This window comes from Streptomyces sp. NPDC058469 (assembly GCF_042721125.1).
Taxonomy (GTDB): domain Bacteria; phylum Actinomycetota; class Actinomycetes; order Streptomycetales; family Streptomycetaceae; genus Streptomyces.
The window spans coordinates 1-113,323 of the sequence record NZ_JBHXME010000006.1; the positions used below are offsets into that span (position 1 = coordinate 1).

Genomic DNA, 113,323 nt, shown 5'->3' on the forward strand with positions numbered 1-113,323 from the left:
CCCCGTCGTGATGACCGTGGTGGCGAGCGCGGAGGGCGTCCCGGTGGTTTCCGCCGTGACGACAACCGTGGCGAGCGCCCCGCGTTCCGGCGTGACGACCGCAGCGACAACCGAGGTGAGCGTCGCGACGACAACCGTGGCGATCGCGGTGGTTTCCGGCGCGATGACAGCCGGGGCGAGCGTCCGCCCTTCCGCCGTGACGACAACCGCGGTGGCGGTAGCGGTGGTGGTTTCCGGCGTGACGACAATCGCGGTGAGCGTCCGCCGTTCCGTCGCGACGACCGTGACAACCGGGGTGAGCGTCCTGCCTTCCGGCGTGACGACGACCGCGGTGACCGTGGCGGCGCCCCCCGCCGTGACGATCGTCGCGATGACCGCCGTAGCGAAGACCGTGGCAGCAGCGACCGCGGTGGTTTCCGTGGGCGTGACGACCGTTCCGCCGGCCCGCGTCGCGATGACCGTCCCGCTGGTCCCCGTCGTGATGACCGGCCGGCTGGTCCCCGTCGTGATGACCGTGGTGGCGAGCGCGGAGGGCGTCCCGGTGGTTTCCGCCGTGACGACAACCGTGGCGAGCGCCCCGCGTTCCGGCGTGATGACCGCAGCGACAATCGTGGCGGCGAGCGTCCGCCCTTCCGTCGTGATGACCGTAGGGACGACCGCCGTGACGGTGACCGTCCCGCTTTCCGGCGTGACGACGACCGCGGTGACCGTGGCAGCTACCCCCGCCGCGACGACCGTCCGTCCGGTCCGCGTCGTGATGACCGTGGTGAGCGTCCGGCGTTCCGTCGTGACGACAATCGTGGTGAGCGTCCGCCGTTCCGTCGCGACGATCGTGACAACCGTGGCGAGCGTCCTGCCTTCCGGCGTGACGACGACCGTGGCAGTGGCGATCGCGGTGGTTTCCGTGGGCGTGACGACCGTTCTGCGGCTCCGCGCCGCGATGACCGTCCTGCCGGCCCGCGTCGTGACGACCGCCCGTCCGGTCCCCGTCGCGATGACCGCGGTGCCGATCGCGGAAGCCGTCCCGGAGGGTTCCGTCGGGACGACAGCCGCGGTGAGCGGCCGGCGTTCCGGCGTGACGACGACCGCGGGGGCCCCCGTCGCGACGACCGCCGCGATGACCGGCGTGACGACCGTCGGGGCGACGACCGCCGTGGTGGCGGCAGCCGGTTCCGTGACGAGCGGGAGCGTGACCGCGACCGTGAGCCGATCAAGCGGCTGCCGATCCCCGAGGACGTCACGGGCGAGGAGATCGACAAGGACGTACGGCAGGAGCTGATGAGTCTGCCGAAGGGGCTCGCGGAGGACGTCTCCAAGAACCTGGTGATGGTCGCCCGGCTCATCGACGAGGACCCCGAGGGCGCCTACGCCTACTCCAAGATCGCCCTGCGACTGGCGTCGCGCGTCGCCGCCGTACGTGAGGCGGCCGGGTTCGCCGCGTACGCGAACCAGAAGTACAGCGAGGCGCTGGCCGAGTTCCGGGCTGCCCGGCGCATGACCGGCAGCGTGGACCTGTGGCCCGTGATGGCCGACTGCGAGCGTGGTCTCGGGCGTCCCGAGAAGGCGCTGGAGATGGCCGGGGCCGCCGAGGTGCACAAGCTCGACAAGGCCGGCCAGGTGGAGATGCGGCTCGTCGCGGCCGGCGCCCGGCGTGACATGGACCAGCTCGACGCGGCCATCGTCACGTTGCAGAGTCCCGAGCTGGCCTCGAACACCGTGCAGCCGTGGACCGCGCGACTCCGGTACGCCTACGCCGACGCCCTGCTCGCCGCCGGGCGTGAGGTCGAGGCGCGGGAGTGGTTCGCCAAGGCCGTGGAGTCCGACAAGGACGGCAGCACGGACGCGTCGGACCGGCTCGCCGAGATGGACGGTGTCGCGTTCGTCGACGCGTTCGTCGACGACGATGACGAGGACGACGAGCGCGACGATGTGACCGAGCCCCAGGAGGCCCCCGCGGCCGACGAGGCGGAAGCCGACATCGTGGACGACGACGAAGACGAGGACGACGAGGTCGACGACATCGAGGACGTCGCGGCGGAAGCCGAGGCGGACGACGAGGTCGAGACCGAAGCCGTAGCCGAAGTCGAAGCCAAGGAAGACGTCGTCAAGGAAGACGTCGTCAAGGAAAGTGTCGTAAAAGAAGAAGGCGACAAGGACTGACGACTCCGCACGACGTCAGTGACAAGGGCGGGACCCCGGCAACGGGGTCCCGCCCTTTCCTGTTTCCGGGGTTGGTGGCGTCGTCTCAGACGTCCAGCGCGCGCAGCACCAGACCCGAGGCCGGCTTGGGGCCGAAGGACGTCGACTTGCGGGGCATCGTGACGCCCTGGCGGGCCAGGTCGCGTACGACCTCCTCGCGGACGGGGTGCATCAACACGGCCGTACCGCCGTCGCGTTCGGCCTTGCGGACCGTGGCGGCGGTGTCGTGGATGTAGGCGATGTGGGCCGGGGAGTCCTCGGGGATGTGCCAGACGTGGTCGAGGAGCGTGGCGTGCAGGACCGTCGCGTCCAGGGTGCGCCAGGCCGCCGGGTGGTCGGCCGGGATCGTACGGGCCAGGAGGTCCGGGTCCGGGTGGTCGACCAGGTGGAAGGCGCCGTCGCCGGCGAGGAGGAACGCGTTGCCCGCGCAGGCCGCGTCGGCGAGGACCTCCAGGGCTTCCGGGAGGGGTAGTTCCAGGTGCCGTACGCGGAACAGGCCGTCGAGGGCCGCCAGGGCGTCGGACACCGGGACGCCGTGCAGGAGGCGGTGGATCGCGCGGACGCGGAGCGGGTAGCGGGCCGTGTCGACCAGGAGGACCAGGCCGTAGTCCCAGGGGCTGGGGGAGGGGTGCTCCGCGCGTAGACGTCGGTACGTCGCCCAGCGGTGGTGGCCGTCGGCGATCAGGGCCTGGTGGTGGGCCAGGTCCGTCTGGATGCGGGCCAGGTCGGTGGGGTCGGTGACCGACCAGAGGCGGTGGCTGTAGCCGTCCTCCGTGGTTGTCGAGAGCAGTGCGGGGTCCTCCGCGATGCGTTCGACCACCGTCGTCGTGTCGGACGGGGTGCCGTTGCCTCGGTAGGTGAGGAGCAGGGGCTCCAGGTTCGCCGAGGTGGCCCGCATGAGGGCCGCTCGGTCCGCCACCACGTGCGGCATGACGTCCTCGTGCGGCAGGACCACGCCCTCCGACGGGTCCGACAGGCGCAGGGCGCCGATGATGCCGCGTTGCAGCAGGCCGTTGCCGTCGCGTTGTTCGTAGACGTACAGGCCGGGCTCGGGGTCGGTGGTGAGGACTCCCTCGGAGAGCCAGCGGTGCAGGGTGTCGGCGGCCTGTTCGTTGCGGGCGTCGGCGGTGGTGGCCTGCGGGAGGATCAGCCGGACGATGTTGTGCGGGTCGGCGTCCTGGAGGTGGTGCAGGCCGTCGGGGCGTACGACGACGTCGTACGGTGGGGACGTCACGGCGGCCAGGCTGCCGACCAGGTCGGGGTCGTAGCGAAGGCCTCGGAACGGGGTGAGTTCCAGGCCTCGGCGCTCCGTTGCTTCCGAGTGACCTGCGGTGTTCATCCCGGCATCGTACGTGTGTCAGTGGCATGCGGGATGATCGGGTGAAAGCGATCGAACGAGGAGCGATGTGGAATGAGCCAGAGCGTCAGGACGAGGCCCGAGGGCAGTGGCCGGGCCCTGAGCGAGGCGTACGACACGGCGCTGCTCGACCTCGACGGGGTGGTGTATGCGGGGGGCAACGCGATCGCCCACGCCGTCGATTCGCTCGCCACCGCCCGCGCGGGCGGCATGCGTCTCGCCTACGTCACCAACAACGCGCTGCGGACGCCCGACACGGTGGCCGACCATCTCACCGAACTGGGCATACCGACCGGGCCGGACGACGTCATCACCTCCGCGCAGGCCGTCGCCCGGCTGATCAGCGAGCAGGTGTCGGCAGGCTCCCGCGTGCTGGTGATCGGCGGAGAGGGTCTGCGGGTCGCGCTGCGCGAGCGCGGACTTGAGCCCGTCGACTCGGCGGACGACGAGCCGGTGGCGGTCGTGCAGGGCTACGGCGGGCCCGACCTGGCCTGGGGGCGGTTCGCGGAGGCCTGCTACGCCATCGCGCGCGGGGTGCCGTGGTTCGCGTCCAACACCGACCTGACGATCCCGAGCGCGCGCGGCATCGCACCGGGCAACGGCGCGGCGGTGGAGGTCGTACGGATAGCGACCGGGGCCGAGCCGCAGGTGGCGGGCAAGCCGTTGCCGCCCATGCACAAGGAGACGATCCTGCGGACGGGCGCCGAGCGGCCGTTGGTGGTGGGGGACCGGCTGGACACGGACATCGAGGGGGCGTTCAACGGGGATGTCGATTCGCTGCTCGTCCTGACGGGTGTGACGGACGGCGCGCAGTTGCTCGCCGCGCCGCCGCAGCACCGGCCGACGTACGTCGACGCCGATCTGCGGGGCATGCTCACCGGGCAGCCCGAGGTCAGCGAGGCGGGAGACAGCTTCCGGTGCGGTGGCTGGACGGCGACGGCGGGCCGTGACCGGCTGGAACTCGACGGCGAGGGTGAGCCTTTGGACGGGCTCCGGGCGCTCTGCGCGGCGGCCTGGACGGCGGCCGGGGACGGCTCCTGCACGCTCGACGGAGAGAAGGCGCTCGCCCGGCTGGGGCTGTGACGCGGGGGAGGCGGGGGCTCGGCATCCAGGGGTTCTGAACGGCGGTGAAGAGGGACTCGCCCTTCGGGTCGAATGCGAGGGTAGGCTAACCTAACCTCGTGTTGGTCGACAGTCCCCCAGAACAGCGCGCGGAGACCGCCCCCGCGCCCCCAACCCGCCGGGCGATACGTGTCCTTGGGCTCTTCGCCTCCGTGGCGCTCCTGGTCCTAGTGGCCCTGGCGAGCATCGCGATCGGCGCGAAATCGCTGCCGTTGGGGGATGTGTGGCACGGCCTGTTCCATGACTCGGGGACGTACGCGGACGTCGTGGTCGGCGACCGGATCTCCCGTACGGTCCTCGGGCTGCTCGCCGGTGCCGCGCTCGGCCTGTCCGGTGCCGTCCTCCAGGCGCTCACCCGCAACCCCCTCGCGGACCCCGGCCTGCTCGGCATCAACGCCGGCGCCTCGGCCGCGGTCGTCACCGCGATCACCTACTTCGGTGTGACGAGCCTGAGCGGCTACGTCTGGTTCGCCTTCGCGGGCGCGGCCGTGGTCGGCGCGCTGGTCTGGTTCCTGGGCGGCAGCCGGGGCGCCACACCCGTGCGCCTCGCACTCGCCGGTACCGCGATCAGTGCCGCGCTCTACGGCTATCTCCAAGCCGTCATGATCATGGACGACGCGGCGCTCTCCAAGATGCGCTTCTGGACGGTCGGTTCACTGGCCTCGGCCACCGGCTCGACGATCACGCAGGTCGCCCCGTTCTTCGCGGTCGGCACGGTCGTCGCCCTGCTGCTCGCCCGGCCGCTGAACGCGGTGGCGATGGGCGACGACACCGCCCGCGCCCTCGGCGCCAACCTCAACCGGACCCGGGCGCTCGCCATGCTCTCCGCGACCGTGCTGTGCGGGGCGGCGACCGCCGCCTGCGGCCCGATCGTGTTCGTCGGCCTGATGGTGCCGCACGTGGTGCGCTCCTTCACCGGCCCCGACCTGCGCTGGATCCTGCCGTACGCCACGATCCTGTCGCCCGTGCTGCTGCTCGGCGCGGACGTCCTGGGCCGGTTGATCGCGCGGCCCGCGGAGCTCCAGGTCGGCATCGTCACCGCGATCATCGGCGGGCCGGTCTTCATCTATCTCGTGCGGCGGCGAAGGACGACTCAGCTGTGAATCCCTCTTCAACGACGGCGCAGGACGGCCCAGTTGCGCAGGCCGCCCCGGCTCGGGCTCTCCGTACGCGGACTGTCCGGACCGGCGACCTCTCCCTCCGCCTCGACCTCCGCGCCTTCACGGTCGTCGTCCTTCTCTTGCTCTGCGCGCTCGCCGCGAGTGTCGTGCTGATCGGTACCGGCGACTTCCCGATCTCGGCCGGTGACGTCCTCAAGACGCTGTTCGGGGGCGGTGATCCGGGTCAGGAGTTCATCGTCAACGAGCTGCGGCTGCCGCGCGTCCTCGTCGGGTTGCTGGTCGGGGCCTCGCTCGGGCTCGGCGGTGCGCTGTTCCAGTCCATCTCCCGCAATCCGCTGGGCAGTCCGGACGTGCTCGGCCTCTCGCAGGGGTCGACCGCCGGGGCGCTCGTCATGATCGTGCTGTTCTCCGGCAGCGCGACAGCCGTCACCCTCGGGGCGCTGATCGGCGGTCTGGTGACCGGGCTGGCGATCTATCTGCTCGCCTGGAAGCAGGGGGTGCACGGGTACCGCCTTGTCCTGGTCGGCATCGGCGTCTCCGCCGTCGTCACCGCGGTCAACGGCTATCTGCTCACCAAGGCCGACCTCGTCGACGCGGCCCGCGCGGTCGTCTGGATGACCGGTTCCCTCAACGGCCGTGACTGGACCCAGGTCTGGCCACTCCTCGCGCTGTGCGCCGTACTGCTGCCGCTCGTCCTCGCCAACGCGCGCGGGCTGCGGATGATGGAGATGGGCGACGACGTGTCGTACGCCCTCGGGGTGCGCGTCGAGCGCGTACGGCTGCTGCTCATGGTGGCCGCCGTGCTGCTCACCTCGGCCGCGACCGCCGCCGCCGGACCCGTCGGCTTCGTGGCGCTCACGGCACCGCAGCTCGCCCGGCGCCTGACCCGCTCGCCGGGCCCGAACCTGGTGCCCTCGCTGTGCATGGGCGCCACCCTGCTGGTCACCGCCGACTGGGCCTCCCAACGGGCGTTCGGCGCCGACCAGTTGCCCGTCGGCGTGGTCACCGGAGTCCTCGGCGGGGTCTACCTGCTGTGGCTCCTGGTCACCGAGCGCAAGGCGGGCCGGATATGAACGCCGCCGCGAGCAGCACCACGAACGCCGCCACGAACGTCCCAGTGAGCGCCTCTCCGAAGTCCTCTACGAACGCCTCGGCGAACGAGAACAACCGAAGGAGCACCGTGAACCGCCTGTCCGCCGAGAACGTCACCCTCGCCTACGACCAGCGCGTCATCGCACGCGAGTTGTCGGTGGAGATACCCGACAACTCCTTCACGGTGATCGTCGGCCCCAACGCGTGCGGCAAGTCCACGCTGCTGCGCGCCCTGTCCCGGATGCTGAAGCCGACCGAGGGCCGGGTGCTGCTCGACGGGCAGGTCATCCAGTCGATGCCGGCGAAGAAGGTCGCGCGCACCCTGGGCCTGCTCCCGCAGTCGTCCATCGCGCCCGACGGGATCACCGTCGGCGACCTCGTGGGCCGCGGCCGGTACCCGCACCAGGGCATCCTGCGCCAGTGGTCGGGCGAGGACGAGCGGGTCGTACAGGAGTCGATGGCGCAGACCGGTGTCGCCGAGCTCGCCGATCGCTATGTCGACGAACTGTCCGGCGGGCAGCGGCAGCGTGTGTGGATCGCGATGGCGCTGGCCCAGCAGACGCCCCTGCTGCTGCTCGACGAGCCGACCACCTATCTGGACATCCAGCACCAGATCGACGTCCTCGACCTGTGCGCCGAGCTGCACGAGGAGCAGGGCCGCACGCTGGTCGCGGTGCTGCACGACCTCAACCACGCCGCCCGGTACGCCACCCACCTCATCGCGCTGCGGGAGGGCGCGGTCATCGCGGAGGGCGCGCCGGGCGACATCGTCACGGCCGAACTGGTCGAGGAGGTCTTCGGGCTGCGCTGCCAGGTCATCGACGACCCGGAGACGGGGACACCGTTGGTCGTGCCGGCCGCGCGCAAGGCACGCGCGCGTGCGGGAGCGACGGCGGGGGCAGGGGCCGCGGCGGTGGCTACAGAAGCTTCCTGAGGCGGAACAGGTCGAACACGTTGGCCTCCAGCTTCACCCGGCCCGAGCCCCAGGCCTTCGCGAAGTTCAGCCCGCCGTCGACCATGGCGACCAGGTCGTCGCCGGCCATGGTCAGCTTGATCTGGGCCTTCTCCGCCGGAAGGCCCTGCACGGTCTCGTCCACCACGATCCGGCCGCCGGTGAGCCGGCCGACGAAGGTGACGTCGAGGTCGGTGATCCGGCAGCTGACCGAACGGTCCATGGCCGCGGCGGCGCGGACATTCCCATCGGCCTTCTGCATGTTGTCCGAGAGCTTCTCGAGTGCGGCACGGCACTCTTCGATCGTTGCCATCGTGATCGACGTTACCCCAGGCCTTCGGGGTAGCGTCTGGGCATGAGCGACTCATTGCCCGAGGCCGGGGTCGGGGCTGTACCGGAGGGCGTTCCGGAGGCCGTTCCGGAGGCGGAGCCCACGTACGACCCCGCCGCCCCCGCGCCCCTGAACGTGGACCGCGCCCCGAGCGGTGACGCCGACGTCGACGCCCAGCTCGGGCGTCTGGCCGACACCGACCACCTCGCCACGGACGGACATGTAGAGGTGTACGAGGATGTACACCGGGGGCTGCGCGACGCGCTCACCGCGCTCGACGCCCGCCCGGGACCTCCGGCGCCCCCATCGACGTATGGCACTAGGAGCTGAACCGAACGTGGCAGGAGTGGCACGCCGACGTCTCGACGCCGAGCTGGTCCGACGGAAGCTCGCGCGGTCGCGGGAGCACGCGAGCCAGTTGATCGCCGCCGGCCGGGTCACCGTGGGCAAGACCGTCGCGACCAAGCCCGCCACCCAGGTGGAGACGGCGGCGGCCATCGTGGTCGTCCAGGACGACGGAGACCCCGACTACGTGTCGCGGGGCGGCCACAAGCTCGCGGGCGCGCTGGAGGTCTTCGTACCGCGGGGGCTCGTGGTCGAGGGACGGCGGGCGCTGGACGCCGGCGCGTCCACCGGGGGCTTCACCGATGTGCTGCTGCGCGCGGGTGCCACACAGGTCGTGGCGGTCGACGTCGGGTACGGGCAACTCGCGTGGTCTCTTCAGAGCGATGAACGCGTCACCGTCAAGGACCGTACGAACGTACGCGAGTTGACGCTTGAAGCGATCGATGGGGAGCCTGTGGATCTAGTCGTGGGGGATCTGTCCTTCATCCCGCTCGGGCTGGTGCTGCCCGCCCTGGCGCGGTGCACGAAGCCGGACGCGGACCTGGTGATGATGGTCAAGCCGCAGTTCGAGGTGGGGAAGGAACGGCTGGGGAGCGGCGGTGTCGTACGCAGCCCGGAACTCCGGGCCGAGGCCGTACGCGGTGTCGCCCGGCGGGCCGCCGAACTGGGGCTCGGGGTGGAGGGCGTCACCGCCAGTCCGCTGCCCGGGCCCTCCGGGAATGTCGAGTACTTTCTGTGGCTGCGGGCCGGCGCACCCGAACTGGACCCGGCCGATGTTGACCGTGCAGTGGCGGAGGGGCCGCGTTGACACAGAACCGAGCTCGTACTGTTTTCCTGCTCGCGCACACGGGTCGGCCTGCGGCCATCCGGAGTGCCGAACTGGTCGTCAAGGGGCTGTTGCAGTCCGGCATCGGAGTGCGCGTCCTGGAGTACGAGGCACGCGACCTGCCGTTGCCGGACGAGGTGGAGACGGTCACCGAGGCCACCCCGCAGTGCCTTGAGGGCTGCGAGCTGCTCATCGTCCTCGGCGGCGACGGCACGCTGCTGCGCGGCGCGGAGTTCGCGCGGGCGTCCGGGGTGCCGATGCTCGGCGTCAACCTCGGCAGCGTGGGGTTCCTCGCGGAGGCCGAGCGGGACGATCTCGACAAGGTCGTGGACCGGGTGGTCACGCGGGCCTACGAGGTCGAGGAGCGGATGACCGTCGATGTCGTCGTTCACAAGAACGGGAACATCGTGCATACGGACTGGGCGCTGAACGAGGCGGCGGTGCAGAAGGCCGGCGCGGAGAAGTTGCTCGAAGTCGTGCTGGAGATTGACGGGCGGCCGGTCACGGGGTTCGGGTGTGACGGGATCGTTTGTGCGACTCCTACCGGGTCTACGGCGTATGCGTTCTCCGCGGGTGGGCCTGTGGTGTGGCCCGAGGTTGAGGCGTTGTTGATGGTGCCGATCAGTGCGCATGCGCTGTTCGCCAAGCCCTTGGTTACGTCGCCGGATTCTGTGCTTGCCGTTGAGGTGTTGCCGCACATCCCCCCGGGGGTTCTGTGGTGTGACGGGCGGCGGACTGTTGAGTTGCCTGCGGGGGCGAGGGTTGAGGTCAGGCGGGGGGCTGTTCCTGTACGGCTTGCTCGGCTGCATCATGCGTCGTTCACCGATCGGCTTGTTGCGAAGTTCGCTCTGCCTGTTTCTGGGTGGCGGGGGGCTCCTCACTAAGTGACGGCCGGTGGGGGCTGAGCGCGCAGCTCCCCGCGCCCCCAAAAAGAAGGTGGGTCCACTCCCCCGGGTGACAGGGTGCCTCGCGCTTCTCCCGCCCTACCTCGTAAGGTCTTCACCGTGCTGGAAGAGATGCGGATACGGTCGCTCGGAGTCATCGACGACGCTGTCGTCGAGTTGTCGCCGGGGTTCACCGCGGTGACGGGTGAGACGGGTGCGGGCAAGACCATGGTCGTCACCAGCCTCGGGCTGTTGCTCGGAGGGCGGGCGGACCCGGCGCTGGTGCGGATCGGGGCGAAGAACGCGGTCGTGGAGGGGCGGATCTCCGTGCCTCCGGGCGCCTCTGCCATCCTGCGGGCCGAGGAGGCGGGCGCCGAGTTGGACGACGGGACGCTGCTCATCAGCCGTACCGTTTCCGCCGAGGGGCGCTCCCGGGCGCACCTGGGCGGGCGTTCCGTGCCGGTGGGGCTGCTCGCCGAGCTGGCCGACGACCTCGTGGCCGTGCACGGGCAGACCGATCAGCAGGGGCTGTTGAAACAGTCCCGGCAGCGGCAGGCGCTCGACCGGTACGCCGGAGACGCCGTCACCGGACCGTTGGCCAAGTACGGCGAGGCGTATCGGCGGCTGCGGGCCGTCGCCGTCGAGCTGGACGAGATCACCACGCGCGCGCGTGAACGGGCCCAGGAAGCCGACATGCTGCGGTACGGGCTCGACGAGATCGCGGGCGTGGAGCCGCGCCCCGGGGAGGACGTCGAACTCGCCGCCGAGGCCGAACGGCTCGGGCACGCCGAGGCGTTGGCGTCCGCCGCCACGGCCGCTCACGCCGCGCTCGCCGGCAACCCCGAGGACCCCGAGGGCATCGAGGCGGCGACCCTCGTCGCGGGCGCGCAGCGGGCCCTGGAGGCCGTACGGTCACACGACTCCGAGCTGGCCTCGCTCACCGACCGGATCGGTGAGATCGGCATCCTGTTGGGCGATGTGGCGGGGGAGTTGGCGGGCTACGCCGACGACCTGGACGCCGATCCGCTGCGGCTGGCCGCCGTCGAGGAACGCCGGGCCGCCCTCAACGCGCTCACGCGGAAGTACGGCCAGGACATCACCGCCGTGCTCGCGTACGCCGAGCAGGGTGCCTCGCGGCTGAACGAGCTCGACGGCGACGACGACCGCATCGACGAGCTGACCGCCGAGCGGGATGCCCTGCGGGGTGAACTGGGCGGCCTCGCACAGGCGTTGACCGATGCGCGGACCGAAGCCGCCGAGCGGTTCGCCGCGGCCGTCACCGCCGAGCTTGCTTCCCTCGCGATGCCGCACGCGCGTGTGTCGTTCGAGATCCGGCAGACCGAGGACCCGGAGGGCGTCGAGGTCGGGGGACGTGCGGTCTCCTACGGCCCGTCCGGCGTCGACGAGGTCGAGTTGCTCCTCGCCCCGCATCCGGGCGCTCCGCCGCGGCCCATCGCCAAGGGCGCGTCCGGCGGTGAGCTGTCGCGCGTGATGCTGGCCGTGGAGGTCGTGTTCGCGGGGACCGATCCCGTGCCGACCTACCTCTTCGACGAGGTCGACGCCGGTGTCGGCGGCAAGGCGGCGGTCGAGATCGGGCGGCGGCTCGCGAAGCTCGCGAAGACCGCGCAGGTCGTCGTCGTCACGCACCTGCCTCAGGTCGCCGCCTTCGCCGACCGGCAGTTGCTGGTCGAGAAGACCAACGACGGGTCCGTCACCCGCTCCGGCGTGAAGGTCCTCGAAGGCGAGGACCGCGTACGGGAGTTGTCCCGGATGCTGGCCGGCCAGGAGGACTCGGAGACGGCCCGCGCGCACGCGGAGGAGTTGCTGGCCACAGCACGGGCGGACGGGTAGCGCGCGCTCCGCGTACGGTGGCCGGATCACCGTACGCACGTCCCGCACCACCTCCCTCGCCCTCGCCGCGGCCGTCACCCGCACGACCCTGGTCGCCTTGCGCAGCAAGGGACTTGGCGACGGCTGGGAGCGGAAGAACCACGCCGGCCGGACCGTCGACCTGTACGCGGCCCCGGCCACCGTCGCCGGAGCCGCCCACGCCGCCCCGCCGGACCGCCCGGCGGCCGGGTTCGCGGTCCTCGCGGCGGGCGCGTGTGGTGGTTACGACGATGCCGTCGGCGCGGGCGATCCCCGGCGCGGTGTCCGGGCGCATCTCTCCGCCCTCCGGGACGGTGAAGTCACCAGTGGGGCAGTCAAGTTGTTCGGGATCTCGGCCGCCGGGCTCGTCGCCGGGGCGCTGCTCAAGGAGCGGCCGCTCGACAAGGTGCTCGCGGGTGTGGTGATCGCCGGGGCGGCCCACTTCGTCAACCTCGTGGACGTACGCCCCGGCCGGGCCGCCGGTGCCGTACTCGCCCTCGCGGCACCGGGGTTGCCGCGCCGGGGACCCGGAGCGGAACTGGCCGCCGCCACCATCGGAGCCGCCGGTGCCGTACTGCCGGACGATGATCGGCGACGCGGGGGCACACGCGCTCGGCGCGGCACCCGGCGCGGCTGTCGTCGCCGGCAACGGGCGGGCGGGGCTGGTGGCGCATGCCGCCGCCGTGGTGGCCGCGGCGGTGTACGGCGACAAGGTGAGCGAGCCGGCGCGGGTGGGTTGAGCGGGGGAGCCCGTCCCAAACGCGCCGACCCCTCACTCGTACGGGTGATACCCGTGCCCCTGTTGCCCTTCCACACGGCCCCCACACCTCCCGGCGTTGCCGGAACACCCGTACGTGCTGGCATCCTTGAGACGGAACGCGTAGGAAGCGTGCGGTACACCCCCTCCGCCCGATCCTTCTGTACTTTCTTCGTGACCGCCCGTCGCCGAACCAGGAGCCCCGGCCACGTGACCCCCGTGAGCAGCCACTCACCGCACGGCCAGTCGCCGCTGCGCACCGTGCAGGTGCTCGGCGGAGGCAATGCCGCCAGTAGCGCGCATGTGCGCTCCCTGGCCTCCGGGCTCGTCGCACGGGGCGTGCGGGTGACGGTGTGCGCCCCCGTCGAGGCCGATCACACCTACGACTTCACGGGCGCCGGTGCCGAACACGTGCACGTACCGCGCAGCAGCGACCCGGCGTCCGTGGCCGCGCTGCGGGCGGCCTGCGCGGACGCCGACCTGGTCCACGCGCACGGGCTGCACGCCTCCTTCCGTGCCGTCCTCGCCCTCAGCGGCCGCCGCACCCCGCTCGTCGTGACGTGGCACAACCGCGCCCATGCCGAAGGGGCGCGGGCGCATCTGCTGCGACTGCTGGAGCGGCGGGTCGTGAAGGCCGCAGTCGTCGTGCTGGGCACTACCTCCGATCTGGTCGACCGGGCCCGGCGGACCGGCGCCCGGGACGCCCGCCTCGCCGCCGTCGCGCTGCCCGGGCCCCGCCGAGCCGCCGTGGACCATGACGATCCCGATCGGCTGAGTCCCAAGCTCCGGGCCGAACTCGGTGTCACCGACCGCCCGTTGCTCATCGCCGTCGGCTCCCTCGACCGGCAGCGGGGCTACGACACGCTCCTGGATGCCTCGCGCGGATGGTGCCGCCTCGATCCGACGCCGTTGCTCGTGATCGCGGGGGAGGGGCCGTTGCGGGGCGAGTTGCAGCGGCGGATCGAGGACGAGGAACTGCCGGTGCGGCTCATCGGGCGGCGCGACGATGTCGGCGAACTCCTCGCCGCCGCCGATCTCGCACTCCTGCCCAGCAGTTGGGAGTCCCGCTCGGTGATCGCCCAGGAGGCCCTCCACGCACGCGTGCCGCTCGTCGCGACCGCCGTCGGCGGCATCCCCGAACTCGTCGGCGACGCCGCCGAACTCGTGCCCTACGGCGACGCGAAGGCCCTCGCCGACGCGGTCACCGGACTGCTGCGCGACCCCGAACGCCGGGAGCTGCTGCGGGAGAAGGGCGCCCGGCAGGCGGCCACCTGGCCCACGGAGGACGAGACCGTCGCCCAAGTGCTGAGCGTCTACGACGAGTTGACCCAGCCCCTGCCGCTGACCTGAGAACGGCTCCTTAGGGGACGAGCCTGCGTGCGCGCAGCGCGAGGCTCAACGCCAGTACCGTCTGCGGGTCTTCGAGGTCCGTGCCGAGCAACTCCCCGATCCGGGCGAGGCGGTTGTAGAGGGTCTGCCGGTTGAGGTGCAGCTCGCGGGCCGTCTCCGCCTTGCGGCCCGCGTGCGCCAAGTACGTTTCCAGGGTGGGCAGCAGGGGCGGCTTGGAGCGGTTGTCGTGGTCGCGGAGCGGGCCGATCGCGCGGTCCACGAAGGCCGCCAGGTCCGGGTGGTCGCGCAGTCGCCACAGCAGCAGCTCGATGTCCAGGCGCCGGGCGTCGTACCAGGGGCGGTCGGACAGGCCCTGTGCCGCCGTCGCCGTCTCGGCAGCGTGCCGTAGACCCGCCGACGCCGCCGCCCAGCCGCCGGCCACCCCGACGACCACGATCGGCGGCTGCGCGCCCGGGCGTTGCATCCCGGCGCGCTCAACTCCCGCCCGCAGCGCCGCCGCTACTCGGTCCGCGACCGCCGATCGCTCCGACTCCGTGCGCAGGCCGAGGAGGAGTGGGACGCGGCCCTCCACCGGTCGTACGCCCAGCAGGACCGGGACGCCCACCGAGGCCAGTTCCTCGGCGACCGCGCGAGCCAGGACCGCCCAGCCGCCGCCGGGCGCGGCCAGCGCGTCGCCCAGCCGCATCACCACCGGCAGCAGCGGGCTGGTGCCGGGCTTGAAGCCCAGCACGCGGGCCTGTGCCGGGGCGTCCTCGGCGGCGATGCGGCCCTCGGCGAGGTCGGTGAGGAAGTCGCCGCGTCCGCGTGCCGCCAGCTCCTCCTCCTGGCGGGCCTGCATCAGGACCACGGCGAGGATGCCCGCGGCCCGTTCGGCGGCGATGCGGTGCACGGGGGCGAGCGGTGCCCGTACTGGAAGCAGCACGATCCGCGCCCGCACCGAACCCGTACCGGGACCGCCCCCGGGCACGTCCACGACCACCGAACCGGCGGGCGGCGAGGCGTCCTTGTGCTGGCCGCGCAGCCCCTCCCACACTTGGAGCGGGTCGGCGCCCTCGGGTCCGGACCCCGCCGCGTAGAGGAGTTGTCCGTCCGGTGTCTCCAGGAAGACCGGGTTACCGCTGAAGTCGGCCAGGATGCCCAGGACTTGGGGGATTCCACCGCCGCCCAGCAGGGCCTCCGTACAGCGGCGGTGGACCTCCTCGGCCTGCTGGAGCAGCGCGTAGTGGCCGTTGACGATCTCGGTGTGGATCTCCTCGGTGACCGCGACGAACGGCACCTCGCGGTGCAGCTGGACCAGCGGGAGGCCGGTCGCCCGGGCCGTCTCGACGAGGGTGGCGGGGAGCCGGGTGAAACGCGGGCCGAGTTCGACGACCAGGGCGGCGATGCCCCGTTCGGCGAGGGTGCGGACGAACGCGCGCTGCTCCGCCGGGCGCGTACCGAGGCCGTAGCCCGTGGTGAGCAGGAGTTCGCCGCCCTTGAGGAGGGAGGCGATGTTCGGGACCTCGCCCGCGTGCACCCACCGCACGGTCCGCTGCAGCCGGTCGGCGCCCGCCAGGATCTCCGGCAGCCCGCTGCGCAGCCCGGGCAGCTCCAGCGCCCGCTGAACGGTGATGCCCGCGCCCTGGCTGTCGAATGTGCTGTCCGTACGGCTGTCCATGCAGCGGACGGTACCTGCGGAAACGCCCCGGGCACATCTCGGGCCCGGCGCGCGCTCGGCGGCGGTGTCCACTTCCTCTGCCGCGGTGCCGCCCCTGGCTGCGGTGTCGCCCGGGCTGGGCACGGGGAACGTGCTGAGCTGCTGGTGCGGCTCGGGGTGGTAGCGATGACGGGGCCGCCGAATCTGCGGCTGCTCCGGGTGGTCGGCTGAGGCGCGGGTGCCCGGCGGCGAGCTGAGCAGGACCGGCCGCGCCCGAGTACGGCAGGAGAGCCCGGATACGGCAGCAGGGCCCGGAGCCGTGCGTCGCGGTCCGGGCCCTGCCTCGTGCGGTGCCGCCCTGCGGCGGCGGTGTGTCAGCTCTGTGCGGTGTCGTCGCCCGCCTGCTCGGCGTTCTCAGCCGCGCCTGTCTTCTCGCGCATCTTGCGCACCAGCTCCGCCTTCTGGTCGGCCGCACCCTGGCGGTCGAGGTTGCGGTGCGGACCGTGGTTCTGCCGTTCGGCGCGGGACAGCTTCTTGCGCTTGCCGCCGCCCATGCCCACGGGGTTGTTGATGTTCTTGCTCACGGTCACGGGTTCTCCCGGTAGTGATGTGAAGTGATCTACGGATTCATCGGTGGGGGACGGGCGGCGACGTCGAGAGACGTCAGCGGGGGCCCATCACGCTCTCACTCGTAAATCGGCGTCTGGAAGAACATGACAAAGACGTTACCCGGTTCCGACGGCCCCGCACACCAAACCTGTTCGCCGCCCACCCGGGGCAGGTCCAGACGGGCGTTACCGGGCCGCCGCGGGCGTTGTCAGCCGTCAGCCGCCGTAGGCCCCCGAAGCCGTCAGCCTCAGGGCCGTGTCGATCAGGGGGACGTGGCTGAAGGCCTGCGGGAAGTTGCCGACCTGGCGTTGCAGGTGCGGGTCCCACTCCTCGGCGAGGAGGCCCAGGTCGTTGCGGAGCGACAGGAGCTTCTCGAAGAGCTTGCGGGCCTCGTCCACGCGGCCGATCATCGCGAGGTCGTCCGCCATCCAGAACGAGCAGGCGAGGAACGCGCCCTCGTCGCCGGGGAGGCCGTCGACGCCCTCGTCCGTGCCCGAGGTGGGGTAGCGCAGGATGAAGCCGTCCGGCGTGGACAGCTCGCGCTGGATCGCCTCGATGGTGCCGATCACGCGCTTGTCGTCCGGGGGCAGGAAGCCCATCTGCGGGATGAGGAGCAGCGAGGCGTCCAGCTCCTTCGAGCCGTACGACTGCGTGAAGGTGTTGCGCTCCTTGTCGTAGCCGCGCTCGCACACGTCCCGGTGGATGTCGTCGCGCAGCTCGCGCCACTTCTCCAGCGGGCCGTCCGCGTCGCCCGACTCGATCAGCTTGATCGTGCGGTCGACCGCGACCCAGGCCATCACCTTCGAGTGCACGAAGTGGCGGCGCGGGCCGCGCACCTCCCAGATGCCCTCGTCGGGCTCGTCCCAGTGCTTCTCCAGGTAGCGGATCAGCTTCAGCTGCAGCAGGGAGGCGTAGTCGTTGCGGGCCAGGCCCGTCATGTGGGCCAGGTGCAGGGCCTCGGTGACCTCGCCGTAGACGTCCAGCTGGAGCTGGTGCGCGGCGCCGTTGCCCACCCGGACCGGGCCGGAGTTCTCGTAGCCCGGCAGCCAGTCCAGCTCCGCCTCGCCGAGCTCGCGCTCGCCGGCGATGCCGTACATGATCTGCAGGTTCTCCGGGTCACCGGCGACCGCTCGCAGGAGCCACTCGCGCCAGGCGCGGGCCTCCTCGCGGTAGCCGGTGCGCAGGAGCGAGGAGAGGGTGATGGCCGCGTCGCGGAGCCAGGTGTAGCGGTAGTCCCAGTTGCGGACGCCGCCGATCTCCTCCGGGAGGGAGGTGGTGGGCGCGGCGACGATGCCGCCGGTCGGGGCGTAGGTGAGCGCCTTCAGCGTGATCAGGGACCGGACCACCGCCTCGCGGTACGGGCCGTGGTACGTGCACTGGTCGACCCAGTCACGCCAGAAGTCCTCCGTGGCCTCCAGCGACTGCTCCGGCTCGGGGAGCGGCGGCGGCGGCTTGTGCGAGGGCTCCCACGAGATGGTGAACGCGATGCGGTCACCCGGCGCGACCGTGAAGTCGGCGTACGTCGTGAGCTGCTTGCCGTAGGTCTCGGCGGATGTGTCGAACCACACGGAGTCGGGGCCCGCGACGGCGACCGTGCGGCCCTCGTGCTTGTGCACCCAGGGGACGACCCGGCCGTAGGAGAAACGCATCCGGAGGGCCGAGCGCATCGGGACGCGGCCGGAGATGCCCTCCACGATGCGGATCAGCTGGGGGGCGCCGTCGCGAGGGGGCATGAAATCGGTCACGCGGACCGTGCCTCGCGGGGTGTCCCACTCGGACTCCAGGATCAGCGAGTCGCCGCGGTAGCCGCGCCGGACCGCGGTGGGCGGCGGCGCGTCGGCGGCGTGGGCCGGGCCCAGCCGCCAGAAGCCGTGTTCCTCGGTGCCCAACAGACCGGCGAAGATGGCATGGGAGTCGAATCGGGGCAGGCACAGCCAGTCCACCGTGCCGTCGCGGCAGACCAGGGCAGCGGTCTGCATGTCTCCGATGAGTGCGTAATCTTCGATGCGCCCGGCCACGTGCAACTCCAGTCGAACGGCCACGTCGCCCCACGGAAAAAAAGGGGCGGTCGCTGTGTGCGGTCAAGGGATCGTTTGTAGTGCGTCGTTGAGCCATGAAGCAAATGAGGGTCGTTGCTCAACGAACTGACGAGCTCTCGTTGTTCCGGGTATTACGGGCGGGGGTGGTGCCGTGTTCCGGGCCTGCTCGGCAGCGAGTGTCCGAGCAGGATACGACGCACGTAGATGATCTGTGTGCCGCTCTCGGCAACGGACCTGGGCCGAACGGGTGAGCACCCGGTGAGAAGCAGGTAACCGGGGCGCGTCTGTGTCGACGTGGGCCGCTGTGTGTCGAAGTGAGCGCGGAGCGTGGCCGGAAGCCATCTCCTCCGGGCGCTGATACCCTGGTAGCCCGTGGACCGGTGGGCAAGAAACCCCCGAACCGCAGCGACGGCGCCTCCAGAAAAACCCGGGTTCTCCGGGCGGGCAGCCGCACCGCACCCCAGACCGCGACCACGGGAGCCCCCTCTTGGCCATGCCGCCCGCTGCTTACCGAAACAGCAGCACCACGACGACCAAGCACATCTTCGTCACCGGGGGTGTCGCCTCCTCACTCGGCAAGGGCCTCACCGCCTCCAGCCTCGGCATGCTCCTCAAGGCGCGGGGCCTGCGCGTCGTGATGCAGAAGCTCGACCCGTACCTGAACGTCGACCCCGGCACGATGAACCCCTTCCAGCACGGTGAGGTCTTCGTCACGAACGACGGAGCCGAGACCGACCTGGACATCGGCCACTACGAGCGCTTCCTGGACCGCGACCTGGACGGCAGCGCCAACGTCACCACGGGCCAGGTCTACTCGACGGTGATCGCCAAGGAGCGGCGCGGCGAGTACCTGGGCGACACCGTGCAGGTCATCCCGCACATCACCAACGAGATCAAGCACCGCATCCGGCGCATGGCGACCGACGAGGTCGACGTCGTCATCACCGAGGTCGGCGGCACGGTCGGCGACATCGAGTCGCTGCCCTTCCTGGAGACGGTCCGCCAGGTCCGCCACGAGGTGGGCCGGGACAACGTGTTCGTGGTGCACATCTCCCTCCTGCCGTACATCGGCCCCTCGGGCGAGCTCAAGACCAAGCCGACCCAGCACTCGGTCGCGGCCCTGCGCAACATCGGCATCCAGCCCGATGCCATCGTGCTGCGCTCCGACCGCGAGGTGCCGACCGCGATCAAGCGCAAGATCTCGCTGATGTGCGACGTCGACGAGGCCGCCGTGGTGGCCTGCCCCGACGCCCGCTCGATCTACGACATCCCCAAGACCGTGCACAGCGAGGGCCTGGACGCCTATGTCGTCCGCAAGCTGGACCTGCCGTTCCGCGATGTGGACTGGACGACCTGGGACGACCTGCTCGACCGCGTCCACAACCCGCTGCACGAGATCAACCTCGCGCTGGTCGGCAAGTACATCGACCTGCCCGACGCCTACCTCTCGGTCACCGAGGCGCTGCGCGCCGGCGGGTTCGCCAACAAGGCCCGCGTGAAGATCAAGTGGGTCACCTCGGACGACTGCAAGACCCCGGCCGGCGCCGCCAAGCAGCTCGGTGACGTGGACGCGATCTGCATCCCCGGCGGCTTCGGCGACCGCGGTGTCTCCGGCAAGGTCGGCGCCATCCAGTACGCCCGCGAGCACAAGATCCCGCTGCTCGGCCTCTGCCTGGGCCTGCAGTGCATCGTGATCGAGGCCGCGCGCAACCTGGCCGGCATCGCGGACGCCAACTCCACCGAGTTCGACCCGGCCACCGGCCACCCGGTCATCTCCACCATGGCCGAGCAGCTCGACATCGTCGCCGGCGAGGGCGACATGGGCGGCACCATGCGCCTGGGCATGTACCCGGCCAAGCTCGCCGAGGGCTCCATCGTGCGCGAGGTGTACGACGGCAAGGAGTACGTCGAGGAGCGCCACCGTCACCGCTACGAGGTGAACAACGCCTACCGCGCCGAACTGGAGAAGAAGACCGGTCTCCAGTTCTCCGGCACGTCCCCGGACGGCAAGCTCGTGGAGTACGTGGAGTACCCGCGCGAGGCGCATCCCTACCTCGTCGCGACCCAGGCCCACCCCGAGCTGCGCTCCCGCCCGACCCGGCCGCACCCGCTCTTCGCGGGCCTGGTCAAGGCGGCTGTGGCACGCAAGACGGGCAACTAGCACAAGGGTTGTACGGTGATCGGGGTGCGCGCCTTCAAGAGGTGTGCACCCCGGCCGTTTTCGTGTGACGTCCGTGAACGTGTGGTTCGGGTACGTGTTTCGTGTACGTGTGGAGGGACAGCGCATGACGATCAAGGACACCCCGGAGGAGTGGGAGATCCGGGCGACGGTGACCCCCTTCGTGGGCAACAAGACCTCCGTGCGCACCGACGACGTGGTCATGCCCGGCGGCGCCGTCGTGCACCGCGACTACCAGGTCCACCCCGGCTCCGTGGCCGTCCTCGCCCTCGATGAAGAGGACCGGGTGCTGGTCATCAAGCAGTACCGCCACCCCGTGCGGCAGAAGCTGTGGGAGATCCCGGCCGGACTGCTCGACATCCCCGGCGAGAACCCGCTGCACGCCGCCCAGCGCGAGCTGTACGAGGAGGCGCACGTCAAGGCCGAGGACTGGCGGGTGCTGACCGACGTCTACACCACCCCCGGCGGCTGCGACGAGGCCGTCCGCGTCTTCCTCGCCCGCGATCTGTCCGAGGCCGACGGACAGCGCTTCGAGGTCGAGGACGAGGAGGCCGACATGGAGCACGCGCGTGTGCCCCTCGACGACCTGGTCCGCGGGGTCCTCGCCGGCGAGCTGCACAACAACTGCCTCGCCGTCGGCGTCCTCTCGCTGGTCGCCGCCCGGCACGGCGACGGCCTCGACGCGCTGCGCCCCGCCGAGGCGCCGTGGCCCGCGCGTCCCTTCGAGTCCTGAACCCACGCCTCATCCTTGTCGCGTCTTTCGGCGTCTTCTGGTGTGACGATCTGCTGATCCGATCGGGGGACGCGTCCGCCGCGCTCCGCACGGTTCGTCGCAGAGCGTGAACTAGGCTCTGGAATCACCCGATCCGGAGTCCCGGCGGGCTATGCGCGTGCAGTGGGACGGGAGTGTGGCCCGTGACGGATCAGGCGGTGGACACCGGGGGCGTGAGGCTGTCCGAGGACACTTCTCCCGAGGGCCAATTCCTGGGCCGCGCAAGAGAGTTGAAGGAGCTCCGGGCCGACATCGAGCGCGCGGGCCTGGACACCATCGCCGGCCGCAAGGCCCCCCGCGCACGCGTCCTCCTGATCGCGGGCAAGCCCGGCTCGGGCCGCAGCGCCCTCGCCGAGGAACTCGTCCGACAGGTCGCTGACCGTTACGACGCCGGTGTGTTCCGCGCGCGGCTGAGCGAGCCCGACGGCACCCCCGTCCCCACCGAGCGCACCGCCCGCGAACTCCTCACCGCCCTGGAGCTGCCGACTCCGGCCGGCGCCTCCGAGGACGACCTCTCGGACATCCTGCGCGCGGCCCTCACCGACCGGCGGGCACTGCTCCTGCTCGACGACGCGGCCGACGCCGAGCAGGTCGACGCGCTGCTGCCGGACTCCCCGGACTGCCTGGTCGTCGCCGTCTCCGGCGGCCCGCTCACCGGCATCGCCGACGTCCGCCCCTGCACCCTGGGCGGCCTCGACACCAAGGCCGCGCTGGAACTGCTCACCCGCTACACCGGCGCGGTCCGCGTCACCGTCGACCCGCTCGCCGCCGAGGGCCTGGTCGAGGTGTGCCGGACCCAGCCCGCCGCGCTGACCCTGGCCGGCGGCTGGCTCGCCGCCCGGCCGCAGGCCGCCGTCGCCGACCTCGCCAAGCACCTGCACGCCGAGAGCGACGAGGGCACGCCCCTGAGCCGCGTCTTCCGGCTCGTCTACGGCTCGCTGCCCAGCCCCGCCGCCCGGATGCTGCGACTGCTCTCCCTCGCCCCGGCCGGCCTGGTCGACCCGCAGACCGCCTCCGCGCTCGCCGGCTGCTCCGTCAACGGCGCCCGCGCCGCCCTGGACGACTTCGTCACCGCCGGCCTGCTGCGGGCCCTGGACTCCCCGCTGCCGCAGTACGAGGTCCCCGGCTGCCTCCAGCCCCTCCTGCGCGCCCTCGCCGAGACCCGGGACCGCCCGGCCGAGCTCCAACTGGCCCGCGCCCGCATGCTGGAGCGCACCGTACGGCTGCTCCAGTCCTGCCGTGCCATCACCGAGACCGACAGCCCCCAGGCCCGCGAAAAACTCCTCGGCATGCCCAACGCGCTGCGCTTCCCGAACCCCCGGGCCGCCGCCGACTGGCTCCGCGTCCGCCAGCCCGCCCTGCTGGCCTCCGCCCGCCTCGCGGTCGCCGACGGCGAACTCGACACGCTCGCCCGACGGTTGATGTCCCAACTGGTGCGGGCGATGGTCGCCCACTTCGGCACCCAGGCCGCCGCCCCCGAGCTCTACGGCATCCACCGCCTCGTCCTCGACGTGGCCGAGCGGCGCGAGCTGCCCCGCGAGAAGGCCGCCGCGCTGCTGAACCTCGCCGATCTGGACGCGCAGACCGGCCGGACGACCGAGGCACTGGCCCGCTACCGGGCCGCGCTGGACGCCGGACGCGAGGCGAATGACCCGTATGCGACCGGCCGCGCGATGGAATCCGTAGGCGGCGCGCACCAGGAGCTCGGGGACCACGACCGGGCCGCCGACTGGTTCGGCCGCGCGCTGGCCCAGCGGCAGGCCCGGGACGAGCGCGTGGACGCCGCCCGGCTCTACGGCCGGATCGGCGCCGCGCACACGTATGCGGGCCGCTACGGCGAGGCGCTCAGGAACTGGCGGGCGGCCGTCGCCGGGCACCGCAAGAACGGTGATGTGCCCGCCCAGGCACGGGCGTTGAGCGAGCTGGCACGCGTCCAGGAGTACGCGGGCCGCCCCGAGGAGTCGCTGCTCACCTGCCACGAGGCCGTCGAGTGGGCGCGCCGCGCGGAGGACGTACGGCTGCAGGCGGCGTTGCAGCTGCGGCTGGCCGACACCCTCGACCGGCTCGGCGACCCGGCGTCCGCCGCGCTGCACCGCGGGACGGCCGAGCGGATGCTGGGCGAGGAGCTCCAGGAGGGCGATTCCGCCCCCGAATCCCTGGAATCCACCTCCGAACCCCTGGAACAAGACGCTAACGCCTGCGAAATCCGTAGTACATCCGCAGAAGATTGATGCATTGAAAGGCTAGACACGGAGAACACCTTCATTAGACTGGCTCTGCCGCACCTTCTCCTGCGGTCTCCCGGTGCGCTCACGCATGTCCGGGTATGAGATGTATTGCCCTACACCCTCTGAGCCAAGGACCGTGATCGACGTGAAGGTCGGCATCCCCCGCGAGGTCAAGAACAACGAGTTCCGGGTGGCCATCACCCCCGCCGGCGTGCACGAGCTGGTGCGCCACGGCCACCAGGTCTTCATCGAGCAGAACGCCGGCGCCGGCTCCTCGATCACGGACGACGAGTACGTCTCGGCCGGTGCGCGGATCCTGGCCACCGCCGACGAGGTCTGGGCCACCACCGACCTGCTGCTCAAGGTCAAGGAACCCATCGCCGAGGAGTACCACCGCCTCCGCAAGGACCAGACGCTCTTCACGTACCTGCACCTCGCCGCCTCCAAGGAGTGCACCGACGCGCTCGTCGAGTCCGGCACCACGGCGATCGCCTACGAGACAGTCGAGCTGCCCGGCCGCGCCCTGCCGCTGCTCGCCCCGATGTCCGAGGTCGCGGGCCGGCTGGCCCCGCAGGTCGGCGCCTACCACCTGATGCGCTCGGTCGGCGGCCGCGGTGTGCTCCCCGGCGGTGTCCCCGGCACCCAGCCCGCGCGGGCCGTCGTCATCGGCGGCGGTGTCTCCGGCTGGAACGCCACGCAGATCGCCGTCGGCATGGGCTTCCACGTCACGCTGCTCGACCGCGACATCAACAAGCTCCGTGAGGCCGACAAGGTCTTCGGCACCAAGGTCCGGGCGATCATGTCCAACGCCTTCGAGCTGGAGAAGGCCGTCCTGGACGCCGACCTCGTCATCGGTGCGGTGCTCATCCCGGGCGCGAAGGCGCCGAAGTTGGTCACCAACGAACTCGTGTCGCGCATGAAGCCCGGAAGTGTTCTTGTCGACATCGCGATCGACCAGGGCGGCTGCTTCGAGGACTCCCGCCCGACCACCCACGCCGAGCCGACCTTCCCGGTCCACAGCTCGGTCTTCTACTGCGTCGCCAACATGCCCGGCGCGGTGCCGAACACGTCGACCTACGCGCTCACCAACGCCACGCTTCCGTACATCGTGGAACTCGCGAACCGCGGCTGGGCCGACGCGCTGCGACGTGATCCTGCTCTCGCCAAGGGTCTCAACACCCATGACGGCAAGGTGATTTACCGCGAGGTCGCCGAGGCGCACGGACTGGAGCACGTCGAGCTGGAATCGCTGCTCGGCTGACTCTGTCGACTAAGTCACCGTTCAGTAAAAGGCGATACGTCAACACAGGTCGTCAACACCGCACACCCGGCCGGACCTTGCTCGACAGGTCCGGCCGGAAGTGTGTGTATGGTCACTTTGCGGCACTCGGTCAACTCGCGCCGAACGTAACCCTTGAACCGATTCGTGCACCGGTGAAACCTGCCGTGCGACTGCCGTACGCCCTTGACAGAGGGATGTTTCATTGCCGACACATCGGGCCGGGTCCGGCGGATTGTGTTGCTGCGAACACCCGACACGCCATAGAGTCGCCAACCGTCGGCATGGTGCCACGCTGACCTATCGAGAAGTTCCCTGGTCACCAAGGAGGTAAGACGACTTGTGAATGAGTCGACATTTTCTCCCGGGGGTGGTCAACCAGGAATGCCTGCAAGGGGCCAGGAGCCCGCGGGGTTCGAGGCTGTCGGCTCCGTTGCGGTGCGAACCTTCGCAGCCCACCAGGGTCACCACAAGCCAGGGGTGACTCAGCCAGCACACCAGAGCATGGATGGCCATCACGTGAACGCCATGGCCGGCGACGGAAGGGGCGCGCCCCGCAACCAGTTCGCCGACTACGACGAACTGCCCGACGGGCACTTCTACGACCCCGACGCCGAATACGAGCCCGATCCCGAGTACGCGGCCACACTCGCGCCCGACGCGGCCCGCCAGCGCCGTGAGCGCGTGGGCCCGACCGGACGCCCGCTGCCGTACTTCCCGATTCCGGGCCCGCTGACCAGTCACGGCCCCGCGACGATCGTCGCGATGTGCAACCAGAAGGGCGGCGTCGGCAAGACGACGTCGACCATCAACCTGGGTGCCGCGCTCGCGGAGTACGGCCGCCGTGTACTGCTCGTCGACTTCGACCCGCAGGGCGCGCTGTCGGTCGGACTGGGCGTCAATCCCATGGAGTTGGACCTCACCGTCTACAACCTGCTCATGGAGCGGGGCATGTCGGCCGACGAGGTACTCCTCAAGACAGCAGTTCCGAACATGGACTTGCTGCCCAGCAACATCGACTTGTCGGCCGCCGAAGTGCAGTTGGTGAGCGAGGTCGCGCGCGAGTCCACCCTGCAGCGGGCGTTGAAGCCGCTGATGGCCGACTACGACTACATCGTGATCGACTGTCAGCCCTCCCTCGGCCTGCTCACCGTGAACGCCCTGACGGCGGCTCACAAGGTGATCGTGCCGCTGGAGTGCGAGTTCTTCGCGCTGCGTGGAGTCGCGCTGCTGACGGAGACCATCGAGAAGGTCCAGGAGCGGCTCAACCCGGAGTTGGAACTCGACGGCATCCTCGCCACGATGTACGACTCCCGCACGGTGCACAGCCGTGAGGTGCTCGCGCGTGTGGTGGAGGCGTTCGACGAGCACGTCTACCACACGGTCATCGGGCGCACGGTGCGCTTCCCGGAGACCACGGTCGCCGGCGAGCCGATCACCACGTACGCCTCCAACTCCGTCGGTGCCGCCGCCTATCGCCAGCTCGCCAGGGAGGTGCTCGCCCGGTGTCACGCCGAGTGAGTCTGCCGGGGGCCGACGAACTGTTCCGTACGACAGGGGGGATGGCGCTCCAGTCGTCCACCCCCAGGAGCCGGGCCAACGGCGAGGCCCGGGTGCCGGCTCCGGCGGGGGAGAGCGACGGCGCCGCCGCCGGGGAGGACGCCCCGCAGTCCGTACCCGCCCAGGGCGGTGACGGAGAGGGTGCTGAGCACGTCGCGGCGGACGCGGACGGCGGCGAGTCCCGCAGCCGGTCCGCGGACGGCTCAGGACGACGTCAGGACGCGCAGGAAGGTTCTGCCCAGCCGCGAAAGCAGCGTCAGCGGGCGCAGGCCCAGCGCCGGCCCACCGGGCGGGAGCGGCACGACGAGAAGATCACCGTGTACGTCTCCGCCGAGGAACTCATCGACCTGGAGCACGCGCGTCTCATGCTCCGGGGCGAGCACGGCCTCGCGGTCGACCGCGGGCGCATCGTGCGCGAGGCGGTCGCCGTCGTCCTCGCCGATCTGGAATCACGCGGGGACGCGAGCATTCTCGTCCGCCGGCTTCGCGGGCGGTAGCGGTAGCCTGCGAGGGCCATGACCTCGAACGACGCTCCCGCTTCCGGCGCACCTGCCGGCCGTCGGCGTGCGCTCGGGAAGGGGCCGGGTACGGCTCCGGCGGCCGAGGCCGAGATCGTCGTAGCGGAGCCGGTGCCGGAGACCGCCCTGGCGGAGCCGGAGACTGAGGTCGTCGCACCCGGGCCCGACGTGACCGAGGCGGCCGCTGAACAGCCTGAAGAGGCCGATGACGGGGTTTTCAAGGTCCGGCTCGCCAACTTCGAGGGGCCCTTCGACCTTCTCCTCCAGCTGATCTCGAAGCACAAGCTCGATGTCACCGAGGTGGCGCTGTCCAAGGTCACCGACGAGTTCATGGTGTACATCAGGGCGATGGGCCCCGACTGGGACCTGGACCAGACGACCGAGTTCCTCGTCGTCGCGGCGACCCTGCTGGATCTGAAGGCGGCCCGGCTGCTGCCCGCCGCCGAGGTCGAGGACGAGGCGGATCTCGCGCTGCTGGAGGCCCGGGACCTGCTGTTCGCGCGGTTGTTGCAGTACCGGGCGTACAAGCAGATCGCCGAGATCTTCAACCGCCGCCTCGACGAGGAGGCCCGGCGCTACCCCCGGACCGTCGGGCTCGAACCGCACCACGCCGAGCTGTTGCCCGAGGTCGTCATCCGGATCGGCCCGGAGGGCTTCGCCAAGCTCGCCGTGAAGGCGATGCAGCCGAAGCCCAAGCCGCAGGTGTACATCGATCACATCCACGCGCCGCTCGTCAGCGTGCAGGAGCAGGCCGGGATCGTGGTCGCGCGGCTGCGGGAACTCGGCGAGGCCAGCTTCAGCGTGCTCGTGGAGGACACCGACGACACCCTGACCGTCGTAGCGCGGTTCCTGGCCCTTCTGGAGCTGTACCGGGAGAAGGCCGTCGCTCTGGACCAGGAGATCGCGCTCGGGGATCTGATCGTGCGCTGGACCGGTGGGGAGGGGGAGGCCGAGCCCGTGGTCACGGACGAGTTCGACCGGCCGCCCGAGCCGCCCAAGGACGAGCCCGCCAAGGAGGAGAAGGCGTGAGCGAGGAGATCACTGGGGTGGCCGCAGGAACGCCTGGCGTCGCGGATCTCGACCTCAAGCCCGCCCTGGAGGCCGTCCTCATGGTCGTGGACGAGCCCGCGACCGTGGAACACCTCGCGAAAATACTCCAGCGGCCCAAGCGGCGGATCGCGGACGCGTTGCGCGAGCTGGCCGACGAGTACACCGTCCAGGGGCGCGGTTTCGAGCTGCGGCTGATCGCGGGCGGATGGCGTTTCTACTCCCGGCCGGAGTACGCGCCGGCCGTCGAGGGCTTCGTCCTGGACGGGCAGCAGGCCCGGCTCACCCAGGCGGCGCTGGAGACCCTGGCGGTCGTCGCGTACCGCCAGCCGGTGAGCCGTAGCAGGGTCTCGATGGTGCGCGGAGTCAACTGCGACGGGGTGATGCGCACCCTGTTGCAGCGGGGTCTGGTCGAGGAGGCGGGCACGGAACCCGAAACAGGTGCGATCCTGTACACGACGACGAACTACTTTCTGGAGCGGATGGGCCTGCGCGGCCTGGACGAGCTCCCGGAGCTCGCGCCCTTCCTCCCTGAGGCTGAGGCGATCGAGGCGGAGACGCTGGAAGGGGTCCCGTCGTTCGATCCGGATGCACCGGATGCAGATGCAGACGAAACGACGACGACGGAACTTTGATGCGAAGCAGTGGCAGTGGCAGCAGTGGTGGCAGCGGTAGGAACGGCGGGCGCGGCAACCCCCGCGGTTCCGGCGGGGGCGGCGGTCCTCGCGGGGCCGGCGGAGGCGGCAACCCCCGTGGTTCCGGCGCGGGCGGCAACTCCCGGGGAACCGGTGGGGGCGGCTCCCAGCCGAAGGGCGCGGGAGGGCGCGACGACAAGCCGAAGCGTGCCGGCAAGCCCCGTCCCGAGGAGCGCCGCTACGACGTAGGCCCCACGGGATCCCACGAAGGCCCCAAGTCAGGGCGCGGTGCCGCCGCGCGCGGTGGTGCCAAGGGCGGCCCCAAGCAGGGCCAGAGCACCGGACGCGGGCGCTGGGCGCCGGCGACCTCGCGTGAGTACGACGCGCGGGCCGAGGAGCGCAACCGGGAGCGGTACGCGGGCAAGAAGGACATCAAGCCGCCCAAGACCTTCCCGGGCGCCGAGCAGGAGGGCGAGCGGCTGCAGAAGGTCCTCGCGCGCGCGGGCTACGGCTCCCGGCGTTCCTGCGAGGAGCTGATCGAGCAGTCCCGGGTCGAGGTCAACGGCGAGATCGTGGTCGAGCAGGGGCTGCGGGTCGATCCCGAGCACGACGAGATCAAGGTCGACGGGCTGACGGTCGCGACGCAGTCGTACCAGTTCTTCTCGCTGAACAAGCCCGCCGGTGTCGTCGCCACGATGGAGGACCCCGAGGGCCGCCAGTGCCTCGGCGACTACGTCACCAACCGGGAGACGCGCCTTTTCCACGTCGGGCGGCTCGACACCGAGACCGAGGGTGTGATCCTGCTCACCAATCACGGCGAGCTGGCGCACCGGCTGACCCACCCCAAGTACGGCGTGAAGAAGACCTACCTCGCGCACATCGTGGGCCCGATCCCGCGCGATCTGGGCAAGCAGCTCAAGGACGGCATCCAGCTGGAGGACGGGTACGCGCGTGCGGACCACTTCCGCGTCGTCGAGCAGACCGGCAAGAACTATCTGGTCGAGGTGACCCTCCACGAGGGCCGCAAGCACATCGTGCGGCGCATGCTCGCGGAGGCCGGGTTCCCGGTCGACAAGCTGGTGCGTGTCTCCTTCGGCCCGATCACCCTGGGCGACCAGAAGTCGGGCTGGCTGCGGCGGCTGTCCAACACCGAGGTCGGCATGCTGATGCAGGAAGTCGATCTCTAGGTCCTGCCTGCTTGTGGCGGCCGGTTCCGGATTTCTCCGGGGCCGGCCGCTTCGTTTTCGTCGGGTGCGAGGGGTTGTGCCGGACCGCGGTCACTCTTTATGGTCGAACTGACTATTAAGAGGGTGAGTACACGTGACCACATCACCGGGCTACGACAAGTACGCCTTCGAACCTTTCGCCGTCACCGCCGACCTCGCCGTCCTCACGATCCGCGCGGGCGCCCTGCACGTGCTGCTCGTCGAGCGCGGCCAGGAGCCGTACGCCGGGCACTGGGCGCTGCCCGGTGGCTTCGTGCAGCCCGACGAGTCCGCGGAGACGGCCGCCCGGCGTGAACTCGCCGAGGAGACCGGCCTGTCGGACGTCTCCGGGCTGCACCTGGAGCAACTGCGCACCTACAGCGAGCCCGACCGTGACCCCCGGATGCGGGTCGTCACCGTCGCCTTCGCCGCGCTGCTGCCCAACCCGCCCGAGCCGCGTGCGGGCAGCGACGCGGCGCAGGTCCGCTGGCTGCCGTACGACTCGCTCGGGCCGCTCGCCTTCGACCACGAGCGGATTCTGGCCGACGCGCACGAACGGGTGGGCGCCAAGCTGGAGTACAGCCGGCTCGCCACCGCCTTCTGTCCGCCCGAGTTCACGCTCGGGGAGCTGCAACAGGTCTACGAGACCGTGTGGGGCACCGCGTTGGACCGCCCCAACTTCCGCCGCAAGGTGCTCGCGACGCCGGGTTTCGTCGAACCGGTGCTGGGCGGCGCCAAGTTGACCGGCGGTCGCGGCAAACCGGCCGCGCTGTACCGCGCCGGGACCGCCACCGCCCTGTACCCGCCGCTGCTCCGGCCGACCCGGGAAGGACGCCCCGCATGACCACGACCTCGACCACTGGTCGCAAGCACGCCGCCACCGGAGCGTTGATCGGCCTCGCCCTCGGGGACGCGCTCGGCTTCCCGACCGAGTTCAACGACGTGCCCGGCATCCTTGCCAAAAGCGGTCCTTGGCGGGAGATGAAGCTGACGAAGCCCGCGATCGTCAGTGACGACACGCAGATGACGCTCGCGTTGGGGCGCGGGCTGCGAACTGCCATGGAACGGGGGCTGCTTGGTCCCAAGCGGATGGAGCGGCCGGTGCGCGAGGAGTTCGTGGACTGGTACCAGTCGCCGGACAACAACCGTGCCCCCGGCCGGACTTGCCTCGTCGCCTGCAACCTGCTGAAGGCGGAGGACCGGCTCTGGCAGGACGCCAGCCAGATCGGTTCGAAGGGCTGCGGCGCCAACATGCGCGTGGCGCCGATCGGGCTCATCCCCGGTCTGAACGACGAACAGCGGTCCGGTGCGGCTCAGTTGCAGTCCGCGCTGACCCACGGTCACCCGACCGCCCTCGCCGCGTCCGACCTCACCGCGCACGCCGTACGGCTGCTCGCGCAGGGCGCCGAACCGACCGGACTGGTCGGGCTGCTGCGGTCGTACGCCGTCGAGAACCGCACCCGCTACGACCACCGTTGGCTGGGCGATCTGTGGACGCGGAGCCAGGACCCCTCACCCGAGCACTTCATCGCGCGGGGCTGGGACGAGTGCCTGGAGGTGCTCGGGCGGCTTGAGGACGCCGTACGGACCGTCTCCCCGGAGACCGACCCGTGCCTCGCCACCGGCGCGGGCTGGATCGCCGAAGAGGCCCTGGCGACCGGGCTGTTGTGCTTCCTCCTTTTCGTGGAGGAGCCGGTGACCGCGTTGCGGCGTGCGGCCTGTACGTCCGGTGACTCGGACTCGATCGCTTGTCTCACGGGGGCGTTCGCGGGGGCGCATCTCGGGGTGGATGCGTGGCCTGAGGAGTGGGCGGGGCGGATCGAGTATCGGGGGGAGCTGTTGGGGCTGGGGGCGCTCTGGGATGCCTGACGCATCGTGGTGGTGTCTGACATCGATGGACGGTGTCAGACGGTGGGCGTATCGTGGCAGACATGGGTAAGACGAAGCGCAGGCGCGTGCCGGTCCGGGAGCTGTCCCGGCACACCGCGGCTCTGTTGGACGCCGTGGCGGCGGGTGAGTCGATCGAGGTCACTCGGGACGGTGTGCCGGTCGCCATACTGTCTCCGCTGGAGCCGGCCGAGCGGGACATCCGTGCCGCGATCGCCATCGGCCTGCTCGACGCCTCGGTCATGGACGAGGGCCACGGCGTCGAGGCCGCGGACGCGCTGGAGCGGCTGCGCGCGGTCAGACGGGACGCGGAGGGACGCGGCCCCACAGCGGAGCTGCTCGCTCAGCGCGAGGAGGAGACGCGGTGACGCTGCTCTACCTCGACGCGTCGGCGATCGCCAAGCTGCTGCGGGCCGAGGCGGAGACGGCGGCGCTGGAGCAGTGGATCGGACAGCACGGCGGAATGCGTCGTGTCGTCACCTGCGACCTGGCGCAGACCGAGGTGCGGCGGCTGCTGCACCGCCTGGGCGCGGACGAGGTCGAGCGATCGGCTGCGGACGCGCTGCTGAACGCCGTCGCGCGTGTTCGTCTCACGCCTGAACTGATGCAGGAGGCGGGGGATTTGGCGCCGAACACCTCGCTGCGCAGCCTCGACGCGATCCACACCGTGGCGGCCCTCAAGCTCGGTCGCGGGGTCAGCTGGTTCGTGACGTACGACAAGCGCCAGGGCGAGACCGCCGCCGACGCGGGGCTGCTGGTGGCGTCACCCCGCTAGGGCGTCGGTGGACGCTCGGCGGACCCGGATCAGGAAGTCCTCCACGCGGGCTCGGTCCGGTTCCGTCGGGAGGGGGGTGCGGGTGGCCGCCTCGTCCGTTTCCGTTGCCAGGCGGGTCATCCAGGACTCGACCTCGGGCCAGGGGACTTCGCCGCGTTTCACCGCGAGGAGCGGGTCGCGTTGGTCCCCGACGTCGATCGTCAGGGTGCCCGTGCGGAGCAGGTCGCGGGCGCTCGTCAGGAGGCGGAGCAGATGCATCGCGTGCTTCCAGCGGGGCGCTCCGTGGAGGCGGATGTCGGCCTCCAGCTTCTTGCGCTGGCCCAACGCGTAGCGCGTGAACGTCTCGTGGACCCGGCGGGAGAGGAACGCCCCGCGCAAGGCGAGGAGTTCGCGGCCGGTGAAGTCGATGTGCTCGACGAGAGGGGAGTGGAGGCACTCCAGGATGTTGGGGTTCGCGCGCAGGGCCAGTTCGCAGAAGCGCTCCAGCTCCCAGCTGAACTGCTCCTCCGCCGGGCCCTCGATGTGCGTCGGCGGCTTGTCGAAGCGCCAGAAGAGGGGAGTGGGGGCGAGGAACACGCCCCGGCGGTCCGTGTCGCTCGTGTCCGTCGCCAGGCCGAAGGCGCGCGAACCCATCACACAGGCGTAGATCGTGTGGTCGCGGACCAGGCTCTCGAACGGCATGCCCGGAGCGTACGCGGCACCTCACGCCAGGCGGATCGAATTTCCCTCCACCTTGATGTGCTCCGCGGGCAGCGGCTTCGGCGCCGGGCCGGCCTCCACGGAACCGTCCGCGATGCGGTACTTGCTGCCGTGGCACGGGCAGTCGATGGTGCCGTTCGCGACGGTGCCCACCGTGCAGCCCTGGTGGGTGCAGATCGCCGAGAAGGCCTTGAACTCGTCCTTCTTCGGCTGGGTCACCACGATCTTCTGGTCCTTGAAGATCTTGCCGCCGCCGACCGGGATCTCCGAGGTCTTCGCCAGTTCCTGGCCGCCGGTGGCCTTCACGGACGATGAGCCCGAGGAGTTGTTGCTGTCGCCGTACTTGCTGCATCCCGCGGCGAGCGCGGCGGCCGCCCCCGTCGCGAGGACCGTGCGGCGCGTCGAACTGTCGGTCATGTAGTCACTCCGAAGGTGGTCATCATGTGGTCACTGCGACGGTGGTCATGTCGTCACTCCGACGGTGCGGAAGAACCAGAGGGCGGATGTCAGCCAGATCAGCGTGAGGGCGGTGAAGACCAGTCCGCCGACGACCGGCAGCAGCCAGCCGGGCAGGCGCTCCGAGCGGAGCAGCAGCATCTTGGCACTGAAGGCGCCGAAGAACGCGCACCCCAGGACGGAATGCCACATCACGCGTGTCGAGTACGTCTGATAGCCGAACGCGTAGAGGCAGTGCACCCCGACCGGGACCGCCACCAGGAACGCGATCCGCCCCGACCAGCGGTGCAGCGTCGCCGACCAACTCGGGCCGGGCAGCCTGCCGTAGACCATGAAGGCCGAGACGACCTGGACGAGGGCGAAGAAGAACGCGGTCGTCGCGAGCCAGGACTTCACCGCGCCCGTGCTGCTGAAGCCGGCGAGGTTGAAGGCGGTGCCCGCCGGGTCGTGGACCTTGCCGTAGACGCCGAGTCCGACGGCCACGGCCGCGGCCACGAGGGCCGGGACCAGGTAGCGGGCGGGGCTGTCGCGGTGGCGGGCGGGCGGTCGGGGCGGGTAGGCCTGGGTGGCGGCGTTCGGGTCGGCGGTCATGATCGGCTCCCTGAGGCGGATGGTGGGTCAGGGGGTGACGGGTTGTGCGGTGAGCTGCTGTCCGTCGACCGTGACCGCGCCGGTCTCCGGGTCGATGCGGGGCGCGGAGGCGGCCTTGCCGTCGCGGGTGACGATGCCGGTCTGGCGGCCGTTCGGCAGCACGATCCAGCCGCCGTCGATCTTGGCGCCGCGCACCTTGGCGGTCGCGCGCCACAGCCCGGACGGCTTGACCGCCTTGCCGGCGGTGAACGCGTACGGCCGGCCCTCGTCCTTGACGGTGCCGCGGATCTTCTTGCCCTGCTCGATCCTGCCGTCCAGTACGGCGCCGTTCGGGGCGGTGAGTTTCATGCTGCCGTTGTTGTTGACGCGGCCTCTGAGCCAGGCCTCCTTGTAGCGGCCGTCGCAGAAGTACGCGACCGCCTTGCCGTCACGGACGGACACGGCGACCGAGGCGGCGTCGTCGTCGGTGCGGCCGGCGTAGTTGGCGTTCGCGACGGGCGGCTTCGACGGTGTCGGGCTGGGCGTGACGGACGGCGTCGGTGTCGGTGACGTCTTCGCCGGTGTCTTCGGTGACGCGGAGGGTGATTCCTCCCGGTACGACGACGACGCGGTCTTCGTCCCCGACGTCGCGTTGAGCGTCAGCATGAACAGGCCCAACACCAGGCCCGCCAGAAGAGTGAGCAGTGGTCCAGGACGCTTCAAAGTGGGCCTCCCCCGAGGCGGGCTACCCGCCTATGAGAGCGGACTCGGGGCCGTGGGTAAAGAGGCATACCGGGATGATCTCACCCCAAGTAGCGGAACGGGGCGATTCGGGTGACATTGGCAGGGTTCGAGGCCGGGCCCCGACCAGCGGCCGGCCGCTCTCGAAAGGTGCGAGCCATGGCGGGCAACGATCTCGGCAGCCTTCTCGGCGGTCTTCTGGGTGGAGCGGGCGGAGAGGGCCGGGGTGGCTCCAGCGGCAACATCCTGGGCGCGCTGCTCTCGGCCCTCGGCGGCAGTCAGGGCAGCGGCGGCAACGGCAGCAGCGGCAACGGAAGCAATCCGCTGGGCGGGCTCCTGGAGATGCTCACCAAGTCCGGGCTGGCCGAGCAGAAGGACTCCTGGGTCGGTACCGGGCAGAACCAGTCCGTCACCAGCGCCCAGATCCAGCAGGCGCTGCCCGACGAGACGTTGCGGAAGGTCGCCCAGCAGGCCGGCGTCACCCCGGAGCAGGCCGCCAGCGACCTCGCGCAGACGCTGCCCCAGGCCGTCGACAAGCTCACCCCGGAAGGCCAGGTGCCCCAGGCCGCCTCGCTGGAGGAACTGGTCCGGCAACAGTCCCTGTGACCGTCTCGATGGGCGGGCGCCGCGAACTCGTACCGGACGGGCTGACTAGGCTGGATGTACCAAGAGCCGTACATCAGCGAGGAGCAGAGCCGTGGCGGTACGAGCGGTCCGGGGCGCCGTCCAGCTGGACAGGGACGAGGCCGGCCACATGGACGAGCAGGTCGGAGCGCTGCTCACCGCCGTCCTGGAGCGGAACGGCCTCACCGCCGACGATCTGATCAGTGTCTGGTTCACGGCCACGCCCGACCTGCACAGCGACTTCCCGGCGGCCGCCGCCCGCAAGCTCGGCAGCGGCTTCGCCGACGTACCGCTGATCTGCGCGCAGGAACTCGACATCGAGGGCGCGATGCCCCGCGTGGTCCGCGTCCTGGCGCACATCGAGTCCGACCGGTCCCGCGCCGACATCGCGCACGTGTACCTCGGTGCCGCGGCGGCCCTGCGCAAGGACATCGCGCAGTGAGGACCGCGCTCGTCATCGGCACCGGGCTCATCGGTACGTCCGCCGCGCTCGCCCTCGCCTCGCGCGGTGTCGTCGTGCACCTCACCGACCACGACCCCGAGCAGGCCCGTACGGCCGCCGCGCTCGGCGCCGGTACCGACGAGGCGCCGGACGGGCCCGTCGACCTCGCGATCGTCGCCGCTCCGCCCGCGCTGGTGGCCGGGGTGCTGGCCGACGCGATGCGGCGGGGTGTGGCCCGCGGTTACCTCGACGTGGCCAGCGTCAAGGGCGGTCCGCGGCGGGAGTTGGAGGCGCTGGACCTCGACCCGTCGGTGATGTCCAGGTACATCGGCTCGCACCCCATGTCCGGGCGCGAGAAGTCGGGTCCGCTGGCCGCGACCGGTGACCTCTTCGAGGGCCGCCCCTGGGTGCTGACGCCCACGCGTGACACCGACACCGAGGTGCTGAACCTCGCCCTGGAGCTGGTCTCGCACTGCCGTGCCGTGCCGGTCGTCATGGATGCCGACGCCCATGACCGTGCGGTCGCCCTCGTGTCCCACATGCCTCATCTGGTGTCCAGCATGGTCGCCGCGCGGCTGGAGAACGCCGAGGAAGCAGCCGTACGGCTGTGCGGGCAGGGGATCCGGGATGTGACGCGGATCGCCGCGTCCGATCCCCGGATGTGGATCGACATCCTGTCCGCGAACCCGGGGCCCGTCGCCGATCTGCTCACCGATGTCGCCGGGGACCTGGAGGAGACGGTGCGTGCGTTGCGCGCGCTGCAGTCCGCCGACGACGGCAAGCGGCGCGAGGGTGCGGGCGGGATCGAGGACGTGCTGCGGCGGGGGAACGCGGGGCAGGTCCGGGTGCCCGGCAAGCACGGGTCCGCTCCGCGGGTCTACGAGGTCGTGGCTGTGCTGATCGACGACCAGCCCGGTCAGTTGGCCCGGATCTTCGCGGATGCGGGGATGGCGGGGGTCAATATCGAGGACGTGCGGATCGAGCACGCGACCGGGCAGCAGGCGGGGCTTGTGCAGTTGATGGTGGAGCCGAAGTCTGTGCCTGTGTTGAGTGCGGCGTTGCGGGAGCGAGGGTGGGCTGTCCGGCAGTAGCGAGGTTGCCCGGCGTTGGTGTGGGCGTCGGCGTTTGTGTGGGCGTTACCGGGGGCTCCGCCCCCAGACCCCCGTCGGCCCTGAAGGGGCCTCGTCCTCAAACGCCGGACGGGCTGGATTTTGCGGGCCTGTGCTGGGAAGGCCGGCGGGCTGGATATGGCCGGCCTGCATCAGCGCGTGCCGGATGGGCTGGATGTAGCCGGCCTGCGTCAGCAAGTGCCGGACGGGCTGGATTGTGTCGGCCCTCGTCAAGCAGTAACCGGACGGGCTGATCTTGCTGGACCGGTGTCGACAAGGGGCGGCCGGACGAGTGACGCGCACCCAGTAACCTTGTCCGGGGCGCACTCGCACCCCCACCCCGCTCACCACCCCGCACCAGGAAGGTGTCCTCCCGTGGAAAACGGCGCCGCCCGGACCGCCCCGGCAGTGATTGTCGCCATCGACGGCCCCTCCGGCACGGGCAAGTCGAGCACGTCGAAGGCCGTGGCCGCGCAGCTCGGGCTGAGCTATCTGGACACCGGCGCCCAGTACCGGGCGATCACCTGGTGGATGGTGAGCAACGGGATCGACGTCACCGACCCCACCGCGATCGCCGCCGTGGCCGACAAGGCGGAGATCGTCTCCGGCACGGACCCGGCGAACCCGACGATCAGCGTCGACGGTGTGGACGTGGCCGGCCCGATCCGCACCCAGGAGGTCACCTCCAAGGTCAGCGCGGTCAGCGCGGTGCCCGAGGTGCGGGCGAAGATCACCGAGCTGCAGCGGTCGCTGGCCGCCGGCGCGGAGCGGGGGATCGTGGTGGAGGGGCGGGACATCGGTACGACCGTGCTGCCCGACGCCGACCTGAAGATCTTCCTCACCGCTTCCCCGGAGGCGCGTGCCGCCCGCCGCAGCGGTGAGCTGAAGGGCGCCGACGTACGGGCCACCCGCGAGGCGCTGCTGAAGCGGGACGCGGCCGACTCCTCGCGCAAGACCTCGCCGCTCGCGAAGGCGGACGACGCGGTCGAGGTGGACACCTCCGACCTCACGCTCCAGCAGGTCATCGAGTGCGTCGTCACCCTCGTCGGGGAGAAGCGGGCCGCCAAGTGACCGCATCTTCACAGCGCGGCGCCGAGGTCGGGCGGCGCATCGGCGTCGGCCTGATGTACGGGCTGTGGAAGCCGCGCGTGCTGGGCGCCTGGAAGGTCCCCGCGACCGGCCCGGTGATCCTCGCCGTGAACCACTCGCACAACATCGACGGCCCGATGGTCATCGGTGTGGCACCCCGGGCATCGCACTTCCTGGTCAAGAAGGAAGCGTTCGTCGGCCCGCTCGGCCCCTTCATGCGCGCCGTCGGCCAGCTGGAGGTGGACCGCTCGACCGCCGACCGTACGGCCGTCACCCGGGCGCTCGGCGTCCTGAAGGACGGCGGGGTCCTCGGGATCTTCCCCGAGGGCAGCCGCGGCGAGGGCGACTTCGCCGCGCTGCGCGCCGGACTCGCCTACTTCGCGGTCCGCGGCGGTGCCCCGATCGTGCCGGTTGCCGTGCTGGGCAGCGCCGAGAAGAGCGGACGGCTGATAAAGGCGCTGCCCCCGCTGCGCTCCCGCGTCGACGTCGTCTTCGGCGACCCGTTCGACGCGGGCGACGGCTCCGGCCGCCGTACGCGCAAGGCACTGGACGAGGCGACCGAGCGCATCCAGAAGCAGCTGGCCGCCCACCTGGACAATGCCAGGCGCCTTACCGGGCGCTAAGAGACACTTGAGTAGTGGATCACCCGAAATCCGGGGGTTCCACCGATCACCACGATGAACGAGGTACCGATCTTCATGAACGACCAGATCCAGCCCGACGGCTCCGGCGAGGAGCACGAGCACGGGGCGCTCGGCGACGCCGAGTACGCGGAGTTCATGGAGCTCGCCGCCGTAGAGGGCTTCGACATCGAGGACGTCGAGGGAGCCATCGGCGAGGCGGGACACGGGCCGCTGCCCGTCCTCGCCGTCGTCGGCCGGCCGAACGTCGGCAAGTCGACTCTCGTCAACCGCATCATCGGCCGCCGCGAGGCCGTCGTGGAGGACAAGCCGGGTGTCACGCGTGACCGTGTGACGTACGAGGCCGAGTGGGCGGGCCGCCGCTTCAAGGTCGTCGACACCGGCGGCTGGGAGCAGGACGTCCTCGGCATCGACGCCTCCGTGGCCGCCCAGGCCGAGTACGCGATCGAGGCAGCCGACGCGGTCGTCTTCGTCGTCGACGCCAAGGTCGGCGCCACCGACACCGACGAAGCGGTCGTACGACTGCTGCGCAAGGCCGGCAAGCCCGTCGTGCTCGCCGCCAACAAGGTCGACGGTCTGAGCGGCGAGTCCGACGCGTCCTACCTGTGGTCCCTGGGCCTCGGCGAGCCGCACCCCGTCTCCGCGCTGCACGGCCGCGGCACCGGCGACATGCTGGACGCCGTCCTGGAGGCGCTGCCGGAGGCGCCCGAGCAGACCTTCGGCACCGCGGTCGGCGGCCCCCGCCGTATCGCGCTGATCGGCCGACCGAACGTCGGCAAGTCCTCGCTGCTGAACAAGATCGCGGGCGAGGAGCGCGTCGTCGTGAACGAGGTCGCCGGCACCACCCGCGACCCGGTCGACGAACTGATCGAACTGGGCGGTATCACCTGGAAGTTCGTCGACACGGCGGGCATCCGCAAGCGCGTCCACCTCCAGCAGGGCGCCGACTACTACGCCTCGCTGCGCACCGCCGCCGCCGTCGAGAAGGCGGAGGTCGCGGTCATCCTGATCGACGCCTCCGAGTCCATCTCGGTGCAGGACCAGCGCATCGTCACCATGGCCGTCGAGGCGGGTCGCGCGATCGTCCTCGCCTTCAACAAGTGGGACACCCTCGACGAGGAGCGCCGCTACTACCTGGAGCGCGAGATCGAGACCGAGCTCGCCCAGGTCGCGTGGGCGCCGCGGGTCAACGTCTCGGCGCGCACCGGCCGCCACATGGAGAAGCTGGTCCCGGGCATCGAGGCCGCCCTCGCCGGCTGGGAGACCCGCGTCCCGACGGGCCGACTGAACGCGTTCCTCGGTGAGTTGGTCGCCGCCCACCCGCACCCGATTCGCGGCGGCAAGCAGCCCCGCATCCTCTTCGGCACCCAGGCCGGCACCAAGCCCCCGCGCTTCGTGCTCTTCGCCTCCGGCTTCATCGAGGCGGGCTACCGCCGCTTCATCGAGCGCCGCCTGCGCGAGGAGTTCAGCTTCGAGGGCACCCCGATCCACATCTCGGTCCGGGTCCGCGAGAAGCGCGGCAAGAAGAAGTAGCCGCAGCGGCAGTCGTACTACGGCTGGTTCTACGACGAAGAGGGCGGCCCCGGTTGAGACCGGGGCCGCCCTCTTCGTGTGCGTGCCGCGTCAGATGCCCCGGCGCGGGCCGGGCGGCAGGGCCGCCGGGATGTGGTGCATCCCGGTGTGGCCGTGCTGTTGCTGCTGCCCGAGGTGACCGAGCTGCCCGACGCGCTGCCACTGGGACTGCTGCCGGGCGCTGTAGGCCCCCGCGCTGTACGCGCTGTACGAACTCCCGCCGAACGTGCCGGTGCTGTGCGGGCTGTGCCCGAAGGCGGTGAAGCCCAGCTCCTCCTCGCCGCTGCGGTCACCCGGCAGCGAGCGGAAGGTCTTGACCCACTCCGAGTAGAGCCGGTCGTAGATCGGCGTGGCCGATGGGCCGCCGGTGCTGTCCCGGTCCGATCGCGAGGACGGGATCGACTGGTAGGGCTGCCGGCTGCGGGGAACGTCGTATGCGTGCACGTATGTCCAAACGACGCGTGACCTGAAGGGATGCGGCTCAGGTGCCCGCGAGCGGGAGCGCGGAGCCGACCAGCTTGCCGTTGGCCGCGGCCTTGTCCAGCGCGCCGCGCAGCAGGTCCTCGCGGGGCTGGCGGCCGATCGAGCCGACCGGTGCCGCGAACATCAGCACCTGCTGGTGCTTGTTGGCGGCGGCCCGCCAGCTGTCGGTGACCTGGAGCGCCTGGTGCGCCTGCCACCAGGCCACCGGGGAGCCGCCGTTGCTGCTCGGCTGGAGCACCGCGTGCAGCTGGCCCGCGGCGAGCAGCACCGACCAGCCGTGCAGCACGGGCGGCACGGTGGTGATCTCGCTGAGCGGCATGAAGCCCTGCTCGATCAGCAGCGGCAGGAAGTCGTCGCCGACGTCGGTCGAGCCGGGCCGCACGATGGGCGCGGTCGGCTCGACGACCAGGGCGGGGTGCAACTCCCCTGAGATCAGCACGAGTCCGCTGGTCACCCCGAGCACGGCCTGCTCGGGTACGGCCTTCTCCGGTGCGCCGGCCGGGGCGTGCGCGTTGCCGCTGATGGAGCGGACGGCGCCCTGCAGCTGCTCCTCGGTGACCTGGACGATCTGGGAGGGCAGGCAGGTGGCGTGGGCGAAGGCGAGGACGGCGGTCTCGTCGCCGATGAACAGGACGGTGCTGGTGCGCTCCTGATCGGAGTCGCCCTGGGTGCGGCACGACGTGCAGTCGTAACTGCCCGGGGCGTTGTCTCCGGCGAGCAGCCGGTCGGCTTCTTCGTCGCCGATCTCGGCGCGTACGTCGTCGCTGACGTCGAGCATGCGCGGCACGGGTGGCTCCCTCGGAATGCGGTGCCCGGTGGGTCCCGGGCTCATGAAGAGGACAACGGGCGATCTGTGGCGGGAGTCACGCTCCAGAGCGAACCGAATCGAACCAACCGACGCGGACGGTCACGACTGGTACGGAATCGCACACTCCGTGTCAACTCTGTGAAAGGTCAAGGGAGTTGGTCGCGTGAACCGGGTCACAGCACGTGTCGGCAACTGGTCGAAAAATCGTGAAATCAGCGAATGTAGCGGGTGGCCGAAAAATGCCGATACCCGCGGTAACAGTGAACTGGCCTGCGGTGACGGGCAGTTGGTCGACATCGGCTCGCCCACCTCCGTACATTCCTCCACCGTGTGCAACGAGCACCGCTCGGGTACGTCCGCCGGCCGAACAAGCCAGCAAGCAGCACCACTTCCGGCGGACGGGGAGGAGCGCGAGGAACGCGTCGACACGCGGGAGCCGCGAACCGCCTTGGGGGACCCCGGGTTGTTGGAGAGGGTTCTACATGTCCGAATGTGCCGATACCACTCGCGAGAACGCACCCAAGACCCACAAGGGTCAAGCGCGTACGACGGCGGTCCTCGCCGGGGCGGCCCTGCTCGCCCCGCTCGGACTGCTGGCCGCAAGCGGCAACGCCGCGGCGGCCGACAGCGGAGTGTGGGACCGCATCGCCCAGTGCGAGAGCGGCGGCAACTGGCACATCAACACCGGTAACGGCTACTACGGAGGACTCCAGTTCTCCGCCGGGACCTGGCGCGCCTACGGCGGTTCGGCCTACGCGGCCACCGCGGACCAGGCCTCCAAGTCCGCGCAGATCGCCGTGGCCGGCAAGGTCCAGCGGGCCCAGGGCTGGAACGCCTGGCCGGTCTGCTCGGCACGGGCCGGAGCGAGCGGCAGCGCACCCGCGGCCTCCTCCGGCACGGTGAGCGAGAAGTCGACGAAGAAGTCGACCACCGAGTCGACATCCGAGTCGACGAAGAAGAAGTCGACCAAGAAGGCGACCCCGTCGAAGCCCGCGACAACGCCGGCCCGTGGGACGAACAACGCCTCGCGCGGCACGTCCCGCGGCGACTACACCGTCCGTGAGGGCGACACGCTGAGCGCCATCGCCGCCCAGCACGGGACCACTTGGCGGAAGGTCTACGCCGCCAACAAGGCCGTCATCGGCGGCGACCCCGACCTGATCGTGCCCGGGCAGCAGCTCGACCTCTGAGCCGAACCGCTCGCCCCGCCCCGTCCGGTCCGTCGACCGGGCGGGGCCCGCACGTCACTCCAGTTCGGCCGCCTCGCCGCTGAACACGACTGTCCCGCGCCGCAGTTCGTACACGATCGCCGCCCGGCCGCGCAGCACTGGCGGCAGCCGCTGCTCGGCCACGACCACGCACGCGTCCAACCCGCCCAGCAGTTCGTACGTGTGCGCCGCGACCGCGGGCGACATGCCCTGCGCCGGTTCGTCCACGAGCACCACGCGCGCGCGTGCCAACAGGGCACGGGAGAGCGCCAGCATCCGCTGCTCGCCACCGGAGAGAGTGCCGGCCCGGCGGGGGAGCAGGGGGCCCAGCTGGGGGTACGCGTCGAGGGCAACGGCGTAGTCCCGCGCGGCGAGTTCGAGGTTCTCATGCACGGTGAGCGACCCGAACACGGCCCGTCGCTCCGGCACCAGACACAGTCCCCGGCGCGCTCTTTCGTGGGCGGGCATACGGGTCACGTCGGCGCCGTCCCACACCACCGCGCCGCCCGACAGCGCGACCGTGCCGGCGAGGGCGCGCAACACGGTCGTACGGCCGGAGCCGTTGCGGCCCAGCAGGACGGTGAGCCCGTGGGCGGGGGCGGCGAGGGTGACGCCGTGCAGGGCTTCGAGGGGGCCGTAGCGCACGCGCGCATGGCGCAGGGCGATGGTCATGCGGGGGACTCCCAGGCGGCCTCTGGGGCGCCGAGCGCGTCGAGGACTCGATCCGGTGGGCCGGAGGCGACGATCCGGCCCGCGGTCATCACATGGACCACGTCGGCGAGGTCGGCGACCAGATCGAGGTCGTGCTCCACGACGAGCAGGGCGGTGCCCTCGGCGGCCAGCGCCCTCAACACCAGGGTCAGCGCGGCCACTTCGGCGGTGTCGAGTCCGGCGGCGGGCTCGTCGAGCAGCAGCACGCGCGGACCTCCGGCGAACGCCCGCGCCAGTTCGACCCGGCGCAGTGTCCCGGTGGGCAGGCCGGCGGCGGGCAGCGACCGTACGTCCCCGTCGAGCCCGAACAACCGCAACGCCCGCTCCACGGCGCCCGGTTCGGTGACCCGTCCTTGCTCGGCGCCGACGCGCACGTTCTCGGCGACGGTCAACGAGGGGAACACGGCGAGCTGTTGAAAGGTCCGGGCGATCCCGAGCCGGGTGCGCGCGTGCGCGGCCAGCCTCGTGATGTCCCGTCCCCCGAGCCGGACTTGCCCCCGCGTGGGCCGCACGGTCCCGGCCAGACAGTGGAACAGGGTACTTTTTCCGGCCCCGTTGGGACCGACGACAGCGGTGACCTGCCCGGCCCGCACAACGAGATCGACCCCGTCGAGCGCGGCGAAGCCGCCGTAGCGGGCGTGCAGGGTGTGGGCGGTGAGGACGGGTGGGGTGGGGGATTTTCGTCCGGGGCCGGTGGCGTGTTGCCGCCCGGCGTTGTGCTCGGCAGGGTGCGCAACGCCCGTGCGGTTGGGCGCCGTTGTACTCGCTTCGCCTCGTTGCCCGGGTTCGGTGGCGCGTCCCCGCCCGGCGTCGGGCTTCGCCGGACGCGCAACGCCCGTGTGGACAGGTCCAATCGCACCCGCTTCGCCCCGCTGCCCGGCCCCGGCGGCGCGCCCCCGCGGATTCCGCGCCCCGGACGCTCGCCCGGCATCGAGCTCCGCTCGGCGCGCAACACCCGCGAGCGCAGCCGCCGTTGAGCCCGCCTGTACCGCCGGCACCGGCACGCCCACCACCCGAAACTTCTTCCGTACCCCGACCCCCAACGGCGTCAGCCGCACCCTCCGGCGCAGACGCAGTCGCCCCGCCGCAGTCCGCAACGCCTCGTACGGCCCCCCGGGAAACCGCCCCACGCACACCGCCAGCACCCCGATCAGCGCCGCCGCCACCCCGCCGCGCGCCCCCGCGTCCAGCCCGACCAGCAGCGCCGCGGCCGCCAGGGCGCCCAGTGTGCTGTCGGCGCCCAGGACGACGACCGCGGCGAACCACAACAGCCCCCGTACGGGGTCGTAGGCCGAGGGGTCGAAGGCGCGCACGCCCATGCCGAGCATGCCGCCGCCCAGGGCGGCCAGGGCGGCGCCCGCGACGAAGGCCAGGAGTTTCAGGGACGGGACCTGGACGCCCGCCGCCGACGCGCCCTGTTCGTGGTCGCGCAGGGCGGCGAGGGCGCGGCCCGTGCGGCCCCGGCGCAGGGCGTGGGTCGCCAGCAACGCGCCCGCCAGGAGGGCGAGTTCGAGGACGTAGTAGGCGCGGTCCCCGTCGAAGCCGGACGGGCGGGCCAGCGACAGGCCCGACGTGGCGTACGGCTGGGCGAAGACGAAGCGGCTGACCCCGACGCCGACCGCGAAGGTCGCGAGGGCGAGGGCCAGGCCGTGGCGGCTGATCGCGGGCCAGCCGGTCAACAGGCCCAGGGGAGCGACCAGGAGGACCGCGAGCGCGAGCGCGGCCAGTTCCGGGAGGCGGGGTAGTCCCGGGAAGCGGCCCGCCGCCAGCAGCGCCGTGAACAGGGCGCCCAGGCCCGCGTACGCCGCCTGCCCCAGGGAGAGCTGCCCGCCGCGCCCGGTGACCACCACCAGGGACAGCAACACCACGCCCAGCGCCGGGACTTGGACCGAGGTGTGCAGGTCCGAGCCCGCGAAGCCGAGGGGGAGGAGGAACAGCACCCCGGCCACGATCCAGGCACCAGGAGGCGTCGCGACGCGGGCCGTCGCCGTACGCGGGAGGGCGTCCCGGGAACCGAGACCGGGCAGTACCAGCGCCGCGATCAACAGGGCGACCACGAACAGGTTCGCGCCCACCGCCTGGACCAACTGCCCACTCCAGCCCGGCGGATGAAGCCGCGTCAACTGGCTCTGTCCGACCCCGATCCCCAGCGCCACCACCACGGCGACCGGCAGACTCCGCATCCGCGCCGCCACCGCGACCGCCACCACCTCCATGACGAGCAGCGGCAGGCCGTACGGGTCCAGGCGCACGTACGGCGCGAGGAGTACGCCCGTCAGCCCCGCCGTGAACGACCCGAACGCCCAGCCCGCCGCAGCCACCCGGTCCGCGTCCACGCCACCCAGCACCGCGAGTTGGCGGTCGTCCACGACGGCCCGCAGCTCCCGCCCGAAACGCGTCCACCGGATGACCGCCCCAACTCCGGTGGCCAGCACGAGCACCACCGCCAACTGCCCCCAGGGGTCGGCCGACACCAGCTCCGGCGCGTCGTCCCGCGCCCCCTGCCCCCACGCCAGCGCGGTCCCGCCGACCAGCAGGACGAACACCCCGATGGACGCGACCAGCGTCTGCGCCGGATCGCCGCCCAGGACCGCCAACGGGCGGAAGACGAACCGTTCCAGGGCCACCCCGATGCCCGGCGCCAGGAACAGCAGCGTGACGACCGCGCCGAGCCACAGCGGCCAGCCCCACCCGACCACGCACTGCCGCAGCACGTACGCGCACACCATCGCGATCGCGCCGTGCGCGAAGTTGAGGACGCCGGTCGCCCGGTACGTCACGATCAGGCCGATCCCGGTGAGTGCGGCGGCGCTGCCGACCGAGAGGCCGGCGAGGGTGAGGTCGTAGGTGAAGGAGGACATCAGTCGTCGGCTTCGGCGGGTTCGCAGATCGGGCAGGGGCTCAACTCGCCGTTCGCCACGAGCTTCGAGTCGACCGGCACCGCTTCCGGCTTCCCGGCGACCAACGGGCAGTCCGCGCGGTGCCACAACGTGCCGCCCGGCACCATCAACAGGTCCGGGCTGACCGCCACGGGCGTCGCGGCGGCCCGCGCGGACTCCTCGGCGTCGGCGGGTTCGGCGGCCACGAGAAGGCCATACAGCTCCTCCACGCGCGCGGCGGCGAGGGCGCTGCGGCCGTGGGTGAGCAGGACCGCGGCGGCGACGATCAGCGCGGCGCCGGGGATCGTGCAGGAGGCCAGGTAAGGGAGTTGGCGTTCCGCGTAGCGCTCGCCGGAGATGCCGTACCAGCCGATCACGCACAGGACCGCGCCCGCGGCGAGCGCGGCCCAGCCGGCCCACAGGGCGGGGTGCACGGTCCGCAGTCGCGCTGTCCGCATTTCCGGCTCCCACATGTCATGTGTCTGTCCATGCCAGCCAATGGCTTGCACTATGCCTTCTGACACCTGACCTGAAAACACCGGGCGAGCACGGCCCGGAACGACACCCGGCGGTGAGCCAGATGGTTCTCGGGAGCGACCTCAGGCGAAGGAACACGAGGGACGCGAGGAACACGAGGAACTCAGGGCGGGGGCGGGGCACTTCGGCTGTGGCGGCCGCCCTGGTCCTCGTGTTCGGGCCGGCCCTGGCGGCCTGCAGCGACGACAGCGGCGGCGGGAGCGGCAGCGCGTCACCGCCCACCCCGTCCGTCGAGCGGACGACGAGCGCACCGGCGACCGCGCCCGCGGACCCGGCCGCCGCCACACAGATCAAGGCCAACTGGAAGAAGTTCTTCGACCCGGCCGCCTCCACCCAGGACAAACAGGCCGTCCTGGAGAACGGCGAGCAGATGGGCCCGGTCCTGAAGGCCTTCAGCGGCGACAAGCGCGGCGGGCAGGTCCAGGCGGACGTCCAGAAGGTCGAGTTCACCTCGGCGACCAAGGCGACCGTGACATACAGCCTGACCCTGAACGGCGCCACCGCCCTGCCGAACGCCTCAGGGACGAGCGTCGAACAGGACGGCACCTGGAAGGTGTCCGTCAACACCCTGTGCGCGCTGGTGGCGTTGAGCGGCGATGCCTCGCAGTCGCCCGGGGCGGGCTGCTGAGGCCGCTGTCGCGGTGCTGCTGCTCCTCGGGGGCACGGCCTGCGGCAGCCGCCTCCCGGAGAGCGACTTCGAGCACGGCAACACCCCTGCGCCCGCGGCCAGCAGCGGCACGCCGATCCGGGTCGGCATCATCACCAGCGCGACCAGCCCGGTGGGCGGCGACACCTTCACCGGCCCCCGCGACGGCGCCAAGGCGTACTTCGACCGCCTCGACGCGCGCGGGGGCATCGACGGACACCCGGTCCAGGTGCGCCTGTGCGACGACGGCGGCAGCGGTGTCGGCAACAACGAGTGCGTGCACCAGCTGGTCGACGAGGACAGGGTCGTCGCCCTGGTCGCCACCACCGCCCTCGACTACGCGGGCGCCTCCCGCGTCTCCCACGCGCGCGTGCCCGACATCGGCGGCCAGCCCATCGGGGCCGCCTACGACACCTGGCCGCACCTGTACGGCATCTACGGCAGCCTCGCGCCCCGCGCCGGCACACCGGGCTGGGGCGGGCAGCTGTACGGCGGCACGGAGGTCTACCGGTACTTCAAGCAGCGGCAGGGTGCCCGTACCGCCGCCGTCGTGTCGTACAACCAGGCCGCGTCCGCCGCCTACGCGCGGCTCGTCGAGCAGGGGCTGAAGGCCGAGGGGTACAAGGTCGTCACCGAGCAGGTCGACTTCGCGCTGCCCAACTTCCGTGCCGTGGCGGCGGACTTGAAGCAGCAGGGCGCCGACCTCGTCTTCGACGCCATCGACACGCATGGGAACGCCCAGTTGTGCGAGGCGATGGACCAGGTCGGCGCGAACGTCATCGCCAAGGTGACGAACGTACAGAACTGGACGTCCACCGTCCCCGAGGACTACAAGGACGCCCCGCGCTGCCGCAACGCCCTGTGGGCGACCGGGTCCAGCCGCGACTTCGACGACACCTCCCAGGCGGCCGTACGGGAGTTCCGGGACGCGACCAAGGGGCTGAAGACGCACTCCCAGTGGCAGTTGGAGGGGTGGGCGGCCGCGAGGTGGTTCACGGACGCGGCAACGTTGTGTGCGAAGACGAGGACGGGCGTCACGCGCGCGTGCGTCGACGGCTTCATGAACCGGAGCGAGAACTACACCGCCGACGGCCTGCTGGTTCCCGTCTCCTTCGAGCGGCTCGCCGGACCGCCGACGACACGCAGGACATGTCTGTCGGTGGCCCGTTGGCAGGACGGCAAGGGATGGGTCGCGCAAGGGGACATGAACCGCACGTGTTTCGACGTGCCGCAACTGCCATACCGCCCTTGACGCAGATCGCCGTCGGCACAGGGCCGCCGTCGGCACAGGGCCGCCGTCGGCACAGGGCCGTCCTCGACACAGGCCGTCCTTGATGGAGACTTCGACCATGTTGGAGACCTCGGCACGACTCCTGCGCCTGCTCTCGCTGCTCCAGGCCCACCGCGAGTGGTCCGGCGCCGACCTGGCCGACCGGCTCGGGGTCACCGCGCGTACGGTGCGCCGGGATGTGGACCGGCTGCGTGAGCTGGGGTACCCGGTCAACGCCAGCCCCGGCACGGGCGGCGGCTACCAGCTGGGCGCGGGCGCCGAGTTGCCGCCGCTGCTGCTGGACGACGACGAGGCGGTCGCCGTGGCCGTCGGGCTGCGCACCGCCGCAGGGCAGGGCATCGAGGGCATCGGCGAGACCTCCGTACGCGCCCTCACCAAGCTCGAACAGGTGCTGCCGAGCCGGCTGCGCCGCCGGGTGGGCGCCCTCAACGCGTTCACCGTGCCGATGCTGCACAACACGCTGCCGTCCGCCGTCGACCCCGCCGTACTGACCGAACTGGCCGCCCTGTGCCGGGACGCCGAGCGGCTGCGCTTCGACTACGAGAGCCACGACGGCACCCCGACCCGCCGCAGCGTCGAACCGCACCGCCTGGTGTGCACCGAGCGCCGCTGGTACCTGGTTGCCTGGGACCTGGACCGCGAGGACTGGCGCACCTTCCGCGTCGACCGCGTCACACCGAGGCCGCCGCACGGCCCGCGCTTCACCCCGCGCGAGCCACCGGCCGAGGACCTCGCCGCGCACGTCTCGAAAGGGGTCTCCACGCGCGCGTACGCCTCGCACGCCGTCGTCAGGCTGCTCGTGCCCCTCCAGGAGGCCGTCCAGCGGATCTCACCGTCCGCGGGGACGCTGGAGGCCGACGGACCGGACGCCTGCCTGCTGCGGACCGGGGCCCCGAACCTCGACGTGATGGTGATCCACGTGATGATGATGGGCTTCGACTTCGAGGTCCTGGAGCCCGTCGAGCTGACCGAGACGATCAGGACGGCCCGGGACCGGCTGTCCCGGGCGCTGGACCGGCACGGCCCGGGGGCCCACGGCGATTCTGTGCTGAAACGGTGAAACTCTTATGCGGCGTCAGCTCCCGCCGTACCGCACGGAATCGGAATGGAAAGGGGCGCCGGACCGGTTCTCGCGGCACTTTCCGCCGGGCTATTCGGCGAGCCGGACCGACATGCGGGAATTACGTTCGAATGCCTGCGGAAGACGTACGGAACCGCTCATACGTGTGAGGGAGGCAGAACAAAACACACGTCCTGATCCTGTGACAGAAGTGTGACCGGAGAGGGACGGAGAGAGCGCAAGAGGGGCTAGCGTGGCGGGCATGGCATCCATTCCGACTCCACCGGCAGAGCCCCAGGACAGTCCGAACAGCTATGTGGGCCTCGACGCGACAGAGGCCGAGCGGCTCGCGCGGGAGCGCGGGTGGACGACCGTGCGGTCGCTGCCGCCGGGGGCGATCATCACCATGGAGTTCCGCGTGGGACGGCTCAACTTCGAGGTCGAGGACGGCACGGTGACGCGCGCCTGGAAGGGCTGAGCGCGGACGTGACGAAGGCCCCGGTTCCGCTGGCGGAACCGGGGCCTTCTTGATGCGGGGATGGTTGTGCGTACCGGCCCCGCGGTCTGGTGCGGTCGTCAGCCGCCCGGCACCGGGCGGGCCGTGGCCGGGTTGGTGCCGCGCGCGACGCGGTCGGGGTGCGGCGGGCGGCGGCTGCCGACCGGGGTGACCGGGGTGCGCTCCGAGCGGGTCGTGTGCGGGCCCGGGGCGAGGTGGACCGGCGGCCGGGCGGAGCGGCTCGCGGTGACCGTCTCGCGGGCCGCCGGGACCTCGTCGCCCGAGGAGGAGGCGCGCGGCTTGAGCAGTACCGGCGCGGTGACCGGGGAGGCGGGCACCGGAGCGGGCGCCGTACGGCCGCGGCGGGCGCGCCAGCGGTCGCGCAGGTCGAAGATTTGGGTTTCGGCCAGGGCGATCAGCGGCTCGCACCACGGGAGGGCGAGCAGAACCAGCAGACCGGCGGCCCAGCCGAGCAGGACGTCGCTCAGCCAGTGCGTGCCGAGGTAGACCGTGGCGAGACCGACGCCGAGCGAGGTCACCGCGGACGCGGCGGACAGCCAGCGGCGGGCCGCCGGCGTGGAGGCCAGATACGCCAGGATTCCCCAGGTCACGACCGCGTTGGCGGTGTGGCCGCTGGGAAATATATCGCCGCCCAGACCCATCTCGTTCGAGCCGATGACGGTGGCGTAGTGCGGGCCGAGACGGCCCATGCCGAGCTTGGCCGCGCCGACCGTGATGTTCAGGAGCAGCAGCAAGGTGCCCAGGGTCAGCAGCGGGCGCAGCGTGTGCTGCCGCCAGGAGCGCCAGCCCAGCCAGGCCGCGACCATCACCGCGGTCGGGCCGCGCTGGCCGAGGACCACGTAGTAGTCGACGAACCAGTGGATGCCCGCCCACTGCTGGTACGGCCGGAAGAACATGACCTGCCAGTCGAACCGGACCAGCCAGGACGTGGTCACGACAAGCCACACGATCGCCAGATAGAAGGCCAGGGTCGCCGCGAACAGCACGACCCTGTGCCGGCTCATCTTCGGCACATCGATGTTGGCCGGCCGTTCCGGTTCACGGTCCAGCCTCGCGAACACCCGGTCCAGACGGGTGAGGTTTCGTTCGGTACGCACCCAATCGACGTTACAGCGAGTGAGTGTGGATCCCTGTCGAATCAGCGGCTTTGTGATGACGATGTGATGTGGGAAAGCTCTCAGGCGCAGGTTTATTTCCGATGATTCCGCAATCCTGGACGGCTCCGTCCTTCAATTCCTTTGATCATGCCGGGGTCGAGTTTTATGGCCCTTATGAATTAGTTCACCAAATGCTGGGGTGGAATTGGCCGAGCGCTCATGGAGTGTGACGGGTGGATCATGGGGGACCGGAGCCGTTCAGCCAGAACGCGCCGTACACGGCCGATGCCGCCGCGACACCGCCCACCACCCACGCTGACCTGGACGTACGCAGCCGGGCCAGGGCGAGCGCGAGGGGGAGCAACAGGGGGAAGGCGGGCATCAGCAGGCGCGGTTTCGAGCCGAAGTAGCTCGACGCGCACAGCGCGAGCGCGGTGACGACACCCGTGTACACCAGGAGAGGCAGCGGCTGGCCCTGGCGGACACCCACGACGTACAGCCAGATCACCAGCCCGACCCCGACGATCAGCCCCACCCCGGCCAGGGCCGACGGGAACGACGTGAACTTGTCGCCGACGAAACGGGCGAAGGCGGCGCCCCCGTCGAAACCGTTGCGCCAGCCCGCCTGCACGTCGAGATAGCCCAGCGGACCCTTGCCCGTGCGATGGCCGACCCACAGGACGTATCCGGCGGCGCCCAGGGGCGCGAGCACCATCCCGAGGGCGCGCTGCCAGCTTCGCGCGCCGGGGGCGGGTTCCGTGCTGCGGTCCCGCACGAAAGAGGTGATGGCCGCGACCCACACCGCCGCGACCACGGCGAGCCCCACGGGCCGTGTCAGACCGGCCAGTAGCGCGAGCGTGCCCGCCGTCAGCCAGCGGTCGGTCAGGGCGGCGTACAGGGACCAGGCGGCGAGTGCCGTGAAGAGCGACTCGCTGTACGCCATCGACTGCACGATCCCGACCGGCAGCACGGCCCACAGAAGTACGGCACACACGCCCACCCGTCTCCCGCCGCCACCCTTCCAAGGCCGCGCTTCGCGCCCTTCTTGATTCCTACGGCCGTAGACATGCTCCGCGACCGCGAAGATCCCCCAGGCCGCCGCGAGCGAGGCGAGCAGGCTCACCACGAGACCGCCGTCGGCGTACGACAGCGGGGACACCGCGTGCATGAACCTTTCCAGCCAGGGCAACAGCGGGAAGAAGGCGAGGTTCGAGTGGACGTCGCCGTTCGGGAGGCGGACCTCGTAGCCGTAACCGAGGTCGGCGACCCGCGTGTACCAGAGGGCGTCCCACCGCGCCGTCAGCAAGGTGTGGGCGCTCTTTCCGCGCGCCGCGCTCCACACCGCGAGCACCACCAGGCCCAGGGCGCGGACGGCGGCGTACCCGAGAAGAGCCGGGGCCGCCCGGCGCAGAGGTGCTGCAAGATCGGTCACGGACCCGATTATCGAGGGAGCGCGGAACCGGCAGGCCCGGCGGGGCGTGGTCCACGGAAGGGCGAGTGGTGTACGCCACACGTGTTCTCCGGAGAGTGTGAGAGGTCCGCCACGTGGCATTGGCGTGAACTCGCGTACGCTGACGGCTCACTCGCCTTCGTTGCGCGGGTCGGAGACACCGCTCCTCTCCGGCCGCAGTCACGGGGAGTCCCCACCCCGTGAGCCCCGCCGAACGCGAGGGAACATCTGGGAGGTAGTACATGTCCGGGACGACCATGGCTGCCGCAGCGCTGCGCCGTCGGGCCGCCGGGGCCGGTGCCAACCGCTGGGTCGTCCTCGTCGTCCTCTGCGTCAGCCTGCTCCTCGTCGCCCTCGACGCCACCGTGCTCCATGTCGCGGTGCCCGCCGTCACCGAGGACCTCAAGCCCGGCGCGATAGAGCTGCTCTGGATCGTCGACGTCTATCCGCTGGTCTGCGCCTCGCTCCTCATCCTCTTCGGCACGCTCGGCGACAGAGTGGGCCGCAGGCGGATTCTCCTTCTCGGCTACGGCCTCTTCGGCATCGCCTCCGGGCTGGCCGCCCTCGCCCATGACGCCCAGGTCCTGATCCTCGCGCGGGCGCTGCTCGGCGTCGGCGGCGCGATGATCATGCCGGCCACGCTGTCGATCCTCCGCCAGGTCTTCCCCGACCGGCGTGAGCGGGCGGTGGCGATCGGCGTGTGGAGCGCGGTGGCGGCGGTCGGCGCGGCGGTGGGCCCGCTGCTCGGCGGCTTCCTCCTGGAACACTTCTGGTGGGGCTCGGTCTTCCTCGTCAACATCCCCCTGATGCTGATCAGCCTGCCGATCGGCCGGCTCCTGCTCCCCGAGTCCCGCGGCGACCGCAACGGCCCGTGGGACATCGTCGGCGCGCTCATGGCCGCGGGCGGTCTCTTCGGCGTCGTCTTCGGCGTGAAGCGGCTCGGAGGCGGGGAGCCCGTGGAGAGCGGGTGGACCGTGGCTCCGCTGCTCGTGGGCGCGGTGCTGCTGGCTCTTTTCGTACGACGACAACGGCGCCGTACGCATCCGCTGGTGGACCTGAAGATGTTCCGCAGGCCGGCGTTCAGTACGTCCGTGGGCTGCATCGTGCTGGCGATGCTGGCACTGGTGGGCCTGGAGCTGATCGCGGCGCAGTACCTGCAACTGGTGCTGGGGTTGTCGCCTCTCCAGACGGGTCTACGGCTGCTGCCGCTGACGTTCGCGGCGATGGCGGCGGGGTTGTTCGGGGCGCGGATGCTCCGGCGTTTCGGGCCGCGTCGGATGGTGTGCTTCGGCTTCTGTCTTACCGCGGTCTCGGTGCTGACGCTGACCGCGATGGGTGGGCGGGACAACGCGGGGCTGCTGCTCTTCGGGTTCCTGCTGCTCGGGTTCGGTCTGGAGATGACGCTCTTCGGGGCGTACGAGTCGATGCTGAGCGAGGCGCCGCCGGCCCAGGCGGGGGGTGCGGCGGCGATCGGTGAGACCTCGTACCAACTCGGCGCGGGTATCGGCATCGCGCTTCTCGGCAGCGTGATGAACGCGGCGTACGCGCCCGGGCTGTCGTCCGTTCCCGGTGTACCGGCGTCCGCGTCGGCGTCTGCGGGGCATTCGCTGGGCGAGGCGTATGACGTTGCCGGGCGTCTTGGCGGGGTGCGTGGTGCGGCCCTGCGTCACGCGGCACGGGACGCTTTCGTCCACGGCCTGCACGTGACGTTGCTTGTCAGCGCGGGGTTGCTGTTGCTGGGGGCGGTGATGGCGTTGCGGTTGCCGCGGATCATGCAGTGCGAGGCGCCCTTGGCCACGGTCCCTGCCCCCAGGGAAGTCGCCCAGTCCCGCGTCTCAGCCTGAACAACAACCTCTCCCACCCACGCACCACCCGTTTACGGGCAATCGAGGGGTGAGCGTGTCCTGTGGGGGTGCCCCGCCGTTGGCGGCTGCGGGCTGCGGGCTGCGGGCTGCGGGCTGCGGGCTGCGGGCTGCGGGCTGCGGGCTGCGGGCTGCGGGCTGCGGGCTGCGGGCTGCGGGCTCTGGACGCGTGGCACCGGGCGTCGTAACGTCGGGCCCGTTGTCGTAACTAGCGGTGATAGTTTTAGTGCCGGAGGCTGTGTCATGGCTGCGTCCCCGTCCCCGAAGTTGCCCCCCTTCGACCCCGCCGACCCCCTCGGCATCGACGACCTGCTCGACCCCGAGGACCTCGCGATCCGGGACACCGTGCGGGCGTGGGCTGCCGACCGGGTGTTGCCGTACGTCGCGGAGTGGTACGAGAAGGGGGAGTTGCCCGGGATCCGGGAGCTTGCCCGGGAACTCGGTGGCATCGGGGCGCTCGGGATGTCGCTCAGCGGATACGGCTGTGCCGGTGCGTCCGCCGTGCAATACGGGCTCGCCTGCCTGGAGTTGGAGGCCGCCGACTCCGGGATCAGGTCGCTCGTGTCCGTGCAGGGGTCCCTCGCGATGTACGCCATCCACCGCTTCGGCAGCGAGGAGCAGAAGCAGGCGTGGCTGCCGCGCATGGCCTCCGGTGACGTCATCGGCTGCTTCGGGCTCACCGAACCCGACCACGGTTCCGACCCCGGCGCCATGCGCACCTACGCCAAGCGCGACGGCGGCGACTGGGTCCTCAACGGGCGCAAGATGTGGATCACCAACGGGTCGGTGGCCGGGGTCGCCGTCGTATGGGCACAGAGCGACGACGGCATCCGTGGGTTCGTCGTGCCTACCGACAGCGCCGGCTTCTCCGCGCCCGAGATCAAGCACAAGTGGTCACTCCGCGCATCCGTCACCAGCGAACTCGTCCTCGACGACGTGCGGTTGCCCGCCGACGCCGTGCTGCCGGAGGTCGTAGGGCTGAAGGGGCCACTCAGCTGTTTGTCGCACGCTCGTTACGGAATCGTGTGGGGTGCGATGGGCGCCGCGCGCGCTTCCTTCGAGTCCGCGGTCGCGTACGCGAAGACTCGGGAGCAGTTCGGGCGGCCCATCGGTGGCTTCCAGCTCACCCAGGCCAAGCTCGCCGACATGGCGGTCGAACTGCACAAGGGGATTCTGCTCGCCCATCACCTGGGGCGGCGCATGGACGCCGGGCGCCTGCGTCCCGAGCAGGTCAGCTTCGGCAAGCTCAACAACGTACGAGAGGCCATCGAGATCTGTCGTACGGCACGGACGATCCTCGGTGCCAACGGGATCTCACTGGAGTACCCCGTGATGCGGCACGCGACGAACCTGGAGTCGGTGCTCACGTACGAGGGCACCGTCGAGATGCACCAGCTCGTGCTGGGCAAGGCGCTCACCGGACTCGACGCCTTCCGGTAGACACCGGAGACCCCGGGCTCGGTTCAACCCTGCGGGAGGCAGGGCCGATGAGCGGCCCTGCCTCAGCTCTGGTTGAAGAAACCGTCCTCACGGCGCACGGCGGGGTCGCCGCTGACGATCTCCGTGTTGGCGGGGGTCAGCAGGAAGACCCGGTTCGCGACCCGCTCGATCGTGCCGCGCAGGCCGAAGGTGAGGCCGGCCGCGAAGTCGACCACGCGCTTGGCGTCGGTCGCCTCCATCGCCGTGAGGTTCACGATCACCGGAACCCCCTCCCGGAACAGCTCGCCGATGGCACGGGCGTCCCGGAAGCTGTCCGGGGTGACCGTGCCGATCCGCCGGCCCTTCACCTCGGCGACGTCCTCGGCCACCTTCACTCGCGGATCCGTGACCCAGGCATCCCCGGGCTGCTCGGTCCCTTCGGAGTAGTCGTCGTCGTAGTAACGCTCGTCATCGTTGTCGTCAACGAGTCCAAGCCAAGCACTCGCCTTGCGTACCGATCCCATGGACGCCTCCTCTCACAGCGGTCTTACTTGCTTTCCGCATCCCTATGGTCATCCATGATGCGGATCGCGCGCCAAGTGGATAGACGCCGCGCGGGGGGTTTGTGACGCTACTGGTGCACAGCCAATACGTCGAGGGCCCCCGTGTATCAAGGGTGTTGCTGGACAAGGCTGCTGACTGAGAGTGAAATATGATTCTTCCCGGCGTCCGGGTGACGGCTGGTGCGTACGGGTGAACGGAGTGGTCGATGCGATGCGGCTGCTCAACGCCCGGTCAGATGCCATATAGATCTCCGGATGCCCTGTCAGATGTCGTTCACGCCACGGGGGGTTGTCGTGTTCGGAATGGTCCGGCCTTGCAGTCACAGACTCGGTGAGAACCTCAAGACCCAGTGGATGGCGCATTTGTGCGGGCTGTGTCTCGCGCTGCGCGGCGATCACGGGCAGTTCGCGAGGGTTGTCACCAATTACGATGGTTTGCTCCTCTCGGTCCTGACGGAGGCCCAGGTCGAGCGCGCGGACGGCGGATGGCGTCGTACGGCCGGGCCCTGCCCGTTGCGCGGGATGCGGACGGCGTCCGTCGCGCAGGGCGAGGGGGCGCGGCTCGCGGCGGCCGTCTCGCTGGTGCTCGCCTCCGCCAAGGTGCGTGACCATGTCGCCGACGGGGACGGGCTGCTGGCCCGCAGGCCGGTGGCGCTGGCCGCGCGGCGGGTCGCCGGGAGCTGGGGGCGGGCCGGGGCGCGCACCGGTTCCGCGGTCGGGTTCGACGCCGCCGTGCTCGTCGACGCGGTGGACCGGCAGCTCGGCATCGAGGTCCTGGCCGGGATCGGAACGCCGATCCTGACCGTCACCGAACCGACCGAGACCGCCACCGCGGCCGCCTTCGCGCACACCGCGATCCTGGCCGGACGGCCCGGCAACGCCGCACCGCTCGCCGAGGCCGGGCGCCTCTTCGGTCGGCTCGCGCATCTCCTGGACGCCGTGGAGGACAAGGAGACTGACGCCGCGTCGGGCGCCTGGAACCCCCTCACCGCGACCGGCACGCCGCTCACGGAGGCCCGGCGGCTCGCCGACGACGCGCTGCACGGGATACGGCTCGCGCTGCGCGAGGCCGAGTTCGTCGACGCCAAGCTCGCGCATCTGCTGCTCGCGCACGAACTGGGGCGCTCCGTGGACCGGGCCTTCGGCACCCAGTCGTGCGGACACGGGCCGGACCCGCAGGGCGCCTTCGGGCCGCCCCGGAGCCCCTACGTGCCGGACGATCCCCGGCGCGTTGGCAATCCCGGCCATCCCTACGGCGGTGAGCCCCCGCGGCCCGACAGGCGCGGTTTCTGGGCCGGGTGCGCCGTCGCCCTCGGGCTGTGCTGCACCTGCAAGGTGTGCTGTGCCGACGAGTTCGAGGGGCCGTGGTCGGGGCGGCGGCGCGAGGGATGCTGTTCGAGCTGCGACTGCTCGTGCTGTGACGCGTGCGAGTGCTGCGAATGTTGTGAATGTCTGTCGTGCTGCGACTGCTGAACGGGACGGGCAGTCACCTGTTTGACCGTTACGGGTGCCGCCACCCGCCGACCGTGACGTGCCGTCACCGCCGTTGTATACGTGCCGCTTAGGGATCATGGCTGACCTGCGGGGTCGGGCTGATCCTGTTTCAGGTCGGTAAAACAAAAACATGATCCGGTGACCGGTGTGCCGTGAGTGTCGTTGGGCGGGCGCAGAACCATTTCTGCCCCAGGTTCGACTCCCGATCAACTCGCCACCCACTTAAGGCACTTCAGTGGACGTCACAACAAAAGCGACCACCAGCATCCGCACCAGGCTGCTGAGGATTCTGATCCTCGCCCTCGCGGTCCTGCTCGCACTGCTCGGTATCGCGGCCGCCGACCAGATCTCCGCTTATCGCAACGCCTCCGCGACCGCCGACAACGCCCGCCTGGAAATCACCCTCCAGGGACTCGTGCACGAACTGCAGAAGGAGCGCGGACTCACCACCGGATACGTCGGCGGCGTCCGGCAGTTCAGCGCCAAGCTGCCCGTGCAGCGCAAGGCGACCGACGCCGCGCGCGAGCAGTTGGACGTGGCTCTGAAGGGGCGTGAGGACTCGGCCGCCGGTTCCGTGCGCGAGTCCCTCGGCCGGCTCGACGGCCTCGCCGGCATCCGCAAGGACGCCGACGACGGCACCGGCGTGGTGAAGGACACCTTCGACTACTTCACCACCACGATCACCGTCCTCGACCGGCTCGACCTAGGCCTCGAAGACGTTCACGACGGCAACCTGCGCGACGCCTACCAGGCGCTCCAAGTCCTCGGCAACGCCAAGGAGTTCACCGGCGAGGAGCGGGCCATCGTGCTCGGCTCGGTGCGCGCCGGGAAGTTCCGCGGCGACGACTACAGCCGGTTCATGGAGATCCGCGCCGGGCGCCTCGCCGCCCTCGACGCCTTCCCGCGGTCGGCCACCGCCGTACAGGAGCGGCGTCTGAACACCGCCCTGACCACGCCCGACGCCGAGCGCACGCTGGCGTACGAGAGCAAGGCGGTGCACGGCACCGGGAAGCTGAAGTCGAGTGCCATCCCGGCCATGGCCTGGTGGGACTCGACGACCTCCACCATCAACGGGATGCGGAGCGTACAGATCACCCTCGGCACCGATGTCGAGAACCGCGCCGCCCAGTTGGAGAGTTCGGCCCAGCGCGACCTGCTGCTGTTCCTGCTGCTCGCCCTCGGCACGGTAGCCGCGCTCGCCGCGCTGGCCCTCGACTGCGTACGGTCCGTCTCCACGCCGCTCGTCGAACTCGCCCGGCAGGCACGGGAGGTGGCCGGCAGCCGACTGCCGCAGGCCGTGGCCGCCGTACAGGACGGGTCGTCCGGGGAGGCACCGAAGCCGCCCGCTCCGCTCGCCCTCGCCGACCGGGCGGGGGCCGAAGTCCGGGAGGTGGCCGAGGCGTTCGACCGGGTGCAGCGGTCCGCCTTCGATCTCGCCACCGAGCAGGCCGTGTTGCGGCGCAACGCCACCGACTCGCTGGTGAGCCTGGGGCGTCGCAACCAGAACCTGGTGCGCCGTCAGATCAGCTTCATCAACAAGCTGGAGCACGAGGACGCCGACCCCGCGACCCTCGCCAACCTCTTCGAACTCGACCACCTGGCCACGCGTATGCGCCGCAACGCCGAAAGCCTCCTCGTGCTCGCCGGAGAGTCCAGCCCCCGCCCCTGGTCCACCCCGCTGGCCATCAACGACGTACTGCGCGCCTCGCTGTCCGAGGTCGAGGAGTACCGCCGGGTCACCCTGCGCCGGATCGAGCCGGCGTTCGTCACCGGCTCCGTCGTCGTCGAAATCGCCCACCTGCTCGCCGAGTTGGTGGAGAACGCGCTGAGCTTCTCGCCGCCGGACTCCGATGTGGAGATCGAGGGACGGCGCACCAGCGCCGGCTATCTGGTCGCGATCGTCGACCACGGCTTCGGCATGGACAACCAGGCACTCGCCGAAGCCAACGTACGACTCTCCGGCACGGCCAGCTTCATGGCCGAACCCACCCGGTTCCTGGGCCACTTCGTGGTCGGCGCGCTCGCCCGCAAGTGCGGTATCGAGGTACGGCTCGGCGAGGCACCGGCGGCCGGTGTGGTCGCCCGGGTACTGATCCCCGCCGGGCTGCTGACGGAGGCTCCGCAGGGCAAGGCCGCGGACCAGTCGGTGCTGCCCGCGCCGCGCAAGGAGGAGGACGCCGTCGAGTCGATGACCGTAGCGGCCGAGTCGAAGCCCGTCGAGAACAGGGTCGAGAACAAGGGAGCCAAGGGCACCTCCGCCTCCCGCACCCGCAACGGACTCGTCAAGCGCCCCCAGCGCAGCGCGATCTCGGAGGCCGTCACCGAGACGGACCGGCCCAGCCGCCCGGCGCCCACCGGACCGACCACCGACCGCAGCCCCGAGCAGGTCTCCGGAATGCTCTCCACCCTGCGCAGCGCCCACATGCGCGGCGGCATCAGCGTGGAGAAGGAGAAGGAGAAGGAAAAGGCCAGGAAGTCCGCCGGACACAACGAGGGTGACGTCAAGTGACCACTGTCGACACCCAGCACGACTCGCAGACCTTCAACTGGCTGCTCGCCAACTTCGTCAAGAGCACCGACGGCGTACGCGACGCGGTCGCCGTCTCCTCCGACGGGCTGCTGATCGCCGTGTCGGACGGGCTCGGGCGGACCGAGGCGGACCATCTCGCCGCGATCGTCTCGGGGTTGAGCAGTCTGGCCCGCAGCGCGTCCAAGCGGTACAGCTTCGACGGGGTCAAGCTGATCATGATCGAGATGGGGCGCGGTTTCCTGCTGGTCTCGGCGATCCGGGACGGCAGCTGTCTCGGTGTCCTCGCCGACAGCAGCGGTGAACTGGGCCTGGTCGGCTACGAGATGGCGGTGCTCGCGGAGCGGGCGGGTGATCTGCTCACGCCGACGCTCATCGCCGATCTGCGGCAGGCGTTGCCACGGTGAACGGTGAACAGCCCAGGGACGTAGAACCTGACGAGGACGCGACGTTCGTCCGGCCGTTCATCATCACCGGCGGCCGGTCCGAGCCTCTCCAGGCCGATCTGCGCCTGGAGACGCTGGTCGTCGCCGTCGGCGTGCCGGATCCGTCGCTGGCCTTCGAGCGGCGCCACATCGTCGCGGTGTGCGAACAGCCGACGACCGTCGCCGAGGTGGCGCACCGGGTCGGCGTACCCCTCGGAGTGGCCAAGGTGCTGATCTCCGACCTCGTCGTCGCCGGGCAACTCGCCTGCCGGCAACCCGCGGAGCTGCCGCTCCCGATGCTCGAAAGGATCAGGGACCATGTCCGGGCGCTCTGACAAGATCGTGCCGCTGGCCGTGAAGATCGTGGTCAGCGGCGGCCTCGGGGTCGGCAAGACCACGTTCATCGGGGCCATTTCGGAGATCGAACCCCTCGACACGGAGGCGGCGATCACCCAAGTCTCGGTCGGTGTCGACTCGTTGGTGGGCGTCGAGGCGAAGACCACCACGACCGTCGCCCTCGACTTCGGGCGGATCACGCTCGACCCGACGATCGCGCTGTATCTGTTCGGGACGCCCGGGCAGGACCGGTTCTCCTTCCTCTGGGACGACTTGGTGGAGGGTGCGCTCGGCACGGTGGTCCTCGTGGACACCCGGCGGATCGAGGACTGTTTCCCAGCGGTCGACTACTTCGAGTCGCAGGGCGCGCCGTTCGTCCTCGCGGTGAACCGGTTCGACGGGGCGGAGCGGTTCGACGTGGACGAGGTGCGGGAGGCGTTGGGGCTGGGTGCGGATGTGCCTGTGCTGGAGTGCGACGCACGTGAACGGGGCTCTGTGCGGGACGTGTTGGGGGCGCTGATGGATCGGGTGATCGGCGTCCGGGCCACACCACGACGCCGTACGGCCGCCCTGTCGCGGTAGACGGGAGCAGGGGGCCGGGCCGCGAACTCGGCCCCCCACAGGTCTGCTTAGTTTTTCAGTTCTGGTGGGGACACCTGCGACTTCGCTATCGCCGAGCCCGTCGTGCCCCACTTCTTGAGGATCTTGTCGTACGTCCCGTCCGCGATCAGCTTGTTCACCGCGGCCTGGAAGGCCGGTGCCAGCTTCGTGTTCTTCTTGAAGGCGAAGCCGACGTCCAGGCGGTGGAACTCGTTGAGGAACTTGACGCCGGTCTGCTGGGCGACGGCGTAACGCAGGCCGTTGATCGTGGACATCACGACGTCGCTGCGGCCCTGTTGGAGGGACGACCAGATCGCGCCGGACTCGCTGTAGGTCTGCACGCTGTACGCCTTCTTGCCGGCGTCCGTGCAGACCTTCTTGTTCTCCTCAAGCGTGGCCTCGAAGGTGGTGCCCGCGCCGGTCGCGACGTTCAGGCCGCACAACTGCTTGAGGTCGGTGATCTTGGCGAGCTTGCTGTCCTTGCGGGTGGCGAAGCCCTGGCCGTCGTTGATGTAGGTGACGAAGTCGATCGTCTTGCGCCGTTCGTCGGTCACGCCGAAGTTGCTGGCGCCGAAGTCGTACTTGCCGCTGTCGAGGGCCGGCAGGATCGCCTCGAAGCTGGCCTGTTCCGTCTTGAGCTTGATACCGAGAACCTTGGCTACGGCGTCCGCGAAGTCGACGTCCTGGCCGGTCAGCGTCTTGCCGTCGTCCAGGTAAGTGGTGCCGGGTGGCGTGCCGCCGACGGCCACCGCCACGGTCAGGCTCGTGGTGCCGGAGGGCAGCAGCTCGGCCGCCGCCGCGTCCTTCGGGATGGCCGAGACGACATCCGTGGTGGGGATCTTGTCGGCCTTGGCCGCCGCCGCGTTCGCCGCGCTGCCGCTCGCGTCGTCCGAGCCGGAGCCGCAGGCCGTGAGGAGCAGGGCCGCCGAGGTGATCAGGGCAAAGGGTGTGAAATGCCGAAAACGGCTGCGCGTGGGCATACGCATCGTGTGCGGTCTCCTGAGAGCAAGAGTGAGCAGAACCCGAGGGGAGGGTGAGGGGTGCGCGTGTGAAGGCGACGGGGGAGGTGCGGGGGAGAACGCGAGAAACGCCCGATCAGGCGGGAGAACCGGGGATCAGGGCGTGCAGTGGGTCAGCTCAACAGGAAGAGGACCACACTCGACCGAAGTCGATGTGGGAGCGCTTGACCAGCCACTGCTGTGGATGCATGGGGTAAGTGGAACAGGCATCCGGTTGGGCGTCAACCGACTTGAGACGTACCGCTCACAGTATGGACAGCCTTGACAGCGAGGGGAAACGGCGCCGTACCCTCGGTGCACGGCCCTTGCTGAGGGGCTCGGCCGTACGGCGCCACGCGGCGTTCCGTGTGAAGGCATCACCCGTGTTCGACCGACGTCACGGAGTCTTCGCATGTCTTCCCACACCCTTGCCAAAGCTTCCGCCGCACCGGACATACCGGAGACGGCCGGCTCCCCGCGGATCGTCCCGCAGCGCCGTCTCGGCCAGTGGACGGCCGCCGTCGCCGTACTGATCCTGCTCGGGCTCGCCGTCACCTCCGTCGTGCGCAACAAGGCGTTCCAGTGGGGTGTGGTCGGCGACTACTTCACCTCGGACTCCGTGCTGCGCGGCCTGTGGCTCACCCTGTGGCTGACGGCCGTGGTGATGGTCCTCGGCTTCGTCCTGGGGGCACTGCTCGCGGCGGCCCGGCTGTCCGCCAACCCCGTGCTGCGCGGCGTCAGTTGGGGCTACGTCTGGCTGTTCCGGTCGATCCCGATCCTGGTGCAGCTGCTGCTGTGGTTCAACATCGGGGCGCTGTACCCGCAGTTGCTCGGCGTGAAGACGGTCAACCTGTTCACTCCGATCGCGGTCGCGATCATCGGACTCACCCTGCACGAGGCCGCCTACGCCGCCGAGGTCGTCCGGGGCGGCATCCTCTCCGTCGACCGGGGCCAGGTCGAGGCCGCGCAGGCGCTCGGGCTGAGCCGGTGGCGCCGCTGGTGGCGGATCGTGCTGCCGCAGGCGATGCGCTCCATCGTGCCGCCCGCCGGGAACATGCTGATCGGCACCCTCAAGGGCACCTCGATCGTCAGCGTCATCGCCGTCCAGGACCTGCTGTTCTCGGCGCAGTTGGTCTATCACCGCACCTACCAGGTGATCCCGCTGCTGATGGTCGCCACCATCTGGTACACCGTCGTCACCTCGGTGCTCAGCGTCGGCCAGTACTACGTCGAGAAGCACTACGCGCGCGGTTCGGAGCGCACCCGATGAGCGCGCCCAGGCGGACTCTCGTGATCGTCGGGGCCGGGCCGCGGGGGACCGGTCTCATCGAACGCATCGCCGCCAACGCGGCCGAACTGTACGGCGGTTCGGGCACCGAGGGCGCTGACGACGCCGTAGGTCCCGAAGGTGCCGAGGGCCTCGACATCCATCTCGTCGACCCCCATCAGCCGGGCGCCGGACGCATCTGGCGCGCCTCCCAGTCCCCGCTGCTGTGGATGAACTCGCACGCCGAGGACGTCACCATGTTCACCGACGAGACGGTGGTCATGGACGGTCCGGTACGCCCCGGCCCCACGCTGCACGAATGGGCGGCCATCGAGGGCAGCACCTTCGCCGACCGCCAGCTCCAGGGCTCCTATCTGCGCTGGGTGCACGAGCAGTCCGTGGCCGCTCTGCCGCCGGGCATCACCGTCCACCACCACCCGCAACGGGCCCTCAGGATCAGCGGCCCGCGCGACGGACGCCAGCAGGTGTGGCTGGAGGGCCGCCCGAGCCCGCTCCTCGCCGACCTCGTCGTCCTCGCCCTCGGCCACCTCGACGCCGAACTGGACGAGGACCAGCGTGAGTTGGCGGCGTACGCCCGCGCCCACGACCTGGTCCATCTGCCGCCCGACTTCACCGCCGACAGCGACCTGTCCTCCCTCGCCCCCGGCGAACCCGTCCTCGTCCGCGGCTTCGGCCTCGCCTTCGTCGACCTGATGGTGCTGCTCACGGAGGGCCGGGGCGGACGCTACGACGGCGACACCTACGTCCCCTCGGGGCAGGAGCCGGTGCTGTACGTCGGGTCGCGGCGCGGAGTGCCGTACCACTCGAAGATCGGTTACGACTGGACCGGTGAACGGCCGCCGCTGCCACGGTTCTTCGGGCCCGCCGAGGTCGACGCGGTGCTCGCGCTGCCGGGGGGCTTCGACTTCCGGCGCGACGTATGGCCGCTGATCGAGAAGGAGTTGGGGTTCGCGCACTATCACCGGCTGTTCGGTGTGCACCCCGAGCGGACGAGCATCGCGTGGACCGTCTTCGAGGAGAAGTACGCGGCCGGTGAGGCGGCGGAGCGCGAGGCCCTCGTGGCGTCCGCCGTGCCCGACCCCGCCGACCGGCTCGACCTCGCGGCGCTCGACCATCCGCTGGACGGGGTGCGGTACGCGTCCCACGAGGAGTTCCAGGAGGGGCTGAGGGCGTATGTGGAGGGGGATCTGAGCCGCCGTCACGATCCCACCAACAGCCCGGACCTGTCCGTCTTCCTCGGACTGCTCTCCGTCTACGGGCAGTTGATCCGGCTCGGTGACGTCGGGCCCTGGTGGCACGGCTTCTTCAGCTATCTCGCCTCCGGGCCGCCCGGACCCCGGCTGCGTCAACTGCTCGCGCTGTCCCGGGCCGGCATTGTGCGGTTCGTGGGCGCCGACATGGCCGTAGCCGCCGAGGACGGGGTGTTCCGCGCGTCGAGCGCGACCGTGCCGGGTGTGACGATCGAGGCGCGGGCGCTGGTCGAGGCGCGGCTGCCCGAGCCCACGGTCGGGCGGTCCGTCGATCCGCTGCTGCGTGAACTGCACGCCGACGGGGCCGTGGTGGAGAGTCCCGAAGGGCTGCTGCGGGTGGACCGCACCGACGGCCGGATCCTCGACCGGGACGGGCAGCCGCATCCCCGGCGGTTCGCGCTCGGGCCCTACACCGACGTACGGACGCCCGGCGCCTTCACCCGGCCGCGTACCGGTGGGCCCGCCTTCCGGCAGAACGACGCCACCGCGCGGGCCATGCTGGCGTTTCTGCGGGACCTCGCGTGTCGGGCCTCCGTGTAGCCCCCGACCGCCAACTCCGCTGCCAGTACAAGGGATTCACACCGTGACCGTCATGGTCGACATCAGGTCCGTCCACAAGAGTTTCGGGCCGCTCGAAGTGCTCAAGGGCATCGACCTCGCGGTGCGCGCCGGCGAAGTCACCGTGATCCTGGGCCCGTCCGGGTCCGGCAAGTCGACGCTGCTGCGCACCATCAACCACCTGGAGAAGGTCGACCAGGGCGTGATCAGCGTCGACGGCACCCTCGTCGGCTACCGCCGCTCCGGCGACAGGCTGTACGAACTGCCCGAGCGCGAGGTGCTGAAGCAGCGCACCCGGATCGGGTTCGTGTTCCAGAACTTCAACCTCTTCCCGCACCTCACCGTGCTGGACAACATCATCGAGGCACCGGTCTCCGCGCTGAAACGCCCCCGCAAGGAGGCTCTTGAGAGCGCGCGCCGGCTCCTCGACCGGGTGGGGCTCGCCGACAAGGCCGACGCCTATCCCAAGCAGTTGTCCGGCGGGCAGCAGCAGCGGGTCGCCATCGCCCGCGCGCTCGCCCTGGAGCCGAAACTGCTGCTCTTCGACGAACCGACCTCCGCGCTCGACCCCGAGCTGGTCGGTGAAGTCCTCGACGTCATCAAGGACTTGGCCCAGCAGGGCACCACGATGATCGTCGTCACCCACGAGATCGGCTTCGCCCGCGAGGTCGCCGACACCGTCGTCTTCATGGACGACGGGCGGATCGTCGAGCAGGGCGCCCCGACCGACGTACTCGACCGACCCCGGCACGAACGCACCCGGACCTTCCTTTCCAAGGTGCTGTGACGTGCGCAGAAAGGGACTCCCCACATGACCTCCTCGCACGGCCGGGGCCTGCATCTGGCCGCCGCCGTCGACCAGCGATCGGCCTACGACGCCGACTCCTACGTCGAGTTGGCGCGGCTCGCCGAGAGCGGCGGCCTCGACTTCGTGACGCTCGACGACACCTTCGCGCGCCCCGGACCCGACGCCCTCGCCGTCCTGTCGCGCGTCGCCCCGGCGACCAACCGGATCGGCCTGGTGCCCACCGTGACCACCACGCACACCGAGCCCTTCCAGGTGCAGGCCGCGGTCGCGACCCTCGACTGGGTCAGCCGGGGCCGGGCCGGCTGGCGGCTCGACGTGTCGACCACCGAGGGCGAGGCCCGCCTCTTCGGCCGCCGGCACGCCGCACCCGCCGACGCGCTGTGGGAGGAGGCCGGTGAAGTCGCCGAAGTCGCCGCCCAGTTGTGGGACAGCTGGGAGGACGACGCTGAGATACGGGACACGGCCACCGGCCGCTTCGTCGACCGCGACAAGCTGCACCACGTCGACTTCACCGGCTCCGAGTTCTCCGTCAAGGGCCCCTCGATCGTGCCCAGGCCGCCGCAGGGCCACCCGGTCCGCGTGGTCGACGCCACCGAGGGCCAGGCCCGGCGGACGGCCGCCCGGTACGCCGATGTGGCGCTCGTCCGCGCGGCGAGTTCCGCGCAGGCCGGCGCCGTACGGGCCGAACTGCGGGCGTACGCCGAGAAGTTCGGGCGCGATCCCGACACCCTGCGGGTCCTGGTGAGTCTCGTCGTCGACCTCGGCGACGGCGAGCACGCGGCCGAACCGGGCCACGGCGGGGGCGGCCCCCGGCAGACCGCGCACGGCCCGCTGTACCGGGGCGGCCCGGTCGACCTCGCCGAGTTGATCGCCACCTGGCACGGCGACCGTACCGTCGACGGCTTCCACCTCTCGCCCGTCGAACCCCGCCGCGACCTGGAACGGCTCGTCAACGGCACGGTCGCGCTGCTCCAACACCGGGGCCTGTTCCGCACGTTCTACCCGGGCAGCGCGCTCAGGGAGCACCTGGGCCTGGCCCGGCCCGCCAACCGGTACGCCGTGACCGGGGGAGCGTCATGACCGTACGGGCCCGTAAGAGGATCCATCTGGCGGCGCACTTCCCCGGCGTCAACAGCACCACCGTGTGGGCCGATCCGCGGTCGAAGTCCCAGATCGGCTTCGCCTCCTTCGAGCATCTCGCCCGCACCGCCGAACGCGGACTCCTCGACTTCTTCTTCCTCGCCGAGGGGCTGCGACTGCGCGAACACAAGGGCCGTATCCATGACTTGGACGTCGTCGGACGCCCGGAGTCCCTCACGGTCCTGAACGCGCTCGCCGCCGTCACCCGGCGCATCGGGCTGGCCGCCACGGTCAACGCCACTTTCAACGAGCCGTACGAACTCGCCCGCAGACTGGCCACGTTGGACCACTTGAGCGGAGGCCGCGCCGCCTGGAACGTGGTGACCTCCTCCGACGCCTTCACCGGCGAGAACTTCCGGCGCGGGGGCTACCTCGACCGCGCGGACCGCTACACCCGGGCGGCCGAATTCGTCGATGTGGCACGGGAGTTGTGGGACTCCTGGACCCCGGACGGAGTTTCCCGCCCCTTCGCCCACCGGGGCCGACACTTCGACATCGCGGGCGAGTTCACCGTGCCCCGCTCACCCCAGGGGCACCCGGTGGTCATCCAGGCCGGGGACTCGGGGGAGGGGCGGGAGTTCGCGGCGCGGACCGCCGACGTGATCTTCACGAGGCATGGCACCTTGGAGGACGGCCGCGCCTTCTACGCCGACGTGAAGGGACGCCTCGCGAAGTACGGCCGTGGCGCGGACGACCTCAAGATCATGCCCGGCGTCAGCGTCGTCCTCGGCGACACGGCGGCCGAGGCACAGGAGAGGGCCGCCGAGATCCGGCGGCAGCAGGTCTCCCCGCAGAACGCGATCCTCGCCCTGGAACAGATCTGGGGCGCGGACCTCTCCTCCTACGACCCCGACGGCCCCTTCCCCGACTTCGACCCGGTACCGGACCCGTCGATCACCCAGGGGCGGACCCGGCGCGGCGACACCGTCGCGATGGCCGAAAAGTGGCGGGCGCTGTCCCGCGAGAAGGGGCTGTCCATCCGGCAGACCGTGATCGAGGCGAGCGGCCGGCAGTCCTTCATCGGCACCCCGGAGGCGGTCGCCGCCGAACTGGAGACCTTCGTACGACAGGACGCCGCCGACGGCTTCATCCTCGTCCCGCATCTCACCCCGGGCGGCCTCGACGAGTTCGTGGACCGGGTGGTGCCGCTGCTCCAGGAACGCGGCGCGTTCCGCACGGAATACCGGGGCACGACCCTGCGCTCACATCTAGGGCTCCCCGACCCGGCAGGGACGGGCTGACCACACGACGACAGGGTCGAGCGCACGACGATGGAGCTGACGGCATGACTTCGGACGCGGCCGACGAGTGGAAGCAGTGGCACGAGCACCGCATGGAGACCGTGTCGGCTCCCTACGGCCCCCTCGCCCTGACCGGCACGCACTGGCTGGAGGACTACCCGGACGGGCAACTCCCTGACATCCCCGGCGTATGGGTCCTCGACGGTGACGCGGTCCTCCTCACCGCGACGGCGGCCGACGGACTGACCGTCGACGGGGAACCCTTCACCGGCGAGACCCGCCTCGGCGCGGACACCGGCCCGGTGAGCGAGGCCCGCGCCGGCCTCCGCGAGCGCCGACTGGTCGTCCTGATCCGTGAGGGCGGCTGGGGCGTGCGCGACTACGACCCCGACTCGGCGGCGCGGCGCGCGTTCCGGGGCGTCGAGGCCACGCCGTACGACCCGCGCCGTTCGGTGCCGGGGCGCTTCACGCCGTACGACGCGCTGCGCACCGTGCGCGTCGATACGGCGGACGGTGTCGAACGCGGGCTCGGGCTCGCGGGTGAACTCGCCTTCCGGATCGACGGGTTGGAGGCGACGTTGCAGGTGGCGGTGCAGAGCGACGGGAAGTTGTGGGCGGTGTTCGCCGACTCCACCAGTGGGGACGGCAGTTACCGGTTCCGGTTCCTGTACCCGGCGGCGCCCGATGAGGAGGGGCGCACGACGGTCGACTTCAACCGGGCGGTGCTCCCGCCGTGCGCGTTCGCCGACCATTTCATCTGCCCTTTCCCGCCGCCGGGGAATACGCTGGGCCTCGCGATCGAGGCGGGGGAGCGCATCCTTCGGTAGGTGGGGCGTTGACCTGCGGCGGGCTGGGTTTGGGCCTTCTGCGTTCGGGTGATCAACTCGCGTAGATCGTGGGCAAGTTGAAGGCTGCACGGCCGAAAGGCGCCCTTGCGCGCATTGGCCGCGCGGCCGAATACTCCCCCTCAGCGCTTGTCAGGGGCACGGCGTGTTCGAAAACCGGACGCCCGAACCTGACTGCGCCTCACGGGCCCCGACCCCACGCGGGCCCCTGAATTCCCCTAGGAGGGAACGAAACGTGAGGATCAAGCGCACCACCCCACGCAGCGGAATCGCGAGACGGACCAGGCTGATCGCCGTGGCCACCGGATTCGTCGCCGCTGCCGCGTTCGCCGTCCCCACCGCGAGCGCCAGCGACGCCCACACGTTCAGCGCGACCCAGCTCTCCACCGCCAACTCGTCCGTACTCAAGGCCGATGTCCCGGGCACCGCCTGGGCGGTCGACAGCAAGACGAACCGCGTGGTCGTCACCGTCGACAGCACGGTGTCCCAGGCCGAGATCGCGAAGATCAAGTCGCAGGCGGGCAGCACCGCCGGCGCGATCACCATCAAGCACACGACCGGCCAGTTCAAGAAGCTGATCACCGGCGGCGACGCCATCTACGGCGGCGCCTACCGCTGCTCGCTCGGCTTCAACGTGCACAGCGGGAGCACGTACTACTTCCTGACCGCCGGCCACTGCGGTCAGGTCGCCTCCACCTGGTACTCCAACTCGGGGCACACCACGACGCTGGGCACGAACGTCGGCTACAGCTTCCCGACCAACGACTTCGCGCTGGTCAGGTACACCAACACCTCGATCGCCCACCCGAGTGCGGTCGGTACGCAGACCATTTCCAGCGCGGCCACGCCGAGCGTGGGCACCACCGTCTACCGGCGCGGCTCCACCACCGGCACGCACAGCGGCCGGGTCACCGCCCTGAACGCCACCGTCAACTACGGCAGCGGCGACGTGGTGTACCAGATGATCCAGACCACCGTCTGCGCCGAAGGCGGCGACAGCGGCGGTCCGCTCTACGGCGGCACCGTGGCCTACGGTCTGACCTCGGGCGGCAGCGGCGACTGCACCTCCGGCGGCACGACCTTCTTCCAGCCGGTCACCGAGGCGCTGAGCTACTACGGCGTGAGCGTCGGCTGACGTCCGCCTGAACGTCCTCCGCTCCGGACTGCAGCCGGCAGCGGGTGAGTCCCCGTACGCAACTGGCGTGCGGGGGCTCGCTCTTGTGCGGCACCCGGAGTTACCGTCGTTGTATCGGAGAAGGCACCTGGGGCCTGCCCGGCGGATCAGGTCGCAGGAAAGCGGCGGCGCCTGAGCAGTACCGGTGAGCGGGCCTGGTGCGTGCAGCTGCAAGGCGGAGGAGACGTTGTCATCAGCGGCTGCCGCCGCGGGCGACGCGGAGCGTCGGCGAGTGACGACAACGCGGCAGATGTGCGTGCCAGACCCCGCGTCTGCGGCATGATCCGCCGGGCAGGCCCAAAGCGCCAACGTCGGACCCTGGGGGGCCGTGATGGTCGAGGAGCTGGTGACGGCGGGAGTGACACTCGCGTCCGTCGGAGTGGTGTACACGATGGCGGCCGCGCGGGTCGTCAAACAGTACGAGCGAGGTGTGGTGTTCCGGCTCGGCAGGCTCCGGCCCGAAGTGCGCGGGGCCGGCTTCACGATGGTCGTCCCGTTCGTGGACAAGCTCCGCAAGGTCAACATGCAGATCGTGACGATGCCCGTCCCCGCGCAGGAGGGCATCACCCGCGACAACGTGACGGTCCGGGTGGACGCGGTCGTCTACTTCAAGGTCGTCGACGCGGCGGACGCGTTGGTGCAGGTCGAGGACTACCGGTTCGCCGTCTCGCAGATGGCGCAGACCTCGCTGCGGTCGATCATCGGCAAGAGCGATCTCGACGATCTGCTCTCCAACCGCGAAAAGCTCAACCAGGGCCTGGAGTTGATGATCGACAGCCCGTCCATCGGCTGGGGCGTGCAGATCGACCGGGTCGAGATCAAGGACGTGTCGCTGCCCGAGACGATGAAGCGCTCGATGGCCCGGCAGGCCGAGGCCGACCGTGAGCGGCGGGCCCGGATCATCAACGCGGACGCCGAGTTGCAGGCCTCGAAGAAACTCGCCGAGGCCGCCGAGCAGATGTCCGAGCAGCCCGCGGCGCTCCAACTGCGGCTGCTGCAAACGGTGGTGGCGGTCGCGGCCGAGAAGAACTCGACGCTGGTGCTGCCCTTCCCGGTCGAGCTGCTGCGCTTCCTGGAACGGGCGGCCCCGGCTCCGCCCGCGGCACCTGTGGCGCCAGTTGCACCGGTTGCCCCTGTGGCACCGCAACCGGTGCAGGAGCAACTTCCGCCCGCCGGGCCTCAGTCGGCTCCGGACTCCGATGGGTCGATTTCAGGACAGGACTAGACCTCACCGGCTGATGAGCGTCACTCGCACCCAGTGTTTGCAGTGCGAATGGCCTGGGGTGACCGTGAACAGTCAAAGCGAGGGGGGCGTGCAACCGCGTTCCACGCACGACCTGAAGTCGACCTTGTGCGCTCCCTGTGCGATTAGGAAGAGTAGGCGCTCGTCAACCTACCTTTCGGCCGGTCGGGTCCCCATAACCTGGCGGGCCGACCCCCCACAGGAGGACACGAGTTGAAGCACCGACGCATACCCAGGCGACGGGTGGCCGTGGCAGGCGCGGGCATAGCCGCACTGGTCGTCGCGGGAGTCACCTTGCAGAGTGCGAACGCCAGCGAGACCACGCAGGCGGCCGCACCCCACACCCTCTCGGCCCTCGCGGCCGGAAAGCTCGCCTCGACGCTCGGCAAGAACCTCGGCACCGACGCGGCCGGCACGTTCTACGACGCGAAGACCAAGAGCCTCGTGGTCAACGTGCTCGACAAGACCGCCGCCGACACCGTCGAGGCGGCCGGCGCCAAGGCGAGAATCGTCGAGAACTCCCTCGCCGAGCTGACGAGCGCCCGTACGACCCTCAAGCAGGACGCCACGATCCCCGGCACCTCGTGGGCGACCGACCCCACCACCAACAAGGTCGTCGTCACCGCCGACCGCACGGTCTCCGACGCCGAGTGGACCAAGCTCGGCAAGGTCGTCGACGGACTCGGCAGCAAGGCCGAACTCCAGCGCACCAAGGGGGAGTTCAAACCCTTCATCGCGGGCGGCGACGCCATCTCCGGCTCGGGCGGGCGCTGCTCGCTCGGCTTCAACGTGGTCAAGGGCGGCGCGCCGTACTTCATCACCGCCGGGCACTGCACCGAGGCCATCTCCACCTGGTCCGACTCCAGCGGCAACGAGATCGGCACGAACGAGCAGTCCAGCTTCCCGGACAACGACTTCGGCCTGGTCAAGTACACCTCGGACGTCGCCCACCCGAGCGAGGTCGACCTCTACAACGGCTCCTCGCAGGCCATCACCCACGCCGCCGACGCCACGGTCGGCGAGAAGGTGACCCGCAGCGGCTCGACGACCCAGGTGCACACCGGCACGGTCACCGGCCTGGACGCCACCGTGAACTACGGCAACGGCGACATCGTCAACGGCCTGATCCAGACCGACGTCTGCGCCGAGCCCGGTGACAGCGGCGGCTCGCTGTTCGACGGCAACGCGGCGATCGGCCTCACCTCCGGCGGCAGCGGCGACTGCACCTCGGGCGGCGAGACCTTCTTCCAGCCGGTCACCGAGGCGCTGTCGACCTTCGGGGCGCAGATCGGCTGAGCAGCGGCATGACTGAGTAGTACGACGGTGAGGTCCCGCCCCCGCGCGCGAGGGGGCGGGACTTCCGCGTCCGTGCGCTGTCGACTTCCGTGTTCGTGTCCGCGTCCGTGTGGTCGGCTCAGCGCTTGGGCCAGTACCACAGCGGTTCGTCGAGCGGGCCCTCGCGGCCTGCCACCGTCGTCTGCCCGAACTCCTTCACCAGCTCTATGGAGTTGACGTCGAGACGATGCCGTATCGCGCCCTTCTGGAGAGCGTCCGCGAGCGGTCTGGCGTGGGTGACCACGACGATCTGGGTGTCCTTCGTGGCCGTGAGGATCAGGTCGGCGAGCGGCGGGATCAGGTCCGGATGGAGACTCGTCTCCGGCTCGTTCAGCACCAGCAGCGACGGGGGCCGGGGCGTCAGCAGCGCCGCCGCCCACAGGAGATAGCGCAGGGTGCCGTCCGACAGCTCGGCGGCGGTCAGCGCGCGCAGCAACCCGTGCTGGCGCAGGGCGAGTTGGAAACGTCCACCGAGGTCGGCGATGTGGACCCGGCTGCCGGGGAAGGCCGCGTCCACGGCCGTGTCCAGCGCCTCGGCGTCCCCGACCTCCCGGATCGTCTGCAGGGCGGCGGCCAGATCGGAACCGTCACCGCTGAGCACGGGCGTCCGCGTGCCGATCTGCGCGGTCCGGGCCGGCGCGTGCGCGTCGGTGCGGACATGGTCGTAGAACCGCCAGGACCTGATGAACTCCCGCACCGCCAGGACGTCGGGTGCGTGCTGGGGGTCGGCCAGTTCGCCGAGCATGCTGTCGTACGGGCGCAGGGCGCCGTGGGCCCGGGACCAGCCGCCGCCCGCGCCGCGCAGCCTGACGGCGGCTCCCGCGCGGTCGGAGAGCACCGAGGCCGGGCGCAGTACGGGGCCGCTCCAGATGGACTCGCGTTTGATCTCCGGGTCGAGGTTGAACATCGACGGCCCGCTGCCCGACCCCGAGGTCGGGCTGGGGTGCCCGAAGTCGACCGCGTACCCGAACTCGTCGCCCGCGAAGCCCAGTTGCAGGCTGACCGGGCCCGAGCGGACCGTGCCCTGCATGGGATGCGTGCCCTCGCGCACCGCGCGGCCGATCTTCTCCGGGCCCGCCCACAGGACCGACGGCAGCCCGCCCTCCTGCGCGAGCGCGGCGACGGCGCCGCCGCGCGCGGACTCGGCGAGCAGGCGCAGCGAGCGGTACAGGCTCGACTTGCCCGTGCCGTTCGCCCCCGTGATCACGTTCAGTCGCGTCAGCGGGACGATCAGGCGGCGCAGGGAGCGGTAGTTCTCGACGGCGAGGGTGCTGATCATTCGTCCAGGGTTGCAGACGGGTCTGACAACGCCGGCCGGCCCAGCAGACGCTCGTGCTTGCGCCGTAGCGTCGCCGCCAGGAGGGTGACCACGATCCCGGCGAGCGCCCACGCGGAGAGGACCAGCAGCGGGCCGGTCACGGCGTTGCCCTTGAAGTAGGCGATCGAGCGCGCCACCCAGGTGCCGGCGCCCGGTGGCAGCGCGGGCCCGATCGCGTTCCAGAACGGCGGCAGCAGCGGCAGCGGGAAGGCACCGCCCGCGCTCGGGTTGCCCGCGATCACCACCAGCAGGATCGCCAGCCCGATGCCCACGACCCCGAAGACCCCCTGCAGCCCGAGGGTCGCGGCCCCCACGGCGAACGTGATCAGCGCGCCGAGTCCCCAGAACGCCGTCACGCTCCCCGGCAGCGCCCCCAGGATCGGCCCGACGATCACCGCGCCGCCGAGGCCGCCGACGATCGCGACCAGCGCCATCACGATCAGCCGGATCACCGCGCGGCGGGGGTTGGCGGGCCGGGCTCCGGTGCTGATCGCCAGGATCGAGGCGCACAGATAGCCGCCGACACACCAGCCGACGACCAGGTAGAAGGACGACAGCCCGTCGAAGTCCCGGCCGGAGGCCGGAGCCACGTCCACCGTCCGGACCGTGCGCTGCTCGGTCCTCTCCAGGGTGGCGGTGATCGTCTCCAGGGTGGTCGCGAGGACAGTGCCGCCGCCGGTGGCGACCAGGAGCGTGTCCTTGGTGCCGCGCGGGTCGATGACGAGAGCGCCGTCGATGTCCCGGTTCAGGATCTGCCTCCGCGCGGTCGCCGCGTCGGACACCGCGCGCGGGTCCAGTGGCGAGCCGGGCAACCGCTTCAGCCGGGCCACCGTCTGCTCGGCCGTGACCTGAGGAGCGACGACCCCGAAAGACACGTCCCTGGGCTTCGGATTGTGAAGCGCGCCTACGTAGGAGGCGATGAAGAGCAGCTGAAGAGCGACCACCCCGATGACGAGCAGGCCGGCCCGCAGGGTCACCGCGTCCTTCACCTCGCCGAAGAAGGACGTACGGGACGTACCGGCACCGGGGGTCTCTGGCATGTCCCCACGGTCTCGGCGGGCGGGTGTTTGCGCAGGCGGGAAAGGGCCGAACGGATGTCGTACATGTGTTCGGAGATGATTTTTCCCCAACTGCTCGGACTGGATGGGGAGCTGACGGAGTGGTGTCTGTTTCGGACACCGCGAACCTCCCCAAGGAATCGTTTGCATGTTCGAATGTGGTCGCCGACCAGGGCTGATGGGGTTAGGGTAATCGAACGGACGTGCGATGAACATATCGGACGGATGGCTGAAAAGGGGTGGAGTGATGGAGGTGCGGCATGGCGGGCTTCGCCCATCTGCACGTCGCGTCCGGTTACTCCGCCCGCTACGGCGCCGCCCACCCCGAGCAGCTTGCCCGGCGGTCGGCCGAGCGGGGCATGACGGCGCTCGCGCTCACCGACCGGGACACGGTCACCGGAGCCGTCCGGTTCGCACAGGCGTGCGCCGGGGCCGGGGTCCGGCCGATCTTCGGCATCGACCTGGCGGTGGAGGCCCTCGCACCCCCGCCGCCCGCACAGCGCCCGCGCACCCCCGCACGCGGTGGCGCGCACGTGGTCGAGCCGCCGCTGCGGTTCGTACTGCTGGCCCAGGACCGGGCGGGATGGGCGCGGCTGTGCCGCATCACGTCGGCGGCGCACGAGGGTGCCGTGTCCGGTACGGCGCCGGTCGTGCCGTGGGACGCGCTGCGCGAGTACGGCGGCCCCGGACTGACCGTCCTGCTCGGGCCGCTCTCGGAGCCGGTGCGGGCGCTGTCGGTGGGCCGGGAGGACGTCGCGATGAAGCTGCTGGCGCCCTGGCGGGAGGTCTTCGGGAGGGGAGTCCGATTGGAGGTTGTCGCGCAGAAACGTTTCAGCACAGGACCGGGATCCCTTCGCCTGGCCGCTCGCACCCTGGCGCTGGCCGACCGCACCCGCACCACCGCCGTGCTCTCCAACGCCGTCCGCTACGCCGACCCCGACCAGCACCGCCTCGCCGACGTCCTGGACGCGGCACGGTTGCTGCGCCCCATCGACCGGCGCCGCCTGGACAGCGGGCAGCGCTGGCTCAAGGACGAGAGAGGGATGGCGAGCGTGGCGCGAATGATCGTCGAATGTGCCGGAGCGGACGTCCGCCGGGCCCGCCGTCTGATGGCGGACACCGCGAACACGGCGGCCGTATGCGCCGTCGATCCGGCGGCCGACCTCGGCCTCGGCACACCGCACTTCCCGGAACCGTCGCTCTTCGGCGCCGGGCCGGAGACGGGCGGCGCGGCCGGGTTGCTGCGCCTGAGGAGTGAAGAGGGCCTGGCCCGACGCGGCCTCGACCGCGACCGAGCGGCACTCGACCGGCTGGACGAGGAACTCGCCGTCATCTCCCACTGGAACTACGACGCGTACTTCCTCGCCGTCGGACAGGTCGTCGCCGACATCCGGGCCAAGGGCATCCGGGTCGCCGCCCGCGGCTCCGGCGCCGGCTCGCTGGTCTGCCACGCGCTGGACATCGCCACCGCCAACCCGCTCGACCACAGCCTGTTGTTCGAACGCTTCCTGAGCACACGCCGGGAGTCACTGCCCGACATCGACATCGACGTGGAGTCCGCCCGCCGCCTGGAGTGCTACGACACGATCTTCGAACGCTTCGGCAAGGAGCGGGTGGCGGTCACCGCGATGCCCGAGACCTACCGCGCGCGCAGGGCGCTGCGCGACACCGGCCTCGCGCTGGGAATCACCCCGGCCGACGTCGACCGGATCGCCAAGAGCTTCCCGCACCTGCGCGCCTCCGACATCACGAGCGCGCTCGCCGAACTGCCCGAACTGCGCCAACTGGCCGCCGAGGCCCACCGGTTCGGCCCTCTGTGGGAACTCGCCGAAGGCCTCGACTCCCTGGTCCACGGCATGGCCATGCACCCGTGCGGCGTGGTCATCAGCGACGCGACCCTCCTGGACCGGCTGCCGGTGCAGCCCACCCCTCAGGGCGACTACCCCATGGCCATGGCGGCGAAGGAGGAGATCGAGGCGCTGGGCAACATCAAACTCGACGTCCTGGGTGTGCGCATGCAGTCCGCGATGGCCCACGCCGTCACCGAGATCGAGCGGGTCACCGGCGACCACATCGACCTGGACGACCCCGGGCAGGTGCCGCTCGACGACGTGTTCGCCTTCAAACTCATCCAGGAGAGCCAGACGCTGGGGCTATTTCAATTGGAGTCGCCTGGTCAACAAGACCTTTTGTCGAGACTCCAACCCCGTGACGTGCAGGACGTCATCGCCGACATCAGTCTCTTCCGTCCGGGCCCGGTCGCCGGGGGCATGCCCGAGCGGTACATCGCCGCGCGTCATGGCGGTACGCCGTCGTATGCGCACGACGACCTCGAACCGGTGCTCGCCGACACCTACGGCGTGACCATCTGGCACGAGCAGATCATCGAGACCCTCCGGGTACTGACCGGCTGCGACCGGGCTTTCGCGGAGATCACCCGGCGGGCCCTCGGCGACAAGGACCAACTGCCCCGGATCAAGGACTGGTTCCACAAGCTGGCACGCGCGCGTGGCTACAGCGCGGCCGTCCGGGACGAGGTCTGGAAGACCGTCGAGGCCTTCGGGGCCTACGGCTTCTGCCGCGCCCACGCGGTCGCCTTCGCCGTACCGGCCCTGCAGAGCGCCTGGCTCAAGGCGCACCATCCGGCGTTCCTGCTGGCCGGGCTGCTCGAACACGACCCCGGGATGTGGCCCAAGCGCGTCCTGGTCTCCGACGCCCGTCGGCGCGGCGTGCCGATCCTGCCCGTCGACATCAACCGCTCCAGGGTGAGGCACACCGTGGAGATGACCGAGAAGGAGGAGTGGGGCGTGCGGCTCGCGCTGTCCGGGGTGCGCGGCATCAACGAGGAGGAGTGCGCGCGGATCGAGAAGGGGCAGCCGTACGGATCACTGTCGGACTTCTGGCAGCGGGCCCGTCCCAGCAGACCGGTCGCCGAACGCCTCGCCGAGATCGGCGCCCTGAACTGCCTCCACGACGGCCGCCTCACGCGCCGTGATCTGCTGCTCCAGATCGCCGAGTTGCACCGGCAGTCCCGCAACCGGACCGCAGGCTCGGGTCAACTGCCCATGGATACGGGTGCTGTTGGGGGAGTGGAGCCGAGCGGGTTGCCGGAGATGACCGGACGCGAGGCGCTGAGCGCCGAGTTGGGCACGCTCGGCATCGACGTCTCCAGGCATCTGATGGACCATCACCACCGGCTGCTGCGCGAGATCGGCGCGACGGACGCGGCGCATCTGGCCGAACTGCGGGCGGGGCAGCAGGTGTTGGTCGCCGGAGTGCGGGCCTCGACGCAGACCCCGCCGATCGCGAGCGGCAAGCGGGTCATCTTCGTCACCCTGGAGGACGGCTCGGGCCTGGTCGACCTCGCCTTCTTCGAGGACTCCCACCCGGCCTGCGCGTACACCGTCTTCCACAGCGGGCTGCTGCTGGTGCGCGGCACGGTCCAGGTGCGCGGCACCCGTCGTACCGTCGTCGGTTCCATGGCCTGGGACCTGGACGAGATCGCGGCGGCCCGCCGGGACGACGGCCCCGAGGCCGCCCTCGCCCTCCTGGGCGCCGACCGCCCGCACCCGACGCCTGCTCAGCCGCAGCGCACCCTGGCCAACGGCACCACCGGCGCCCGCCTCCACCCCTACGCCGACCTCCAGCCCGCCGGCACCCGCTCCGCCGACCTGAAGAAGTTCGGCCACCGCAGCCCGGGGAGCGCGGGATGACTACGCGTCGGCGGCACATCGCCCACCTCCACCTGCATGCCGAGCTGACGGAGACCCAGTACGGAGATGCAATCGAACTGATGTCCGGAATCACGCCTCACGTCCAGGCCGTTCCGCCGGGCGCCCTTCAGCTGGACCTGACTTCGGCGCTCAGATACTTCGACCTGTCCCCTTACGACATGGTCCAGACGGCGAAGATGAGACTGAAGGCCCACTACGGCATCGACAGCAGCGCCGGCCTCGCGGGCAACCGCATGCTGGCGGCGATGGCGGCCGACGCGTCCGCCCCGGGGGACACCACCTGGGTGCCCGCCGGGCAAGTGGCCGACTGGTTGTACCCCCGGCCGGTCACCGCACTGCCCGGGATCGGCCGCGCCACGGCGGACACGCTTCACCGGTACGGTCTGCACACCATCGGCCAGATCACCGACCTGCCTTCGGCGACCCTGCAACGGCTCCTCGGCGCAGGCCAGGCACGGCTGTTGACCGAGCGCGCCGGCGGCCACGACCCCCGCCCGATCATCCCCGCGGAACCGGCGGCGCATCTGGCCGCCGACCTGGCCCTGAGCCGGGACTGCCTGGACCCGGCTCAACACCACCGAGCCGTCCTGGGACTTGCCGACCGGATCGGCCAACGCCTGCGTGGAGAAAGGAAGTTCGCGGGCCGACTCACCCTCACGGTCCGATACGCCGACCGCACCTCCACCACCCGCACCCGCACCCTGCCGGAACCCACCGACCACTCACCCGCCCTCGCCGCCACCGCCCTGGGCCTGTTGGCCTCCCTCGGACTGCAACGTGCCCGCGTGCGTGCCTTCGTGATCCGCGCCGACGACCTGCTGCCGGCCGGCAGCGCCTACCGTCAGCTCTCCATGGATCCCGGAGACGCCCGCGCCCGCGCGGTCGAAGCCGCCGCGGACCGTGCCCGCCGACGCTTCGGGCAGGAGGCCGTACGCCCAGCCGCTCTGGCCGACTGACCTCTGCCGCCGAGAACCGTCCCTACGCTCAGGGGCGTTGGCGGAGGTTGTGGTTCCGCAGCTGCCAGGCCCGCACCACCAGGAAGAGCCCGATCAGCGCGACCACCACGCCCAGCACCGCGTACTGGCCGTGGCCGGACATGGCCGAGCCGTTCATCGTGCCGACGCCCTGCGCGATCCAGACCGCGCCGAGCACGACGAGAATGATCCCGCCGATACCACGGACCACCATGTTCACTCCATTCTCCGCACCGTCATGTCTGCGGCGGTACCCGTGTGTTCCTCACTCAGCTTCGTCGCGTTCGGTGCGCCTGGGGCGGTAGAAAATCTTACGGAACGAGAACGTCGTACCGGCTGGCCGCCGGGGCGTCAGCTGTTCGCCGCGGCGCGCAGGATGAGCCTGGTGATCACTTCCGGGTGCGTCACGAGCGACAGGTGGCCGGAGTCGACCTCGATGGTCGTGGCGTTCATGCGCCGGGCCATGAAGCGCTCAAGGCCGGGATCGATGGTGCGGTCGTTCTTCGAGACCGCGTACCAGGACGGCTTCCGGCGCCAGGCGGCGACACTCGTGGTGGGCGGAGCGGTCGAGAGCAGTCCTTGGGCCGCGTACAGCACGAGGGCCTCCTTCCTGGGCACGCCGTTGGCGAAGTCGTCGAGGAACGCCGACCGGCCGATCCACTTGAATCCGCCCGAGGTGATGATCCCGGCGGTGACCGGCGGGGTGGGGAACTTCGCGGAGAGCGCGGCGTAGTCCTCGCCGGCTTCCGGGGCGCGGGCGGCGACGTAGACGAGCCCGGTGACGTTCGGTGCGAGTCCGGTCTCGGAGATGACGGTGCCGCCGTAGGAGTGCGCGACCAGGATCGTGGGGCCGTCCTGCCGGGCCAGTGTGAAGTTCGTGGCGGCGACGTCGTCGGCGAGGGACGTCAGGGGATTCTGTACGGCGGTGACGTTCATGCCCGCTGCCTGCAGCAGCGGGATGACCTTCGCCCAGGAGGAGCCGTCCGCGTAGGCGCCGTGCACGAGTACGACATTGCGCACTGCGGGCCCGGGCCTGCGGGTTGCCGCATGGGCTGTCGGGGCTCCGGAAAGCGTGGCTGCCGCGACTCCCGCACCGAGCGCGGAGAACTGACGACGACTGAATGCCATGATTTTCTGCTTTCTCTTCCGTCAGAGGCATCGGGACGTCGGGGTCTCGGACGCCGGGGTTCCGCCCCGACTTTACTGGCTCTTACTGCCATGTGGCGGTGTCCGCCACATGGCAAAATGTGCACCGACAGGGACAGTGGGCCGGTGCGTGGAGGGTGTGGAGTGGGACTTCGGGAGATCAAGATGGAGCGGACCCGTCAGCTCATCGCGGACACGGCCATCGCACTCTTCAGTGAGCAGGGGTTCGACGCCACGACGGTCGATCAGATCGCCGCCGCGGCGGAGGTCGGTCCCCGGACGGTGTACCGCTACTACCCGACCAAGGAGGCGCTCGTCGTCCGCTTCACCGAAGACACCCTCCACACCGCACTGGAAGAACTGCGCGGCCTGCCCGAGGAGACCCCGCTGCCGCAGGCCCTGTACCAGGTGGTCGACAGTGTCCGGCGCACCATCGAGGGCGACTCGGAACGGCGAAAAATCGTCTACCAGGTCATCGGCCGGACTCGGTCCCTTCACGCGGAGTTGCGCGGTGTGAACTGGCTGTGGCGCGAGAGCCTCGCGGAGGAGATTCACCGGCGCGCCGGAGGCCGTACCACTGACATGGTCGCGGCCCTCGCCGCCGCGAACATCGCGGCCGTCGTCGAGATCGCGGTCGCGGAATGGGCGCGCAGCGAGGAGCCCTCCGCCTTGGGCCTGGCCATCGAGCAGGCTCTCGAACTTCTGCGTACCGGCGATGTCCCCATCCCCGCGCCTCCCCTGGGTGGGCCGGGCGAAGCGTGACCTTTCGCCGAGGCGCGGGCGTGGGGCGCGAGGGCGCTGAGGTGGGGGGTGGCTGCTGCGTGCCCGCCCCGGTGCCGACCGCTCGCGCTCGCGCCGAACTCGCCGGCCGCCGGCCTCAGGGCCACGCACCGCTCGAACCGCGGATCACCGCCCGCGAGCCAGGGATGACGTCGTGGCGCGGGAGGGAGCTTCCCACTCGTACGACAGTCACCGCCTCACGGCAGATTGAGCCTAGTGGCAGTTACTGCCACGATATGCCTACACTGGCGTACCGAAACGGCTTCGTTTCGCTCTCTTTCCTCGCTCCCGGAGAGTCCCATGTCTCCCATATCTCCCATGCCCCCATCGCCCAAGCCTCTGACTGAGGAAGCGGCAGCGTCCCCGCCCCAGGCCCGCACGGCGGTCGAAGACGCATCCGGCCGTCGCCGCTGGTGGGTCCTGATCGTGATCGCGATCGCCCAGCTGATGGTGGTGCTGGACGTCACGATCGTGAACATCGCCATGCCTTCCGCGCAGCGCGACCTGGGTTTCAGTGACGGAAACCGGCAGTGGATCGTCACGGCCTACGCTCTGGCCTTCGGCAGTCTGCTGCTCCTCGGCGGCAGGCTTGCCGACCTCTTCGGCCGGAAGATCGCCTTCCTGGTCGGTATCGCGGGCTTCGCCGGATCCTCGGCGCTGGCCGGCGCGGCGCCGAGCTTCGAGGTGCTGGTGACCGGGCGTGTCCTGCAGGGGCTCTTCGGCGCACTGCTCGCCCCGGCGGCTCTCGCCGTGCTCAACGTCACCTTCACCACAGCAAAGGACAGGGCCCGCGCCTTCGGTGTCTTCGGTGCCATCGGCGGCGCGGGAGGCGCCTTCGGGCTGCTGCTGGGCGGACTGCTCACCGAGCACCTGAGCTGGCGCTGGACCCTCTACGTCAATCTGGTCTTCGCCGTCATCGCGTTCACCGGCGGACTCGTTCTGATGCGCAAGGGCGCCCCGGCAGTGCGGCCCAGGCTCGACCTCCCCGGCACCGTCCTGGGCTCGGCCGGTCTCTTCGGTCTGGTCTACGGCTTCGCGAACGCCGAGACGTACGACTGGTCCTCGCCGATGACCTGGGGAACCCTGGTCGCCGCCGTGATACTGCTGACCGCCTTCGCCTGGTGGCAGACCCGTACCCCGCATCCGCTGCTGCCCCTGCGTGTCCTGGCCGACCGCACCCGGGGCGCGTCCTTCCTCGTGATGGCCATCGCCAGCGCCGGACTCTTCGGTGTCTCCCTCTTCCTGACCTACTACCTGCAGTCCTCGCTCGGCTTCAGTCCCGTCAAGACGGGTCTCGCGTTCCTGCCGATGATGGGCAGTCTGATGGTCGTCGCCCAGTTGTCCATCAGTGTGCTGCTGCCCAGGATCGGCCCCAAGGTCCTCGTGCCCCTGGGCCTGCTGACGTCGGCCGTCGGCCTGGCCCTGCTGACGGCGCTCGACCTGAACAGCGGCTACGCCGCCGGGGTACTGCCCGGACTGCTCCTGATCGGTTCCGGTATCGGCCTGTCGCTGCCGCCCGCGATGAGTCTGTCCATCCACGGGATCAGGGTCGAGGACGCGGGTGTCGGCTCCGCGGCGGTCAACACGATGCAGCAGGTCGGCGGCGCCATCGGCACCGCTCTGCTCAACACCCTCGCCGCGAGCGCCGCGACCGCCTACCTCGTCGGCAGGACACCCACCCGGGCCACCATGGCCCAGGCCCAACTGCACAGCTACTCGACCGCGTACTGGTGGTCGGCCGGCCTCTTCGCCACAGGCGCCGTGATCGCCGCCCTCATGTTCCACAAGGGTCGTCCCGAGAGCGGTGAACCGAGCGGCCCGGTCGTCCACATGTGACCAAGGCTCTCCTTGTCCGTGGTCCGTACGTCAGTTGGCCCACGCCGCGACGACGCGCGTGCCGTCGGCGAATTCCGCCTCCAGGCCGATGGACGTGGTGACCCACGTGAGCACGGTCCGGTCGGTCCGGTTCTCCGCGCCGAAGGTCGACCCGGGGTTGATGATCAACGTGTCGCCCGCGGTGACCCGTTCGGTGTGTCCGTCGAGCGTGATCACCAGCTCGCCTTCGAGGATGTGCAGGATCTCCTCGCGGTTGACGGTGTGCAGGGGTGCCTTGCCGCCGGCGGGGATCTCGCCCCGCCACGCGCACAACTCCTTGCTGCCGCTGCCGGGATGGGCGTACGAGACGAAGCGGGCGCCGTGGATCTCGTGGACGACGGCGTCGGACGGGTGGATGACGGGCATGACTGCCTCCAGAAGTGAATAGTCAAGCTGCTTGACCATATATCCCACATGGTCAAGCAGCTTGACCGATCCGTCAAGGGTGTTTCAATGCCCTGGTGGAGAACTCCGAGGCCATGGCCCTGACCGCCGCCCTGCTCACCGCTGCGGGCGACCTGACGAAGCGCATCAACGAAGGGGTCATGGCGCGCGGATTCGAGGCGCGCCCGGCGTTCGGCTTCGCCTTCGCGCGGCTCGCGCCGGACGGGGCGACGGCGACCGACCTCGCCGCCCATCTCGGCATCACCAAGCAGGCCGCCAGTCAGCTCGTCGACGAACTCGTGCGCAAGGGATACGCCGAGCGGCGCCCGCATCCCGGCGACGCCCGCGCCCGGCTGGTCGTGCTCACCGAGTTGGGGTGGGCCTGTACGCGGGCGGCGGAGGAGGCGGCCCTGGAGGCCGTGACGCCGTGGGTCGAACTGCTGGGTGAGAGTGAAGTGCGCGTGTTGTGTGACCGTTTGCGGCGTATTGCGCCCTACGGTCCCATCAGGCCCACCTGGTGACTGGTTATCACTGGAAGTTTTTACCGACGCGTAACTTCACACTTCACCTACTCGCTCGTAACTTGACGAGTGAACAGCATTCTTGTGATCCGGATCACAGGGCGTAAGGCCGTCGCAACTCCCTTGAGCCGCAAGGAGATCGCACGATGCTGCCCTGGAAACGACTGCTCAGACCCCTGACCGCGCTGCTCCTGACCGCCGCGGTCGCCGCCGTTCCCGCCACCGCCGCGCACGCGGCGAGCGCCCCCGACAGCGGTTGGAACGACTACAGTTGTCGGCCCTCCGCCGCCCACCCCCACCCCGTCGTCCTCGTGCACGGCACCTTCGCCAACAGCACCGACAACTGGCTGACCCTCGCGCCGTACCTGGAAGCCCGCGGCTACTGCGTCTTCTCCCTCGACTACGGCCAACTCCCCGGAGTTCCCCTCGTCTACGGCCTCGGACCCATCGACAAGTCGGCAGAGCAACTCCAGGTCTACGTCGACAAGGTGCTCGCCGCGACCGGCGCCGCCAAGGCCGACCTGGTCGGGCACTCGCAGGGCGGCATGATGCCCCGCTACTACCTCAAGTTCCTCGGCGGTGCCGCCAAGGTGAACACCTTCGTCGGTATCGCGCCCGACAACCACGGCACCACCCTGGACGGCCTCACCGAACTCCTGCCGTACTTCCCCGGCGCCGAGGACGTGATCTCCTCGGCCGCTCCCGGCCTCGCCGACCAGGTCGCCGGCTCGGCCTTCCTCGCCAAGCTGAACGCGGGCGGCGACACCGTCCCCGGTGTCCACTACACGGTCATCGCCACCAAGTACGACGAGGTCGTGACGCCCTACACGAGTCAGTTCCTGAGCGGGTCCGACGTGCACAACGTGCTGATCCAGAACCTGTGTTCAGTGGATCTGTCGGAGCACGCCCTGCTCGGGCTCACCGACCGGATCGCCTTCCACGAGGTCGCCAACGCCCTCGACCCCGCGCACGCCACCGCCACCAACTGCCTGTCGGCGCTCAGTTGACCGTAGGCGCACCGCGGGGCCTGTCCGACCTGAGCCGCCGGACAGGCCCCGCCCCCTGCACGGCCGCACTAACGACCGTGCCGTCCACCGCCGTTGGTCGCGCGGCGGCGGACCGAGGCGAACAGAGCCGCGGCGCCGAGCGAGAGGGAGGCCGCGCCACCCACCACGAGATACGGCGAGCTGTCGTTGGCGCCGGTCTCGGCGAGGTTCCGTGAACTGCCTGCCGCCTGCGGCTCGTTGGCCTCGCTGGTGGCCTGGTTCGTCGCGGCGACCGGCTCGGCCGAGGTGCTCGCGTCCGCGTCCCCGTGGCCGCTGTGCTCGACGGTCGACTTATCGGCACCGGCCGCGATCTGTTGGTTGGAAGGGGCGGAGGCGGTCGGCGCGGGAGCGGTGGGGGCGGCCGGGGCCGGGGTCGGTGTCGAACTGCCCGCCGTACCGCCGCCGTTGGCGCCCGTGCCGCTTCCGCCGAAGCTGACGTCCGAGCAGGAGTAGAACGCCTCCGGGCTGTCCGAGCGCTGCCAGATCGCGTACAGGAGCTGCTTGCCCGAGCGCTGCGGAAGGGCGCCGGAGAAGGTGTAGAAGCCGCCCGAGGCGACCGGGTCGGTGGACGTCGCGACCGGGTGCTCCAGGTCCAGGTCCGCCCAGGCGAGCGGCTGCGCGGGGTCGTAGCCGGACTTGGTGATGTACACCTTGAAGGTGCCCTTGTGCGGTGCGGTCACGCGGTACTTGAAGGTGTACGAGCCGCTGCTCACGCTCGTCGCCGGCCAGTCGGCGCGGGCCAGGTCGAGGCCCTTGAACTCCTCGTTGTTCGCGCTGCACAGCTTGCCGTCCGGGATCAGCGTCTGGTGCTGTCCGTTCGCGTCACCGATCCGGATGCCGTTCCAGTCGTAGAGCGCCTGCGTGCCACCGGCCGCGACCGCCGCCTTGCACGCGTCCGAACTGGGGTGCTCCGGCCCCTCCGCGTAGCACTGCGAGACCCTGCTGACCGGGTCGCCCATCGAACCGTGCGCCGCCGCGGGCGTCGCGGCGAGCGCGGTCAGGGCGAGGGGCGTCATGCCGAGGACGGCGACAGCGGCGGCCTTGCGGCGTGCGGGCATGGGGGAACTCCAACTCCTCGGACGGTGCTCGGCGCGGGGGACGGATCCCGTGGGGGTGATCAGAAGCTAGCCCCTGGAAACCGCGAAATCGCCTGCTGGAGACGGGAGAGGGAGATCCTTATGGTCGTGTTAAGGCAGGGCTAACCGACGGCTCAGGGAGGGACGGTTCCGTGAGTCCGGAGAGGTGGTACCGATGAGTGGACCGGAAGGGGTTCGCGCGGCCGTCGTCGCTGATGTGCCCGCGGTGAAGGCGGTGACCGACATGGCGTACCGCCACTACATCGCGCGCATCGGTGTGGTGCCGCAGCCCATGGAGGCGGACCACATGGCGAATGTGGTCGCCGGGCGGGTGTTCGTGACGGGGGACCCCGTGACCGGGCTGGTGGTGATCGAGGAGCGTGCCGATCACCTGTTCCTCGACAGCATCGCCGTCCACCCCGAGGCGCACGGCAGGGGCGTCGGGCGGCTGCTCCTGGACTTCGTGGACGCACGCGCGCGTGAGCTGGGTTTGCCCGAGGTCAGGCTCTACACGAACGCGCTGATGTGGGAGAACCAGGAGATCTACCCGAAGTTCGGGTACGAGGTCGTGGAGCGGCGCACGGACGGGCCGTACGACCGCGTCCACTACCGGAAGCGGCTGGACTGACCGGGGTCAGCCGTCCGGCCACCAGGTGCGGGCGATGTCCTTGCGGATCTCCGGGCGCTCCGCGGGGCGCCCGTCGGGCTCCTCGCGCACACGGCGGGTGTCCGACTTCTTCAGGGGCTTCTGCACGGTTACGCGGCGCATGGCTGCCTCCTTGTGTCCACCCGGGTTCGTGTTTTCTCACGAGGTAGACCGTTCCCGGGAGGGTGACTCATCGGCGCGGGTCTGTCTGTGGCGGCTGTCACGATGGGACTGTCAGTGGCGGGTGTCACGCTTGGCGCATGAGTGAACCTGTGGCGAACATCGACTGGGACGCGGAGGCCGCCGCCTTCGACGAAGAGCCTGATCACGGCCTGCGCGACCCGGAGACCCGGCGGGCCTGGGCCGACCGGCTGCGCGCCTGGCTGCCCGCCGGCGCCGCCGACATCCTCGACCTCGGCTGCGGCACCGGCAGCCTGTCGCTCCTCGCGGCCGAGCAGGGACACCACGTCACCGGCGTCGACCTCTCCCCGGCGATGGTGGACCTCGCCCGCGCGAAGCTGGCCGGCCGTGACGCGGCGTTCCTCATCGGTGACGCGGCGGCACCCCCGGTGGGCGAGCAGCGCTTCGACGTCGTCCTCGTACGGCATGTGCTGTGGACGCTGCCCGACCCCGCCCGGGTCCTGCGGCACTGGCGCGGGCTGCTGCGCCCCGGCGGGCGGCTCGTGCTGATCGAGGGCGTGTGGGGCACGGTCAACCCGGCCGGCATACCCGCCGACCGCCTCACCGGACTCCTGGCACCCCTGGTACCCGACGCCGGGCACGTGCGCGTGGAGCGGCTCTCGGACGACCCGCTGCTGTGGGGGAAGACCGTGGACGACGAGCGGTACGCGGTGGTGGCCGTGCCGTAGCCCGGCCCGCCCGCCGTCACACCAGGAGCGCGTCGAACCCGCCCTCACGGGCCAGCCTCTCCAACTCGTCGAGCGCCGCCACGGCCGCCGCCGCGGCCACCGGGTCCGACGCGGCCAGCCCGCTCTCCTCGAACTCGTCCTCGTCGAGACGGCGGACGTCCGAACCGTCGGCGGAGACCCACAGGTCCAGATCGAGGTCCTCTACGACGAGTTCGGCGCCGGAGAGGGTGGCGGGGCGGGTGATGTCGCAGTACCAGCCCTTCAACTCCCCGGCGCCGTCCCGGACTTCCTTCACCGCGTACCAGCGGTCCCGCCAGTAGTACTCGGTGAACACGTCGCCGCGCTCGAAGCGCACGAAGCCGAAGTCGCGGACGCCGTCACCGGCCCACGGGGCGCGGACGGCGAGGCGGGTGCCGTCGTCGAAGAGCAGCTCCGCCGCGTAACGGATCTTCGTACGGCCCGCCTTGACGAGGACGACGTCCAACTGGCGTGCGGGATCAGGCGAGTTCACGGACATAGCGCACCTCCGTGGCGCAGGTCTCGTAGCCGAACCACTTGTTGATCGCGAGCATCGGCCCGTTGCCGGTGTCGTTGCCCGTGAACGCCTCCGTGTATCCGGCGGCGCGGGCGCGGTGCAGGGAGTCGTTCTTGGCGAGCTTGGCGAGGCCCCGGCCGCGGTGGGCGCGGGCGGTGCCGGTCATCACCGTGCCGTAGCGGGTGCCGCCGTCCGTGCGGGCGGCGCTGAAGGCCGCCGGGCGTCCGTCGACGAGGGCCACGGACGTCAGTTCGGGGCTGAACAAGGGGTGTTGCCACGTCTCGTCCAGCCAGGCCTCGTAGTCCGTGAACTCGGTGTCGATGTCGCTGGGTTCGTCCAGCGTCGCCTCCGCGTCCAGCTCGAACAGGGGGCGCAGGTCGTCGGCGAAGTCCGCGCCGGGGCGGATCTCCACGTCCGGCGGCGGGTCCTGGAGCGGGGGCAGCGTGCCGTGGGCCAGATCCAGGCGGAGGAAGTGCGCGGAACGGCTCGCGGTGTAGCCGAACTTCTCGGCGAAGGCGCGGTTGCCGGGCTCGTCCAGGACCCAGGCGTGGAGCCTGGTCGCACCCTGGGCGGCCAGGTGCTCCTCGGCGGTGCGGACCAGGAGCGCGCCCGCGCCCCGGTGTGTGCGGTCCGGGTGCACGTACACGTTGACGAAGCCCTGCCCCGGCTCCGGGCTCTCGTAGGCGATGCCCACCTGGGCCGTGCCGATGATCTCGCCGTCCTCCTCCGCGACCAGCCTGCGCAGCCTGGCCTCCGGGTGGGCGCGGGTGATGTCGTGGGCGACGGACTCCGAGGTGAACAGCATGTAGGGGAGGGCGCGGCGGCGGACCTCGACGAAACCGTCCAGGTCCGCCCGGACAGCGGGGCGCAGGTCGCGTGCGATCACGGTCATGGGGTCGCACGCTACGGCGGAGCCGCGCCGGAGTGCCTCCTATTTTCCGGAGGATGCGTTTTCCCCGAGGGTGCGTTCCTGGGTGGGTGCGGGACAATCGGGCCGTGACCTTGAAGATCCACATCGATGACAGTGCGGCGCCGTACGAGCAGGTGCGGGCGCAGATCTCCGGGCAGGCACGGGCGGGGGTGTTGCCGGTCGGATACCGGTTGCCTACGGTCCGGGGGCTGGCCGAGTCGCTCGGGCTCGCCGCGAACACGGTCGCCAAGGCGTACCGGGCCCTGGAGGCGGACGGCGTGATCGAGACGCGCGGGCGCAACGGGACGTTTGTCGCGGCTGCGGGCTCGGCTGCGGAACGCGAGGCGTCGTTGGCGGCGCAGGTCTATGCGGAGAAAGTACGGCGGCTGGGGCTTACGGAGGGGGATGCGGTGGCGGCCGTGCGGGACGCCCTGCGGGCGGCTTACGGGGAGGACTGAGGAGAGTTCGGCACCTCCCCCACTGCCTTAAGGGCGTGGGGGGACCCCCCGATGCGCCGTTGTGGCTGAGCGCCGTTGCGGCGGAGGTGAATGGCCGCCGTACGGGATGCGCTGCGGGCAGGCTACGAGGCGTAGCGCAGCCGGTGTTGTCGGAAGGATGGCGCGGTCGGCGTGTCTACCGGAGTGGCGGAGCCGGTGTCGTCACAGGTACAACCCCGCGTCCGCGCCCTCCCGTTGGTCCGGTACCGATGTCGGCTGGGTGCCGCGGCGCAGGGCGTACAGCTCGGCCAGGGTCGCGCCCTCGCGTCCTACGCCCTCCTCCGTGCCGAGCCAGTTCGCCGACTCCTTGCGGGTGAGGGGGCCGACCTCGATGCGGGCCAGACAGCGGCCGGGGCGGACGACGGCGGGGTGGAGGCGCTCCAGGTCCTCGTTGGTGGTGACGCCGACCAGGACGTTGCGGCCCTGGCCGAGGAGGCCGTCCGTGAGGTTGAGGAGGCGGGAGAGGGCCTGGCCCGCCGTGTGCTTCGCCTCGCCGCGGATCAGCTCGTCGCAGTCCTCCAGGAGGAGGAGTCGCCAACGGCCCTTGCCCGTCGTGTCGTCCTCGCCGATCGCGATGTCCATCAGATAGCCGACGTCGCTGAACAGGCGCTCCGGGTCCAGCACGCAGTCCACCTGGCACCAGTCCCGCCAGGAACGGGCCAGCGTGCGCAGCGCCGAGGTCTTGCCGGTGCCCGGCGGGCCGTGCAGCAACAGCAGCCGGCCCGCGATGTCCTCCGGGGTCGTCTTCATCAGGGTGTCCATCGCATCGGCCACCGGCCCCGTGTAGTTGGGGCGCACCTCGTCCCACGTGCCCGCCGAGATCTGCCGGGTCGTGCGGTGCGGGCCGCGCCTGGGGGAGACGTACCAGAACCCCATCGTCACGTTCTCCGGCTGCGGTTCGGGCTCGTCCGCCGCGCCGTCGGTCGCCTGGTCGAGGACCTTCTCGGCGAGTTCCTCGCTGGTCGCCGTGACCGTGACGTCGGCGCCGCGGTTCCAGCGGGAGATCAGCAGGGTCCAGCCGTCGCCCTCGGCCAGGGTCGCGCTGCGGTCGTCGTCGCGGGCGGCGCGCAGCACGCGGGCGCCCGGCGGGAGCAGGGTCGCCCCGGTCCGGACGCGGTCGATGTTCGCCGCGTGCGAGTACGGCTGCTCGCCCGTCGCGAAGCGGCCGAGGAACAGCGCGTCGACGACGTCGGACGGGGAGTCGGAGTCGTCGACGTTGAGCCGGATCGGCAGAGCGTCGTGTGGGTTAGCGGACATGGGGCCATGATCCGGCACGCGGAGGCCGTGTGCACCCGCTTTCCGCAGTGCGCCCCCGGGTGTCGGCTCCGTCCGGTCCATCCGATGTGTCCTCTCCGTGTCCGTCGTGTATCCCCTCCGCCCTGTTACAAGGCTGTGCACGCGGAGACCTGCCCCACCGCCCGGCACCGACGTTACTGTTGCCCATGATGGGACGTCATGGGTGGAATTCGGGGGCACTGCGGTGGCGGCTCACCGCACTGCTCGGCGTGGGCGTGGCCGCACTGGCCCTGATCGTGACCCTGATCAACACACTGCCCGGCGGCGGAAGCACCGCGGGCACCTCGCGCGACGGCGACAAGGTGCACGGCACCCCGGCGACCCCGCCCGGCGAGGACCGGCCGGAGGTCGGCTGGGGCTTCACCCACACCCAGTACAGCGCCGACGAGGGCAGCGGCACCGCGACCGAGCGCGTCGAGGGGCTGCTGACGAAGTCCCAACTGCCGCAGGACCAGGCCATCATGGGCTGGGGCGCCGACAACCCCGAGCCGGTGAAGGGGCGTTACGACTTCGGCGCCGTGGACCGCCGTATCGACTTCATGCGCAAGTCGGGCGGCACCCCGGTCATCACGCTGTGCTGCTCCCCGGACTGGATGAAGGGCGGCAAGTCGGGCGTCGACAACACCAATTGGAGCCAGGCTTCGTTGGAGACGGCGCCGAAGCCCGACCACTACGCGGACTACGCGGCGCTCGCCGCGACCGTCGCCAAGCGGTACCCGGACGTCACCCACTTCATCGTGTGGAACGAGTTCAAGGGCTTCTGGAACGACGCCAAACAGCGCTGGGACTACGAGGGTTACACCCGGCTCTACAACCTGGTCTACAAGGCGCTGAAGAAGGTCAACCCGAAGATCATGGTCGGCGGCCCGTATCTGGTGATGGACAGCGTCGACCCGCGCGACGCGAACGCCTCCAGCACCTTCAAGGGCACCTGGGGCGCGATGGACCAGCGGATCATCGACGCCTTCGCCTACTGGAACAAGAACAAGGTCGGCGCGGACTTCGTGGTCGTCGACGGCTCCAGCTACACCAACGACGACGACCTGCTGCCGAACGAGTTCGGGGCCACCGACAAGCTCACCGCCGTGAGCGAGTGGGTGCGGCAGCAGACGCACGACCTGCCGCTGTGGTGGGCCGAGTACTACGTCGAGCCCGCCGACGGCAACGACGACCGCAAGGGCTGGTCCGAGACCCACCGCGTCGCCGTCCAGGCCACCGGCATGATCGCCCTGGCCAAGGGCGGCGCCACCTCCGGCTTCTACTGGAACCCGGAGGAGGAGAAGGGCACGGAGTGCGCGGGCTGCCTGTGGACGCCGACCGACGGCTCCGGCGGCGGGCAGCGGTTGCCGATGTACGACCTGGTCTCCCGGTTCGACGCGGCGTTCGGTCCTGGTACGACGTACGAGACGGTGTCGGTCGCCGCCGACGACGTGCCCAACGTACGGGTCCTGGCCACCGACAAGGCGATCCTGGTTGTGAACACCCTGGACCGGCAGATCAGCGCGAAGGTCGACGGGAAGCAGTTCGACATGGCGGCCTACGAGGTCAAGTGGCTCACGCGATAAGCCACTTGACCCACGTAGAGCCCTACTTGACTCCGTAGAACCCCACTTGGCCTCCTCGGACCCCGCTACTTCATCGTCAGGAACCGCTGCACCAGCGAGGCCAGCAGCACCGCCAGCAGAGGCAGCGAGAACCAGAAACTGCTCTGCAGCCACCGCAGTTGACGCACACTCGGCCGCACCACGACCCGGACGACCTCGCGGGCCGTCAGCATCAGGATCAGCGCGAGCGCGGCGAGTGCGCCGACCACCGACCACGGCGTCCAGGTGATCTGCGGTCCGATCGGCCCGGGATCGGGCTTCGGGACCGCGCCGGCCGGCTGCTCGCGCAGGGAGTACATGGTCACGTCGGCGTTGACGAGGACCTTCTTCAACTCCTGCCGGTTGTCCAGGTTCTGGATGAGCCGGGACTCCCAGGACGCCGAGTAGCCCGCGTCCAGCTGGAGCGAGACGACCTGGCTCTTGTTGAGCATCAGATACGAGTTCGGGCCCGCGTCCTTGAGCGCCTTGACCAGACCGGACACCAGCACCGGGTCGGCCGGTGCCAGCGTCGGCACGTAGTTGACCCGCTCCATGTCCTTCGCGCCCCACGGCATCGCCGGCGTCACGTCGTTGACCGTGTCGTTGCTCAGCCACAGCAGGCGTACGGTCGGCTTGTCGTGGGCGTACACGTAGTTCATGGCCGCGACCTCGCCGGGCCGAACCCGCTCGAAGCCCTCGTTGCCCCAACGGGCCACCAGGAAGCCGCTCATGAGCAGCAACCCGGCGATCAGGGCGGCCAGCGGGGCGAGGCTCATCCGGTCCTTCTCACGCTCCTTGGCGGTGACGCCGGTGCGCGGGAAGAGGGCGAGGCCCGCGAGCAGGGCCGCGCCGGGAACCGCGAACATGAAGACGCGCAGCGCCATCTCGCCGCCGTAGGACTGCATGCCGAAGCCCAGGAACGGGACGAAGGTGAGGACGAGCAGGGAGCGTTCGCGGTACTTGTGGTCGCGGCGGCGCCACCAGCCCCAGCAGGCGAAGGCCATGACGCCGCCGGCCAGCAGGACGCGGGTGTAGAGGACCAGCTTGTGGGTCGAACTGCCGCCCTGGATACGGCCGGAGACGGAGGTCGACACATTGCTGCCGACGCCGCCGACCCCGCCGAAGAGGTCGTTGAAGTGCCCGGACCAGTACGGCTCGGCCATGAAACCGATCCACACCGCGACCAGCACTGCGAACAGGATGGGCAGGCCGCGCAGTTCGGAGCGGCCGACCAGGACGAGCACCGTGAGCACGCCCAGCATCACGAACGGCGTGAGCTGGTGGGCCGGGACGCTCGCCGCGAACAGCCCGATCAACACCAGGAGCAGGACGGCCTGTTGACGCCGGTCGGTGGGTTCGACCTCCGCCTCGCCGGGCCGCATCCTCGTCCACAGGACGTGTGGTGCCCGGAACCAGACCAACAGGATCGCCACGAAGGCCAGATAGAGCAGGAAGGTGAAGCCCTGCGGGGAGAAGTAGTCCTGGCCGACCCAGCCGCTGAGCACGAAGATCCAGATGCCGGTCCACTTCGCCCGCCAGCTCGCCCGCAGGGAGCGCACGAGCAGGAACATCGGTGCCAGATAGGCGAGTTGGATGACGGTGGGCCACCAGCGGATCACCTCGGTCCAGTCGGTGATCCCGCACGCCCTGCCGATGAACGCGGCCACCGCGAAGAAGCCCGGCCAGCTCCAGCGCGCGTCCAGGTCGGGTACGGCCGACCCGGTGCGGTCGATGTAGTCGATGAACCCGAGGTGCTGCCAGGCCGTCGGGAAGCGCGGCTCGGTCTCGATCACCGCGGGCAGCGCGTGCAGCGAGATCACGGTCGCGAGCAGGGTGATCAGCAGCAGTGCCTTGTGCTCGCGGCCCAGCCACAGCAGCGAGGCGAACACCGTGATCAGCAGCGCGGCCCCGACCAGCGTGGACAGCGGCAGCACCGAGATCAGGCCGAGCCCGCCCATGCGGTCCAGGTCGGACTCGCCGAGCCGCAGCGCGGGCACCCAGTACAGGAGCAGCGCGGCGACCAGCAGACAGCCGAGCACGACACCCGGCCGCGTGGGCACCAGGCGCTCACGCAGGGACAACGGGCGGGCAGGCGGCGGCACTTCGGACCCCTGTGCCTTCTCCGCCGCGTCCTCCCGGGCCTGTTCCCGTACGAGCGACTCCTCCGGTACGACCACCCGGTCGGAGCCGTTGGCGGGCTCGAACGGCGCGTCCACCTCGGGCTCCGCGGCCGGGCTCAGTGACGACTCCGAGCCGGGTTCGCGTTCCTCGACGGGCAGCCCCACGATCTCGGACCGCTTGATGCCGAGCGCCCAGGTAGGACGCTGGTCGCCGGACACGATCGGCGTGCCGGTGGGCGGGGTGCCGGGCCCCGGACGTACGTCCGGCCGGCGTTCCAGGTGGTCGAAGTCGACGTGGATGCCGAGCGCGAGGGTGTCGGAGTCGAGCGCCCAGGCCGGGCCACGACGGCGCGGCGCGGCGGGGACCTCGCGCGCCCCCAGGTCGGCGAGGTCCCCGTCGGGCGCCGCGTCCTCGGGGAGTTCCGCGGCCGGCGCGGCCCTGAGCGTCTTGAACAGCCTGGGCGCGGCGATGGCCACGATCACCGCGAGGCTGGAGATCTCGGCGACGCCCGCGCCGGTCAGGCCCATGCGGGGGAGCAGAAGCAGCGTCAGACTGAGCACGAGCAGGCACAACAGGCCCTGCAGCCAGGCGAGTCCGGCGGTACGGCTCTGGGCGCGCAGTACCGCGAAGTACGTCTCCATGAGGACCCGCAGCAGCGCGCCCACCGCGAACCAGCGCAGCAGCGGCGTCGCCGCGTCCGCGTAGCCCGCGCCGAACACGCCCAGGATCCAGGGTGCGCAGATGAACAGCAGCGCGCAGATCGGCAGCATGATCCGGGCCATCCGTTTGATCGCCGCCCGGGTGTTGGCGGCGAGCCGCGCCGGGTCGTGCGAGCCCTCGACGGTGAGGGAGGCGCCCATGTTGATGGCGAGCAGGTTGATCGTGCCGCCGATCGTCGTCGTGATGTAGAAGTACGCGTTGTCCTGGGAGCTGACCTGCGAGGCGATGATCACCGGGATGAGGTAGACCACGGCGAGCGAGAACAGCGAGCCGGTGTAGTCCCCGGCGAGGAACCTGCTGATCTCTTTCAGCGTCGGCGGCTTCGCGTGCTCCTGGGTCGCCTTGATGTGCCGGGGCACCAGCCGCCGGAACACCAGCAGGCCGAGCGGCACCACGGAGAACGCGATCGCGGCGACCCAGGACACGAAGACACCGCTCGTGGCGAGCGCCGTCGCGAGCGCGACGAGCAGCGCCAGCTTCACGGCCGAGAACACGGTGTTGCCCACCGGCACCCACGGCGCGCTGCGCAGCCCGGTCAGCACGCCGTCCTGGAGCGTGAGCACGTTCCAGGCGACGACCGCCAGGATGAAGCCGAGGCCGTTGACCGGCCCGTGCAGGAAGCGGTACGACGGTCCCCACGAGTTCAGGGTGGACAGGAAGACGACCGCGGCCAGCGCCACGACCACGCAACTGCCCGCGTACGTACGGAAGATGAGCCGGCCGGTGTGGCGTCCGGCGACCGGGATGAACCGGGCCAGGGCGCCCGTCAGGGTCACCGCGGTCAGTCCCGCGAGGAACTTCATCGCGGCGATCGCGGCGGAGCCCTGGCCGACCGCGGACTCGGAGTAGTAGCGGGCGGCGATGAGCCAGAACCCGAGCCCGAGCACCGCGGAGATCCCGGTGTTGAGCATCAGGGCGTAGGCGTTGCGGAACAGCGGGCTGCCGCCGGGGGACTTGCCCCTCCCCGGCAGGCGCAGTCGGCGCCCCGTCTGCGGGGGCGCCGCGGTCTCGGGCGTTGTGTCCTGGGTGGTGGTCGTCGTGTCAGACACGGGAACGGATGGCCTTCCGGCGGACCTGTCGAGCTCTGCGGACCATGGCGTAACCCTGCGTGAGGGCACGGTCTCTGGCGAAGTTGCGGGCGATCGCACGGCCCTCGACGAGCCGCTCGAACTCCGCGACACCCGTACTGCGGCGCACGGTCACCCGCCGCAGCGCGTACGGTCCCTGGCGGCGCCGGGCGAGGTCGTTGCCGACGGCGAGCGCCTGCGCGAACCCCGCTCCGCGCACCGCGCCGCGCACCCGGCGGCTGGAGTAGCCGTACGGATACGCGAACGAGACGGGCACGGTGCCGAGTTCGTCGGCGACGATCTCCTTGCAGCGGACCAGCTCCGTGTGCAGGGAGTCGTCGTCGAGTTGGTCGAGCTGCGGGTGGGTGTGGCTGTGGCCGCCGATCTCGACGCCAATGCCCGCGAGTTCGCGCACCTGGTCCCAGTCGAGCATGGTGTCCAGGCCGCCCCCGGTGTCGTGGGCGCCCCGGATCCAGCCGGTGGAGACGAACAGGGTGGCCGCGAAGCCGTGTTGGGCGAGCGCGGGCAGCGCGTGCCGGTGCACACCCTCGTAGCCGTCGTCGAAGGTGATCAGGACCGGACGCTCGGGCAGTGGTTTGCCGGAGCGCCAACTCGCGGCCAGCTCGGCCGTGTTGACGGGTGTGAAGCCCAGGTCGCCGAGGAGTGCCAGCTGCTCGGCGAACGCCTCCGGCGCGACGGACAGGGCGCGGGTGGCGTCGTTCGGGGCGGCGGCGACCGAGTGGTACATCAGGATCGGCACCGGTGTGTCACTCATGTGCGTCCCCCCGATCGATCTCGACCACCTCGAAAGTGGCCCCGCCCCGCCGTGCCTTGACGCTCCCGACGACATACCCGCCCGCCGCCGTGAACACCCCGGCGACGATCGCGCCCGCCCGGCCGACGCCGCCCGGCCGGGCGAACACGGCGTCCCGCAGCCCGCGTGCCACGCCGGCCGGCAGGACCCGGGTCGTGTACCGGCGCTCGGACTCAAGTCCCTTGTCGGCACCGACACTTCGGGCCACCAGCGCCTTGGAGAGACCCTCGGCGTACGTACGCGTACGGAAGTAGCCGAAGTGCTCGCGCACCGCAGGCACCCGGTGGTGGATCACCGCCCGGTCGTCGATCAACAGCACCGCGTCCGGTCTGGCCCGCGTGAGCCGGATGCAGAGCTCCGTCTCCTCGCCGCCCAGCGGACGCTTGTCGCCGTCGCGCCCGATACCGGTCGCGAAACCGCCGGCCGCGTCGAACGCCGTACGCCGGAACGAGGCGTTGCCGCCGAGGACGTTGCGCACCCGGACCCGGCCGGGCGGCAGGCCCTTGTACGTGCAGCCCACCACCCAGTCGAACTCCTCGGGGAACCAGGCGGGCCGGCGGCCCGACGCCCAGATCGGCATCGTCCGGCCGCCGACGGCCATCACCTTCGGATCGGTGTACGCCTCGGCGAAGTGCCGCAGCCACTCCCGCTCGGCCACGGCGTCGTCATCGAGGAAGGCGATGACCTCGCCGCGCGAGGCGGCGATGCCGGTGTTGCGGCCGGCGGACAGGCCGCGCGGGCCCGCGTTCGCCAGCACGCGGACCTCGCCGGTCTCCTCGTAGTCCTTGTACTCCCTGGTGAGTCGGTCCAGGAGAGCGGGGTTGTGGTCGACGACCAGCAACGTTTCCAGCGCGGGCCGTGACTGTGCCCGCACCGAGGAGACCGCCGCGAGGATGTCCTCCCAGCGGTCCTCGGTGTAGACGCAGATCACGACAGAGATGTCATGACTGCTCAAGACACCTCTCCCCGGACCGAGTTGAGCTGCGGGTCGAGTTGCGGGTCGAGGGTGTCGATCATCGTGGAGTGCGAACGACGGCGCAGCGCACGCCGGTTGGAGCGCTCCTTGAGGATCACCTTGAGCACCCGGATCCCGTCCCGCACGGCGCGCAGATTGCTCGTGCCGTGGATACGGAGGTACTCGTGGCTGGGGATCTCCTGCACCTTGAGACCGGCCTTGACCACCCGGATGTTGATGAGCGTCTCGATCTCGAAGCCGGTGCAGTCGAGGTCGATCTTGTCGAGACAGTGCCGCCAGAACGCGTTGTATCCGTAGCAGAGATCGGTGTAGCGGGCGCCGAACTTGCGGTTGACGATCGTGCACAGCGCCCAGTTGCCGAGCTTGCGGATGAACGTCATGTCGTCCGTGCCGCCGCCGTTGGCGAAGCGCGAACCCTTGGCGAAGTCGGCGCCCGAGACGAGGGCGGAGACATAGCTGACGATCTCGTGCCCGTCGGCCGAGCCGTCCGCGTCGACCATCACGATGATGTCGCCGCTGCACGCCTCGAAACCGGTGATCAGGGCATCCCCCTTGCCCTTGCCCTGCTGTTCGACGACCTTGACCCCGGGCCACAGCTCGCGGGCCACCTCGACGGTGTTGTCGGTGGAATTGCCGTCCACAAGAACCACTTCGTGTATCCACGCAGGAAGTGTCTTGAAGACGTAGGGGAGATTCTCCGCCTCATTCATGGCGGGAATCACCACGCTCACCGGCGGTGTGATCGCCAGGTGAGAGGAGATCGGCCGGTATTTGGCCGACATTAACGGATCTTGGCCCGATGTCGCTGGGCGCAGAACAGAACTCACGAGTCTGGTCCCTCTCGTCCGGCGGACCGCCCGCCCCTGGGCGGCCCGGCTATGTGCTCCGGTTCGAAAGGGGGGTTCTCACGGGCGCCACGGAGAAATCAATCTCCGTGCACGCATGGTGAGCTGGCAAAACTGGTCGACCCCCGAAAAACATGAAAGCCGGCCGCGCGGACGACTCGGTCACAAAATACGGTCACCGAGCACGGCACCCCCCTACCGCGCCCCGCCCCGGATTCATCGCGGTTCTTGAGCCCTCCCCTAGAGCCGCTAGATGATGAACCAGTGCGGGTGAGATGTACGACGGTATTGATGATTGAACCTGTATGGCAAGACCTGGAACGAGGCCTCACGTTTTTGTTGGTTTGACCGTTACACAACTTTGTCAGCCGTTGTACGGCCCGGCATATGCCGTATGAATACCGATAGCGAAATCAAGCCACTGATCACCGCCACCGTGACGATTCCACCGTCGACCGACCACCGGTGCACGGCCAGCATTCCCTGGGCCACCAGCATGTCGACGACCACCGCGCCCGCCACCGAGGTGAGAACACGGCCGAAAGGATCAAGTCCGCGCAACACCGCGGCAATTGCCGAAGCCGGCGCCGCGAACAGGAAGAACAGCGCGAACGGACCGCGCAACGGTGATCCCGAGTCGATGAGCGCGAGCAGCGCGCCGACCCCTCCCACGGCAACTGCCGCGCCCGCGAGCAGTGGCGCCAGGTCCCTCCCCGGTCCTGACCGCACACGCTCGACGCCGTCCGTGGAAGCTCTCTTGATACGTAAGGTCTGCATTGGCGACTTTGCCCCCCGACGCGCCGGATGCCGGACTTCAATGTCGCGCAGCCCGACCGGCATCGTCAAGATGCGGAGGGCACCCATCCCGGTTCGGATGCACAGGTGAACACCTGTTCCCCCCGGCAAACCCTTGGCATGCACACTTCCCGTCAACGCGGGTCGCTGCTACGACGGTTGTGGCAGAGATCCTGCTAAGGGAGGTTCCATGAGACGTTCCCGATTTACGGCATACGTGACCTCGCTCCTCCTCGCCGCCGCGCTCGCCCTCACCGGGGCGATGACGGCGCAGGCGTCCCAACTCGCCGCCACCGGCGGCTATGTGGCCCTCGGCGACTCCTACTCCTCCGGGGTCGGCGCGGGCACCTACATCAGTTCCAGCGGGTCCTGCGACCGCAGCACCAAGGCCTACCCCTACCTCTGGGCGGCCGCACATTCACCCTCGACGTTCGACTTCAAGGCCTGCTCGGGCGCTCGTACGGGTGATGTTCTCGCCAACCAGCTCGGCACCCTCAGCGCCTCGACCGCCCTCGTCTCGATCAGCATCGGCGGCAACGACGCCGGCTTCACCGACGTCATGACGACCTGTGTCCTGCAGTCCGACAGCTCCTGCCTCACCCGGATCGCCACCGCGAAGGCGTACGTCGACTCGACGCTGCCCGGCCTCCTCGACAAGGTCTACTCGACGATCAGCGCCAAGGCCCCCTCCGCGCACGTGGTCGTGCTCGGCTACCCGCGCTTCTACCGACTCGGCACCACCTGCCTCGGCCTCTCCGCGACCAAGCGCTCCGCCATCAACGGCGCGGCCGACTACCTCGACGCCGCCCTCGCCAAGCGCGCCGCCGACCACGGCTTCACCTACGGCGACGTACGCACCAAGTTCACCGGCCACGAGCTCTGCTCCGGCAGCTCCTGGCTGCACAGCCTCAACCTGCTGAGCATCAGCGAGTCGTACCACCCGACCGCGGCCGGCCAGTCCGGCGGCTACTTGCCGGTGTTCGCCAGCGCGGCCTGACGCCTCACCCGGCAGAGGGTGATGCCGAATCCGAGGCGGAGGCCCCGTCCGACGGGGTCTCCGCCACGCACGTCACCGAGAACGGCACGGAGTTGGACTCCTCGTTCACCGGGCTGCGGATCTGGACACTGATCTCGTTCTTGAACGTCCCGCTGTTCGTGTACGTCGTCAGGAACACCCTGTCCTGCTTGGTCTTCCCGCCGCCCGACGGGAACGACAGCGTCTTCCAGCCGGGGTCGGAGACCGAACCGGTCTTCGTCACCCACCGGTAGGAGACCTCCGCGGGCAGCTTCCCCACCGTGATGCTGGCCGTGAAGGTCGGCGCCTTCGCGCTCGGCGGCGGACAGCTCCCGGAGTACTCGGTGTTGGCACCCTCCACCGTCGCCTTCACCGACTGCGGCGCCGAGGAGGACTTGCTGCTGCTCGGGCTCGGCGTATCGCTCGCGGCCGTGGTCCTGCTGCTCGCACTGGGCGAAGTCCCGTCCGAGGGCTGGCTCTTGGGGGTGCTGCTGCCCTTGCCCGCGTTCGCGTTCCCGTCGTTGTTCCGGTTGATCAGCGTGTACGTCAGCCCGCCGATCGCCAGGGCCAGCGCGACCAGCCCCGCGACCAGCACCACGGCCGCGCGCCGGTTGCGGTGCGGTTCGTCCGTGGCCGTCGGCGTCGAGTAGGAGTCGGGCGGAGGCCCGAAGCCCTGCACCGGCTGCGGCGGCGTCCGCGAGTCCTGCCGGCCGTAGCCGTCCTGCGGATACCCTGCCATCGTCGGCGAGTACGGCGTCGTCGGCGCCGTGGACGCGCGAGGCGTACCGCCCGCCGCGACCAGCCGCAGATCCTGCTCCGCCTGCTCGGCGGGCATCCGCTCGGCCGGGTCCTTGCGCAGCAGCCCTTCGATGACCGGGGTGAGCGGCCCCGCCAGCCGCGGGGTCGGCAACTCCTCGTCGACGATGGCACGCAGCGTGCTCAGCGGGGTGTTCTGGCGGAACGGCGAGTGGCCCTCGACCGCCGCGTACAGCAGCACGCCGAGCGCCCACAGGTCGGACTCGGGACCCGGCGTACGGCCCAACGCCCGCTCCGGGGCGAGAAATTCGGGCGAACCGATGACCTCACCCGTCATGGTCAGCGCCGAACTGCCCTCGACCATCGCGATGCCGAAGTCGGTCAGTACGACCCGACCGTCGTTCGACATCAGCACGTTGGCCGGTTTCACATCGCGGTGCAGCACTCCGGCGTCGTGCGCGGCCCGCAGCGCGGCGAGCACCTCGGCACCGATGTGCGCGGTCCGCTGCGGCGTCAACGGCCCCTCGGCGTCCAGGAGATCGGCCAGGGACACACCCCGCACCAGCTCCATGACGATCCAGGGGCGGCCGTCCTCCGTCGCCACGTCGTACACCGTCACCACGTTGCGGTTGGCGACCCGCGCCGCCGCCCACGCCTCGCGCTCCAGCCGCGCGTACATCCGCTCGACGTCACCGGACGCCAGTCCGGACGGAGCGCGCACCTCCTTGACGGCGACCTCGCGTTGCAGCACTTCGTCGCGGGCCCGCCACACCGTGCCCATCCCGCCCTCACCGAGGGGGGACAGGAGCCGGTAGCGGCCCGCGATCACACGTTCAGTGCCCGGATCTTCGGACATGGGCTCCCCCCATTCGCAGCCGGGCGAATTCTCGCCAAACGTAACTCAGCCGAGCGCTGATGCTGCCCCCTTGAACACCAATCCGGCCCCGAGAGCCACGACGACGAGTGCCGATCCCAGCGGCAAGGTCCTGCGGACCAGCACTGCCATGGGGCTGGTGGTCCAGCGGGGGCGCCGGTCCAGCACACGGTTCATTCCTGTACCCAGCTTGACGACGGCGAATCCGGCGGCTGTGAGGGTGAGGGCGAGCCCGACGCCGTACGCGACGACGAGCAGCAGCCCGAACCACGCCTGGCCCAGCGCGGCGGCCCCCACGAGGACGACCACGGCGGACGGACTCGGCACGAGCCCACCGGCGAAGCCGAGCAGGATCGTGCCGCGGACGGTCGGGGCGGTGGAGTGGGTGTGGGTGAAGCCGCCGTGCGTGTGTTCTACGGCGGAGTCGTGGTCGTGCGTGTGGTCGTGGGGGTGGGGGTGGGGGTGGTCATGGCCGTGGTCGTGAGTGTCGCCGTGATCGTGACTGTGCGCGTGCTCGTCGTCGTGGCTGTGCGGGTGCGGGTGGCCATCGGTGTGGGTGGACCCGGCATCGGCGTGTGCGGAGACCAGGACCAGCGAGCGCTCGGGGGCCTTGGCGGTCTCGTGCTGGTGATCGTGGGGGTGCGGGTGTGAAGGGGCTTGTGGGCGTGGGCGGTTGCGCCAGGCGCGGCGTACGAGGTTGGCGCCGGCGAAGAGGACCAGGACGCCGCTCGCGATGCCGAGCCAGGCGATCACCGAGGGGGTCGCGGCGGAGCCGGCCGTCACCAGGAGGCCCAGGGCGATCACGCCGAGGGTGTGGGTGACGGTGACCGAGGCGGCGAGGGGGAGGACGTCCTTGAGGCGGGCACGACCGCCCCGGGCGGCTGCCGTGGCCGCCATCAGGGTCTTGCCGTGACCGGGGGCGAGCGCGTGCATCGCGCCCAGGGCGACGGCGATGAGCAGGGAGAGGGCGGCGAAGCCGATCGTGAGGTGGTGGCGGGCCACCAGGTTGTTCAGGGCCTGCGTCCAGCGGTCGGCGCCACGCGGCAGCACGGAGGCGGCGGGCGGCTCCGACGCGGACTGGCCGTCGTCGGCGAGGGCCGGGCCGCCGGGACGGGCGTGCAGGGACGCGGTCGTGGTGTCGGCGGGGGAGGAGAGCAAGTCCTTGGGGTAGCTGGTGAGTTCGTGCGAGATCGACTTCTTCGCCACGTCGGACTTCGTGAGCGTCATCCGGTCGGCGCGCGCGGTGATCTCCCGCCAGCCCGGGCCGGTGGTCAGTCCCGCGCTGTGGAAGCCCAGGGTGACCGTGCTCCCCTTGGGCAGCGCGGCGGTCGAACCGCACTCCACCCGCAGGGTGTTGAGCCCGGCCTGCCCGGGTCGCAGGCGCGCGGTGCTGGTGCCGGGCGTGAGGGCGACCGTACGGCCGTCGACGGTGACCTCGCTGCCCTCGGCGGCCTTGTCGCACCGCTGCCGGGCCCACTCGGTCATGCCCAACTGCCTGATGTCCGGCTTGGCCTGGGTCGCCGGGATCTCGGCGAGGTCCTCGATGTGCGTGACGCGCAGTCGGCCGGGGGCGACGACGAGACCGTCGTAGCGGTTGACGGTGAAGTTGCCGAGGGGGTGCGCGCTCGCGGCGGCCGTGGGGACCAGCAGGAGCGCTCCGGCGGCCGTGAGGACGGCCGCGGCGGAGGCCAACAGACGGCGGACCGGCGTCACTTGGTCGCCTCCAACGCCTTACGGGCCTTGGCGGCGCCCAGGGGCGAGAAGCCCGGGTTCAGCTTCAGGGCCTTGGTCAGGTGGGCGCGGCCGTCCGCCTTGTGGCCCGTGGCGAGTTCGATCGTGCCGAGGTGATAGACGAACGAGGCGTTGTGGTAGCCGGTGGCCGTGGCCTGGCGGGCGTAGGGGAGGGCCTCCTTGTCGAGGCCGTTGACGTGCAGGGCCCAGGCGAGGGCGTCCGCGGTGTGCACGGTGTGGCGGCGGGCCCACTCGGCGCGGGCGGCCTTCAGGGCCGACTTGACGTCGCCGTGGTCGGCGGCGGCGAGCGCGGTGTCCAGGTCGGCGTTGACGCCGTTGGCACGGGCGAGGGCGATCCAGGCGTCGACGAGGGCGTACTGGTCGTCGGCCTTCGCCTTGTCGCCCTCGGCGCCCCGGCTCTCGTACAACTCGCCGAGTTCCACGAGGGGTTGGGGCAGCGGGTAGCGGGAGACGACCAGCTCCATGCCCTTGATGGCCTCGGCGCGGTCGCCCAGGGCGGCCTGGGCGCGGGCGCGGCCCTCCAGGGCGGGGAGGTAGTTCTCGTCGGCGGCGAGCGCACGGCCGTAGTCGTTCAGGGCGGTCTTGTAGTCGCCCTGGTTCCAGGCGAGTTGGCCGAGCGTTCCGGCCACGTACGAGATGTCACCGGGGGAGGTGGCGGCGGCGAGGGCCTGCTCCAGGACCTTGCGGGCCGTGGCCACGTCACCGCGCAGCTCGTGCACGTACGCGTACCGGGTGAAGACCGGAACGCCGGGCTTGCGGGCGTCGGCGAGGTCGGCGGCCTTCGACGCGTCGGCGTAGCGGCCGAGTTCGACGAGCGCGTCGATACGGGAGCACAGGGCGCGCTCGCTGTACGGGTTCTCCTTCAGCACCTGGTCCGCGTAGGTCAGGGCCTCCGCGAACTCGTGCCGGGCGGCGGCGAGTGCGGCACGGCCCTCAAGGGCGTTCTCGTTGCCGGGCGAGATCTTCGACGACCGCTGCAGGGCGGCCTGCGCCTGCGGGTACCGGGACGGGTCACCCTTCGTCCTGGCCTGCTCCACATACGCCAGCCCGAGCGTCGCCCACCCGTCGAAGTCCTTGGGCTGCGTCCTCAGATGGGCCTGCAGCGAGGCGATACTCGCGTCCAGGCTCCCACTGGCGAGCAACTCCGGCGACACGGCACTGGACGCGGCGGCGACCCCCGTGGCGCCACTGTTCTCGGCCGCCCCGATGGCAATGGCCCCGGCGGTCATCGCCACGGCCAACAGGGCGGCGCACCCGGCGAGTTGAACGGCCCGCCAGCGACGACCAGCGGCGGCCACTCGGCGCACGGCGGCGATGCGGTCGGCGTCGAGGTGGGGGATCGCGGGGGGTGTGTGGCTGTGCGGGGCGGCCGATCCATCGGCGTGGTCGTGGCCGTGGTCGTGGAGATGGTCATGGTCGTGGTCGTGACTGTGGGAGGGGGCCGGCTCATCGGCACTGCCGTGCACGGGAGTTGGGGCCCGGGCCGCGTCGTCGACACTGGGGGTCGGCTCGGGGGAATCGGCGGCGGTGGGACCTGGAACTTCACGGGCTTTGGCGTCGGCGTCGGTGTCGCCGGAGGCGTCGGTCGCCTCGGCACGGGCGTCGACCGCGGCCTCGGAGGCCTCGGTGCCTGAGTCCGCGTCCCGCTCACCCTCCGGCCCGGCGCCCACCTCCCCGTCGTCCTCGCCCCCCGAATCCTCCCCCTGCTCCCACAGCCGCTCCCACTCCCGCTCCGCCGCCGCAGGCACCGGCACCGGCGATTCGCCGGGCTCGGCCTCCGTCGGCTTGTTGTCGTTCTCGCGCGGGGCCATGCCGTTCCTCCATCGCCTGGGTGGATCAGTGGTTCCGTGGATCGGTGGACACGTGGGGATACGTGGGTCAAGTGCCGTACTGCTCAAGGAAGTCGCGACACGGGGTGGCGCGGCCCGCACCGTGGGGGAAGTGCTGTGCGGGCCGCGCCAGTCAGGGGGATCAGTACGGGCGGTGGGTCATCCGGCGGCGCCACCACGCGAAGGCCGCGCCGATCAGCAGGACTCCGGCCACACCCGAGGCCGCCGACGCGACGATCAGCATCATGTTGTCGCTGCCGGAGGACGAACCCGTCGGCTGCAACGCGTCGCCCAGCTGGTTCTTGACGTCGCTGCCGCTGGTCGTGCCCTTGGCGAGCGGGCCGCGTGAACCCGTGGTCGGCTCGGCGACGTACGGGAAGTACTTCTCGAAGCCCTTGTCGTTCTTGTCGACCGCGTCACCCAGGTCGTTCTTGGAACCGACCAGTTCACCCTCCATGACCTGGAGCGCGGAGTCGATCACGTCGTCGGTGAGCCGACGCCCGTTCGGGAAGCCCGCGTTGTCGCCGTCCAGGACACCGAGGCGCTTGGGGTGCGCGGCCGGCTTGATCGAGGTGTTGAGTCGCAGCATCTCCGACGGAGTCGCGTACGGCTGCTCCGTGTTGAGGCCCTTGACGCCCGTGAGGAACACGCTGACGAGGTCGTTGCGCGGCTCGCTCGGCGCCTTGATCTTGTAGATCGACTCGATGAGCTTCGGGATCTCGGGCTCGGTCACGTTCTTCAGGAACTGCGCGTCGTCCTTGGGCTCGGACGCGTTGAACTTGTCCTTGTCCTTCTGCGGGTTGACGACCTCGTTGACCAACGGGTTGCCCAGCCGCGAGACCTGCGAGTAGTAGCCCTTCGCGTTCTTGCGCTGGGTCGTCGAGTAGATGCCGACGGTCGGACGGCTCGCCGACTGCCGGATCAGGTCATTCGGCACCTGGAGGGCGATCGTGTTGACGTTGTAGCCCTTGAGGGTGTCGTTGCCGACCTCGCTGAGGTTCCCGCCGTAGAGCAGGTCGAAGACGCGCAGGTCCGCGAAGAACGGGTCGTCGGCCTGGCCCGCGAAGGTGGCGCCGCCGTTCGTCGTCTTGTAGATCGCCTGCGAGCGCAGCTTGGCGTAGTCCGGCATCGACGCGTCGCCGACGTCCGACGGAGCCGCCGGGATGTCGTCGGCGATCTTCGTCTTGCGGACCTCCTTGCCCTTCTTCAGCTTGATGAGCTCGACGTCGTACGACTGCGTGATGTTGAGGTCGGGGTCGGTGAGGCTGGTGACCGGACCCGTGTTGTACAGGAACGTCTTCTTGTTCTTGATCTGCGTGCTGAAGGTGTAGCGGAAGATGAAGTCGTCCAGCGCGTCACCGTTGTTGTCGATGTGCACGTCGTACTGGGCGTCGTCCGCGAACTGGTAGAAGTTCGGGCCGCCGGCGGGCTCCTCGAACGGGATCCAGTTCGCCACGATCGTCGTGGTGTCCGGCTTGTCCGGACTGACGAACGCGTACAGGTCCGTGTTGTCGTACTGGGGAGTTCCCGAGATGAGGGGGGCCTCACGGTGGGAGGAGGCCGAGGCCACTCCCGGTTCCAGCGCGGCCGTACCGGCGGCTGCGAGCCCCCCGGTGGCCAGCGCGCCGCATACGAGGGCCGCGAGCTTCCTGCGTCCCGCACCGCTCCTGGAGATAGGTGTCATGCCGTCCGTCCTCAGTGCCAACTTGCCTGACGCACGGGGATTCGGAGCAGGTGCCCGGGCGGATTGGTCAAACCTGAAAAGTTTTTTTGGCGCCTTCCAATCCGTCCCTTGACCCGCGTTTTGGGCGCGCTGATCCGTAACCCATCCGTAGAGGTGTTCGCTACGAACGCCTCGTGTGACGGGATGTGATGAGGGGATGGGCCGCGTGCGGTCGAAGAGTGGGGGACGGGTGGAGGCCGACGAGCTCCTGGTGCAGGTGGCGGCAGGGGATCAACGGGCCTTCGAGGAGCTGTACGGACTGGTGTCCGGGCCGGTGTTCGGGCTGGTGCGCCGCGTGGTGCGCGACCCGGCGCAGTCCGAGGAGGTGTCCCAGGAGGTGCTGCTGGAGATGTGGCGGTCCGCCGCCCGCTTCGACCCCGGCCGGGGCAGTGCCCTGTCCTGGGTCCTCACCCTCGCCCACCGCCGGGCCGTCGACCGGGTGCGCAGCGCCCGCGCGGCCGGTGAACGCGAGCAGCGTGAGGCCCGGCGCTCCCACCACCCCGCCTTCGACCAGGTGACCGAGGAGGTCGAGGCCGGGCTGGAGCGCCAGTTGGTGCGCCGCTGCCTGGACCGCCTCACCGCCCTGCAACGGCAGTCCGTCACCCTCGCCTATTACGACGGCTATACGTACCGTGAAGTGGCCGAGCGGCTCTCGCTGCCGCTGGGCACGGTCAAGACCCGCATGCGTGACGGACTCACCCGGCTGCGCGACTGCCTGGGAGGTGTCGCATGAGCATCCTCGCCCGACTGTTCCGCCGGGGGGATCTCCACTCGCTCGCCGCCCCCTACGCCCTCGACGCCCTCGAACCCGATGAGCGCCGCCAGTTCGAGAAGCACCTCAGGAACTGCGACCGCTGCGCCGAGGAGGTCCGCGCGCTGACCGAGGACGCGGTCCGCCTCGCCTGGTCCACGGCCGCCCAGCCGCCGTTCGCCATGCGCGACCGGGTGCTGGCCGCCGTACGGGCGACTCCGCAGGAACCCGGACCGTTGCGCGAGCACGCGAGGGAGCAGCGGGAGCAGACGCGGGAGTACACGCCCCGGCTGCCGGCCCATGTGTGGGGCACACAGCCGCAGGCGTCGCGCGCCCGCGCACCCCAACGGCGCCCGTTCTTCGTGCCGTTCGCCACCGTGACGGCCGCCGCCGCGCTCGTCGTGGCCTCGCTGTTCGCCGTGCAGGCGAACCAGACGCAGGACAAACTGAACGCCGAGCAGGCGCAGGCACGTGACATCGCCCACGTTCTCGCAGCTCCCGACGCCCGGGCGACCACCGGCGCGGACACCGCGGGCCGGAGCATCGGCGTGATCGCCTCCGCGTCGGAGGGGCGCGCGGTCGTCACCCTGAACGGGTACGGCGCGCTGCCGAGCGGGCGCGTGCGTCAACTGTGGCTGATGCGCCCCGATGTGCAACCGCGCTCCCTCGGGCTTTTCAAGGACGACACGCCCTTGGTCACCACCGGACTCGACAAGTCCGCAACATCACTCGCAGTGACCGTGGAGCCCGGCGGAGGCTCAGCACAGCCCACAACTCAGCCAGTTGTCCAACTCGCCCTGAAATCGGTTGGATTCGGAGAGTAATCAAAGGGGCTTCGTCAACACCCTTACAGGGAAGGTGAATCCTGTGACCGCGATACACGAGTGCTCGGTTGGGGCGATAGGGTTACCCTGCCCGGGCCGGGTGGACTCGTACGGGTGGGGAGTGACATGGAACAGATAGTGCGCAGCAGGGCAAGGGTCCCTGCGATCACGTGCGGGAGCAGCGCGACCAGTTCGCGCCTCGACCGCCATCTCTCGGTGCTGGGCGGCCCTGCCGTTCCGCAACGCGAGACGGCGGAGGCGACCTTGCTGATGCGCGAGCTGACATCGCGTGACACCACGCAGGAACGCAGCGCCAGGGGTACGCGAGTGAGTCGAGTCAAGCTCTTCGCGCCACTGCGCAGGCTGCGCCGTTCGCTGTTCGGCGGGCGCTGAGCAACTCCTCGGCGTCCCCGGGGAGTTCCCGGGGGCCCGCGCTCAGGCGGCCACACCGTCCCGGCGCAGTGCTGCGATCTCTACGTCCGCCATCCCCACGGCACGCAGCAGCGCCACGGTGTGTTCCCCGAGCGCGGGCACGTCGCCCATCCGCGCCTCGCCCCCGCCCGGCAAGGTGATCGGCGGCAGCAGCGCCCGCAGCGGCCCGACCGGCGTACCCACTTCCCGCCACCGCTCCCGGGCCGCCAACTGCGGGTGCTCCGCCAGCTGTTGTACGTCCCTGAGCCGCGCGCAGGCCACACCCGCGCGCTCCAGCAGCACCACGGCCTCGTCGGCAGCCAGCCCACCCAGCGCCTCACCGACGAGGGCGTCCGTGCGTTCCCGGTTCACGACTCGGGCGGGGTTGGTGGCGAAGTCGGGGTCTGTCCCCAACTCCGGCCGCTGAATGACCTGTTCGGCCAGCCGCCGCCACTCCCGGTCGTTCTGCACCGACAGCAGCACCCGCCCGCCGTCCGCCGTCGGATAGGCGTCGTACGGGGCGATGACGGCGTGCGCAAGGCCCGTGCGCGCCGGGGGAGTTCCGCCGTGCATCGCGTGGTGCAGCGGATGCCCCATCCTCCCCCACTGCCTTAAAGGCGTGGGGGGACCCCCACCGCGAGAGCGTCCAGCATCGACACCTCGACGGGCCCACCGCGCCCGGTCGCACCCCGGCGCACGAGCGCGGCGAGCACACCTGAGAAGGCGTACATGGCCGCCGCGATGTCGGCGGCCGGAATACCCGCCTTCACCGGCTGCTCCGGCGTCCCGGTCACCGACACCAGCCCCGCATCGCACTGCACGAGCATGTCGTAGGCCCGCTTGTCGGCGTACGGCCCCGACGCCCCGTACCCGGAGATGTCCACGGCGACCAGCCGCGGATGCGCCGCACACAGCGTGGCCGCGTCGAGCCCGAGCCGGGCGGCGGCCCCGTGCGCGAGATTCTGTACGAACACGTCCGCGCCGGCGATCAGTTGGTGTACGACGTGGACCCCGCGCGGGTCCTTCAGATCGAGGGCGATCGACTCCTTCCCCCGGTTGCACCACACGAAGTGCGAGGCCAGACCACCGGCCGCGGTGTCGTAACCACGCGCGAAGTCACCTCCGTCGATCCGCTCGACCTTGATCACCCGGGCACCGAGATCGGCGAGCTGCCGGGTCGCGAAGGGCGCGGCGACGGCTTGTTCGACGGCGACGACGGTGATGCCGTCCAGGGGGAGGGGAAGCGGGTTCATGCCGGGGATCATGTCCCGTTGCTGACACCTTTGTCATGCGTGAAGCATGATTCATATGGCCGATGCACCGATCGGCCGGTGCATCCATCCTCGCCGCCGGAGGTACGCGTGTGTGACCCGCACGATCAGCACGAACACGAGACGACGACCGCCACCGACCCGGTGATGGCGGCCTCCGCCCACGTCACCGCGCCCACCTACGTCCCGCCCACGGGCCTCGCCCTGGACAGCCCCGCCAA

General features: G+C 70.6%; 103 protein-coding genes and 2 pseudogenes (1 of these 105 cut by a window edge). 67 read left to right on the forward strand and 38 right to left on the reverse strand.

The genetic code is table 11. The annotated features are described in order from the left end of the window. A partial coding sequence (locus tag ACFWP5_RS05405; RefSeq protein ID WP_384150576.1) for a hypothetical protein occupies positions 1-1,279 on the forward strand: 1,279 nt, incomplete at its 5' end. Further along, complete coding sequence (locus ACFWP5_RS05410) at positions 1,279-2,160, forward strand: hypothetical protein (RefSeq protein ID WP_384150579.1); 882 nt, start codon at positions 1,279-1,281, stop codon at positions 2,158-2,160. The genes ACFWP5_RS05405 and ACFWP5_RS05410, both read left to right, overlap by 1 nt. 85 nt (positions 2,161-2,245) lie before the next feature. Here ACFWP5_RS05410 and ACFWP5_RS05415 read toward each other — a convergent pair whose 3' ends face one another. Next, positions 2,246-3,538, reverse strand: coding sequence for a DUF1015 domain-containing protein (locus ACFWP5_RS05415; protein ID WP_384150581.1), 1,293 nt, complete (start codon positions 3,536-3,538; stop codon positions 2,246-2,248). A 72-nt stretch (positions 3,539-3,610) separates the two neighbouring features. On the opposite strand from ACFWP5_RS05415, the gene ACFWP5_RS05420 reads away from it, so the two are divergent. The 4 genes from ACFWP5_RS05420 to ACFWP5_RS05435 all read left to right on the forward strand — a co-directional run bounded on the left by ACFWP5_RS05420 (position 3,611) and on the right by ACFWP5_RS05435 (position 7,825). Further along, entirely contained in the window at positions 3,611-4,639 is a 1,029-nt protein-coding gene (locus tag ACFWP5_RS05420) for an HAD hydrolase-like protein (RefSeq protein WP_384150584.1), read from the forward strand. 98 nt (positions 4,640-4,737) lie between these two features. Then, positions 4,738-5,781 (forward strand): FecCD family ABC transporter permease, encoded by a 1,044-nt coding sequence (locus ACFWP5_RS05425; RefSeq protein ID WP_384150586.1) that lies wholly within the window; start codon positions 4,738-4,740, stop codon positions 5,779-5,781. Beyond that, positions 5,778-6,872 carry a FecCD family ABC transporter permease gene (locus tag ACFWP5_RS05430; RefSeq protein ID WP_384150589.1) on the forward strand — a complete coding sequence of 365 codons (1,095 nt, stop codon included), beginning with the start codon at positions 5,778-5,780 and terminating at the stop codon, positions 6,870-6,872. The genes ACFWP5_RS05425 and ACFWP5_RS05430 overlap by 4 nt, the downstream gene beginning before the upstream one ends. Continuing rightward, complete coding sequence (locus ACFWP5_RS05435; RefSeq protein ID WP_384150592.1) at positions 6,869-7,825, forward strand: ABC transporter ATP-binding protein; 957 nt, start codon at positions 6,869-6,871, stop codon at positions 7,823-7,825. Before ACFWP5_RS05430 ends, ACFWP5_RS05435 begins: the two co-directional genes overlap by 4 nt. Here the strand turns inward: ACFWP5_RS05435 and ACFWP5_RS05440 are convergent. After that, a complete protein-coding gene (locus tag ACFWP5_RS05440; RefSeq protein ID WP_384150595.1) occupies positions 7,809-8,156 on the reverse strand; it encodes an SCP2 sterol-binding domain-containing protein in 348 nt (115 codons plus the stop codon). The genes ACFWP5_RS05435 and ACFWP5_RS05440 overlap by 17 nt on opposite strands. A 42-nt stretch (positions 8,157-8,198) precedes the next feature. Between ACFWP5_RS05440 and ACFWP5_RS05445 the strand changes: the two genes are divergently transcribed. The 6 genes and pseudogenes from ACFWP5_RS05445 (at position 8,199) to ACFWP5_RS05470 (ending at position 14,205) form a co-directional block, all read left to right on the forward strand. Further along, on the forward strand, positions 8,199-8,504 hold the full coding sequence (locus ACFWP5_RS05445; protein WP_384150598.1) for a hypothetical protein: 306 nt from the start codon (positions 8,199-8,201) through the stop codon (positions 8,502-8,504). Positions 8,505-8,511: 7 nt separating this feature from the next. After that, positions 8,512-9,327 carry a TlyA family RNA methyltransferase gene (locus ACFWP5_RS05450; RefSeq protein ID WP_328684212.1) on the forward strand — a complete coding sequence of 272 codons (816 nt, stop codon included), beginning with the start codon at positions 8,512-8,514 and terminating at the stop codon, positions 9,325-9,327. Beyond that, the gene (locus tag ACFWP5_RS05455; protein ID WP_026179466.1) at positions 9,324-10,229 is read left to right on the forward strand and encodes an NAD kinase; all 906 of its coding nucleotides are present in this window, start codon (positions 9,324-9,326) and stop codon (positions 10,227-10,229) included. Before ACFWP5_RS05450 ends, ACFWP5_RS05455 begins: the two co-directional genes overlap by 4 nt. A gap of 132 nt (positions 10,230-10,361) precedes the next feature. Further along, a complete protein-coding gene (recN, locus tag ACFWP5_RS05460) occupies positions 10,362-12,080 on the forward strand; it encodes a DNA repair protein RecN (protein ID WP_384150941.1) in 1,719 nt (572 codons plus the stop codon). Between the two features lie 25 nt (positions 12,081-12,105). Then, a pseudogene (locus ACFWP5_RS05465) lies at positions 12,106-12,838 on the forward strand (hypothetical protein). A gap of 227 nt (positions 12,839-13,065) precedes the next feature. Further along, entirely contained in the window at positions 13,066-14,205 is a 1,140-nt protein-coding gene (locus ACFWP5_RS05470; protein ID WP_384150602.1) for a glycosyltransferase family 4 protein, read from the forward strand. Positions 14,206-14,215: 10 nt separating this feature from the next. Here ACFWP5_RS05470 and ACFWP5_RS05475 read toward each other — a convergent pair whose 3' ends face one another. The 3 genes from ACFWP5_RS05475 to ACFWP5_RS05485 all read right to left on the reverse strand — a co-directional run bounded on the left by ACFWP5_RS05475 (position 14,216) and on the right by ACFWP5_RS05485 (position 18,468). Further along, complete coding sequence (locus ACFWP5_RS05475; RefSeq protein WP_384150605.1) at positions 14,216-15,862, reverse strand: PucR family transcriptional regulator; 1,647 nt, start codon at positions 15,860-15,862, stop codon at positions 14,216-14,218. A gap of 353 nt (positions 15,863-16,215) precedes the next feature. Continuing rightward, the gene (locus tag ACFWP5_RS05480) at positions 16,216-16,431 is read right to left on the reverse strand and encodes a DUF6243 family protein (protein WP_384150608.1); all 216 of its coding nucleotides are present in this window, start codon (positions 16,429-16,431) and stop codon (positions 16,216-16,218) included. A 234-nt stretch (positions 16,432-16,665) separates the two neighbouring features. Next, positions 16,666-18,468: a glycoside hydrolase family 15 protein gene (locus ACFWP5_RS05485; protein ID WP_384150944.1), complete on the reverse strand. Its 1,803-nt coding sequence runs from the start codon at positions 18,466-18,468 to the stop codon at positions 16,666-16,668. Positions 18,469-18,982: 514 nt separating this feature from the next. Between ACFWP5_RS05485 and ACFWP5_RS05490 the strand changes: the two genes are divergently transcribed. The 13 genes from ACFWP5_RS05490 (at position 18,983) to ACFWP5_RS05550 (ending at position 32,574) form a co-directional block, all read left to right on the forward strand. Next, on the forward strand, positions 18,983-20,650 hold the full coding sequence (locus ACFWP5_RS05490) for a CTP synthase (protein WP_384150611.1): 1,668 nt from the start codon (positions 18,983-18,985) through the stop codon (positions 20,648-20,650). Positions 20,651-20,774: 124 nt separating this feature from the next. After that, positions 20,775-21,401, forward strand: coding sequence for an NUDIX domain-containing protein (locus ACFWP5_RS05495; RefSeq protein WP_384150614.1), 627 nt, complete (start codon positions 20,775-20,777; stop codon positions 21,399-21,401). 182 nt (positions 21,402-21,583) lie between these two features. Continuing rightward, a complete protein-coding gene (locus ACFWP5_RS05500; RefSeq protein WP_384150617.1) occupies positions 21,584-23,671 on the forward strand; it encodes a tetratricopeptide repeat protein in 2,088 nt (695 codons plus the stop codon). 142 nt (positions 23,672-23,813) lie between these two features. Beyond that, positions 23,814-24,929, forward strand: a complete 1,116-nt coding sequence (gene ald, locus ACFWP5_RS05505; RefSeq protein WP_384150947.1) for an alanine dehydrogenase — start codon at positions 23,814-23,816, stop codon at positions 24,927-24,929. 402 nt (positions 24,930-25,331) lie between these two features. Next, positions 25,332-26,468: a ParA family protein gene (locus ACFWP5_RS05510; RefSeq protein WP_384150620.1), complete on the forward strand. Its 1,137-nt coding sequence runs from the start codon at positions 25,332-25,334 to the stop codon at positions 26,466-26,468. Further along, positions 26,453-27,004, forward strand: coding sequence for a hypothetical protein (locus ACFWP5_RS05515; protein WP_384150623.1), 552 nt, complete (start codon positions 26,453-26,455; stop codon positions 27,002-27,004). Before ACFWP5_RS05510 ends, ACFWP5_RS05515 begins: the two co-directional genes overlap by 16 nt. Positions 27,005-27,022: 18 nt before the next feature. Then, complete coding sequence (locus ACFWP5_RS05520; RefSeq protein WP_384150626.1) at positions 27,023-28,054, forward strand: segregation and condensation protein A; 1,032 nt, start codon at positions 27,023-27,025, stop codon at positions 28,052-28,054. Next, positions 28,051-28,707: an SMC-Scp complex subunit ScpB gene (gene scpB, locus ACFWP5_RS05525; RefSeq protein WP_384150629.1), complete on the forward strand. Its 657-nt coding sequence runs from the start codon at positions 28,051-28,053 to the stop codon at positions 28,705-28,707. Before ACFWP5_RS05520 ends, scpB begins: the two co-directional genes overlap by 4 nt. Further along, the gene (locus tag ACFWP5_RS05530; RefSeq protein WP_384150632.1) at positions 28,707-29,894 is read left to right on the forward strand and encodes a pseudouridine synthase; all 1,188 of its coding nucleotides are present in this window, start codon (positions 28,707-28,709) and stop codon (positions 29,892-29,894) included. Before scpB ends, ACFWP5_RS05530 begins: the two co-directional genes overlap by 1 nt. Positions 29,895-30,027: 133 nt before the next feature. Continuing rightward, the gene (locus tag ACFWP5_RS05535; RefSeq protein ID WP_384150633.1) at positions 30,028-30,756 is read left to right on the forward strand and encodes an NUDIX domain-containing protein; all 729 of its coding nucleotides are present in this window, start codon (positions 30,028-30,030) and stop codon (positions 30,754-30,756) included. Further along, positions 30,753-31,781 (forward strand): ADP-ribosylglycohydrolase family protein, encoded by a 1,029-nt coding sequence (locus ACFWP5_RS05540; protein ID WP_384150636.1) that lies wholly within the window; start codon positions 30,753-30,755, stop codon positions 31,779-31,781. The genes ACFWP5_RS05535 and ACFWP5_RS05540 overlap by 4 nt, the downstream gene beginning before the upstream one ends. 62 nt (positions 31,782-31,843) lie before the next feature. Then, a complete protein-coding gene (locus ACFWP5_RS05545; protein WP_384150639.1) occupies positions 31,844-32,167 on the forward strand; it encodes a type II toxin-antitoxin system Phd/YefM family antitoxin in 324 nt (107 codons plus the stop codon). Then, on the forward strand, positions 32,164-32,574 hold the full coding sequence (locus ACFWP5_RS05550; protein WP_384150641.1) for a type II toxin-antitoxin system VapC family toxin: 411 nt from the start codon (positions 32,164-32,166) through the stop codon (positions 32,572-32,574). The genes ACFWP5_RS05545 and ACFWP5_RS05550 overlap by 4 nt, the downstream gene beginning before the upstream one ends. Here ACFWP5_RS05550 and ACFWP5_RS05555 read toward each other — a convergent pair. Genes ACFWP5_RS05555 through ACFWP5_RS05570 form a run of 4 tightly spaced genes read right to left on the reverse strand, consistent with a single transcriptional unit; the run spans position 32,563 to position 35,022 of the window. Then, positions 32,563-33,255 carry a DNA polymerase beta superfamily protein gene (locus ACFWP5_RS05555; RefSeq protein WP_384150644.1) on the reverse strand — a complete coding sequence of 231 codons (693 nt, stop codon included), beginning with the start codon at positions 33,253-33,255 and terminating at the stop codon, positions 32,563-32,565. The two genes, ACFWP5_RS05550 and ACFWP5_RS05555, sit on opposite strands and share 12 nt — an antisense overlap. Positions 33,256-33,276: 21 nt before the next feature. Beyond that, positions 33,277-33,690 carry a Rieske (2Fe-2S) protein gene (locus ACFWP5_RS05560; protein WP_384150647.1) on the reverse strand — a complete coding sequence of 138 codons (414 nt, stop codon included), beginning with the start codon at positions 33,688-33,690 and terminating at the stop codon, positions 33,277-33,279. Positions 33,691-33,735: 45 nt separating this feature from the next. Continuing rightward, positions 33,736-34,320 carry a DUF6529 family protein gene (locus ACFWP5_RS05565; RefSeq protein ID WP_384150650.1) on the reverse strand — a complete coding sequence of 195 codons (585 nt, stop codon included), beginning with the start codon at positions 34,318-34,320 and terminating at the stop codon, positions 33,736-33,738. A 27-nt stretch (positions 34,321-34,347) separates the two neighbouring features. After that, a complete protein-coding gene (locus ACFWP5_RS05570; protein ID WP_384150653.1) occupies positions 34,348-35,022 on the reverse strand; it encodes a hypothetical protein in 675 nt (224 codons plus the stop codon). Positions 35,023-35,199: 177 nt separating this feature from the next. Between ACFWP5_RS05570 and ACFWP5_RS05575 the strand changes: the two genes are divergently transcribed. From ACFWP5_RS05575 to der, 6 genes are all read left to right on the forward strand, one after another. Further along, positions 35,200-35,646, forward strand: a complete 447-nt coding sequence (locus tag ACFWP5_RS05575; RefSeq protein WP_384150656.1) for a YidB family protein — start codon at positions 35,200-35,202, stop codon at positions 35,644-35,646. A gap of 91 nt (positions 35,647-35,737) precedes the next feature. Next, a complete protein-coding gene (aroH, locus tag ACFWP5_RS05580; RefSeq protein ID WP_384150659.1) occupies positions 35,738-36,106 on the forward strand; it encodes a chorismate mutase in 369 nt (122 codons plus the stop codon). Then, positions 36,103-37,197, forward strand: a complete 1,095-nt coding sequence (locus ACFWP5_RS05585) for a prephenate dehydrogenase (protein WP_384150662.1) — start codon at positions 36,103-36,105, stop codon at positions 37,195-37,197. The genes aroH and ACFWP5_RS05585 overlap by 4 nt, the downstream gene beginning before the upstream one ends. A 393-nt stretch (positions 37,198-37,590) precedes the next feature. Then, positions 37,591-38,286, forward strand: a complete 696-nt coding sequence (cmk, locus tag ACFWP5_RS05590) for a (d)CMP kinase (protein ID WP_384150663.1) — start codon at positions 37,591-37,593, stop codon at positions 38,284-38,286. Positions 38,287-38,339: 53 nt separating this feature from the next. Next, positions 38,340-38,927, forward strand: coding sequence for a lysophospholipid acyltransferase family protein (locus ACFWP5_RS05595; RefSeq protein WP_384150950.1), 588 nt, complete (start codon positions 38,340-38,342; stop codon positions 38,925-38,927). A 75-nt stretch (positions 38,928-39,002) separates the two neighbouring features. Beyond that, positions 39,003-40,478 (forward strand): ribosome biogenesis GTPase Der, encoded by a 1,476-nt coding sequence (gene der, locus ACFWP5_RS05600; RefSeq protein WP_384150952.1) that lies wholly within the window; start codon positions 39,003-39,005, stop codon positions 40,476-40,478. A gap of 90 nt (positions 40,479-40,568) precedes the next feature. On the opposite strand, the gene ACFWP5_RS05605 is transcribed toward der, so the two are convergent. After that, positions 40,569-40,961, reverse strand: a complete 393-nt coding sequence (locus ACFWP5_RS05605; protein ID WP_384150666.1) for a hypothetical protein — start codon at positions 40,959-40,961, stop codon at positions 40,569-40,571. Positions 40,962-40,998: 37 nt separating this feature from the next. Beyond that, the gene (locus ACFWP5_RS05610) at positions 40,999-41,787 is read right to left on the reverse strand and encodes a hypothetical protein (protein WP_384150669.1); all 789 of its coding nucleotides are present in this window, start codon (positions 41,785-41,787) and stop codon (positions 40,999-41,001) included. A gap of 503 nt (positions 41,788-42,290) precedes the next feature. Here ACFWP5_RS05610 and ACFWP5_RS05615 point away from each other — a divergent pair. Further along, complete coding sequence (locus ACFWP5_RS05615) at positions 42,291-42,998, forward strand: transglycosylase family protein (RefSeq protein ID WP_384150672.1); 708 nt, start codon at positions 42,291-42,293, stop codon at positions 42,996-42,998. A 54-nt stretch (positions 42,999-43,052) separates the two neighbouring features. Here ACFWP5_RS05615 and ACFWP5_RS05620 read toward each other — a convergent pair whose 3' ends face one another. The 3 genes from ACFWP5_RS05620 to ACFWP5_RS05630 are packed head-to-tail and all read right to left on the reverse strand — an operon-like array spanning position 43,053 to position 47,064. Further along, positions 43,053-43,688 (reverse strand): ATP-binding cassette domain-containing protein, encoded by a 636-nt coding sequence (locus ACFWP5_RS05620; RefSeq protein ID WP_384150675.1) that lies wholly within the window; start codon positions 43,686-43,688, stop codon positions 43,053-43,055. Beyond that, positions 43,685-46,588: an ATP-binding cassette domain-containing protein gene (locus tag ACFWP5_RS05625; protein ID WP_384150678.1), complete on the reverse strand. Its 2,904-nt coding sequence runs from the start codon at positions 46,586-46,588 to the stop codon at positions 43,685-43,687. The genes ACFWP5_RS05620 and ACFWP5_RS05625 overlap by 4 nt, the downstream gene beginning before the upstream one ends. Further along, positions 46,588-47,064, reverse strand: a complete 477-nt coding sequence (locus tag ACFWP5_RS05630) for a hypothetical protein (protein ID WP_384150681.1) — start codon at positions 47,062-47,064, stop codon at positions 46,588-46,590. Before ACFWP5_RS05630 ends, ACFWP5_RS05625 begins: the two co-directional genes overlap by 1 nt. 122 nt (positions 47,065-47,186) lie before the next feature. Between ACFWP5_RS05630 and ACFWP5_RS05635 the strand changes: the two genes are divergently transcribed. From ACFWP5_RS05635 to ACFWP5_RS05650, 4 genes are all read left to right on the forward strand, one after another. Continuing rightward, positions 47,187-47,771 carry a hypothetical protein gene (locus tag ACFWP5_RS05635; RefSeq protein ID WP_384150684.1) on the forward strand — a complete coding sequence of 195 codons (585 nt, stop codon included), beginning with the start codon at positions 47,187-47,189 and terminating at the stop codon, positions 47,769-47,771. After that, entirely contained in the window at positions 47,740-49,041 is a 1,302-nt protein-coding gene (locus tag ACFWP5_RS05640; protein WP_384150687.1) for an ABC transporter substrate-binding protein, read from the forward strand. Before ACFWP5_RS05635 ends, ACFWP5_RS05640 begins: the two co-directional genes overlap by 32 nt. Positions 49,042-49,138: 97 nt before the next feature. Then, positions 49,139-50,140, forward strand: a complete 1,002-nt coding sequence (locus ACFWP5_RS05645; RefSeq protein WP_384150690.1) for a helix-turn-helix transcriptional regulator — start codon at positions 49,139-49,141, stop codon at positions 50,138-50,140. 262 nt (positions 50,141-50,402) lie between these two features. Then, complete coding sequence (locus tag ACFWP5_RS05650; RefSeq protein WP_384150693.1) at positions 50,403-50,618, forward strand: I78 family peptidase inhibitor; 216 nt, start codon at positions 50,403-50,405, stop codon at positions 50,616-50,618. 98 nt (positions 50,619-50,716) lie between these two features. Here the strand turns inward: ACFWP5_RS05650 and ACFWP5_RS05655 are convergent, their stop codons facing one another. Further along, positions 50,717-51,754, reverse strand: coding sequence for a phosphatase PAP2 family protein (locus tag ACFWP5_RS05655; protein ID WP_384150696.1), 1,038 nt, complete (start codon positions 51,752-51,754; stop codon positions 50,717-50,719). Between the two features lie 238 nt (positions 51,755-51,992). Next, the gene (locus tag ACFWP5_RS05660) at positions 51,993-53,186 is read right to left on the reverse strand and encodes a hypothetical protein (RefSeq protein ID WP_384150700.1); all 1,194 of its coding nucleotides are present in this window, start codon (positions 53,184-53,186) and stop codon (positions 51,993-51,995) included. Between the two features lie 260 nt (positions 53,187-53,446). Here ACFWP5_RS05660 and ACFWP5_RS05665 point away from each other — a divergent pair, with 260 nt between their 5' ends. Together ACFWP5_RS05665 and ACFWP5_RS05670 are read left to right on the forward strand one after the other, a co-directional pair. Next, a complete protein-coding gene (locus ACFWP5_RS05665) occupies positions 53,447-55,048 on the forward strand; it encodes an MFS transporter (protein ID WP_384150703.1) in 1,602 nt (533 codons plus the stop codon). 261 nt (positions 55,049-55,309) lie between these two features. Beyond that, positions 55,310-56,506, forward strand: coding sequence for an acyl-CoA dehydrogenase family protein (locus tag ACFWP5_RS05670; RefSeq protein WP_384150705.1), 1,197 nt, complete (start codon positions 55,310-55,312; stop codon positions 56,504-56,506). A 62-nt stretch (positions 56,507-56,568) separates the two neighbouring features. On the opposite strand, the gene ACFWP5_RS05675 is transcribed toward ACFWP5_RS05670, so the two are convergent. Further along, positions 56,569-57,009 (reverse strand): cell division protein SepF, encoded by a 441-nt coding sequence (locus tag ACFWP5_RS05675; RefSeq protein WP_019059292.1) that lies wholly within the window; start codon positions 57,007-57,009, stop codon positions 56,569-56,571. A 333-nt stretch (positions 57,010-57,342) separates the two neighbouring features. On the opposite strand from ACFWP5_RS05675, the gene ACFWP5_RS05680 reads away from it, so the two are divergent. The 5 genes from ACFWP5_RS05680 to ACFWP5_RS05700 all read left to right on the forward strand — a co-directional run bounded on the left by ACFWP5_RS05680 (position 57,343) and on the right by ACFWP5_RS05700 (position 62,412). Then, entirely contained in the window at positions 57,343-58,521 is a 1,179-nt protein-coding gene (locus tag ACFWP5_RS05680) for a DUF5685 family protein (protein ID WP_384150709.1), read from the forward strand. Positions 58,522-58,777: 256 nt separating this feature from the next. Beyond that, the gene (locus ACFWP5_RS05685; protein WP_384150712.1) at positions 58,778-61,051 is read left to right on the forward strand and encodes a nitrate- and nitrite sensing domain-containing protein; all 2,274 of its coding nucleotides are present in this window, start codon (positions 58,778-58,780) and stop codon (positions 61,049-61,051) included. Continuing rightward, positions 61,048-61,476: a roadblock/LC7 domain-containing protein gene (locus ACFWP5_RS05690; RefSeq protein ID WP_043681265.1), complete on the forward strand. Its 429-nt coding sequence runs from the start codon at positions 61,048-61,050 to the stop codon at positions 61,474-61,476. Before ACFWP5_RS05685 ends, ACFWP5_RS05690 begins: the two co-directional genes overlap by 4 nt. Further along, positions 61,473-61,829, forward strand: a complete 357-nt coding sequence (locus ACFWP5_RS05695) for a DUF742 domain-containing protein (RefSeq protein ID WP_033286270.1) — start codon at positions 61,473-61,475, stop codon at positions 61,827-61,829. The genes ACFWP5_RS05690 and ACFWP5_RS05695 overlap by 4 nt, the downstream gene beginning before the upstream one ends. Then, positions 61,813-62,412: an ATP/GTP-binding protein gene (locus ACFWP5_RS05700; RefSeq protein WP_384150716.1), complete on the forward strand. Its 600-nt coding sequence runs from the start codon at positions 61,813-61,815 to the stop codon at positions 62,410-62,412. Before ACFWP5_RS05695 ends, ACFWP5_RS05700 begins: the two co-directional genes overlap by 17 nt. Before the next feature lie 47 nt (positions 62,413-62,459). On the opposite strand, the gene ACFWP5_RS05705 is transcribed toward ACFWP5_RS05700, so the two are convergent. After that, positions 62,460-63,416: an ABC transporter substrate-binding protein gene (locus ACFWP5_RS05705; RefSeq protein ID WP_384150719.1), complete on the reverse strand. Its 957-nt coding sequence runs from the start codon at positions 63,414-63,416 to the stop codon at positions 62,460-62,462. Positions 63,417-63,840: 424 nt separating this feature from the next. On the opposite strand from ACFWP5_RS05705, the gene ACFWP5_RS05710 reads away from it, so the two are divergent. The 9 genes from ACFWP5_RS05710 to ACFWP5_RS05750 all read left to right on the forward strand — a co-directional run bounded on the left by ACFWP5_RS05710 (position 63,841) and on the right by ACFWP5_RS05750 (position 74,271). Beyond that, on the forward strand, positions 63,841-64,698 hold the full coding sequence (locus tag ACFWP5_RS05710) for an amino acid ABC transporter permease (protein ID WP_384150722.1): 858 nt from the start codon (positions 63,841-63,843) through the stop codon (positions 64,696-64,698). Further along, entirely contained in the window at positions 64,695-66,506 is a 1,812-nt protein-coding gene (locus tag ACFWP5_RS05715) for an FAD/NAD(P)-binding protein (protein ID WP_384150725.1), read from the forward strand. The genes ACFWP5_RS05710 and ACFWP5_RS05715 overlap by 4 nt, the downstream gene beginning before the upstream one ends. 52 nt (positions 66,507-66,558) lie before the next feature. Continuing rightward, positions 66,559-67,311, forward strand: a complete 753-nt coding sequence (locus ACFWP5_RS05720; protein WP_384150728.1) for an amino acid ABC transporter ATP-binding protein — start codon at positions 66,559-66,561, stop codon at positions 67,309-67,311. Between the two features lie 24 nt (positions 67,312-67,335). Then, complete coding sequence (locus ACFWP5_RS05725) at positions 67,336-68,412, forward strand: LLM class flavin-dependent oxidoreductase (RefSeq protein WP_384150731.1); 1,077 nt, start codon at positions 67,336-67,338, stop codon at positions 68,410-68,412. Further along, positions 68,409-69,713: an NtaA/DmoA family FMN-dependent monooxygenase gene (locus ACFWP5_RS05730; protein WP_384150734.1), complete on the forward strand. Its 1,305-nt coding sequence runs from the start codon at positions 68,409-68,411 to the stop codon at positions 69,711-69,713. Before ACFWP5_RS05725 ends, ACFWP5_RS05730 begins: the two co-directional genes overlap by 4 nt. Before the next feature lie 44 nt (positions 69,714-69,757). Further along, a complete protein-coding gene (locus ACFWP5_RS05735; RefSeq protein WP_384150737.1) occupies positions 69,758-70,540 on the forward strand; it encodes a DUF1684 domain-containing protein in 783 nt (260 codons plus the stop codon). Between the two features lie 253 nt (positions 70,541-70,793). Continuing rightward, the gene (locus ACFWP5_RS05740; protein WP_384150740.1) at positions 70,794-71,693 is read left to right on the forward strand and encodes a S1 family peptidase; all 900 of its coding nucleotides are present in this window, start codon (positions 70,794-70,796) and stop codon (positions 71,691-71,693) included. 370 nt (positions 71,694-72,063) lie between these two features. Beyond that, the gene (locus ACFWP5_RS05745) at positions 72,064-72,957 is read left to right on the forward strand and encodes a slipin family protein (protein WP_384150955.1); all 894 of its coding nucleotides are present in this window, start codon (positions 72,064-72,066) and stop codon (positions 72,955-72,957) included. Between the two features lie 231 nt (positions 72,958-73,188). After that, a complete protein-coding gene (locus tag ACFWP5_RS05750; protein WP_384150743.1) occupies positions 73,189-74,271 on the forward strand; it encodes a S1 family peptidase in 1,083 nt (360 codons plus the stop codon). A gap of 118 nt (positions 74,272-74,389) precedes the next feature. Here the strand turns inward: ACFWP5_RS05750 and ACFWP5_RS05755 are convergent, their stop codons facing one another. Then, positions 74,390-75,589 carry an AAA family ATPase gene (locus ACFWP5_RS05755; RefSeq protein ID WP_384150746.1) on the reverse strand — a complete coding sequence of 400 codons (1,200 nt, stop codon included), beginning with the start codon at positions 75,587-75,589 and terminating at the stop codon, positions 74,390-74,392. Then, positions 75,586-76,668 (reverse strand): DUF3533 domain-containing protein, encoded by a 1,083-nt coding sequence (locus ACFWP5_RS05760; RefSeq protein WP_384150750.1) that lies wholly within the window; start codon positions 76,666-76,668, stop codon positions 75,586-75,588. Before ACFWP5_RS05760 ends, ACFWP5_RS05755 begins: the two co-directional genes overlap by 4 nt. Positions 76,669-76,946: 278 nt before the next feature. Between ACFWP5_RS05760 and ACFWP5_RS05765 the strand changes: the two genes are divergently transcribed. Then, entirely contained in the window at positions 76,947-80,399 is a 3,453-nt protein-coding gene (locus ACFWP5_RS05765; protein WP_384150753.1) for a DNA polymerase III subunit alpha, read from the forward strand. Beyond that, positions 80,396-81,376 (forward strand): ImpB/MucB/SamB family protein, encoded by a 981-nt coding sequence (locus ACFWP5_RS05770; RefSeq protein WP_384150756.1) that lies wholly within the window; start codon positions 80,396-80,398, stop codon positions 81,374-81,376. Before ACFWP5_RS05765 ends, ACFWP5_RS05770 begins: the two co-directional genes overlap by 4 nt. Before the next feature lie 28 nt (positions 81,377-81,404). Here the strand turns inward: ACFWP5_RS05770 and ACFWP5_RS05775 are convergent, their stop codons facing one another. Beyond that, positions 81,405-81,608, reverse strand: a complete 204-nt coding sequence (locus ACFWP5_RS05775) for a hypothetical protein (protein ID WP_384150759.1) — start codon at positions 81,606-81,608, stop codon at positions 81,405-81,407. A 137-nt stretch (positions 81,609-81,745) separates the two neighbouring features. After that, positions 81,746-82,522 carry an alpha/beta fold hydrolase gene (locus ACFWP5_RS05780; protein ID WP_384150762.1) on the reverse strand — a complete coding sequence of 259 codons (777 nt, stop codon included), beginning with the start codon at positions 82,520-82,522 and terminating at the stop codon, positions 81,746-81,748. Positions 82,523-82,705: 183 nt separating this feature from the next. Here ACFWP5_RS05780 and ACFWP5_RS05785 point away from each other — a divergent pair, with 183 nt between their 5' ends. Then, positions 82,706-83,302 (forward strand): TetR/AcrR family transcriptional regulator, encoded by a 597-nt coding sequence (locus ACFWP5_RS05785; protein WP_384150765.1) that lies wholly within the window; start codon positions 82,706-82,708, stop codon positions 83,300-83,302. Between the two features lie 336 nt (positions 83,303-83,638). Then, positions 83,639-85,156, forward strand: coding sequence for an MFS transporter (locus ACFWP5_RS05790; RefSeq protein ID WP_384150768.1), 1,518 nt, complete (start codon positions 83,639-83,641; stop codon positions 85,154-85,156). Positions 85,157-85,186: 30 nt separating this feature from the next. Here the strand turns inward: ACFWP5_RS05790 and ACFWP5_RS05795 are convergent, their stop codons facing one another. Continuing rightward, positions 85,187-85,561 (reverse strand): cupin domain-containing protein, encoded by a 375-nt coding sequence (locus ACFWP5_RS05795; protein WP_384150771.1) that lies wholly within the window; start codon positions 85,559-85,561, stop codon positions 85,187-85,189. 95 nt (positions 85,562-85,656) lie between these two features. Here ACFWP5_RS05795 and ACFWP5_RS05800 point away from each other — a divergent pair, with 95 nt between their 5' ends. Both ACFWP5_RS05800 and ACFWP5_RS05805 read left to right on the forward strand, forming a co-directional pair. Next, positions 85,657-86,100: a MarR family winged helix-turn-helix transcriptional regulator gene (locus tag ACFWP5_RS05800; protein WP_384150774.1), complete on the forward strand. Its 444-nt coding sequence runs from the start codon at positions 85,657-85,659 to the stop codon at positions 86,098-86,100. Positions 86,101-86,246: 146 nt separating this feature from the next. After that, entirely contained in the window at positions 86,247-87,107 is an 861-nt protein-coding gene (locus tag ACFWP5_RS05805; protein ID WP_384150776.1) for an esterase/lipase family protein, read from the forward strand. A 68-nt stretch (positions 87,108-87,175) separates the two neighbouring features. Here the strand turns inward: ACFWP5_RS05805 and ACFWP5_RS05810 are convergent, their stop codons facing one another. Beyond that, a complete protein-coding gene (locus tag ACFWP5_RS05810; protein WP_384150779.1) occupies positions 87,176-88,204 on the reverse strand; it encodes a lytic polysaccharide monooxygenase in 1,029 nt (342 codons plus the stop codon). A gap of 193 nt (positions 88,205-88,397) precedes the next feature. On the opposite strand from ACFWP5_RS05810, the gene ACFWP5_RS05815 reads away from it, so the two are divergent. Beyond that, positions 88,398-88,850, forward strand: coding sequence for a GNAT family N-acetyltransferase (locus ACFWP5_RS05815; RefSeq protein ID WP_384150782.1), 453 nt, complete (start codon positions 88,398-88,400; stop codon positions 88,848-88,850). A 6-nt stretch (positions 88,851-88,856) separates the two neighbouring features. Here ACFWP5_RS05815 and ACFWP5_RS05820 read toward each other — a convergent pair whose 3' ends face one another. Continuing rightward, complete coding sequence (locus tag ACFWP5_RS05820) at positions 88,857-88,991, reverse strand: hypothetical protein (protein ID WP_384150785.1); 135 nt, start codon at positions 88,989-88,991, stop codon at positions 88,857-88,859. 137 nt (positions 88,992-89,128) lie between these two features. On the opposite strand from ACFWP5_RS05820, the gene ACFWP5_RS05825 reads away from it, so the two are divergent. Then, complete coding sequence (locus tag ACFWP5_RS05825; RefSeq protein ID WP_384150788.1) at positions 89,129-89,737, forward strand: class I SAM-dependent methyltransferase; 609 nt, start codon at positions 89,129-89,131, stop codon at positions 89,735-89,737. A gap of 16 nt (positions 89,738-89,753) precedes the next feature. On the opposite strand, the gene ACFWP5_RS05830 is transcribed toward ACFWP5_RS05825, so the two are convergent. Together ACFWP5_RS05830 and ACFWP5_RS05835 are read right to left on the reverse strand one after the other, a co-directional pair. Continuing rightward, positions 89,754-90,254, reverse strand: coding sequence for a DUF402 domain-containing protein (locus tag ACFWP5_RS05830; RefSeq protein WP_384150791.1), 501 nt, complete (start codon positions 90,252-90,254; stop codon positions 89,754-89,756). After that, positions 90,235-91,164 (reverse strand): GNAT family N-acetyltransferase, encoded by a 930-nt coding sequence (locus ACFWP5_RS05835; protein WP_384150794.1) that lies wholly within the window; start codon positions 91,162-91,164, stop codon positions 90,235-90,237. The genes ACFWP5_RS05830 and ACFWP5_RS05835 overlap by 20 nt, the downstream gene beginning before the upstream one ends. Before the next feature lie 104 nt (positions 91,165-91,268). Here ACFWP5_RS05835 and ACFWP5_RS05840 point away from each other — a divergent pair, with 104 nt between their 5' ends. Next, positions 91,269-91,640, forward strand: coding sequence for a GntR family transcriptional regulator (locus ACFWP5_RS05840; protein ID WP_384150797.1), 372 nt, complete (start codon positions 91,269-91,271; stop codon positions 91,638-91,640). 201 nt (positions 91,641-91,841) lie between these two features. Here the strand turns inward: ACFWP5_RS05840 and ACFWP5_RS05845 are convergent, their stop codons facing one another. Further along, complete coding sequence (locus tag ACFWP5_RS05845) at positions 91,842-92,936, reverse strand: DUF5925 domain-containing protein (RefSeq protein WP_384150799.1); 1,095 nt, start codon at positions 92,934-92,936, stop codon at positions 91,842-91,844. A 188-nt stretch (positions 92,937-93,124) separates the two neighbouring features. Here ACFWP5_RS05845 and ACFWP5_RS05850 point away from each other — a divergent pair, with 188 nt between their 5' ends. Next, on the forward strand, positions 93,125-94,540 hold the full coding sequence (locus ACFWP5_RS05850; RefSeq protein WP_384150958.1) for a xylan 1,4-beta-xylosidase: 1,416 nt from the start codon (positions 93,125-93,127) through the stop codon (positions 94,538-94,540). Positions 94,541-94,605: 65 nt separating this feature from the next. Here ACFWP5_RS05850 and ACFWP5_RS05855 read toward each other — a convergent pair whose 3' ends face one another. From ACFWP5_RS05855 to ACFWP5_RS05875, 5 genes are all read right to left on the reverse strand, one after another. Beyond that, positions 94,606-98,448, reverse strand: coding sequence for a lipopolysaccharide biosynthesis protein (locus ACFWP5_RS05855; protein WP_384150801.1), 3,843 nt, complete (start codon positions 98,446-98,448; stop codon positions 94,606-94,608). Continuing rightward, a complete protein-coding gene (locus ACFWP5_RS05860; protein ID WP_384150804.1) occupies positions 98,441-99,241 on the reverse strand; it encodes a polysaccharide deacetylase family protein in 801 nt (266 codons plus the stop codon). The genes ACFWP5_RS05855 and ACFWP5_RS05860 overlap by 8 nt, the downstream gene beginning before the upstream one ends. Further along, positions 99,234-100,235 carry a glycosyltransferase family 2 protein gene (locus tag ACFWP5_RS05865; protein ID WP_384150809.1) on the reverse strand — a complete coding sequence of 334 codons (1,002 nt, stop codon included), beginning with the start codon at positions 100,233-100,235 and terminating at the stop codon, positions 99,234-99,236. The genes ACFWP5_RS05860 and ACFWP5_RS05865 overlap by 8 nt, the downstream gene beginning before the upstream one ends. Beyond that, entirely contained in the window at positions 100,232-101,083 is an 852-nt protein-coding gene (locus ACFWP5_RS05870; RefSeq protein ID WP_384150812.1) for a glycosyltransferase family 2 protein, read from the reverse strand. Before ACFWP5_RS05870 ends, ACFWP5_RS05865 begins: the two co-directional genes overlap by 4 nt. 369 nt (positions 101,084-101,452) lie before the next feature. After that, on the reverse strand, positions 101,453-101,941 hold the full coding sequence (locus ACFWP5_RS05875; protein WP_384150961.1) for a hypothetical protein: 489 nt from the start codon (positions 101,939-101,941) through the stop codon (positions 101,453-101,455). 145 nt (positions 101,942-102,086) lie between these two features. Between ACFWP5_RS05875 and ACFWP5_RS05880 the strand changes: the two genes are divergently transcribed. Then, positions 102,087-102,893 carry an SGNH/GDSL hydrolase family protein gene (locus ACFWP5_RS05880; protein WP_384150814.1) on the forward strand — a complete coding sequence of 269 codons (807 nt, stop codon included), beginning with the start codon at positions 102,087-102,089 and terminating at the stop codon, positions 102,891-102,893. 4 nt (positions 102,894-102,897) lie between these two features. Here the strand turns inward: ACFWP5_RS05880 and ACFWP5_RS05885 are convergent, their stop codons facing one another. The 4 genes from ACFWP5_RS05885 to ACFWP5_RS05900 form a co-directional block, all read right to left on the reverse strand. Beyond that, the gene (locus ACFWP5_RS05885) at positions 102,898-104,523 is read right to left on the reverse strand and encodes a protein kinase (RefSeq protein WP_384150817.1); all 1,626 of its coding nucleotides are present in this window, start codon (positions 104,521-104,523) and stop codon (positions 102,898-102,900) included. Positions 104,524-104,568: 45 nt separating this feature from the next. Then, entirely contained in the window at positions 104,569-106,254 is a 1,686-nt protein-coding gene (locus tag ACFWP5_RS05890; protein WP_384150819.1) for a sulfite exporter TauE/SafE family protein, read from the reverse strand. After that, positions 106,251-108,104, reverse strand: a complete 1,854-nt coding sequence (locus ACFWP5_RS05895) for a tetratricopeptide repeat protein (protein ID WP_384150821.1) — start codon at positions 108,102-108,104, stop codon at positions 106,251-106,253. The genes ACFWP5_RS05890 and ACFWP5_RS05895 overlap by 4 nt, the downstream gene beginning before the upstream one ends. 160 nt (positions 108,105-108,264) lie before the next feature. Further along, the gene (locus ACFWP5_RS05900; RefSeq protein ID WP_384150824.1) at positions 108,265-109,806 is read right to left on the reverse strand and encodes a DUF4331 domain-containing protein; all 1,542 of its coding nucleotides are present in this window, start codon (positions 109,804-109,806) and stop codon (positions 108,265-108,267) included. 229 nt (positions 109,807-110,035) lie between these two features. Between ACFWP5_RS05900 and ACFWP5_RS05905 the strand changes: the two genes are divergently transcribed. The 3 genes from ACFWP5_RS05905 (at position 110,036) to ACFWP5_RS05915 (ending at position 111,813) form a co-directional block, all read left to right on the forward strand. After that, positions 110,036-110,578: a sigma-70 family RNA polymerase sigma factor gene (locus ACFWP5_RS05905; protein ID WP_019059221.1), complete on the forward strand. Its 543-nt coding sequence runs from the start codon at positions 110,036-110,038 to the stop codon at positions 110,576-110,578. Beyond that, positions 110,575-111,420 carry an anti-sigma factor domain-containing protein gene (locus tag ACFWP5_RS05910; RefSeq protein WP_384150826.1) on the forward strand — a complete coding sequence of 282 codons (846 nt, stop codon included), beginning with the start codon at positions 110,575-110,577 and terminating at the stop codon, positions 111,418-111,420. The genes ACFWP5_RS05905 and ACFWP5_RS05910 overlap by 4 nt, the downstream gene beginning before the upstream one ends. Before the next feature lie 126 nt (positions 111,421-111,546). Then, positions 111,547-111,813: a hypothetical protein gene (locus tag ACFWP5_RS05915; protein WP_384150828.1), complete on the forward strand. Its 267-nt coding sequence runs from the start codon at positions 111,547-111,549 to the stop codon at positions 111,811-111,813. Between the two features lie 42 nt (positions 111,814-111,855). Here the strand turns inward: ACFWP5_RS05915 and ACFWP5_RS05920 are convergent. Continuing rightward, positions 111,856-113,084 (reverse strand): annotated as a pseudogene (locus ACFWP5_RS05920) (CaiB/BaiF CoA transferase family protein). 108 nt (positions 113,085-113,192) lie between these two features. Here ACFWP5_RS05920 and ACFWP5_RS05925 point away from each other — a divergent pair. Next, positions 113,193-113,323 carry the start of an amidohydrolase gene (locus tag ACFWP5_RS05925; protein WP_384150830.1) on the forward strand. 1,516 nt of this gene lie beyond the right edge of the window, so 131 of the gene's 1,647 nt are visible here — the first part of the coding sequence; the start codon lies at positions 113,193-113,195; its stop codon lies beyond the right edge, outside the window.

What these genes read in the sequence shown, in the direction of transcription:
- ACFWP5_RS05410 (WP_384150579.1), top strand. Translation starts at nt 1,279, where the DNA reads ATGAGTCTGCCGAAGGGGCTCGCGGAGGACGTCTCCAAGAACCTGGTG.
- ACFWP5_RS05415 (WP_384150581.1), bottom strand. Translation starts at nt 3,538, where the DNA reads ATGAACACCGCAGGTCACTCGGAAGCAACGGAGCGCCGAGGCCTGGAA.
- ACFWP5_RS05420 (WP_384150584.1), top strand. Translation starts at nt 3,611, where the DNA reads ATGAGCCAGAGCGTCAGGACGAGGCCCGAGGGCAGTGGCCGGGCCCTG.
- ACFWP5_RS05435 (WP_384150592.1), top strand. Translation starts at nt 6,869, where the DNA reads ATGAACGCCGCCGCGAGCAGCACCACGAACGCCGCCACGAACGTCCCA.
- ACFWP5_RS05440 (WP_384150595.1), bottom strand. Translation starts at nt 8,156, where the DNA reads ATGGCAACGATCGAAGAGTGCCGTGCCGCACTCGAGAAGCTCTCGGAC.
- ACFWP5_RS05445 (WP_384150598.1), top strand. Translation starts at nt 8,199, where the DNA reads ATGAGCGACTCATTGCCCGAGGCCGGGGTCGGGGCTGTACCGGAGGGC.
- recN (WP_384150941.1), top strand. Translation starts at nt 10,362, where the DNA reads ATGCGGATACGGTCGCTCGGAGTCATCGACGACGCTGTCGTCGAGTTG.
- ACFWP5_RS05475 (WP_384150605.1), bottom strand. Translation starts at nt 15,862, where the DNA reads ATGGACAGCCGTACGGACAGCACATTCGACAGCCAGGGCGCGGGCATC.
- ACFWP5_RS05490 (WP_384150611.1), top strand. Translation starts at nt 18,983, where the DNA reads ATGCCGCCCGCTGCTTACCGAAACAGCAGCACCACGACGACCAAGCAC.
- ACFWP5_RS05495 (WP_384150614.1), top strand. Translation starts at nt 20,775, where the DNA reads ATGACGATCAAGGACACCCCGGAGGAGTGGGAGATCCGGGCGACGGTG.
- ACFWP5_RS05510 (WP_384150620.1), top strand. Translation starts at nt 25,332, where the DNA reads ATGCCTGCAAGGGGCCAGGAGCCCGCGGGGTTCGAGGCTGTCGGCTCC.
- ACFWP5_RS05520 (WP_384150626.1), top strand. Translation starts at nt 27,023, where the DNA reads ATGACCTCGAACGACGCTCCCGCTTCCGGCGCACCTGCCGGCCGTCGG.
- ACFWP5_RS05530 (WP_384150632.1), top strand. Translation starts at nt 28,707, where the DNA reads ATGCGAAGCAGTGGCAGTGGCAGCAGTGGTGGCAGCGGTAGGAACGGC.
- ACFWP5_RS05540 (WP_384150636.1), top strand. Translation starts at nt 30,753, where the DNA reads ATGACCACGACCTCGACCACTGGTCGCAAGCACGCCGCCACCGGAGCG.
- ACFWP5_RS05545 (WP_384150639.1), top strand. Translation starts at nt 31,844, where the DNA reads ATGGGTAAGACGAAGCGCAGGCGCGTGCCGGTCCGGGAGCTGTCCCGG.
- ACFWP5_RS05555 (WP_384150644.1), bottom strand. Translation starts at nt 33,255, where the DNA reads ATGCCGTTCGAGAGCCTGGTCCGCGACCACACGATCTACGCCTGTGTG.
- ACFWP5_RS05560 (WP_384150647.1), bottom strand. Translation starts at nt 33,690, where the DNA reads ATGACCGACAGTTCGACGCGCCGCACGGTCCTCGCGACGGGGGCGGCC.
- ACFWP5_RS05565 (WP_384150650.1), bottom strand. Translation starts at nt 34,320, where the DNA reads ATGACCGCCGACCCGAACGCCGCCACCCAGGCCTACCCGCCCCGACCG.
- ACFWP5_RS05575 (WP_384150656.1), top strand. Translation starts at nt 35,200, where the DNA reads ATGGCGGGCAACGATCTCGGCAGCCTTCTCGGCGGTCTTCTGGGTGGA.
- ACFWP5_RS05595 (WP_384150950.1), top strand. Translation starts at nt 38,340, where the DNA reads ATGTACGGGCTGTGGAAGCCGCGCGTGCTGGGCGCCTGGAAGGTCCCC.
- der (WP_384150952.1), top strand. Translation starts at nt 39,003, where the DNA reads ATGAACGACCAGATCCAGCCCGACGGCTCCGGCGAGGAGCACGAGCAC.
- ACFWP5_RS05615 (WP_384150672.1), top strand. Translation starts at nt 42,291, where the DNA reads ATGTCCGAATGTGCCGATACCACTCGCGAGAACGCACCCAAGACCCAC.
- ACFWP5_RS05620 (WP_384150675.1), bottom strand. Translation starts at nt 43,688, where the DNA reads ATGACCATCGCCCTGCGCCATGCGCGCGTGCGCTACGGCCCCCTCGAA.
- ACFWP5_RS05625 (WP_384150678.1), bottom strand. Translation starts at nt 46,588, where the DNA reads ATGTCCTCCTTCACCTACGACCTCACCCTCGCCGGCCTCTCGGTCGGC.
- ACFWP5_RS05630 (WP_384150681.1), bottom strand. Translation starts at nt 47,064, where the DNA reads ATGCGGACAGCGCGACTGCGGACCGTGCACCCCGCCCTGTGGGCCGGC.
- ACFWP5_RS05635 (WP_384150684.1), top strand. Translation starts at nt 47,187, where the DNA reads ATGGTTCTCGGGAGCGACCTCAGGCGAAGGAACACGAGGGACGCGAGG.
- ACFWP5_RS05640 (WP_384150687.1), top strand. Translation starts at nt 47,740, where the DNA reads ATGCCTCGCAGTCGCCCGGGGCGGGCTGCTGAGGCCGCTGTCGCGGTG.
- ACFWP5_RS05645 (WP_384150690.1), top strand. Translation starts at nt 49,139, where the DNA reads ATGTTGGAGACCTCGGCACGACTCCTGCGCCTGCTCTCGCTGCTCCAG.
- ACFWP5_RS05650 (WP_384150693.1), top strand. Translation starts at nt 50,403, where the DNA reads ATGGCATCCATTCCGACTCCACCGGCAGAGCCCCAGGACAGTCCGAAC.
- ACFWP5_RS05665 (WP_384150703.1), top strand. Translation starts at nt 53,447, where the DNA reads ATGTCCGGGACGACCATGGCTGCCGCAGCGCTGCGCCGTCGGGCCGCC.
- ACFWP5_RS05670 (WP_384150705.1), top strand. Translation starts at nt 55,310, where the DNA reads ATGGCTGCGTCCCCGTCCCCGAAGTTGCCCCCCTTCGACCCCGCCGAC.
- ACFWP5_RS05675 (WP_019059292.1), bottom strand. Translation starts at nt 57,009, where the DNA reads ATGGGATCGGTACGCAAGGCGAGTGCTTGGCTTGGACTCGTTGACGAC.
- ACFWP5_RS05700 (WP_384150716.1), top strand. Translation starts at nt 61,813, where the DNA reads ATGTCCGGGCGCTCTGACAAGATCGTGCCGCTGGCCGTGAAGATCGTG.
- ACFWP5_RS05705 (WP_384150719.1), bottom strand. Translation starts at nt 63,416, where the DNA reads ATGCGTATGCCCACGCGCAGCCGTTTTCGGCATTTCACACCCTTTGCC.
- ACFWP5_RS05710 (WP_384150722.1), top strand. Translation starts at nt 63,841, where the DNA reads ATGTCTTCCCACACCCTTGCCAAAGCTTCCGCCGCACCGGACATACCG.
- ACFWP5_RS05715 (WP_384150725.1), top strand. Translation starts at nt 64,695, where the DNA reads ATGAGCGCGCCCAGGCGGACTCTCGTGATCGTCGGGGCCGGGCCGCGG.
- ACFWP5_RS05720 (WP_384150728.1), top strand. Translation starts at nt 66,559, where the DNA reads ATGGTCGACATCAGGTCCGTCCACAAGAGTTTCGGGCCGCTCGAAGTG.
- ACFWP5_RS05725 (WP_384150731.1), top strand. Translation starts at nt 67,336, where the DNA reads ATGACCTCCTCGCACGGCCGGGGCCTGCATCTGGCCGCCGCCGTCGAC.
- ACFWP5_RS05730 (WP_384150734.1), top strand. Translation starts at nt 68,409, where the DNA reads ATGACCGTACGGGCCCGTAAGAGGATCCATCTGGCGGCGCACTTCCCC.
- ACFWP5_RS05735 (WP_384150737.1), top strand. Translation starts at nt 69,758, where the DNA reads ATGACTTCGGACGCGGCCGACGAGTGGAAGCAGTGGCACGAGCACCGC.
- ACFWP5_RS05745 (WP_384150955.1), top strand. Translation starts at nt 72,064, where the DNA reads ATGGTCGAGGAGCTGGTGACGGCGGGAGTGACACTCGCGTCCGTCGGA.
- ACFWP5_RS05755 (WP_384150746.1), bottom strand. Translation starts at nt 75,589, where the DNA reads ATGATCAGCACCCTCGCCGTCGAGAACTACCGCTCCCTGCGCCGCCTG.
- ACFWP5_RS05760 (WP_384150750.1), bottom strand. Translation starts at nt 76,668, where the DNA reads ATGCCAGAGACCCCCGGTGCCGGTACGTCCCGTACGTCCTTCTTCGGC.
- ACFWP5_RS05765 (WP_384150753.1), top strand. Translation starts at nt 76,947, where the DNA reads ATGGCGGGCTTCGCCCATCTGCACGTCGCGTCCGGTTACTCCGCCCGC.
- ACFWP5_RS05770 (WP_384150756.1), top strand. Translation starts at nt 80,396, where the DNA reads ATGACTACGCGTCGGCGGCACATCGCCCACCTCCACCTGCATGCCGAG.
- ACFWP5_RS05775 (WP_384150759.1), bottom strand. Translation starts at nt 81,608, where the DNA reads ATGGTGGTCCGTGGTATCGGCGGGATCATTCTCGTCGTGCTCGGCGCG.
- ACFWP5_RS05780 (WP_384150762.1), bottom strand. Translation starts at nt 82,522, where the DNA reads ATGGCATTCAGTCGTCGTCAGTTCTCCGCGCTCGGTGCGGGAGTCGCG.
- ACFWP5_RS05785 (WP_384150765.1), top strand. Translation starts at nt 82,706, where the DNA reads ATGGAGCGGACCCGTCAGCTCATCGCGGACACGGCCATCGCACTCTTC.
- ACFWP5_RS05790 (WP_384150768.1), top strand. Translation starts at nt 83,639, where the DNA reads ATGCCCCCATCGCCCAAGCCTCTGACTGAGGAAGCGGCAGCGTCCCCG.
- ACFWP5_RS05795 (WP_384150771.1), bottom strand. Translation starts at nt 85,561, where the DNA reads ATGCCCGTCATCCACCCGTCCGACGCCGTCGTCCACGAGATCCACGGC.
- ACFWP5_RS05805 (WP_384150776.1), top strand. Translation starts at nt 86,247, where the DNA reads ATGCTGCCCTGGAAACGACTGCTCAGACCCCTGACCGCGCTGCTCCTG.
- ACFWP5_RS05810 (WP_384150779.1), bottom strand. Translation starts at nt 88,204, where the DNA reads ATGCCCGCACGCCGCAAGGCCGCCGCTGTCGCCGTCCTCGGCATGACG.
- ACFWP5_RS05815 (WP_384150782.1), top strand. Translation starts at nt 88,398, where the DNA reads ATGAGTGGACCGGAAGGGGTTCGCGCGGCCGTCGTCGCTGATGTGCCC.
- ACFWP5_RS05820 (WP_384150785.1), bottom strand. Translation starts at nt 88,991, where the DNA reads ATGCGCCGCGTAACCGTGCAGAAGCCCCTGAAGAAGTCGGACACCCGC.
- ACFWP5_RS05825 (WP_384150788.1), top strand. Translation starts at nt 89,129, where the DNA reads ATGAGTGAACCTGTGGCGAACATCGACTGGGACGCGGAGGCCGCCGCC.
- ACFWP5_RS05830 (WP_384150791.1), bottom strand. Translation starts at nt 90,254, where the DNA reads ATGTCCGTGAACTCGCCTGATCCCGCACGCCAGTTGGACGTCGTCCTC.
- ACFWP5_RS05835 (WP_384150794.1), bottom strand. Translation starts at nt 91,164, where the DNA reads ATGACCGTGATCGCACGCGACCTGCGCCCCGCTGTCCGGGCGGACCTG.
- ACFWP5_RS05845 (WP_384150799.1), bottom strand. Translation starts at nt 92,936, where the DNA reads ATGTCCGCTAACCCACACGACGCTCTGCCGATCCGGCTCAACGTCGAC.
- ACFWP5_RS05850 (WP_384150958.1), top strand. Translation starts at nt 93,125, where the DNA reads ATGGGACGTCATGGGTGGAATTCGGGGGCACTGCGGTGGCGGCTCACC.
- ACFWP5_RS05860 (WP_384150804.1), bottom strand. Translation starts at nt 99,241, where the DNA reads ATGAGTGACACACCGGTGCCGATCCTGATGTACCACTCGGTCGCCGCC.
- ACFWP5_RS05875 (WP_384150961.1), bottom strand. Translation starts at nt 101,941, where the DNA reads ATGCCGGTCGGGCTGCGCGACATTGAAGTCCGGCATCCGGCGCGTCGG.
- ACFWP5_RS05880 (WP_384150814.1), top strand. Translation starts at nt 102,087, where the DNA reads ATGAGACGTTCCCGATTTACGGCATACGTGACCTCGCTCCTCCTCGCC.
- ACFWP5_RS05885 (WP_384150817.1), bottom strand. Translation starts at nt 104,523, where the DNA reads ATGTCCGAAGATCCGGGCACTGAACGTGTGATCGCGGGCCGCTACCGG.
- ACFWP5_RS05895 (WP_384150821.1), bottom strand. Translation starts at nt 108,104, where the DNA reads ATGGCCCCGCGCGAGAACGACAACAAGCCGACGGAGGCCGAGCCCGGC.
- ACFWP5_RS05900 (WP_384150824.1), bottom strand. Translation starts at nt 109,806, where the DNA reads ATGACACCTATCTCCAGGAGCGGTGCGGGACGCAGGAAGCTCGCGGCC.
- ACFWP5_RS05910 (WP_384150826.1), top strand. Translation starts at nt 110,575, where the DNA reads ATGAGCATCCTCGCCCGACTGTTCCGCCGGGGGGATCTCCACTCGCTC.
- ACFWP5_RS05915 (WP_384150828.1), top strand. Translation starts at nt 111,547, where the DNA reads ATGGAACAGATAGTGCGCAGCAGGGCAAGGGTCCCTGCGATCACGTGC.